The organism is Moraxella boevrei DSM 14165 (assembly GCF_000379845.1).
Classification (GTDB): Bacteria; Pseudomonadota; Gammaproteobacteria; order Pseudomonadales; family Moraxellaceae; genus Faucicola; species Faucicola boevrei.
On sequence record NZ_KB903804.1, the window covers coordinates 57,672 to 145,982 of the forward strand.

Below are 88,311 nucleotides of genomic sequence, written 5' to 3' on the forward strand. Positions count from 1 at the left end.
ATCGCCTTCTTTTACCAAAAGTTGGGTTAAAATACCACCTTCAGATGCTTGAACTTCTTGGGTTCTGGCACTGGCAATCACGGTGGCAGTGGCTCGGGTAACTTGGTCAATTTTGGCAAAAGCCGCCCAAGTTACCAAGGTGATAATGGCAATTAAGGCTATCCACACTGTCCAACGGGCTTTGCTGGTGTTGGGTTGGGCGGATTGGTATTGAAAATTACTGGGGTTATTAGGGTTGTTTGGGTTCATCGTTTACTCGGTTATCATTTTGACAAATTGACAAAAATGTTAAAAATCTAGATAAAAATGCCACCTTAAGCCGTTGGCGGTTGCCCGTCACTTGGGTTTGAGTTTTGGTTTGGATTATCGCCCTGTTGTTGTGCCAATTTACGGCGGGCTTCTTGTTGGGCGATGGCTTTTTGGCGAGCGTCTTCTTCATTTTTTTGTAATTGGGCTAATACCGCTTGTTTTGGTCCATCCATGACGATTTGGTTATTTGCCATGATAATAATGCGGTCAACCAAATTGAGTAACGCCATTTTGTGGGTAGAAACAATCAAGGTTTTACCCCCTTTTTGCAGTTCTTGGGCGATGACTTGCAAACATTGTTGTTCCTGCACGTTATCCATGGAGGCAGTCGGTTCGTCCAGTAGCCAAACGGTTGGTTGCGTAAGCACCAAGCGAGTAAAAGCAACCAGCTGTTTTTGTCCGCCCGATAAGCCTTTACCACCTTCGCTAATCGGCAAATCAATCCCGCTAGAATGCGATGATACCAAACGCATTAGCCCTGTTCGTACCAACGCATGTTGCAAAACATCGTCTGGCGGTGTGGGCATTCCGATTAATAAATTTTCTCGCAACGTACCTTGAAATAAACGGTGGTCTTGTTGCAAATATCCAACTTGTTCACTCAGACTTTCTCGACTGATTTGGTTAATGTCTAAACCGTCCAATAGCACACGCCCTTCGGTCGTACCGTATAAACCTGACAACAGTTTTAACAAAGTAGATTTACCCGAACCAATCGCCCCCAAAATCGCCACCCGTTCGCCTGCACGGATGGTTAGTTGTGGTACTTGTAACGCTGGGCGATCATTGCCTGCATATTTGAACACCACGCCGTCCGCTTGATAGTTACCTTGAATGCGAGACGGTGATAACGGATAATTCACGCCATCATTGTCTTGGGCAAGGGTAAACAATTTTTCAATATTGGCTTGAGCAGCTTTGGCATGCGAATATTGCATGAGCAAACTTGGTACTGCCATAATCGGTGCTAAAATCCGACCTCCCAAAATCGTACACGCAATCAAGCCCCCAGTTGTCAATTGCCCTGTCATCACGATATACGCCCCAACAATCACAATCCCCACATAGCTAATTTGCTGAAGCATTTGCACCGCATAGTTGAGATTGTCATTGATATGTTTGACTTTTAAATCGTTGTTAATGGTGGTATTCATTACGTTTAACCAACGAGACAAAAATTTCCAGTTACCTGCCCCTGCTTTAATGGTTTCCATGCCTTCAACAGTTTCTACCAAAATTCCTGTTTTGGCATAGGACGCCGCCGCCCCTTCAGCCGCCGCTTTGTCCATTTTGGTACGGCTTGACAAACCAATACTAATGCCAATAATCCCTGCCAAAATCGGAATTAATGACAACCAAGGTGAGCCAATTGCCCCAATGATAATGATAAACAAAATGCTCATCGGCAAATCAACCAAGGTAAACAAAGTTGATGCGGTAAAAAAACTACGCACTTGCTCATAACCACGAAGCTGAGCCGCTAGTGACCCTACCGACCCTGGCATTTGGTCAACCCGCACTTTTAACAAACGCTCAAAAATATCTCTGGATAAATTCTGGTCAAGGCTCACCACCATTTTATCCATAATTTTGGAACGGGCAAACTTCATAAACATTTCAAACAAAATCACCAACGCCACGCCTGATGACAAGATTATCAGCGTATACTCACTGCGAGTTGGGATAACACGGTCATACACTTGCATAGAAAACAGCGATGATGCCAATGCCAAAAAGTTAATAATCAGCGATGCAATCACCGCTTCGGCGACCACACCTTTATGTTTGCTTAAGTTATTATTTAGCAAATTGCGAAAGCTAATTTTACGTTTTTCAACATGTTGGTCAGAAAGCTGAATTTTGGCAATAAACACAAATTCATGACTTTGACAACGCATTGCTTGGTTAATTTTTTGAAACAACCATTGATTAGGGGCGGTTTGTTGTACAATTCTACCCCAACCATACTGCGGATGATACGCCAGCAACGGCATATACGCACCATCAGGCTGTGGCATGATTTTTGGCAAATCGTGGATACCCAAAATCTGCAACAAAGTCAACACCTTATCGGTTGGCTCTGCCAATGGGTCAATATTGGCAATACTGCTATGCAAGCGATTTTTATCAATCGGAAAGCCCTGCTCTTTTAGCAAGGTAGATACTGCTTCTGCCAACTCTTGCGATTGGTTAGCTTGGGTTGGGATTGGCTGATGTGTGGTGTTTTGTGTTTGTTGTGTGTTATTTTGGTTCAGCATTATGTTGCCTTAAAAAATCAAGCATTTGGTTAAAAATGCAAAAATTATGGTTTATTTTTTATAAAAAATCTCATCTAAATTTAGGGTTCAACATAGCCTAACTGATTGGCGTTCAAGGTTTGGCTATTACTTAACACTTTGATATCAGGGACTTGTAATGGTGGAAAATACGGTTTTTGCGTGCCGTTACTATCGGTAATTAACACTTGGGAATTATCCACCAAAGGCGTGACGTCACTCGTTGCGTTATGGATTGAATTATCGGTTGCATTTTTAGGATTTGCTAGATTGTCAGTTGTTACCAACGCTTCATCTATTGATTGCGTTGGTTCAGTTACGTTATTTTTCGCATCTTTATCAAAAATGTTGTCAAAACCCTTGTCAATACGATTGCTCGTTGGCAGGGTATTTGACGATTGTAAGGTGTCATCACGGTGTTGTTGCAACCAGTCTTGGAGTGATTGATAAGGGCGATATTCTTGAGTTGGGGCGTGAATTAAGCCAAATTCTTGCCACGGCATCCGCCCAAAATCCACGGCTAATTTATAATAAGCTCCTAGCATTTGGCTTTGGATTTGTAATAACTGTTGCTCATAGCCTGCTTTTTCACGCACGGCGTTTAGCACTTCTAACCAACTTTTTCGCCCTGCAATAAATTGACGGCGATATGAGTCCACCACGATTTGAGCCCCTGCTACTGCAGAAATCAGTGATGTTTCTTGGTCTTTGGCATTGACAAACTCTTGATATTGGGTTTGGATACTTTCCATCACGGTACGGCGAGCGGCTTCTTGGGATTGTTCAAGGCTTTGCACACGGGCTTGCGACGCACGAGCCAACGCCATATTAGAAAAACCTGCCCCAGGGTCATAGCTTAAACCGACCGAAAACTGTCCATCATTGTCCCGTGTGCCTTTGTGGTAGTACAAATATTCGTATTGGGCATACACAGTTGGATAACGGCTGGCTTGTTGTGCTTTTACGCCTTGTTTGGCGGCTTCAATTTGAAATTGTTGTTTAATCACGCTTGGGTTATTAATGCCACTTTGGTTAAAGGCTAATTGCTCAAAATCCACCGATTGGGCTTTGACATATTGTGCCATTTTTGCCAAGGTTACCGTACCGACCGCTTGCCCATTGACATTTTCGCCAATCATTTGTGATAAACGGGCTTCGGCGATACGTTGTTGTTGCACTGCCCCTTGATAGGCATTTTGGTCTTGTAAAATACGGTTTTTGACCAATTCTAAATCAATCTTTGCCGACACGCCTTCGGATACTCGGCGTTGCATCATGGCTTCAAACTCACCCAATTGCTTTAAATTATTGACATATAACTGCTGTAATGCCACCGCATAAATATAACTTTGCCAAATATCAATGGTATTTTTTGCCACCGTATTTTGCTGTTCAAAAATATACGCCATCGCCGCTTTATCATCATAAATCGCTTGGTTCACATTCGCCGTAAGCCTACCACCTGTCCACAACGGCTGACGCAATCCTGCACGGCTAATCATCCCGTCATTCTTATCATAACTTGACGTCACAGACGGTTGTGGCAACAAGTTCAACTTTGCCGCACGCACGCCTTCAGCTGTCGCCTGCTCTTCAGCACGAGCCGAACCCACCAACGGGTGCGTTGCCACCGCTTGCCCAATCAAACCATTAACATCGGTCATATTCGCCGAATGCACCGCCAACGGCAAAACCGCCAAAGTAAATACCACCAGTGATTTTGGCAAATTTTTGATAACTCGTGTTTTGCAAATGCGTAAATTCGCGACAACCATGATAAGACCTATATTTCAAACAAATATAACAGATTGATTTTATTATACATCTAATAAAAAAATAACAAAACCATTAATTAAAATACCGATTAAAAATCGCCATGATAACAAAATTTAAGCTTTAAAAACAGTAGTTATAGACAAACATCCAGTTTTTAGCAATTATTGGTGTGACTGGTAAAAAATTGAAAAAGTAAATTAAAAAAAATATTTAAAATTACTACCCTTATTCTTGTAAAAAAAGTATATTTTTGGTAACAACATATGTTAAAATTGTAAAAAAATAATTATGTTTAAGAAGTAAAATTAAGGGAAACCCATGCAAACACCTGACGAACCGCACTACCCACCACAAAACACCACTAAAAAACAGGAACGTACCAAAGCGTGGTTTTTTACCATTATGTTGCACTTACTAATTGCAGGGGTGATTATTACCTATTGGTACACGCAAAAACGCCTAGAGCCTATTCCCACACGCCTTGCCCCAACCAGCGTGGTGACTGAATCTGCCCAAGCTAAATTGCCACCGCTCGTCACCGAAACCGCAAGCCAACCCACCGCCAACGCCTCGAGTGTAATGCCTGCTAGCTCACCTGCAGAACGCCCATTAGCAAACTACATTAAAACCATTCAACAAACACCGCCAAACGTTGAACCAAGCTTAATTCAACAACGGGTACAACAACGCATTAAGCGAGTGGAAATTAGCCCGCCTCCTGTCAATCAGGTCTTAACCAGTCGTGACATTGCCAAAAATGAACAAGGTTTACCGCCAAAACCACTCAACAGCGAACAAAAAGAAATTGCCGAGCTTGCCGAGTCGCTAGAAAAAGACCACGACAAACTCAGCGAGTTAATTGAACAAACCAAACAACGCAACCAACGTCAAATTGAAGAAAATTTGCGAAAAAATAATCAAGCCATGCTAAAACTCGTCAAAACCCAAAGCGAACAAAACCAACAAATCAGTAACAATGAAAAACCTGCGCAAACACCAAACGAAAAGCACCAATCAGCCGACACACCAAACCACGAAGTACGACAAGACCAACTACAAGAGATTGACGTGCCAAGCAAAGCGGATAAACCAAGTAACGAAAGTAGCGAATAGTTTTTTTTACAGATATTTGTAAGGTGTGGTGACACAGCGTAACCCACCATTTTTTGACAACCATCTTTTTGACATTTAGCCATTAAAAAAACAACAGACAATAAAAAACCCCAACTTTAACAGTTAGGGTTTAACATATGGTGGGTCGTGACGGATTCGAACCGCCGACATTCTGCGTGTAAGGCAGACGCTCTACCAACTGAGCTAACGACCCAATGACGATAACCGATAAAATATTTATCAGATTGTATTACGTATTATAAGGTTTTTTTGGCGTATGTCAAGCATTTATTTGCCCAGTTTAAAAATTTTTTCCAATTCTTTGCCTAATTGTGGTAAAGATTGTTGCATTTTTTCGGTATCACCAACCATAGCACCATAGCAGGCACGGCAACCGTCAAAAATTCCTGTTCTACCAATGATTGTTTTTGTAAAATCTGCTGACCTGTCGGCGTATCATAAAAGCCGATTAACGCATCAACTTCCACTTGGTTATAATGTTTTTTCACCGCTTGCTCATAGGCAAATAGCAATTTTTCACGAGTTTGTGCCATATCCATTTCACCACTGAACAGTTGGCTGTATTTCTCAAATATCTTATGAAGCTGTTCATTGGTTTTTTTGGAAAAAATAGATTTGGTGTCACTTGGGAACGGATTTGGTAAATTTTTCACGCCGTCATGCATCGCTTGACGCTGGGCAATCAGACTATCCACCATTTTATCGACTTGCAGCACTTGCACCAGTTTAGTAACAGACGCATCGGTCGGTTGGTTTTGGATTTGTACGATTTGGGTAGCAATTTGCGGGTTAATGATTAATTCAGCATTGGCGACATTTGCCACACCAAAAGCAGATAGTAATAAAACAATCGCTAATTTTGATTGATTTTTTAAAGTTAACATAAGCATTCATCATGTATTATCATAGCACATCCACCAAAAAATCGTGTAACGTGTTGCTAATATTGTGTGGTAAAGTGTCAATAAACCTTACTAAAATGGTAAAATTTAGGTAAAAATCGCTTAATTTTGGCTTTTTTGTCAGATTTTCTAAAATTTTTGAAAAAAATTGATAGAAATTGATAGAAAATGCTTGACATTGACCCATTATCTGATAAAATACGCACCACAAACCACAATGGTTGTTTTAACAAATTCTACCGCTTTATTCTCCAATAGCTCAGTCGGTAGAGCAATGGACTGTTAATCCATGTGTCCCTGGTTCGAGCCCAGGTTGGAGAGCCATATTAAAACCCTTTTAATTTTATGATTAAAAGGGTTTTTCATTGATGATGATTTTTACAACTCAATTTTTAAAAATTTTTTTTAAAAATTTGTAAAAAACAGTTGACAATAACCAAAAATCTGCTAATATATGCACCACTTGATTGATTACCATTCTCCAATAGCTCAGTCGGTAGAGCAATGGACTGTTAATCCATGTGTCCCTGGTTCGAGCCCAGGTTGGAGAGCCAATCAAGACAAATTAAAACCAACCCATTCTATCATTAGAGTGGGTTTTTTTATGGCAAAAATTTGGCAAATAGTGTTAAAATGATACCGTTTATTTTCCAAATTTTTAATCAAAAAGGACAAAAATGCAATTTCAAGTAAAAATTTTAGACCAAAAAATCGGCAACGACCCGAATTTCCCATTGCCAAGCCGAGCAACTGAAGGCTCAGCAGGTATTGACCTGCGTGCGTGCCTTGATGAACCGTTGCTTATCAAAGCTGGCGAAACGGTTTTGGTAAAAACAGGGCTTGCTATCTATATCGCCGACCCAAATTACGTTGGCTTTATCATGCCACGTTCAGGACTAGGACACAAACATGGCATTGTGCTTGGCAATTTAACAGGCGTAATTGACGCCGATTATCAAGGCGAAATCATGGTGTCTATTTGGAACAGAAGCCAAACCGACTACACATTACAACCTGCCGAGCGTATGGCTCAATATTTAGTCGTACCTGTGATACGTCCAACATTTGACATTGTGCCTGATTTTTCAGACATTAGTATGCGTAGCACAGGCGGTTTTGGCTCAAGTGGCACGCATTAATTTGTCATCAATTATTTAGATAAATTTAAATATTATCATGATAAATCGTAGCGAGCTTGGCGAATACATCACCCATTTTCACCCATTTTTACCACAAAAAAGGCTATTTAAAGCCTATGACATTCGTGGTGAATTGCGGTGGTTTACCGATGACTTCTTGTTGTCATTAAGTTTTGCATTTGCCAATTTGTTTAAAAAAAACAATAACTGTGTCGTTGTTGGCTACGATGTCCGCCAATATAGCGAACATATTGCCAAGTTTTTGGCATATGCCTGTCACAAAATTGGTTTACAAGTATATTGGCTTGGTCAAATCACCACGCCCATGATGGCGTTTATGGCAAGCCGTTATTCAGGCAATGGTCTCATGGTAACGGCAAGCCATAGCGAAAAACACATTCACGGCATCAAGTGGCTTGTCAATCACCAATCGCCTAGTAGCGAGGATATTTTGGCGTTATTTGACACGCTGACTGAAGTGGTAGATTTGGACATTTCACTTCACCAAAAAATTTTACAAATCGTTGATAATACTGATAAAATTGACAACGCTTTTTGGCAATACCAACAAGCCACTACCCATGCTATCGCCAACATTCGCCAACATATTTACCCAAGCAAAAGCATTTCTACCGCTGTCAAAAAAATCGTCATTGACTGTATGAACGGGGCAACATCACGTTACGCCTTTGATTTTTTTAGTAATTTTGGTTTTGACTGTATTGTGCTAAACGACACGCCAGACCCCAATTTCCCCAAGGGCAATCCAGACCCCTGCGAACAAGGACGCTTAAACGAGCTTTGCCAAGCCGTTATCACGCACACGGCGGATATTGGGCTGGCTTTTGATGGCGATGGCGACCGCTTGATGGTGGTAGATAGCTCTGGCACGATACTAAAACCTGACGATTTATTGTACATTTTGGCAGGTATTGCCATTGATGAATATCAAAAACCCCACACCTACCAAAGCGAAGTGATTTTTGATGTCAAATGTTCGCACCATTTGCCACTATTGATTGCACAGCGTGGGGCATTGCCAATTATGGAAAAAACAGGCAGTAGTTTGATGCGACAATCTTTGCAAAACAAATCACGTTTTTCTATTTTTGCAGGGGAATTGTCAGGACATTTTTTGTTTAATGACGGTTATTTTATCCTACATGATGATGCCATGTATGCAGGTTTACGCTTGTTAAACTGGTTAAACTTTCAAGAAAAATCGCTCACAGATATTTTAAAAAATCTCCCAACCAGTATTAGCACGCCTGATATGTATATTCCGATTGATAGCAATGAAAGCGGAATTTTGTTTATTAAAAAATTATTAAATTTAACCAAAAAACCGTTTTGGGCAATTAAACAACGTTTTATGATAAAAAATGTTCAGACCATTGACGGTTTACGCCTAGATTTTCAATATGGATTTGGCATTTTACGCAAGTCCAACACAGGCAATTTTTTGACCGTGCGATTTTCGGCAGATAATTTAGAAAATCTACAAAAAGTCCAAAACGTTTTTGTAGATTTATGCCATTTTATTGATGAAAATCCTGATAAAAATATTGCCAAACAGGTTGCAAGCATTCGTCCACTTTAACCCATTTTTAAGGAAAGAAATATGGCATTAGATTTAGCAAAAGCCTTACAAACTGCTGAAGTTTTGACCGAAGCCCTACCCTATATTCAACGTTTTGAAGGAAAAGTCATGGTGGTAAAATATGGTGGCAACGCCATGACCGACCCAGAATTGGAAAGCTCATTTGCCCGTGATATTGTATTACTCAAAACTGTTGGTATTCACCCTGTGGTCGTGCATGGTGGCGGCCCGCAAGTGGATAGCTTGATGAGCGAGCTTGGACGCACATCAGACCGCATTGACGGTATGCGAGTTACTGACAAAGCCACGATGAACGTGGTAGAAATGGTGCTAGGCGGTAGTCTCAATAAATCTATCGTCAATCTAATTAACAAACACGGCGGACGAGCGATTGGTTTGACAGGCAAAGATGCCAACCTTATCCGAGCCAAAAAACTTCCCATGCAAAAAACCGATGAATACGGCAATACCACGCAAATAGATTTGGGTTATGTCGGCGATGTGGTACATATTGACCGAAATGTGATTGATTTGATGATTTCTTCAAATTTTATTCCAGTGATTGCTCCTTTAGGCGTGGACGAAAATGGCGAAACGTATAACATCAATGCAGATGTGGTAGCAGGCAAAGTGGCAGAATTTATGTTGGCTGAAAAGCTGATTTTGCTCACCAATATCAAAGGCGTGCTTGACAAAGACGGCAATATCGCCACAGGATTAACCCCTGCCAAAGTGGACGAAATGATTGCGGACGGCACAATTTCTGGTGGCATGATACCCAAAATCAGTTATGCCCTAGAAGCAGTCAAAAATGGCGTAAAAAGTGCGGTCATCGTGGACGGACGAGTACCACACGCAACACTTTTGGAAATCTTTACCGATAAAGGCGTGGGTACATTGATTAGCAATCAAGTGGACGATATTTAAGCAAACATATTCTATCAATCCGCCAATCGTTCAAATTCACTTTCATCAAAACCTACCAGCAACGCCTTATCACGCACTACGATAGGGCGTTTTATCATACTGGGATTTTGTTGTAACAGTTGTAAGGCAAAATCCAAATTTTCGGCTTGCTGTTTATCGTTTTCGCTAAGCTTTCGCCACGTTGTGCCTTTTTTGTTTAACACTTTGTCAATGCCAGCTTGATTGACCCAATTTTGTAAGGTTGCGATGTCAATTGTTTGTTTTTTATAGTCAAAAAAGGTATATGCCAAGCCCAGATTGTCCAATTTTTCAAAGGCTTTTTTCATGGTGCTACAGTTTTTTATGCCATAAATGGTTATCATATTTTTTCCTAAAAAAATAAAACCCAACCGAAGTTGGGCTTTTATGTTAAAAAATTGGCAAACCGATAAGCCGAATTCTGTCGTGAACGGTCATTCATCTAGGCGTATTGTCGCCAATACGCTCAAGCAACCTACCCGTGTTCTGAGCGGGCAACCCATTGAACACCTATTTGGTCTTGCTACGAGTGGAGTTTACCTTGCCATAAGCTGTTGCCAGTCATGCGGTAGGCTCTTACCCTACCGTTTCACCCTTACCGAAAAATCGGCGGTCTATTCTCTGTTGCACTTGTCGTCAGATTGCTCTGCCCAGCCGTTAGCTGGCACTCTGCCCTGTGTAGTTCGGACTTTCCTCCCGTGATTAAAAAAAATCACCAGCGACCGTTTGGTTTGCCAATTATTATTATAGCAAATTTTAAACAGAATAAAAACAGTTATTGTTGGGTTAAACGTTGATACTTTGCCAACAGCTCATCTTGCGTTTCCACAAAATTTGGGTCTTTGGGAATACAATCAGGCACAGGGCAAAACAAGGCACACTGTGGCTCATCAAAATGCCCCACACATTCGGTGCATAAATTTGGGTCAATCTCATAAATCAGCTCACCCATATAAATCGCTTCATTGGGGCAAACAGGTTCGCACACATCGCAGTTGATACATTCATCAGTAATTTTTAATGCCATATTATCTCTTAAGCATTGCTAAATTTTTGTATTAGGGCATCTTCAACATTTTTGGGGACAAATTTATGCACATCGCCGTGCAATTTGGCAATTTCACGGATAAATGTTGATGAAATAAACGAATATTCTTGGCTTGGTGTTAAAAATACCGTTTCAAAATTGGCATCAATTTCTCGGTTAATGTTGGCAAGTTGAAATTCATATTCAAAATCGCTCACCGCTCGCAAGCCACGCAAAATGGCTGTCGCTTGTTGTTCTTGACACAGTTTGACCAGCAAGCCTTCAAAACCAATCACCGAAATATTGGGTAAAGATTGGGTACAATTTTTCACCAGTTCGATGCGTTCATCAATGCTAAAAAGCGGTTTTTTGTGATGTCCAATCGCCACCGCAACCACCACTTCGTCAAACAACTTACTGGCACGTTGAATTAAGTCTAAATGCCCTTTGGTAATGGGGTCAAACGTTCCAGGGTATAGGATTTTGCTAAAGGTTGGTTGCAGTTGTGACATCGGTTTTTCCAAAAAATTTTTGCGGTATTTTAGCATATTTTGGGCATAGGTGCGATATTTTATCCATTTTGCCCTTGTGTTTGGTGGTTTTTGCCTTTATTATGGTTTTAATTGAATAATTTTTTGGAAATATTATGAGTAAAAAACCGAAAACCCCAAGCCTTATCGCCAGTAACAAAAAAGCCCGCCACGATTTTTTTATTGAACAAACCTATGAAGCTGGTTTAGAATTACTGGGTTGGGAAGTCAAAGCCATTCGGGCAGGCAAAATGCGGATTACTGAAAGTTATGTCATTTTTAAAAATGGCGAAGCGTTTTTATTTGGTTCGCACATTCAGCCACTCATTAGCACGTCCACGCACCATGTCGCCGACCCGTTGCGTACTCGCAAGTTGTTATTGCACCGCCGAGAGATTGATAAATTGTTTGGTTTAATTAATCAAAAAGGGCATACTTGCGTGGCATTAAAAACTTATTGGAATCATGGGCGTGTCAAATGTGAAATTGCATTAGCAAAAGGCAAAAAATTACACGACAAACGAGCCACACTCAAAGAACGTGATTATCAACGTGATAAACAGCGTGGATTTAAGAATTTGGCATAAGTTTTTAATGCGATAGGAAGTGATTGAGATGAATAATCCAAACAAGTATCCACAAAAAACGTCTAAAAAGGAATTTTTACTCAACTTTATTGGCATTGGCGAGTTTTTTATACAAACTTTAGCCATGCTATTTTTTACCAGTAGTATTGGCTTGTTTGTTTGGATTGGTTTTTGGAGTTTATTATTAATTTTTCCTATAGCTTTTTGTGTTTATTATTTTCTTTTTAAATCTGAATAAAAGGTACCTCCCATGAATTTACAAAACCCCAAAATCAATGCTTATAACTGGCTTGCCGATATGTATAACGATGATTATTACCCAAAATCAGCGGTTGATAAAGTCAAAGCCGTTTTGTTGGAAGTTTGCCAAAATATTGAACAACAATCACCAAAAACATTGAACGAACTTTACATCATTACCAATCAAGGTGTGGACAAAATCAATGATTTACAAGACGATTTTGGCGATGAAAGCGAAATTGAAACGGTTGCTCGTGATTGTATTGGCATGGATTTTGATTTTGTTGCCAAAGCCTATGGTTTTGAAAATGCCGATGTGGAAGAACTAATCGCAAACCGAGATTGGTAAATGAGTAAGCAAGACCGTAATTTTGACGATATTAGCGAACATTTTGAAAAAAAAATCTATGGCGGACTAAAAGGAGAAATCCGCCTTGCCGTGTTACGCCACGATATTTTTAACTGGGTAACGGTTTATCAAAAAACCGCCAATCGCCCTTTACGCATTTTGGACGTAGGGGCAGGTTTGGCACAGATTTCTATAGAACTCGCCAAACTGGGGCATGATGTTACGGTGAATGACATTTCTGCCAATTTGTTAAATCAAGCTTGCCAAAACGCAGGCGAAATCAGCGAAAAAATCACTTGGCATATCTGCCCTTATCAAGAGTTACCCAAAAAACTGTCTGGAAAATACGACTTGATTTTGTGTCATGCGGTGTTTGAATGGCTTGCCGAGCCACGTCAAATGATGTCGTTTTTTGATAAATGGCTGATAAAAAACGGTGCTTTGTCATTGTGTTTTTATAATCCTGCCAGTTTCTTTTATCGCAACTTGATTATGGGTAATTTTAATCTACTTAATAATCCTGATTTTAAAGCCGATAATAAAAGTTTAACCCCCAACAATCCTGTTGCCAAAGACGATGTATTATTGTGGTTAAATGAACATCAGTTTAGCGTTCATCACATTTCAGGATTGCGGGTTTTTCACGATTATGCACCGCTAAAACGTGGCGGTCATACCAATGAACAGGCGGTGATTGACATGGAGGTGAAATATAGCGGACAAGAGCCGTATAAATGGCTTGGTCGCTATTTGCACGTTTTGGCGGAAAAAATAGTTTAAAAAACGTTTGAAAATCGGCTAAGCATCACACTCTTAGCCGCCCACCGTCTTTTAATAATTGATAAGCGATGGCGTAAAAAATTGCCGTAAAGATAAAAATCGCCACCAGCGAATAGATGACATTGACATCCGAGTGACCCAAAATCCCATAACGGAAAGTATTAACCATATAGACAATCGGATTTAACAGCGATAAATTTTGCCAAAATGGGGATAAATTCTCAAGCGAATAAAACACGCCACCAAGATAAGTGAGCGGTGTTAAAATAAAACTCGGTACAATGGAAATGTCGTCAAAAGAACGGGCAAAAATCGCATTTATCATACCACCAAGCGAAAACATAACCGACGTTAGCACGACACTTAGCACCGTAATCAGCGGATTAACAAGGCTTAATTCGGTAAAAAATAATGCCAATGTTGTGACAATCGCTCCAATCGCCAAACCACGAAATGCCCCACCCACAATAAAACCCATTAAAATCGTGTGTTTAGAGATGGGACTCACCAACATTTCTTCAATATTGCCGTGAAATTTGGTGGCAAAAAAGCTAGACACCACGTTAGAGTAACTATTGGTAATCACCGCCATCATAATCAAGCCAGGCACAATAAACTGCATATAGCTCACACCGCCCATTTGCCCCACACGACTACCAATCATTGTGCCAAATATCACAAAATACAATGTCATCGTGATGGCAGGGGGCAGTAAGGTTTGAGGCCAAATGCGTAAAATTCGGCGGATTTCTTTAATCATCAGTGTGGTTAGGGCAACGGTTTGTTGTTGAAAATTCATGCGTATCTCGGTAGATATTTGTGTTTATCATTTTATAAATCATCAGATGGGTTCAACCCACCTTTTCAATTCAAATATTTAAATGGTGAGCTAACCCACCCTACTATTTTTTTAAAAGAATCTTAATTTTCTAATTTCTCGGTCAAATTTTTATCCACCAAATTCATAAATAAAGTTTCTAGGCGATTGGCTTTATTTCGCATACTAATCACATCAATATTTTGGGCGGATAATTGGGCAAAAACTTGGTTGAGTGTTTCCCCTTTATTAAGCGTTACTTCAAGGGTTTTGTCATCAGACTGTACATAATGCACGACATTGCTCAGCATAATTTTACCTGTCGGTTTTGCTAAATCTAACACAAAACTTTCGTTATCAAGGCTAGAGAGCAGACTTTTCATATCGGTATTAATTTTAATCTCGCCTTTTTCTAAAATTGCAATGTGTTTGCAAAGTTGCTCGGCTTCTTCTAAATAATGGGTTGTTAAGATAATCGTGGTGTTTTCTTCACGATTAATGCTTTGCATAAATTCCCACATAGAATGACGTAGCTCAATATCCACGCCAGCGGTCGGTTCGTCTAAAATCAAAAGTTTTGGCTGATGAATTAACGCACGGGCAATCATAACCCGACGCTTCATACCGCCTGATAAAGCTCGCCCTTTTTCATTACGTTTTTCCCACAATCCTAAAGCCTTTAACAACTTTTCAGCTCGTGGCAGAGCGGTTGCCTTATCAATGCCATAGTAGCCCGCTTGGGTGACGATGATGTCAATCACCTTTTCAAACTGCATAAAGTTAAACTCTTGGGGAACAACGCCCAAAAACTTTTTAGCCTGACTTGGATTGTCATGTAAGTTTGTGCCAAAAATCTCAACCTGCCCTGTACTTGGATTAAGTAGCGAACAGATAATGTTAATCATGGTGGACTTGCCTGCCCCATTCGCCCCCAAAAGGGCAAAAAATCCACCCTGTGGCACGACCAAATCCACACCTTTTAGGGCGGTAAAGCCGTTTTTGTAAGTTTTTGATAAGTTGGTAACTTTTAGGGCGGGCATATCCGCAAAAATAGTGTCAGACATGAATATCAGCTTTTTTGAAAATTTGGATTGATATGGGGTTAGTTTGGGAAAATTAAAGTTTAGCAAAATTGGTAAAATCAAATGAGTTTTTGAAAAATGTTTAATTGTGTATCCTGATTGATGTTATCGCAAAAAAAAGCCAAATTTTGTTAATTTGGCTTTTTAGCTGACAATTACTTTACTTTTTTACGCCTGCTTGTTGTAACAACGCCCCAAAACTACCGATTTTATCGGGTTTTTGTTCGGTTTTTTGGCGTGGTGTTTTGTCAGATTTTGGTTTTTTATCAAATTTTTGTTCGGTTTTGCGTTTTTCACCAACATTTTTATCAAATTTTGGCTTATCTGTTTTGGCTTTTGTTTTATCTGTTTTCATACTAAAGCCAATGCGTTTTCGCTCCACATCTAGCGAAATCACTCGCACTTTGACAATATCGCTAGGTTTAACAAAATTTAGTGGGTCAGCGATAAACTGATCGCTTAATTCAGAAATATGTACCAAACCGTCTTGATGTACGCCGACATCTACAAAACAACCGAACGCCGTCACGTTGGTAACCACGCCTTCTAGCTCCATGCCGATTGCCAAATCTTTGATATCGTTGACATCATCACGGAATTGGGCAGTTTTAAACGCAGGACGTGGGTCGTGGGCAGGTTTTGCCAACTCTTGTTTAATCGCTAAGGCTTTGATTTGACTGTCTTCACTGTCGCTACTGTGGGTTTTTACCAAGTCAAACAATGAGCTATCTAATTGATTTAATTGGGTTTCATTTGCCAAAACATCGGTTAAATTTTTGTCCGCTTGGCTAAGCCATTGTTTAACCAAATGATAATTTTCTGGGTGCAAACCTGTGGCATCAAGCGGTTCATCACCGCCACGAATGCGTAAAAACCCTGCCGACTGTTCAAAGGTTTTTGCCCCAAGTCTGGGTACATTTTTTAGCTGTTCACGATTGGCAAATGCTCCATGTTCGTTGCGATAATTGACGATTTGTTGGGCGACATTGCTGTTTAACCCTGCAATATGTGCCAAAATCGCAGGGCTTGCCGTATTTACGTCCACACCCACCGCATTCACGCAGTCTTGAGTTACTTTTTCAAGGCTATCAGCAAGTTGGGTTTGGTTCACGTCATGCTGATATTGCCCCACGCCAATCGCTTTTGGGTCAACTTTGACCAGCTCGGAAAGTGGGTCTTGCAACCGTCTAGCAATCGACACCGCCCCACGGATTGACACATCCAAGTCGCTTAATTCTTGGCTTGCCAACTCACTCGCCGAGTACACCGATGCACCTGATTCATTGACCACCACAGGCAACGCCTGAATGTCGCTATTTTCGCTCAAAATTTCTTTGATTAACGCATCGGTTTCACGGCTTGCTGTCCCATTACCGATTGCGATTAAGTTAACTTGATAATTTGTTAATAAATTTTTAATAATTTCTTTGGCTTCATCAATCCGATTTTCTGAACCAAATGGATAAACAGTCGCCGTGGCAAACTCGCCTGTCTCGCTTTTGGCAACGTGTCCAAGGCTATCCACCACCGCCATTTTTACCCCATAACGAATGCCAGGGTCAACCCCCAAAATTACTTGCTGTCCAGCGGGAGCAGTCATCAACAAGTGTTTTAAATTATTGGCAAAAACGTCAATCGCATCGGCTTCAGCTTTCAGACGTTTTTCGGTCAACAAGCGATGTTCAATATGGGGTCGCCATTTTTCTAGCCACAATTTTTTGGCAAGACTTTGCAAAAATTCTTGTCGGTCGCTTGGCTCAATGACTGATAATTGAAAATGCTGAATAATTTGCTCAACAAATGCCGTGTCTTCACCTTCAATGCCAATGGTTAACACGTTTTCTTGACGACCACGCAACATCGCAAGCAAGCGATGATTTGGCAACCGAGCAAGGCTTTCGCTATGGTCAAAGTAATCGCTGAATTTTTCGCCAACTTCGCGTTTTTCTTCACTCGCCAATAAGCTATGCACTTGGGCAATTTTGCCAAAACCAATCCGCAATTTATCCAATAAATCAAGCTCTTGCGTCCATTCTTCCATGATAATCGCACCGATACCTTGTAGCTGTTTGTCTAGCTCGGCAAAGGGTGAATTTTCGGTTTCACCGTTTTCATTCACCGTTGGCTCAGGGGCTTGATAATCGGCTAAGGCTTGATTTGGGCTAACGCTGTCATGCAACACCGCCAACGCAATCGGCTCAAGCCCTGCTTCACGAGCTTGTGTCGCCACCGAACGGCGACGTGGACGATATGGCAGATAAATGTCTTCTAATTCCAATTTTGACGTGGCATTGGCAATCCGTTCAACCAACTCATCCGTAAGTTTGCCTTGTGATGTCAACAACTCAAGGATTTTACCACGCCGAGTTGCCATATCTCTTTCATAATTCAAGGATTTTTCTAACTGGCGTAGCTGACTATCGTCCAAGCCTTGCGTTTGCTCTTTACGATAACGAGCAATAAACGGAATGGTCGCCCCTTCGTCATACAACTTGACAAAGGCAGTAATTTGAGCAGTTTTCACCCCCGTTTCGTTTGCCAATTTTTGATAAATGGCGTGTTGAACTTCATCAGAAAGTGCGGTGGTAGTTTGGATTTCGTTGTCAATAGTCGTCATAGCAATCGCCTAAAACCTAGAACTCAATTAGAACCTAAAAGGTAAAATATCCCAAAATGGACGGATAAAACGGGTGCATTATACCAAATTATCAAAACAGGTGCTAAAAATAATCAACAAATCTGTTAAAATCAACCAACTTTTCTGTAACTTTGACAAAAAACAAACTTTTGTTAAAATTTTTGTGAACAAAACCTGCTAAAATTTAATCACAAAAAAGCTATAGTAAAAACCGCAAAATTTTGCTTTAATAGTGGATATTTTTTTATAATTTTAATGTTAAAAATACGCAATGGAGCAACGCAATGTCTGATTCAACCCAACTTGAAGAACAACGCAACAACCAAAACCACCAAGAAAGCAACCACGAAACCAGCCATGAACCCAACATTAGCCAACGCATTTTGGTGGTAGACGATGATGCACGTCTGCGAGCGTTGTTGCAACGTTTTTTGGAAGATGACGGCTATGTAGTGCGTACTGCCCATGACGGCAACCAAATGGACAAACTGCTACAACGTGAATTATTTTCGCTGATTGTGCTAGATTTGATGTTGCCAAACGAAGACGGCATCAGCATCTGCAAACGCTTGCGTGAGCAAAATTCCGACATTCCAATCATCATGCTCACCGCCAAAGGTTCAGATGCCGACCGCATCGCAGGGCTAGAAGCAGGAGCCGATGATTATTTGCCAAAACCATTTAACCCAAAAGAATTATTGGCTCGTATCAAAGCAGTGTTACGCCGTCAAAACCGTGAATTACCAGGGGCTCCAAGCCAACAAGTAGAAGTCGTGGAATTTGGGGCATGGACGCTAGATTTATCCACTCGCACGCTCAAACGAGACGGGCAAGTCGTTACTTTGACGACAGGCGAATTTAGCGTGTTAAAAGCCCTTGTACAACACCCAAGGGAGCCGTTAACCCGTGATAAATTAATGAATTTAGCTCGGGGGCGTGAATGGGGGGCAATGGAACGCTCCATTGACGTGCAAGTGTCAAGACTTCGCCGTTTGATTGAAGATAATCCGTCCCAAGCTCGCTATCTCCAAACCGTGTGGGGGGTTGGTTATTGCTTTGTGCCTGATGGGGCGGATGTTTAATTTAAGCTAATGATTTAATCAAGGTTATCTGTATTATGCCAACACTTAAACAACCTTGTTATAACCAAAAACTTGGCTTAGCATTGATTATTTTGCTCTTGGTTGGTTGTAGCAAAAGCGAAGTTGACCACACTCAATCGTCAAGCACACAAGCAGATACGGCTTTAGCAACCGATACGCTAGTGTCAACTTCAGACAATCAAATTGATAAAACCGTGATTAATCAACAAGATAACAATCCTACTCTACAAAATAAACAGTTGATTGTCAATGGAGCTGTCAGTTTTGATGTAAAAAATGTCCAACAAAGCGTTCAACAGATTAACCAAATCACTACTCAACTCGGTGGTTATGTTGCCCAAAATACGATTAGTAATAATATCGTTGATACGCAAAGCCTAAACATCGGCAATCAGCAACGCAAAGAAATCATTAGCTATCAACGCAACGCCCAACTAACCGTACGTATTCCCAAACAAAATAAAATGTAGAGACATTTTTAACCCAACTACAGCCTCAAATCCAATTTTTACATCAAAATGAATTTAGTGCCAAAGATGTTACATTGGATATCCAAAAACAAGCCTTACTTGCTGAAATCCAACGTCACACCGCCCAAAACATTGCCAGTAGCTCCACCAATCAGGACACAGCAATTATTGGCGAACAAGCAAAAGCATTGGCTCGTACCCAAGCCTTATACCATGAAATTGAACAAAAGTCTATCACTGATGCAATGGCATTGAGTACCATTAGTTTGAATTTTTCACAGCCAATACAACTGCACGAAACGATTAGCGATGATATACAGGCAAAAATTACCCAACAAAAAACCTTCAATTTTATACCACGTTTCCAAGAAAATCTAAAAAATGGTTGGACATATTTTGTAGAATTTGTATTGTGGTTGGCTCAATTTTGGGTATTTTTAACTGTTATCGTGTCAATAATTTTTGGCATTCGCCAGTTAAAAGTAAAGCTGAAAAAACGCCCAAAATCATAATTTTTTTTAAAATAACATTAATTAATTAAGTCGATTAGTTAGCAAATAATGCACAACTATCTTACAAAAATTTGTTATAATCGCTCTTATTTTTTAATAAAAGCTAAATGATAATTTATTGACAAAAAGGGAAAATGATGCAAATTGAACGCCTAGTACCGAAGACTACTGATGTTGGCGGTATTCCAATCGCTCGCCTACTCCCCAACAAAGGCAAACAGCCAATTGGGGCATGGTGTTTTTTGGACCATGCAGGCCCTGCTAGATTTGGCGATGATGAAAATGGCATGCAAGTCGGTCGCCATCCGCACACCAATCTGCAGACCTTTACATGGATGCTAGACGGGGAAGTGTTGCACAACGACAGTATCGGCAACCGCCAAATTATCCGCAAAAACCAAGTCAACCTGATGACCGCAGGCACAGGGGCGAGCCAAGGCATCTCGCACACCGAGCAAAGTATTTTTGTGGAGACAGGCGGTTTATCGAATGTAAGCCGAGCCTTGCAGGCCGTGCAGTTATGGCTTGCTCTGCCTATGGATAAAGAGATTGAACGCAGTTTTCATCATTATCCGACCTTGCCGACATGGACGGATAACGGCGTGAATTTTACGCTCACCACAGGCAGTTATCAGTATAACGATAGCAATTATCAAGCCCCTACTTTGCAATATTCGCCAAGCATTGCCCTTTATGTGGAATTTACCAACGATAGCGACATTAAGTTAAATTTGCAAAATGGTTTTGAATATGGGATTTTGGTAGTAACAGGCGAGCTTGAATTTGACGGACAAACCTTTGTTCAAGATGAATTGGCACGCATTGTATTTGATAAATCTGATAATCATTTAGATAATTTAACCTTAACACTCCGTGCAAAAATAGGTACTCGCCTAATGTTAATTGGCGGTGAGCCGTTACGTCAGCCTGTGCTGATTTGGTGGAATTTTGTGGATAAAGATAAAGCAGGACTTGAACAATCTATCATTGACTGGAATAATCAGCATGAGCGTTTTGGTGATATTCACATTGACATGAAACGCCTTGTCGCACCGCCGTTGCCAGACGGATTTAAGGGCTAAACTTTTGTTTTGTGTAATCGATTGGTATTAAAAAATGATTGACATTAAAAAAGCCGTTTTATTACGAATAATAAAACGGCTTTTTTACAGTCCTTTGTCGCATCTGCCAAATCATTTGACTCGTTGTGGGGATTTTGTGAAAGATTGATTTTTCCTAAATCAATTTAACAAATTTATTAAGCCATTAATAAAACTAACAAGTTTGTTTTTTTCACGTTGACAATAACCATTTCCAGCGATTATGAAGTCAGCTGATTTTCCGTTATCAGTAATTTCCCTATGTGCTAATCATTAGCTTAACAGCATCTATCCGTACCTCAGCCTTGAGTGTCCTATTCCTGTGCTGTTGCGTGTATTATGCCAAAGTTTGCTTAGCAAACCTAGTGGCAAAAAACGGATATTGTTGTAAGCTAAAACGCACAAACCACCCAAATCACACCAAAAATATTCATCTTGCAATGGCTTATGGGCTTTATTATCATAATCATTCATTTATACAAAAGGTGGTTGCTAATGATGACACTTAATTATCAAGATAGCTATAGACAACTATCAAAAAAGCTATCCAAATAATTATCCAAACTTTTAGCGAGAGTTTGACAACGCCCACCCACAAAATATTGAATAAAAGCCAGCAAAAAATTAACTGTTCGCGAATTTTTAATTTCTCAAGATAGCAGACAAATTACCGTGCATCACCATGCGAAGCTTTTTTGGTTGGGCAAGTCAAACCTATACCACAGGCAAAGTTTGTTTTCAATCCACTGGCTTTGACATGGCTATTAATGATTTTTATGTAGGTTGGATTTTGATGATTAGCAAATAACGTAGGCTAGTTTTTTAACCCAGAAAAATCAACGATTTAATAAGCTGGACTAAAGCCACCACCTACAATTCAACACTGTTTGCACCACTCCTATGATTATTTGGCAAAATCTGCATCCAACATCACTTTACTCGCCTCAATAATAAAGGCTTCATTTTCAGGGAGTTTTGGGCGTTCGCTTTCTTTCATTTTACTACGTGCTTCAACTTCAGCATCTAGCGATGCTTGATACGCTGTCCAATCGGCATACGGTTTTTCACCCATTGCAATTCGGCGGTTATTTTCTGCTTTTAGGGTTTTGTTTTCAATGCTATCTCGGTAGGCACGGCGTTCGTCAATGTTAAGTTTAATCGGTTTTTTCTCATCATCTGCGTTACGAATGGCATTTAATGCAGTCAAATAATGAAATTGCGGATTGCTATTTTGGCGTATGGTTGAAAGCTGATTTAAAGTTTTTAGCGTGTCTTGGCTGTACTCACCTGCAGGTTTATAGGGTGCAGAGCGGATAGTGTCCCATTTGAGTGGGTTTTTCATGTTACGTTCGCCCACTTCCATGCCTTCATAAATATTCACCAAGTTCACATCAGGCTCAACGCCTTTGTTTTGGGTACTTCCGCCTGTGATACGGTAAAATTTACGCTGGGTCAATGTCGCTGAGCCGAGTGCCAAGTTATCCAGTTGAATTTGGGCAGAGCCTTTGCCCGTGGTGGTGCTACCGATGATTAAGCCACGTCCATAATCTTGGATTGCGGCAGCAAAAATTTCACTCGCTGATGCCGAGCCGAGATTGATTAACACCGTCATCGGTTTACTGTACAGTTGCTCACCGTTGTCTTCGTCTTCATAAACTTGGATATTACCACGGTTATCACGGATTTGTACGAGCGGGCCTGACTTGACAAACAGTCCAATCATTTTTGCCACTTCATCTAGCGAGCCACCCGGATTATCACGCAAATCCACCACCATGCCGTCAATATTTTGGGCGTTCAGGGCTTTTATCGCATTTTCGGTATCAATACTGACACTGCGATAGTCTTCCCCTGCTCGGCGAGCTTGGTAATTTAGGTAAAAACTTGGAATTTCTAATACACCAATTTTTTTATCATTGCCTTGTTTGTCTTTAACCATAATCACCCGATGCGTTACACCTGACTCTTCTTGTTTTATCACGTCACGCTCTAGAGTAACGTTGCGTGCAGAGCTATCAGGCGTGTTTGGGGCTTTTAGGCGTAAGGTGACGTTTGTGCCTTTTTTGCCACGGATAAGATTGACAATTTCACGGGTAGAATAGCCGACTGTGTCTATCATTTTGCCGTTTTCATCGGTAACGCCGATAATTAAATCGTTGGCTTTGACCTGTCCAGAGCGAGACGCTGGACCACCGTCCACTAAGTTCATAATCCGAGTATAATCAGGGTTTTTGCGGTCTGGTTGAATAGACACGCCAATGCCAACAAGTTCAAGCGTGGATTGGATTTTCATTTCGGTGGCTTGCACAGGGGCAAAATAGTTACTATGTGGGTCATAGCTTGCCATTGCCGAATTTAAAATACTTTCCAAAATTTGGTCGCTACTAATGCGTTCTAATTGGGCCTTTTGACGGTTTAAACGGTTTGCCAAAATTTGGTTTGGTGTGCGAGTTTCATTTTTTACCAAATCCAAATTGTTAAATTTATCCGCATTTTCCGTCAAAAATTTGTCTTTAACTTTGTCTTCTTCTTGATTAATTGTCAGTCCAATTAATTGAAACGTCAGCTGTTTTTGCCAATAATCTTGTTGTTCTTGTTTGGTTTTAAAACGTGGCAGTTTTTCACGGTCAATCACCACAGTGTCGTTGCGTTTTAAATTAACATCGGTTTTTAAAAAACTATCCGCAAAGGCATAATACGCCAACGAACGCTGTTTAAAGCGTTGATAAATCTCAAAACCCGCCTTTAAATCGCCCCGTTTTAACATTTCGGCAAAATTATTGGCATATTTTTGGTTAAATTCATCAATATCTGACTGCAAAAATAAGCTACGATTGGGGTCTAAACCGTCCAAATAATCCGCCAAAATCTGCTTGCCCGTCGCCTTGTCAAGCGGTTTATCCAAATAATGACTGCGGTCAAGTAATGCCGACACTTGGCGAGTGACTTGGCGTTGCTCACTGCTAATCGGTGAGTTTTCTGATGCCACTGCTGTATGGTAGCTTTGCCCCAAAATCACCCCACCAACAGCCAATGCCAATACGCTTGCTGTTAATTGTTTATACTTCATGATAATCCTTAATTTATTGTATAAAATGCGTTGTAGAACGAAACAATTTTAACCCTGTATCTTAGCACTGTCTGCCCAAATAAACTAGCTAACTTATGTAAACAAAACTTACTGATTAATCCAAATATTTTGCCACAAACTCAGGTAAAAAAGTTTCACTAATCAAGATACGTTTACCATGCCAACGATACACACTTTGCCGTTGCCAACCGTCCGCCGTCAGCTGATAACAGCGATGTACCAACGCCGCCTGATGCCTAGCAAAAATCACATAACCAATCGGACGTTGTCCCAAATTTGCCAACTGTCGTCCATGCCCTGTCAAACTGTGAAAACTAAACACACTGCGTGCTTTGACCCATGCAGGCTCGTCTACCTTACCAAATAGTAACGCTTCTCGTACCCAAGCAGATTGCGGACGTTGTGGCAGTTTTAATTGGTCAATTTCGGTTCGGCTTAACGTTTGCCGTCCTTCAAAAGTCGGCTGTACGATGAGTTTTTGGGCGGATAATTGTTCAATTTTGGCAGTTAATGAACCGTTGGCAGTGAGCCAGTTTGCCAATGGACGATGTTGTAATTCGTTTGGCAAACGCTTTAAAATTTTTGGCACAGAAGGCGGATTTTGCATATCAATTTTTTGCAATTTGGGTTAAAATGGTGGCTATTGTAACGTGAATTGATGAAGACAACAAGCCAAAACCATGCCAACCACCTTAATTTTATTTAACAAACCGTATGGTGTGTTAAGCCAATTTCGCCAAGATGACAATAATAACTTTGCCACCTTAAGCGATTTTTTTTACCAAAGCCAATACAAAGATTTGCGAGTGGCAGGACGGCTTGATGCCACATCGGAAGGCTTATTATTGCTAACCAATAACGGGAAACTCAACCAACAACTCACCCACCCACCCAAAGCCAATCACGGCAAAAAATTGGCAAAAACCTATTGGGTGCAAGTAGACGGTTTGGCAAATGATAATCAAATCAACCAATTGCGTGAAGGTGTATCGTTAAGTGACGGCAAAACCCGACCTGCTATCGTGGAAAAACTGGACGAAAGTCAAGTCTTAGCAACCCTTTGGCAAGCCCCTGACAACATTGCCAAACGCAAAATCACCAACTGGCTCGCTATCAGCATTGTAGAAGGCAAAAACCGCCAAATCCGCCGAATGACTGCTCAGGTTGGTTTGCCATGTTTACGCTTAATCCGTGTCGCCCACGGTCATTTTTGCTTAAGTCAACATTTAAATAATTTACACAACTCCAATTTATCCGCCCATTCGCTCGCAGTCGGTGAATTTGTTGAAATTTCACTGAGCGATACACAATTACAAAAGCTCGGCGTGTCACATCAACCCCCACGCCAACGCCAAAATTTACAAAGACAAAGTTTGCACAAACAATCTTTCCAAAAACAACAACCTACAAAAAACCACAACCGATTTTCCCAAAAAAAATCCCCCAACCGTTAAGGAAAAAATCATGATTGCCCAATATTTGCTCGTTGACAACGACACCTTGCAACAACTGAAAAACTGCCCTGACAACACCCGTTTTGAACAGCTAGAAATCCTAACCCAACAAGCCGATGACAGCGAGTTGGTAGATTTGGGCAAATTATGGGACGTGCTACATTTTGTCTTAACAGGACAATCCGCCACCACGCCTGTGCCTGACAGTGCGTTAAGCGAATTTGTGGTCGGTGTAGAAACCTTTAGCGATGACGAAGACAGTGATTTTATCGCATTTTGTGAATGGTCGGCAGTGATTGAGATTGCCGATGCGTTGGGGAAAGTGAACTTTAGCAAACGTTTGGAAAAAATGTTCATGAAAGACCTTCGCCAACAAAAAATCTTTCCAACTGGCATTTGGCAAGGCAAAAAACAAGCATTGGACAAAGAATTATTGGCGTCTTTCCAAGAATTACGTGATTTGTATGACAAAGCAGTGGACACAGGAGCGAACGTGGTGGTAAGCATTTGTTAAAATTGCTTGTATCTAGGCTAAGAACGGCTTAAAATATGCCAAACTTATGCTAACATGATATCCAAATTGGGAATAAGGAATAACAACAATGCCAAAAACCAACAAACCCACGCAGAACATGATACCACTTCACATCAAAATCACCGAAGAAATGCACGATTTGTTAACTGAAGTTGCCAAAAAACACGGTTTTCCACGTATTCAAGGGCTTATTCGTTTGTATATTCGCCAAGGTTTGGACGCTGAAGATATCAATTATTCCTTGGCAAAAGACAGCCGTTTTTTGACAAAACTCAAACGTCAAGGCGTGAGCGATGACATTATCCAATCCGCTTTACATGAGCATGAAGACGATGTTTATCAAGATAAATCCATTGACTTTTGTCAAGCTCATGAATTATCTACTAAAATCGAGTATTAAAACAAATTTTTTGTCAAAAAATAAAATTTTTTATGAAAAATACTTGCATTTAGCAAAAAATTTAGTATAATAGCCCACACAAAACGGAAGCTTGGCAGAGCGGTTGAATGCACCGGTCTTGAAAACCGGCAAGGGTTTATAGCCCTTCGAGAGTTCGAATCTCTCAGCTTCCGCCATATTCTAAAACGTCTTAAACTTTAGCGGTTTAAGACGTTTTTTATTGGGTGAAATTTAAATCTTCAAATTTCAACATTTTTATGACTTATTGATAATACAAAGTTTTTTATGAATATTATTTTATTACCACCACAAGCCAATCAAGAAAAAAACCTAGAAAAAACATGTATTATCAATGATTTAAATACAATTTACCATATCAAAAATGTGTTAAAAGCCAATAGTGGCGATAGCCTAAAAATCGGTATTGAAAACGGCAATCTTGGCACGGCGACCGTTGCTGATATCAGCCCAACTGAGCTTACATTAACAGCGATTGACTGTCAGAACCCACCACCAAACAAACTGCCCCTTAGCGTGGTTTTGGCACTGCCACGCCCCAAAGTGCTACGCCGATTGGTGCTAGACATGACGGCAATGGGGGTAAAACAGTTGATTTTGGTAAATAGTTATCGTACCGAAAAAAGTTATTGGCACTCACCTTTGTTAAGTAAAATTGATGATTATATCAAGGAAGGCTTACAGCAAGCCTGCGATACCATACCGATGCAAGTGCGTTGTTATCCACGGTTAAAGCCATTTGTGGAAGATGAATTTCAACCCCTATTTTCGCATCATCAGGCATTGATTGCTCATCCTTATGCCGATGCAAATTTTAGCGATATCGTGCATTATGCTCAAGATACGGTGCTAGTGATTGGGGCGGAAGGCGGTTTTATTCCTTATGAAGTGGATTTGTTCGCTCGGCATGGTTGTACGCCTGTAAAGATTGGCGAGCGGATTTTGCGTACCGAAAATGCGGTTAGTATGCTGTGCGGTGGGTTTTTAATCAATCAATAACCTTAAACATTCACTTAGGCATTTGGACTAGTAAAACTTAACACTTGTTCAATATTGTTCGCATTGGTTTTTATCATTAATAATCTATCCAACCCCACCGCAATGCCACTACACGGCGGTAACGCATCACAGGCTTGTAGCAGATTTTCATCAATCGGCATGACAGGCAAACCACGCTGTTGGCGTTCGGTATTGTCTTGCTCAAAACGTTGTCTTAGCAGTTTACTATCTGCCAATTCATCGTAGGCATTGGCGATTTCCAAGCCGTTGATATAGAGTTCAAAACGTTTGGCAACCAAATTACCGTCTTGGTCTTTAGCAGTTTTGGCAAGGGCGGACGTTGCCACAGGATAGTCAAAAATCAAAGTTGGTAAGGTTTTCCCCAAATGCGGTTCTACCAAATGGCTAAACAGTATGTCAAGCCAACCTTGATGGTCATCGCCCATATCCACAAAAATGCCGTTATCGTTGGCAATCGCTTTTAGGGTATCACAGCTGGCATTGAGCGGATGAATTTTAACATAATCCAAAAACGCATCCACATAACGATAATGGTCAAACACCACAGGATAGCCAAGCACCACTGATACCAAGGCATTGAGCTCTTTTGCCAACGCATCAAGGCTAAAATGCGGACGATACCATTCCAACATGGTAAACTCAATATTATGCCGAGTGCCGATTTCATTATCCCGAAACACCGAACAAATTTGATAAATCGGTACTTGCCACGTTGCTAATAAGCGTTTCATCGCAAATTCGGGCGATGTGTGCAAATAATAAGTGGTTGGTCGGTCAAATACAGTCAAATTTGACGAAACCGATTGTAAAAAAATGTCAGTATTCCCCGCTTTTGACAACAGTGGCGTTTGTACTTCTAGCACGTCCCGCTCGGCAAAAAACTGGCGAATGGTATGATAAACATTTGCCCGTTGTCGTGCCATTTCTAGCGTGCAGTTGGGTTGGTATTTAGCGGAACGATTAACAAAATCGGCGTTATTTTGGTTCATGGTTAGCAAAAAATCACAAAAAAGTCAGCAACATGGTAAAAAGCAATCCGTATTTTAACAAAATTCATGCTATCATGGGAGAAATTTTTTCCTTGTCAAAAACAAGGGCGTTCGTGGTGTCAGAAACACTGTTTCTCAGCTTCGACAAGCTTAGGGTGAACGGCGTTCATTATTACCTTAAATCCATCATAAATAGTAAACAATTATGCACGAAATTGAACTCAAATTTTTAATTCACACTCATCAACAAACCGCTTTGGCACAACAGTTACAAAACTTCGGTGCAAAAAGCCAACCGTTATCCGCTTATTATTTTGACACGTCCGAGCGATTACTGGCAAAAAATGGCATTGCATTACGCATTCGTTTTGAGCAAAATCAATGGGTGCAAACCGTCAAAACGCAGGGCGATGGCATTGCCAAACGCCTAGAAATCAACAAAATTTTACCAATATCTGCCACGCCTGCACAGATTAATCTGGCAACGTTATTGCCTGATTTGACGCTGATTGAACACGAAGCAATTATCGCTCAACTTGAGCAGATAATGCCAATTTCTGAACTAAATCAAAAACTTAGCATTCAATATTTTACCGATATTGAGCGGTTATCTTGCGTGCTTGTGCAAGGCGAGAGCCAGATTGAACTGGCGTATGACGTGGGCGTGGTCGGTACAGGCGAGCTTGCGACCCAACAATTTGCCATTCATGAGATTGAATTTGAGTTGTTAGACGGCTTGCCGAGCGATTTGGTTGGGCTTGCCAAACGTTTTTGCCAAGCATATCAGTTGTATTTTTCTACGATTACCAAAGCCGAGCGTGGCAGTTTGTTGTTAAAACAGCAAACATTTCCGACTGCCAAAACTTTTGTTGCCATTAAAACAGCTGATTTTGATAAAAATGATAAAATAATTTTTATCAAAATTCAACAGTCTATTAATTTTATTTTACAAATATTATTGCCCAGTGTCACCGCCATTTGTTTGGGTGATAATGCCAAACAGCATCAAGATAACGTGCGATTATGCTTAGAAAATTTACAAGATATTTTTCATTATTTTTCACAAAATCCGACCAATCATTTGCAATCTATTCACAGCATTTGTTTGCAAGATTTGGTAGAAAGTCAGGCATTTCAACTATTTATCTTAGATTTAATTGATTTTGCCCATTTGGATTAGTGAATAAAATCAATCAGGTATATTCATGTTGTTATGATTATCCGTGGTTAAACCATAATAAAAAATAAAAGTTGCCACCAAGCTAGACACACCAACAAAGGCAAGATCTAGCGGTTTTTTTAATGCCCAAAAATTTAACGCAATAAATACCAACACCGACAACCCGAACACGCCTGCGGTCAAAGCGATACTTGTTTGTTTGGCAGGGCTTTTATCTTTAAAACGGTAATAACGTACCCCAAAACCGCCCACATACGCCACCAAGCCCAATATTAACCATTCAATAAAACTCATTGTGAAATTTTCCTGTCATATTTTTTTAATTAAATTTATTAAATTTGCGTTGTATTTTCGCATGCCACTTTATAAACGGTGTTACTGCCTTTGTAAATAAATCCCAAATAAGGACTGTCAAATTGTGGGTTTAAGTTAGCAAAACCGTCCGTGATTTTGGCTAATACCAACACACGGTCAGGACGTGCGATAACTTTTTCTAAATATTGGTTTTCATCGGCGTTGATGTCAAAATATTTTTGAATTTCTGGGCTGTTATTGGCAACGACGTCCATCGGTGTTGGGGTGTCCCACGCTTGATTTGGGTCGTTAAAGGCACGCATTTGCATGGTATAGCGGTCACCTTCGTCGCTGATTTGGTGGTTGATTTTGATTTGGGCAGGTTCGTCATGACTGACGGTGTAACACCCTGCGAACACATCGGCTTGGCTATTTTGGCTTGGTTTGTTGGGTTGTTGATTAGCTTGGTTACAAGCGGTCAATGTGCCAATAGCCAGAATATTAATTAACAAAAGTTTGGAAAAATTTTTCATAAACATATGTTTCATAAATGGGATAAAATCTAAGGTTTCCTAAGGTTTTTTGCGGAACAAGGCGGTGTTGGCATGGATTTTTTGCCAATTTTTGCTTATACTAGCATTTTTTGACAAAAATTGGCAGAGTATGGCACAACATTCTTTAAAACCCTTATCAAATCAAATACTTGCTTATACAGACGGTGCCTGTCGTGGCAACGGCACGACGGACAATGCTAAAGGCGGTTTTGGGGCGGTGCTGATTTTTCCTAGTGGCAAGCAACTGGACATTTGTGGCGGTGAGATTGGCACGACCAACAACCGCATGGAACTGCTCGGCGTGATTGTGGCGTTGGAGAACAGTCCTGCCGATGTGCCAATCCAAATCTGGTCAGACTCTAGCTATGTGATAAAAGGTATCACTGAGTGGATAGACGGTTGGAAACGCAAAAATTGGGCAAAGGTAAAAAACGTAGATTTGTGGCAACGCCTAGACCACGCACGTGAGCATCGGCAAATTGATTGGCAGTGGGTAAAAGGTCATGCGGGACATGACGGCAACGAATACGCTGACCAACTTGCTAACCAAGGTATTGATAATTTACCACAAAAAAACTTTGAAAAAATCCTAAAAAATACGGCAACAAATATGACAAATCAAGCAAATAATTTAGCAAACAACTTAGCAAACCAACAAAACGACCTCCAACATTTTGACAATGCACCGCCTTTTGAGCCGTTGCCTGATAGCTATTATCAAGCCCAATTTGAACACTATGAACAAAATCAAGACGATTTAAATGTCCAAGATATAGACAGCCAAGATGATTTTTTGTTAAATATGTTAGACGATGAGCCGTCAAATATTGAGACAAAAGCTGGAAACGAGTTTTCTAACAATAAAATTTTGACAAATTCAACTGAAAACAATCCGTCACCAACAAATGATTTAGCAAACAACGATGAAAAACCGAAAAAAAAGAAAGCGGATAAAGACAATAAAGCCGATAAAAAAGGTAAAAACGACAAATCGGAAAAAGACGACACTAGCGTAACATTTTTTGAGCCGTCTGCCCTAGCGGAGCGTTTTTATCCTTTTGTCAAAGACAATCATTTTATCGGCCAAGATGAAACGCTTATCGCACAGCGACCTGAATTTGACGGCAATACTCAAACCTTTAATCCAACATTTGTGCCGTTATTACCAATTGCCAAACATCACGGTATGGCAAATCGTCAGTTGATTTTGGACACAGAAACCACAGGTTTTGACGCCCAAGGTGATGACCGCATTGTGGAAGTGGGTGTTGTGGAATTGATTAATCGCAAATTTACAGGTGAAAAACTGCACGTTTATATCAATCCATTGCGTAATATGGGTGAAGAGGTCATTCGGGTGCATGGTATTCACAGCGAATTTTTGGCGGATATGCCGACCTTTGAGCAAGTCGGAAAAAGTATTTATGACTTTTTGCAAGGAGCTGAGCTTATCGCTCATAATGCCAACTTTGACATAAGTTTTTTGCAAGCAGAATTTTGTCGTATTGGTTTGGCGGATTTTGAACAGACGGTGAGCGTGGTGGACAGCCTTGCGATTGCCAAACAACTGTATGCAGGCCAGCGAAATACCCTTGATGCGTTGGTAAAGCGTTTGGACGTTGGCAAACAAGACCGTACCTTTCACGGGGCGTTACTGGATGCGGAGATTTTGGCGGAAGTTTATTTGGCGATGACAGGCGGTCAAGTATCGCTTGGCATTGATGATGGTGATATGGGCATTGGTGGCAATCATGAACACCAACGCTTTGACGGCGTGGCGGTGGGGCGATTTTTGGCAACTGCCGATAGCGAAACCGCTCATCAAAACTGGCTCAATGCCTTAAAAGACCAACACCCCGCCTTGGCAGAAAACTGGCAACTCAATGATGCCTAACGCCATTTAGGCAAATAATTTATCAAATTAACCGATTGTCATAGACAATTATTGACAAACATTTTACAATAGCAACATTTATCCGATTTTATTAGGAACACTTTGATGAATACAACAACACAAAAATTGACGACAACTAACTTTGATTTACCATCATTGCATTTGTTGCGTCCAGAGATTGAAACCACACTAAAAGATGCCGAAATTCATTTAAGTGAATTTAATGATGACAGTAGCCAAGCCCCATTATTACTAGATTCGGTAGAAACGTTGGCACAGATGTTAAAAGTGTTACGCTTAATCAACCTTGAAGAAGGTGCGGTGTTGGCAGGGGCGTTGTCACAAGGCTTTCAGCAGTTATACGACAACCGTGAACAAGACGAAATTGAATTTATCATGGATATTTCTGAAGGTATCATGACGCTAAGCCGTTATGTGGAATTTATATTGTTAAAAGAAACCATCGAGCCGTCCTTAATTTTGCCTGTGATTAACAATTTAAACAACAAACTTGGTAAAGCCGAAATCAGCCTCGAACAATTAACCACCGCCAAAACCAGTAGCCTTGTCATTGCTCATCCTGAACAAAATTTCCAATCGTTAACCGAACTTGGCATTGACAAAAAAACCTTGATTGAAGCCTATCGTGCAGGGTTGAGCGTAGCATTAACTGCCAAAACTCGCCCAACCGACCCAACCGATTTGCAAAAATTAAAAGCCATGCAATCAGCGTGTGAAGCCATTTCACAACGTTCAGACAGCTTATTTTGGCAATCAGCAGACGTGGCGGTGTCAGATTTAGCTGACGTGTTACCGCTGAATAATGTACAAAAACGCGCGTTGATTTTTGTTGAGCAACAGTTTAACGACTATTTGCCTGTGAGCGACTCACGTTTTGCCGATTTGGTGCGTTTTGCCAGCAGTCGTGATAGCAAATTGGCAGAAAAAATCAAACAAAAATTCTCAACCAACACGCTAAACCATGAGCAACTCGCCATGATGAAACGCTTTTTGTTCGGGCCTGACCGTGAACTGAGCAATACTTTAAATGAGCTAATCCAAGAAGAGATTAACCTTGTCAAAACGTCAAGCGACAACTACGCTCGCCAAGACAGTATCACCAGTACCGAAGGCGAGCTGGATGCGATGACGACTCGCTTACACGATTTGAGTTTGATTTTTAAAACCTTAAATCTACAAGAAGCCAGTGAAACGCTGAACGAACAAATCGCCCAAGTCAAAGGTTGGTCACAGCCAAGCCCAGAAGATTTTGACAAATTGTTAGAAGGCTTAATGGTTGCGGAAAATGCGTCCATTTATATGGCAAAAAGTCATACCCCAGGGGCGGTGAATTTACCAATTTATAACCGAAAAATCTCTTTATATCAATTAGATACCGCCTATTCAACCCTTGTGCGTGAAGGGCGTACAGGTATTGCCAATATTGAAAACGCCTTTAACGAATATATCGCCGATGCCAACCATGACATTATGCACCTTGTCAATGTACCAGAAATCATGCGAAACGTGTCAGGGGCGTGCCAATTCTTAAATTTACCGCAGTCAAACCGCCTACTACGCCGTGCGAGCGACTATATGGAAATGCTGATTCAAAACGGCTCAAATGGTATTTCAGCCGAACAATTGGCAAAAATGGCAGACATCGTCATGGCGGTGGATTACTATCTAGAAAGCCTAGAAATCAACAAACCTGCAGGTAGTAACGCCATTAAAGTCGGACAACGTAGCCTACGAAACCTTATGGTCGCCTAATGTACCGTTATATTTTAATAGAAAATGATAGCTTTGCATTTAACGTTAAAGCTATTTTTTATTATGTACATTCGGCATTGTTGCCTGATGCATTACCGATTGGCGATGATGTATATCTGTTAAATTTGACAGATTTTGCTAAAAATAGCCAGCCTTTATTTGATAAAATTTTATTCAATGATTTGCCAAATACTCTAACTTGGCTAAACTTACGCCAAGCGTTAAATTTTTTGGAAACTGCGGATTTTTATCGGCTGAGCCGTGCCAAACAAATCGCTTATTGGCACGCCACGCATCGGTTTTGTAGCCGTTGTGGGGCAAAGACCAGTTTTGAGCAATTTAAACAAACAGGCGAATTGGCAAGCGTCTGCATTCGCTGTGATTATCGGCAATATCCACGCATTCAGCCATGTACCATTACGGCGATTGTGCGTGAACATTTGGGAAAAACTCAAATTTTGTTGGCTCATCATCAGCGTGCTAAAGCTACTAAAATATATAGCCTAATTGCAGGTTTTGTGGAAGTCGGCGAAACCCTAGAGCAATGCGTGGCTCGTGAAGTACAAGAGGAAGTCGGCTTGCAAGTGGATAATATCCAATATATCGCCAGTCAGCCGTGGGCGTTTGCCAGTAACTTAATGCTCGGTTTTGTGGCGAATTATGTGGCAGGTGACATCAAAATTGATAAACAAGAGTTAATAGATGCACGGTTTTTTGACCTTGATAGCCTAGATTTGAATCAGGATTTAGACCACGATCTAAACCAAACAAATATTGATATTTTAACATCAAATTTTCCAAAAATCCCTGATAAAGGCACCATTGCCTATCAGCTAATTGCCTTTGTAAAAAATCATTATTCACATTAAAAAATAAAAACCAATCAATTAAGATTGGTTTTTTTAACAAGATAATTTAGATTTGTGTATAAATATAGCGATATGCCACATAACTGACAATCATCATCACAGGCACTAAAACGAACCAACCAAGCCCAAAGGGAATAACAGCAATCACTCCCAATATCATACCAATCAAGCCAAGTACAGTTAAGGGCAATAAATTTGCCATACAGCCTTTAAAGCTCATTTTTAACGCTTGTAATGCTTTAACATCGTGAAATAAAATCAAAATCGGTGCAAGCCAAACTGCCATGCTTAAAGGAATAAATAACAAAATCGCAACAGCGATTAAAATCAATATCCCTGAACCAAAAATATCACCTTGTTTTACCATATCTAAATTAATCCCAGTAGCAAAACCGATGATAATCAGTAAAATCACCAGCACCAACGTTATCAACAATAACCATAAATATAAAAACACAAAACTTTTAAAATTATGACGAAATGCCACAAACAAATCACCAATCGATGTATCGCCTTCGGTGGTCTGGCGGTGTGCCATATACGCAACACCTGCCGAACAGACAAAACTTAAAATCGCCGAAATAATCCCACCAATTATCGGAATATAGGCTGAGCCTATTTGTAAAATTATCACTAACAGCCCTGCACCGAGCCACAATGCAATATTATCTTTAAAAATCCCCCATGCGTGACGAAGCCATTCTACCGCAATTCCTGCACTTAAACGGTTCGGCTCAGTGAGCAAGCGATAATCTGCCAAGGTATTAAGTTCCGTTACCGTCGGTAATGGTGGGGGATTATTAGATTTATTGATATCAACCATATTTTTTCCTTATGGGATTAATTTTATAAACATAAAATTTACGATAATCTAACAGAAAAATCCGATAAACACAAATATTTTGTAACTCTTTTAAAAAAATTATTTATCATGATTGATAATTGCTTTTCCCAAAATCACCACATCAGCAATAAAACCATTCATATCACACACTTTTGGTAAATACCCCCATTGGCTAAATCCCTGTTTTTTAAATAAATTTAAGCTCGGTTGATTATGAGCAAAAATTTTAGCAACCATTTGCGACACGCCACACGCAGGGGCTATGCTTTCCAATAACCCAACAAATTGCCGTCCAATACCCTGCCCTTTAGCATCACTCGCCACATATACACTAATTTCCGCACTGATACAGTACGCAGGACGTGGATATAAATCCGAAAAACTACCATAACCAAGCACCTTATTTGTCTGTTGACAAACAGCAACAATAAGCGGACGATTAGCATTTTCACGATGCTCTGTGAGCCAATCCTGCAAATCTGCCACCGTTAACGGCTGTAAAACGGCTGTAGATTGTTTGGTAACGATACTTTCATTATAAATCTCAACGAGTGTTGGCAAATCTTTTGGTTCGGCTAAACGGTATAATATCCCTTGAAAAACGCGGGGTTCAAAATGAAACATAGATAACCTCCTAAATTTTTTTGCAAAAAACACGCATTTTTGGTTATTTTACTTTATAATGACAGGTTTTGATACTTTTTTTAGCATTATTAAAATTATGAATATTTATTCTTTAAGCGAACTGATTAATCATCACCAACAACTCCCCGAATGTGTGCTAACCATTGGTAATTTTGATGGGGTGCATTTGGGGCATCAAGCCATGCTCCATAAGCTTTGCCAAACTGCCAACGGACACAACACCAAGCAACTTGCCACCGCAGTGATGATTTTTGAGCCACAACCCAGAGAATTTTTTAGCCCTGACACTGCCCCACCCCGCTTAACCAATTGTGATGAAAAACTGGCATTGTTACAAGCTTTTGGTATCCAAAACGTGATTATCGCCGAATTTAACGAAGCGTTTCGCAACTTATCCGCCGATGAGTTTGCCATCATATTGCAGACGATTGGCGTGCGTGGTTTGGTACTTGGCGATGATTTTCGTTTTGGGCATGACCGTGTCGGCGATAGCAGTTTTTTACGAACTGCAGGATTTTCCGTGTTCACCCTTGACACGGTAGAAAATCACGCCCATGAACGCATCAGCTCCACCAAAGTTCGTGAATTCTTGCTAAAAGGTGATTTAAATCTAGCCAATCAAATGCTAGGTAGAGATTACAGTATCACAGGCGACGTGTTGCACGGTGATAAAATTGGGCGAACCCTTGATTTTCCAACGGCAAATGTGGCGTTAAATCGGCTAAAACCTGCGGTACAAGGGATTTTTGCAGTTGATGCAGTGTTAAATAACCAACAAAGTTTTGCTAGTTTTAGCAAAAATCAACAGCTTGGTTTAATAGGCTTTCGCTCAAATTCACTATTTGGCACAGCAAGCATCGGCGTGCGTCCGTCTGTGGCAAAACCGCATGATTGGCGATTGGAAGTCTTTTTTCCTGAGTTTGACGGTGATTTGTATGGGCAAGTGTTAAACGTGCGATTTTTGCATTATTTGCATCCAGAACGCCATTATCAAGATTTGACAGCGTTAAAAATGGGCATTGATAATGATGTCAAAGCGTTGTTGGCATGGCGTGAGCAACAATTAGCCATTTAAAAAAGCATAAAAAAAGACGTTCTCGAAACGTCTTTTTTATTTAAAAAACTTAACAGCTAATCTTAATGATTAATGTAGTTTTTCAATATCTACTTTAATTGTGCCCGCCCCAAGGCTCGCGATTTGTTGGAATGCCCCTTTGGACAAATCAAGCGTGCGACCATATTTACCAAACCCACCACGGTCTGTTACACGTACCACCACGCTTTTGCCGTTGGCTCGGTTGGTTACTTTGAGTTTTGAGCCAATTTTATGAATATTACTCGCTACGGTTAGCCCATATTGGTCAAACACTTCGCCCGATGCGGTGCGTTTGCCGTGATGTTTTTCACCATACCACGATGCGACATTGGCGTTTGCCGAGACTGTCGCACCCATGACAACGAGACTGATTAAAAAATATTTCATCAGGATCTTTCCTTTTGCATTGCGAATTACATCTTAAAAATCATATTAGGCATTTTTACTAAAAACACTAATATTGTAAATACAGCTGGATACATCAGGGTAATTTCGCAGATTAAACAATGGCTATTCTTTAGAATAGCTGAATAGTGGTGAATTATAAATAAACAAATTCCAGATGGCAAATCTTTTTTGTAAATACGCTCCCGAAAAACATCCATAAACTATCTAGGCGTAATTTTATGTAAAAAACCTTGCTAATTCCTTGTTTTTTACGCATAATCACTTAATGAAGCTTCAAGATACACTTAATTTCAACAAATGTTAATTTTTTAAAAAATAAACGTTGATAAAGCTACAAATAACGCTAATAAGTTTATCTGGATTATTAAGAAAATTAGCAAAATGGAACGCGCCATGCTCACACCCACTCACCTACCCTTTATCCCCCTTTCCAAACGCTCACTGTTTATCGCATCATTCTCCACGATTGTGGAATGGTATGATTTTACCTTGTATTTGTATTTTGCTACGGTAATTTCTCGCGTATTTTTTGGTGATAATCCAAAATCATTGCTCATTACACTCGCGGGTTTTGCCGTGTCATATCTCATGAGACCCTTGGGAGCATTGTTTTTTGGACATTTGGGCGATACGCTTGGACGCCGTTCTGTGCTATTAACCACCATGACGCTGATGAGCATTGCGATGTTTTTGACCGCTATGCTTCCCACTTTTCATGATATTGGGATTTGGTCGGGCGTACTCATGCTACTGTTACGCTGTGTCATGTCATTTTCAGTGGGTGGTGAGTACACGGGGGTCGTAGCGTATCTCCTGGAGGGAGCAAAACCTGAAAAACGGGGGTTTATCTCATCTTTAGCATCAGCATTTAGTGAGATTGGTGGTTTACTTGCGGTATTAGTCAGTACTTTGACTGTGTATTTTTTGGATAATTACCTTTTAACATGGGGCTGGCGTGTGCCGTTTATCGTGGGAGGCACGATGGCATTGGCGGTATTTATGTTGCGTTATAATATGGCAGAATCACCAGAATTTTTACAACATTCACTCAATGTAAAATCTAAAAAATCGCCTATTATTGATACCCTAATCTATCATAAGCCCGCTATTTTAAAAACATTTGCCATCTCTGCGTTAGGCTCAATCAGCTATTATGTGGGTATCACATTTGTGCCTGTATTTTTGACAACCAACGCCAATTTTAGTGAAAAAACAGCTCTATGGCTATCTACTGTAGCGTCTTTTTCGGTGATTATCATTACGCCAATAGTTGGAGCGTTATCTGATAAAGTTGGACGAAAACTTGTGCTTATTGGAACAGGTATCATAAGTGCCATTATGCCAATCTTTTTATTTCAATTGATGACAAAAAGCGTGACGATGGCGTTAATCGGTGCAGTACTACTTGCCTGCATCGCAGGTTCGGTAAGTGCAGTGGCAACATCCGCTACCAGTGAGCAATTTCCTGTAAATGTACGACTATCAGGGCTAGCACTTGGCGTTACGTCCGCTACCGCAATTTTTGGAGGATTAACACCGTTGCTGGCACAAGTGTTTACCAATATAACGGGTAAGTCCTATGCATCAGGGGTGATGATTATGGTTGTGGCGGTGTGCGTGTTGCCTGTATTTTTAACGCTTAAAGAAACCGCTCCGAGATTAAATAAAAATTAATCATTTTGACTAATTTTTTAAAACCTTAAGAAAAACCTCTTTTTTAAATTGAAAAATTTCTTTATAATATACGTTATTTTTTAATGAAAACTTTATTAACTATCAATTTTCAACATTGGATAAAAAAAGGGGCATTTTATGTCTTTAACTATTTTGCAACAAATCGCGGAAAAGCGTCGCTCAATCTACAGCTTAAACAAAAATTTACCAATCAGCAATGCCGAGATTATCCAACTCACCGAGCATACGCTCAAGCACACGCCATCTGCATTTAACTCACAGTCCACGCGTTTGGTGGTGTTGTTCGGTGCAGAGCATGAAAAATTGTGGGAGATGACGAGCAAAATTTTACGCAATATCATCAATAACGATGAGGCGTTTGCCGTGACCAATGCCAAAATCAATGGGTTTAAAGCGGGTGTAGGGACGATTTTATTTTTTGAAGATAAATCGGCGGTGTCACATTTGCAAGCCCAATATCCATCCTATGCGAGCAACTTTCCGATTTGGTCAGGACACGCCAGTGCGATGCACCAATATGCGATTTGGACGGCGTTGACAGCGGTTGATGTGGGGGCAAATTTGCAACACTACAACCCAATCATTGACGAGCAAGTAATGCAAACATGGCAAATTAATCCAGATTGGCAATTAGTTGCTCAAATGGTATTTGGTGGCATTGCAGGCGATGCGAACGAAAAACAGTTTGAGCCAATAGAAAACCGTATGCAAGTTTTTGGTAATTAAGCGGTTTTGCCTTAAAAATAAAAAAACTCACTTTAATTGGTGAGTTTTTTTACATTTTAAACGCCTAAAATTTTTGCCAAATCCGCCACCGAGTCCACCACGGCTGTCGGATTTTCTTTTGCCAAAACTTGTGCTTTTTCACAACCATAACTGACGGCAATGCTATCCATGCCAATACTATTCGCCATTCGCATATCATGCACGCTGTCACCTATCATCACCGCATCGGCAAGGGTTTTGCCTGTTTCTGCCAAAATCTGCTCAAGCATGAGTGGATTGGGTTTGCCTGCGGTTTCGTCAGCAGTTTTACTCACACTAAAAAACGGTTCAACCCCTGAGTCTGGCAATACTCTGGCTAAGCCTTGTCGTTTTTTGCCTGTGGCGATTGCCAAAATTTTGCCTTGTGCGTGCAAGGTTTTAATCAACGCCTTCACACCATCAAATAGCGTGTCGTTGTCGCAATGTTTCACATAATAATCGGAATAACTCGCCAAAAGTTGGTCGTATTTATCCTTATCATGCGGAAATAAAATCGGAAACGCATCCACCAACGCAATGCCAATAATGGATTTGGTCGCTTCATCACTGACGGTCAAGCCATGTTGCTCAGCACAAAATCGCATGGCATCCACGATTAAACCGACCGAGTTCATCAGCGTGCCGTCCCAGTCAAAGATAATTAGGGATTTTTTGCTAAAAGAAATTGACATTTTTCACCCTTATTCGTATAAATTTAACAATTTTTGTTGAACTGTATTTGGCAATAAACTTAACAATTTTTGGTAAATTTTTTCTTCATGTTTTTGCCAAAATACCCCAAAAGCGATAACCGCAAAGCCAATTAACGCCAAAACAAGCGGGAAAATCATACTGTCTTCAAAGACATCATACGCCAAATAGCCCAAATAACCTGCCACGCCAAACCCACCAAATACGGCAAATACTCGCCGTCTTAGCACAATGCCTGATATCATCATGGCGACATTTATCATACAATACATAAATTTGGCAAGCTCACTGTCTGACTCTTGTAAGCTCAGCCCGCCCCAAAACGTCATCACGCCAATAATATACAACCAAAAAGCAAAATCTTGTCCGCTCATTTTATGATGTTGGCGAAAATCCACCCAAATCGCCCCAACCAGCATCAATAAACCAAAATACAGCGACACGAGTTGTCGCAATTCCCAATCAAACCATTCGGCATCTTGGGTCAATAACGGTACGATGTCCATAGACAGATACCACAGCGTAATACTAATCGGCAACATGACAAACGACCGCTTAAATCGCCACATCATCACCGCACCAACAATGAGCGTGCTAATTTCCAAAATCAGCCATTGCACGCTAATCCAACTGTGATAATCTCGGTAATGGTCATATTCTTGCCAAAGCCCCAAACTGTCCTGCAAGGCAAACATAAATAACGGCACAAGGCACAACAAAAACCCAAGCACGATACTATACGGCGTGAGCAGATTTTTTTGGTGCAACCAATACGCCACACCTGCCCCAAATACTGCATACAAACCGCTAATGAGCATGACACCGACACTGCCATAACTGTCAAAACCAAGCGTCATAAACAGTGTCATCGCCCCAATCGCTATCAAGCCACCAAAATAATACAACAAATGCGATAGGACAAATTTTGGCGTATTATCTTGTTGAATTGCGGTTTTTACTTCATTGTTAAACATGTCATCATTGAGCCCAATTAATGCGTCAAACTGATGTTGGCTAATAATGTTTTTTGCTTTGGCATGGTTTAGCAAACGTTGGGTTTTGTCGGTCATGGTTTTATCTTATTTATCTGATTGCATTAGAGTAATTTTTTCCTATCTGTTTATATAGTCAATTTGTTGCATAGCTTGCTCAAAATAATCAGGTAATTTTGTCATATTAATTTGCAATGGGCTTTGCAAATCAATTTTATCTTTCTCCGTTGATTTTAACATTAACTGCAACTCTTCTTCGCTATACGTTTGTTTCCAACTATCCAATAATTGCAACTGTATGGCTTTTTGTACCAATTCAGTATTTAACTTATCAAAATTAGCCAAAGTTTTTTGGTCAAACATTTCTTTTTTACCCAACACTTTGTTTCTTGCTTGTAAATTATTGATAGTTAATTGTTTACCAAGCATATTACTTAAGTGAACATAACTGTCATTTTGAGCAATTTTATTATAAAGACTTAACATTGTTTTATAATTAACAGGTTCGGCATAGCTTATTTGAGCGAGAATTAACATTCCAACAAAACAACCAAGTTTGAAACAATCCGTTATCTTTTTCATAAATAACACCCCAATTTACTCATTTATCAAATTTTGCATATCATCAGGCAAATCCGCTTTAATCATTTGGTATTCAGGGATCTCTAGCTGATAAGCGTGCAAACACAAACGGCGAACCCCTGATTTATCCTGCAAATTGTATTTATCATCACCCAGCAAGGCATGACCGAGACTGGCTAAATGTACACGGATTTGGTGCGTGCGACCTGTCAGCGGTTTGGCTTCCACAAGGCTGACTTTTTTACCACCACTCTCAAAACGTTTTAGCACCTTAACAAGGGTCTGGCTCGGCTTGCTATCGGCATGATTTTGTGCCACTTTCACACGTCTTTCGCCATTTGCTAAGGTATATTTTAATAACGGCTTATCAATTTTTTGGCTATCAGCTTTTACCCAACCTGTTACCAAACAAAGGTAGGTTTTTTGCAAAGTTTTTTCTCGCAAATGGTCTTGCAAGGTTTTTAAGGTTGAGCGTTTTTTGGCTATCATCAGTAAACCCGATGTGTCTTTATCAATACGATGAACGAGTTCCAGATATTTTTTGCCAGTCGCTTCTCGCATGACTTCAATCACCCCAAAACGCTCCCCACTACCACCATGCACCGCCATACCAGACGGCTTATTTAGCACGATTAAGCCATCATCTTCATACACGATACGCTCTAGCAGACTTTGGGCAAATTCTTGACTTATCACAGGTTTTTCACGCGTTGCCAATTTGACTGGGGCAATGCGAACCACGTCGCCACGCTCTAGCTTATCGTAGGCTTTGGCACGTTTGCCGTTTACTCGCACTTCATCAGAACGGATAAGGTTATAAACATGCGAACGTGGCAAACCCTTAAGACGTGCGAGCAAAAAATTATCCAAACGTTGGTCGTGCTGTTGGCGAGTTACCGTGATATAGTTGACTTTGCCAAAGTCTGCAATATCGTCATTGCCTGTCAAATGCTGGTATTTTTGTGAGTTTTTACCATTACGGTCATCGCTCAAATCATCGGCAAAATTAGATGAATCTTCTAATAAATCTATTGTGTTTTGCTTTAAAAAATCATCGCTATCTTCGTCAAATTGAGATTGGTAAGATTTGGCTTGTTGATTGCGTTTTTTTTGTAAGTTTTTTTCAAAGTTTTCATCATGTTTTCTAATAGATGATAAGGTTTGACGGGGTAAATTTTTATTACCAAGTTTTTGTTGATTATTTGGTTTTTTATGCGGATTTGTATTTTTTTTCCCAGTAAAATTGCTGTTTTTTGCTGTATGGTTGCGGTTTTTGGGATTTTTTTGGTGAGAATTGCGGTTTGATGTCATTTTTTGATAGCCGTTTGTGAAAAAATTTGCTATAGTTTACCACGTTAATTTTATCTTGCGTAAATTATCTGTACGCATAGCGATGTTTGTATGATTTAACAAAATTTTTGTGAAAAAAATTTGTAAAATGCCAACCCAAAAAGGTAAAATTAACCACCAAAATTTTTGGTTAAGGTTGTTAAAAAAATGAAACCTTAACCGCAAATAATATTTTAAAATGTGATGGTTCATTTTTTACTAACTTGACAACACATTTGTGTATTTTTATTAAACAAATAATAATACAAAACTGTATGAACTGAAAAAAACTTGGGCGAAACCAACCCAGTACCGATGAGATTTTAGATTTTTACCAAAGATTTTATACAATAATTGTTTAGCAATGGTCGTTAAATACCATAAATCAATACCAACGTATAATTTTTTTATGATATCAACAAAAATATAAACGAATTTTTTATCGATAATCTGTTAACAAAACTGCTAATCTGATGGATAGCGGTTGCCAAATAAAGTGCAAAAAACTGATAAATTTTGCAAACAAAGGTTTGGTATAACAGTATTTCGGACACCAAAATGACGAGCTAGACTTTGGATAAACAATTGTTTTTATTAATATCTTTGCCATAAAAATCCGTTGTCTTATATTTTTCAGTAAAACGGTTTTGTGTTTAAGGATTAAAACATGAAACGTATCTTAATCAATGCTACGCACGCCGAAGAAGTTCGTGTTGCGTTGTGTAATGGCAACCATCTTTACGATTTTGACTTAGAAAACCGTACCCGTGAACAGAAAAAAGCCAATATTTATAAAGGGCGTGTGACACGTGTGGAGCAGTCATTAGAAGCAGTATTCGTAGAGTACGGCTCAGCACGTCAGGGCTTTTTACCAATGCGTGAGATCGCCAATGAGTATTTTTCGGGCGACCCACGTACAACAAGCATTTTAAAACAGCTTATCAAAGAAGGCGATGAGTTAATCGTTCAAATTGAAAAAGAAGAGCGTGGCAACAAAGGTGCGGCGTTATCCACGTTTATTTCGCTCGCTGGGCGTTATTTGGTATTGATGCCAAATAATCCTCGTGGCGGTGGTATTTCTCGTCAAATTTCGGGCAAATTGCGTGAAGAAATGAAACAAGCTCTGGCTAGCTTGCAATTGCCAAAAAGTATGAGTGTGATTTTGCGAACCGCAGGCATTGGCAAGTCTGCCGATGAGTTACAACGTGACCTTGATCATTTGTTAAGTATTTGGCAAAACATTCTTTATCAAAATCAAAATTTCCCATCACCACGTTTGGTGCACCAAGAAGCGAGCGTGATTACGCGTGCGGTGCGAGATTATTTGCGAGATGATATTGCTGAGATTTGGGTAGATAATGAACACGCTTATAATGAGGCGGCTCATTTTATTGAAACCATGATGCCACAGCAGTTGAATAAATTGCGTAAATATACGGATTATGAGCCGATGTTTAGCCGTTTTGGCATTGAACGTCAGATTGAAACCGCCTATCAGCGTGAAGTGCGTTTGCCAAGCGGTGGTTCAATCGTGATTGACCAAACCGAAGCCTTGGTATCGATTGATATTAACTCATCAAAATCTACTAAAGGCTCGGACGTTAGCGAAACAGCCTTTAATACTAACTTGGAAGCGGCAGATGAAATTGCACGTCAGTTGCGTTTGCGGGATATGGGCGGTTTGATTGTCATTGATTTTATTGACATGGCGACCGATGAACACCAAAAACAGGTGGAAAATCGTTTAAAAGAAGCCACACGAACCGACCGTGCAAGATTGCAATTTGCCGAGATTTCACGTTTTGGTTTATTGGAAATGAGCCGTCAGCGTTTGCGTCCGTCATTGGAAGAAGCGACAGGCTTTTTATGCCCACGTTGCCACGGCACAGGCATGATACGCGATTTGCGTTCATTGGCATTGTCAATCATGCGTCAAATTGAGCAAAAAGCCTTGCAAGAACGTCATGGTGAAATCCAAGCCGATGTGCCAACCGACATCGCCGCTTTTTTGCTCAATGAAAAACGTGATAGCCTTGTTTATTTGGAACAAGAAAGTGGCACACGCATTACCATTTTGCCACACGCACACCTTGAGTCGCCTGAGTTTAATATCGTGTTTAACAGCGAGGGCTACGCACCACCGACTTATGAACGCATCACCGAAAGCCTAGAACAACAATACAATGACCGTGGCTACGACACCAGTAATTGGCACACCGGAGAAAACGAAAGTCGCAACTCTCGCCCAACTGACACTCATGCGTGGTCAAATGCGGACAATGCGAATACACAAACGTCGGCTAAAAAAGACAAAGAAAAAGCCACTCAGCCAACTCAAAGCCAGCCACCGCAAGCACAAAAACCACAAAACACCCAAACCCAAACGGTACAACAACCGTCTGCCGTTGCATGGTTATCCAATCTATTTGCCCCAACCGTACAAGCTCAAGTTGCCCATAGCATCAGCAGTCAAGATGCAGCAGCGGCGATTGAAAATATCGTCAATACAGGAGCAAAAAGCCTTGGGCTACACGGGCAAATCGCCTACCCAACGCCTGACGTAACAACGCCTGTTCAACAAACCACAAACACGGCAACAGTTACCAACGTTGCAACGCAATCGCAACCACAAAACGACAACAGCTATGACAACAAAGACGAAGGCAAACAAAAACGTAGTCAAGGCCGTCGTTCCGCCAAAGTCAAAACCAAAAAACGTGGTGAAGATGTCAATAGCAATCTAACCGATGTTGCCAATACGCAACCTGCCAAAGACGCAACATCCGACAAAAACCACAAAGACAGCTTGCCAAAACGTGAACCAAACTCACGCCGTGAAAGTCGTGGTGAAAAACAACGCAACGCAACCCTAAGCGTACCTGCAAGCACGGTAGCAGTAGCAACGTCGAATATCGATGTCAAAGATGACAAAGAAAACGTATCAGAAAAACACCACGCCACACATGCCCAACCTACTGTCAAAGAAAAAGCAAAACACGACAGCATACAGGTACAAATCCACAAATCTACCCCGGTAGATACCACCCAAGCCGTTACCCATATTTCATTGGATAACAGCAAAGGCGAGCCTGTGGTAAATGTTGAAAACAAAATTAAAGCCCAACAAGTGGAAACACCAAAAGGTGAAACACAACCAACCACCATTCAAGTGGAAAATGCCCCTACTCCTGTTGAACCAACCATTCAAACTAACATTGAAAATAACGTTGTACCAAAAGCAGAAGTCGCAACCAAAACACCAACAATCAGCCTTGATGTTATTCCAAGCCAAGGACGTGCCAAAAACGACCCAAGGGAAGTTTACAAGGCTTATCAACAGCGTTTTAACCCAAGCGTTACGCCAACAGCGACACAGACGATTAGTAACAACCCTATCACAGGCACGGTGTCGCAGTTTATTCAGCAACAACTTGGCGATGCCAACGAGCAAATCAGCCAACACGGCATGGTTACTACCTTTATCAGTGCGTTGCACGCCTATCGTCATCATAATGACAATCCACAAACGTCACCAACCGTACAAAGTGTAAAATCTGACCTTGCAACTGATGATACATTTAGCCACTTTTTCCAAAATTATGGCTATGAACAACTATCGCAACAAAATCTAGAAACCTATCATCAGATGATTTGCCCTGCCAATCAGTTCCACACCGATGCAGGCAAAACCCAAGCCGAGCCAGCCCCTGTCACCAAACGTGCGAGCAATGACCCACGTGGGCAAATTTTGCCAACGGCAACGGTAACCCAAATACCAAAGCCAATCGCAGAAACTAACACCGAAAGCAATGCCAAAGCAAAAACCGAAGCAAAAGCAATTACAACACCAGCAAACTATGCAACAAATAGTGCAGGTGCATGGCTGATTGCACAACTTGGTAACATTGCTAAACAGCACATCGCTAACGGTGAATTTGTGTCAGCTTATTTACAAGCAAGAAAATTACAAACAGAGCAAATACAGCAAACACAAACGCCAAACAATGACGTTGCCAATCAGCTTGAAGCGATTGATGATGGTTTTGAAAAAACCATGCAACAAAGCATCAAACGCTATGTCAAACAAAATGATGAAGCCAAACAAAATCAACAAAAGTTGGTAGAAAATATGGCAAAATTGGAAAATGCCTTGTCTAATGCGTTGAACGATGTTGAAGAAAGTTTGGCAAAAATCGCCGATGAAACCCACCACTTAGCTCAAGCAAACAGCCAAATAAATGATGAGCAAAACCACGAGCAAGCCGATGACAATCTCGAACAAGGCGACTCACCAAAAGGCAAAACTAGCCCTGCTAGCTACAAAAACATGATTGAGTCAGTGGCTGAGCAAATGAACAGCATACCGCTTGGCGTGTTAAATTTGGCAAAACCAATCGCCAAACCAAAAGCACCACGCACTCGCAAGGCGAAAGCAGAAAAAGCCCCTGCCAAAACCAAAACCCGCACCAGTAAAAAGGTGGACAATGTGGTTATCGTGAAAAAGGTAAAAGCTGAACCAACAGAAACGCCAACGAGTGACACCCCAACCGAAGAATAAGTTGTTTAAGTGTTCATAAAAAAGCCGTTCTTGAGTGAACGGCTTTTTTTAACGATTTAATTTTTGTTAAACTAACCAAGCAACTATCAAATCTGCAATAAAACCCCAACATTTCCATTGCCATCTTTTCAGACGATTTATCCAATTCATCAATGATTTCTTGCCGATTTGTTTAGGTGATTTTCGTTGTTTTTCCATCTCATCAAAAGCCATCAAACACCATCAAAATCAATGAGCTTTCCCACGAGCTTTGTTAATCACCGTTACAATACCAACCACAATTAAACCTGCGACCAAGCCCACCAAACCATTTAACACATTGGTGGTTAAACCGCTAAACATACCAGACATTTCGCCCAAATGCTCAATGCCATGATGAATAAAGCCGATACCATGAGCAATAATACCGCCACCGACCAAAAACATCGCAAGCGTCCCTGCAATGGACAAAAACTGCATCAGTTTTGGGGCAAATGCCAAAATTGCACGACCCATTTTTTGAGAACCTTCACTTGGTTTTTGCAACAAATGCAAGCCCAAATCATCTAACTTTACAATCCCAGCGACCAAGCCATAAACACCCACCGTCATCACGATAGAAATCAGGGTTAATACTAACGCTTTATTCATCAGCGTTACGGTTGCCGCCATTGTCCCAAGCGAAATCACGATAATTTCCGCCGATAAAATAAAGTCGGTACGAATTGCCCCCTTGATTTTGTCTTTTTCAAGGGCAACCAAATCAACATTATCCGCATTAGCAATCAGATGTTCTTCGTGGTCTTTATCGTCTTCTTCTTTACTATGCAAAAATTTGTGCAGAACTTTTTCCGCCCCTTCAAAGCACAAAAACAAACCGCCAAGCATCAGCAAAATCGTTACCAACATAGGCGACACCGCGCTGATTAACAACGCCAATGGTACCAAAATCACCTTGTTAATCGCCGAACCCTTTGCCACCGCCCATACCACAGGTAACTCACGGTCGGCTTTTACCCCCGCCACTTGATTAGCATTTAACGCCAAATCATCACCTAACACACCTGCGGTTTTTTTGGCGGCAACTTTGGTCATCACCGACACATCATCTAAAATCAGCGTGATATCATCTATCAATGTAAGTAAACTTGCTCCAGCCATAACTTTTCTCTTTAAATACTCATCAAAAATTAAAGTGCTAGTTTACAAATTTATCAACAAAAAACAAGCAACAATTTGTATCAAAACCCCAGTTTTTTAAATATCATCTGTAAAATCTTAACAATTATCATCTATTATTTGTAAGAAAATCGCTTTATACTGATACTAATAACAAAATTTTTTAAAATCAGACTGATTGTTAACGTTAAAAATCATGTTAAAAGCTCGGTCATTATCAGGAAAACTTATGTTAAATTTGCCAAAAACTGCCCTTATCACTGCCCTACTCGGCTCAATCATCACACTCACCGCGTGCGATAATAGCAACGCCAAATCCACTGAAAAAGCAAGCTCAACGACTGCCACCGCACAAACCACCACACCAGCGCCTGCCAACAACGATGCCAAACTGCAAAAAACTTTAGCAGATAATTTGGCAAAATCAGGCATCAGTGCCAAAATTTTATCGGTAACACCGACCACTATGCCAAATATGTTTTGGGTAAAAGCCGAAGGATTGCCCTCATTTTTTACCGATAATACGGGGCAATATATCGTGCAAGGCGACATTATCAAAGTGGGTAATGCCCAACCTGAACACATTTCCGCTGATTTACAAGCTCAAGAAACCAAAGCCACGCTTGCCAGTATTGACAAAAAAGACATGATTATTTTCCCTGCCAAAGGCACAAGCAAAGGGGCGATTTATGTCTTTACCGATGCCGACTGTGGTTACTGCCGTAGATTGCACAGCGAAATTGACGAGATTAACAGCTTAGGCATTGAAATTCGCTATTTACCGTGGCCACGCAGTGAACAAACGTTTCCCATTATGGAAAGTATTTGGTGTAGTTCCGACCGCCAAAAAGCCATTACTGACGCCAAAAACGGCGAACCTGTTAACGCCCCTGCCTGTGAAAACCCTGTCCGTCGTATCCACGATTTAGGTATGGCTTTAGGCATCAATGGCACACCTGCGATTTTCACCGAAAGCGGACAACAAATCGGTGGCTATTTACCGCCAGAACAGCTATTGCAAGCGGTAACAGGTTCGCACTAAGTGAGTTTTTCGTTAATAACAAGGTAAATTTACCAACAATTTTTTACAAATAAATTTTGTAATCAATTTGCCAAGTCGATTAATTTTTTAAAACATCATTATTAATCGCAAAAAACTTGTAATTGATGGGGGCAATCCCTATAATTTTAACAATTGACCAAGTTTTTTGGCAATTTACTAATTTCTTTTTTTAGATAGGATTAATTATGTCAAACGTTATCCATGCCGATGAAGGCACTTTTGAACAAGCCGTGTTACAATCTGACGTGCCTGTATTGGTAGATTTTTGGGCGAGCTGGTGCGGGCCTTGCCGTTCTATTGCACCTATACTAGATGAATTATCAACCGAATATGCCGACAAAGTGCGTATCGTAAAAATTGATGTGGACAGCAACCCAAATCTTGCTTCTCAATACGGTATCCGCAGTATCCCTGCTCTATTTATGTTTAATAATGGCGAAAAAGTAGATGCGGTTGCAGGAGCATTACCAAAGCCACATTTAGAAGCTTTTATCAATAAACAATTATAATTTTAAGTTTATTCTTAACATATAATTAAAAACTTGTATCTATAACGTTTGTCAAAATTATCTACAATTGGCAAACGTTTTTATTTTATGGGTAAAAACGATACAATATTGACAAAAATGAGCAAAAATATTTAGTAAAGATATTGACAAGCATAGCATTTAACGCTTATTATACTACCGCTAAAATAATTATAGCTCTATAATTATCTATCTTTTTGAATGTCCATCATTCATTTTCTATTTTCCCCCAATTTATCAAACATTGGTTATCAATGAATAAACGCAATCGTTAAATATTTTGCCACTTTAGGGTTACCATTTGTTTAAGTTTTAAATGAATGGGTGGTGATCTTTAAGTATTGTTTTACAATAGGTATCGTTAAATATTGTGGTTTTTCAATGGGTTAGCCTGTGTTACGATAGTAATTATTCTTATTTGATGAAGTTTTTATGAATTTAACCGAATTAAAACGCAAATCCGTTGCTGAACTTATCCACATCAGCGAGAGCATGGGGCTTGAGAACATGGCTCGCAACCGTAAACAAGATATTATTTTTGCCATTTTAAAAACCCACGCCAGAAATGGCGAAGCGATTTTTGGCGATGGCGTGCTTGAAATTTTGCCCGATGGTTTTGGTTTTTTACGGTCGGCAGAAGGTTCATATTTGGCAGGTCCTGATGATATTTATGTTAGCCCAAGCCAAATCCGCCGTTTTAACCTAAAAACAGGCGACACGATTGCAGGGACTATCCGCCCACCAAAAGACTCAGAGCGTTATTTTGCGTTGTTAAAGGTAAATGAAATCAATTTTGACACGCCAGACCGTTCACGGCATAAGCTGATTTTTGAGAATTTAACACCACTTTTTCCAACTGAGCAATTAAAATTAGAACTCGGCAATGGCACCACCGAAGATTTGACAGGGCGAATTATTGACTTAATCGCACCGATTGGTAAAGGACAACGCTCCATTATCGTTGCACCACCAAAGGCAGGTAAAACTGTGCTATTACAGTCCATCGCCCAATCTATCACCCGCAATAATCCTGAATGTCATCTGATTGTGTTGCTGATTGACGAACGTCCTGAAGAAGTTACCGAGATGCAACGCACCGTGCGTGGCGAGGTGGTGGCATCGACCTTTGACGAACCCCCTGCTCGCCATGTTCAAGTCGCTGAAATGGTGATTGAAAAAGCCAAACGTTTGGTAGAACATAAGCAAGATGTGGTAATTTTGTTAGACAGTATTACACGTTTGGCTCGTGCGTATAACACCGTCATTCCATCATCAGGCAAGGTATTGACAGGGGGCGTGGATGCCAATGCGTTGGAGCGTCCAAAACGCTTTTTTGGAGCAGCGAGAAATGTGGAAGAAGGCGGTAGCTTAACCATTATTTCTACCGCATTGATTGACACGGGTAGTAAAATGGATAGCGTGATTTTTGAAGAGTTTAAGGGTACGGGCAACCAAGAAATCACCCTTGAACGTGAAATTGCCGAAAAACGGGTATTCCCTGCGATTAACATCAAAAAATCGGGTACTCGTCGTGAAGAACGTTTAATTGACGAAGCTTTACTGCGTAAAGTATGGATTTTACGCAAATTATTGCACCCAATGGACGAAATTCAAGCCACTGAATTTTTGTTGGATAAGTTAAAAGATTCTAAAACCAATGATGAATTTTTTGAACAAATGACCAAAAAAGACAAATAGTTAAAGCAATTTATCTCGGTTAATTTTAAAGCTAAGTTGAAAAACTTGGCTTTAATTTTTAAAAAAATTAATAAAAAACAATAAAGCTCTACGATAATTTCGTTATAATAGGTGTTTTAACCGTTTTTAAAATAACCAAAAATAAGTATTTATTATGTCAAATTCTACTTTACACCTGTCAAATCCCGATACGCCACCCAATGATTATCCTGTGTTTTGGATTATGTTATTGGGTTTAATCGTGGCGGTCGGCCCGTTAACCATTGATACTTATTTGCCTGCATTACCAAGTATGGCACATGATTTTGAGGTTTCTACGGCGTTTATTGCCAATTCTGTGCCTGCGTATTTTGTTGGTTTGGTGGTCGGTCAGTTATTTTATGGTCCGTTATCTGACCGTATTGGACGCATTACGCCGTTGTACATTGGCATGACGGTATATGTGCTAGCATCGGTACTGTGTGCCACAACCGACAACGAATATGTGCTGTTCGTGGCTCGTACGGTACAGGCATTGGGGGCGTGCGTGGGGGCGGTGGTAACACGTGCAATGATACGAGACAGGTTACACCCAAAAGAAATGGCAAAGGCATTCTCGCTAATGACGCTCGTTATGGGGCTTGCACCGATTTTAGCACCATCGCTTGGGGCATTGTTGTTAAAAATCGCTGATTGGCGAGTGATTTTTTTGTTTTTGGCAGGATTTGGCGTATTAAACATCGTATTAACCAAGTTATTTTTGCACGAAACGTTGAGCGAAGACAGACGCAATCATTTTTCCGTGTCGCAATTATTTGCCCAATATGCTGAGCTGTTAAAAGACCCAAAATTTAACTATCCTGCGATTGGGGCAGGGCTACTCATGGGCTCAATGTTCGTGTATATCAGTGCGTCGCCTGAGCTGATTATGGAAGGTTATGGGGTGAGTGAAACCCATTTTGGTTGGATTTTTGGCATGAATGCAGGCGGATTTATTGCCTTAACGCAAGTCAATCAGTTTTTGGTTAATCGGTTTAAATTGGTAAATTTATTACGCTTTGGGGCGTTAATTCAGGTGATTTCATCGGCCTGTTTGTTAACACTTGGGCTAATGTTTGGCACGAATGCGTGGCTGCCATTGGTGCTTGCCAGTATCTTTTTTTGTATTGCAGGGCTTGGGTTAACCCAACCGAATGCAGGGGCGATTGCGTTAACCTTCCAAAAACATCGGGCAGGTATGGCGAGTGCCTTGCAAGGTTCGTTAAATTTTATCGTGGGGATTTTTGGTGGCTTGATGTTAAACTTTTTTCCTGTCAATGCAGTGGCAAAATTGGGTTTAACCATGTTTATTTTAATGGGCTTGGGTTGTTGGTTGGTTTGGCAAATTGATAAAAATCTTGATTTGGCAAATGTGGATTGATGATGAAAAAATACCGCCAAATTTTTGACGGTATTTTGTAATTTTTTTAAGATGATTTTAACAAACTAATTAGTAATAACCCAACACCTTCCACCATACCAAACCAACAGCAAGCCAAACAATACAGTTAATTACGCTGATAATAAAACCTGTCTTCCACCATTCGCCAAGGGTCACAAAACCCGAACCAAAAATCACAGGGGCAGTTCCTGTGCCGTAGTGAGTGATACCCATCATAATGTTACCTGCTGCCGCCAAAATCAAAGCATATAGCATCGGCGGTGCTCCCAACGCAAGACCGACTCCGTAAAAGGCAGCAAACATGGCGGTAATATGAGCAGTGGCACTGGCAAAGAAATAGTGTGTGTAAAGATAAATCAAGGTCAAAATCGCACACGCACCGACCCAACCCACGTCAAGATGTCCGATGCCTGCTTGGATATTTTCAGCGAACCATTTGATTAAGCCCAATTTGTCCAAGAAAGTCGCCATCATAATCAACGCTGAGAACCAAATAATCGTATCCCATGCTGATTTTTGTTTTAACGCATCATCCCACGTCAAAACACCTGTCAACAATAACGCTGATAAACCGATAAAGGCGGTGGTGGTTGCATCTACTTTAAACGTATCCCCAAAAATCATCGCAGGAATATTCGCCCATAAGATTAATAATAAGGCAAACACGCCAAGCATGATTTTTTCACCTTTTTTCATCGAACCAAGTTGGGCTAAGTGTTGTTTGGCGTATTCGGTGGCGTTTGGCGTTTCTTTTAGCTCTGGCGGATAAATTTTGTAAATCACCAACGGCATGATGAACAAGCACGCCAAGCCGGGTAAAAACATCGCCAATGCCCACGTTGTCCAACTAAGCTCAATTTCTTTGCCAGTCGCTTCAGCAACGAATTTCACGACAAGCGGGTTGGGTGCGGTGGCGGTGATAAACATCCCTGACGTAATTGGATTAGTGTTATAGTTTACCAATGCCAAATAACGCCCAACTTTTGTACGGCTTTCATCATTCGCCCCGTTTGAGCCTAGCGACTCCGAAATCGCTTTCATAATCGGGTGAATAATCCCACCACCACGAGCAGTATTTGATGGGGTAATCGGTGCTAACACTGCTTCGGCAATCGCCAACGCATAGCCGATCCCGAGTGTTTTTTTACCAAAAATAGAAATAAAGTAATACCCAATGCGACTGCCCAAGCCTGTTTTGCTCAAGCCATACGAAATAATAACCGCAATACCGATAAGCCAAATCAATGAATTAGAAAAACTGGATAAAGCGTGTTTTAACGCTTCACCTGACGGATTGGCAATCGCTTTACCATTTTCACCAAGCTCAGGGACGGTCACGCCTGTCAAAGCAACCAACGCAATCGCAATGATAGAAATCGCCCCAATCGGCATCGCCTTACCAATAATCGCCACAATCGTACCGACAAACAACGCCAATAAATGCCATGCCTGTGGTTTTACGCCGTCAGGCACAGGAATGACAAACCAAATTAATAAGGTAATCACAATCGCAATCACAGTCGGAATGGGCTTAAAACCCAAACTTATTTTGTCTTCTGTTAGATTATTCAGACTCATAAAATGCCCCAGTTCTTTTAAAAACGAATTTTATTGTTTAGTTAATCTAAAACAATGCTCAATTTTATTGTAATTTGTAACAAATTTTATCTTATCTTACCACTTTTTTATCATTGTACTAAGGGGGTAAAACAAAGTTTTTGCTAAAAAAAAATCCCATAACTTTTTTGTATGGGATTTTCTAAATCGATAAAAATGTGCAATATTTTAACGGATAAACTGTGAAAGTTGCGATAAAATCTCATTAATTTCGTGATTCGCTTGGGTTTCGGTATGGGTGTTGCCATTTGGGGTTAATTGGTCAAACACTTGTGGCAAGAGATCTGCCATACCTTGACACACTTCGCCTTGGTCACAGCCTGTTTGGCTAGCGACTTGGGCGATTTGTTGTGGGTCAAATAGCTGATTGATGTCGTTTGGATTTAACGTTTGGTTCGGTTGGTTAGCACTCATCCACGATTGAGCTTGATTACCAAAACCCATATTTTGGATTTTTGACAACGCACCGCTTAGACCACCATTTTGTTGGATAAAACTCAACGCCAATGGTAACAACGCCACCATCATTGCATTTTTTCCGCCACCTTGACCGCCAAGCACACTACCCAAAATTTGCCCCAATGCACCGCCTTGTGACTGCCTTGGCGATTGTTGTTGGTTGCCGTTCATCACCATGCCTGCCATGCCAATCACGTCATCCAAGCCAAAACCGTTACTCAAATCCACGCCAGAACGTGGTTGGGCTTGGGTTTGACCGCCAAGCATGCCACCTAAACCGCCCATGCCACTGTTTCGCGGTTGTTGTTGGCTTTGACCTTGTAAGGCACTTTGTGCGACCTGAGTGATTAAACTGCCTAATAAACTCATGTTGATGTCCTTAATAATATTAACCGTAAAAATGAATAAAACGCCCTTATTTTACAATTTTTTTCACAAAAAAATAGGATAAATTTGTTAAAAAATGCTATCTTGGTAAATTTAATTTTAAAATAAATTATTTCATATTTAACTATTTTTTAATAATTATTGATAACAGATACCGAGCAACTGCCCCATTTTTACCACCGTACCATTTTGTAAGCCACCTTGCCAAGCCGTGCCTGCCGATTTTGGCAATACCACAATCGCCGTTGAGCCTAGATAAAACCGCCCTAATTCATCGCCTTTTTTCAAGGTTAGATTATGAGTGTGGCGTTGGATTTGCTCGGAGCGTTTGAGTTTACCTGTTGCCACGGTTTCAATCCCCGCCACAATCATCGCACCGACGAGTACCACGCAGGCTTTGCCAAATTCGGTGTCAAACACACAAACACAGCGTTCGTTGCGAGCGAACAAGTCAGGAACATTTTGCGCCGTTTCGTTATTTACCGAAAACAGTTGCCCTGGCACATAAATGGTCTCAACCAGCGTACCACTAAACGGCATATGCACACGGTGATAATTGGTCGGAGCCAGATAAATCGTGGCAAAACTGCCATCTAACATCGCTTTACCTAGCTCATGGTCGGCAAGTAGTTGGGCGATATCGTAATTTTTGCCTTTGGCTTGTAAAATTTGGTGTTGTCTAATTTGTCCAATTTGCGAAATTTTACCGTCCGCAGGGCAGATGATACCGCCGTCTTTTGCGTTAATCGGACGCATGCCTGCTTTTAGTTCACGAGTAAAAAAATCGTTAAAATTCTGGTAATCGTCCCACTGTTCTCGTTCATATTCATCTAGCTTGATACCGTAAGCGGTGGCAAAACCGTGAATAAAAAAGCGTTTCACAATCGGATGTTTACTACTGGCAAGTTTGCCTGCAAACTCGCTTAACGCTTGCTGTGGCACGATATTTTGTAAAGTGGTAAATAAACTCATGGCATTCTCTTTGTAAAAAAATGGTAAAAAACTATAAAAAAACTTGGGCTATTTTAACACACATTTGGTGGATGCAACTGTGCATTTAACAAATGTAACATTTCATCTAAACTTTTGACACGTTTGGCGGTTTGCCACAAGATTTCAGCTTGCCGATAGCCTTGCGTCAGCATCCCTAACCATTGTTTATAGCGAGCGACTATCATGCTATCGCTTTTGGCATTGCCGTGTAAGAAGTCAATTTGTAGCCGTAACAAGTCTTGCCAAGTTAAATTTTGATAATTATTATTTTTAATTTTATTCACCAAATCTGGACGAGTAACTGCCCCACGCCCCAGCATTAAATGCGGTGTGTTGGCTTTTGCTTTGCAACGCTCGGCTTGTTCTAAGATCCAAATTTCGCCATTGGCAATTATCGGTAACGACAATTTTTGAGTTAATGGGGCGATGAGTTCCCAATAGGCAGGCGGTTTGTAGCCTTGCGTTTTGGTGCGAGCGTGGACGGTCAGCCAGCTAGCGTTGGCGGATTGCACCGCATCGCCGATTTCAGCAGTCAAAGACGTGTCTTCATAGCCCAAACGGATTTTGGCAGAAACAGGAATTTGGCTTGGCACGGCTTGACGCACGGCGTGTATGATTTGATAAACGGTTTCAGGCTCGGTCAAAAGTACCGAACCACCCCGATGATTATTTACCGTTTTGGCAGGGCAACCAAAATTCAAATCAATGGCAGGGGCGTTCAATTCACAGGCTTTCACCGCATTGTGTGCCATAAGTTCAGGGTTGCTTCCAAGCAGTTGAATATGCACAGGCGTGCCGTGTCGGGTTTTGCCTTGCAACTCGCCGTCATGCTTGAGTTCGGGAACGTATTTGTAAAAAACGTGGGCAGGTAAGACGGTTTGGGTAACTCGGATAAATTCGCTAACCGTCCAATCATAGTTGCCAATGGACGTTAAAACCGACCGCATCACAGGGTCGGTCAAGCCTTCCATTGGAGCTAGGACGGTTTGCGGTTGAGAAAAATTGGGAATGTGTGGCATAGTTTTTGGTAAATGTTTGGTAAAGTCGCTTTTGACAAATAACAAAAAAGCGAATTATAGCATTTTTTTGAAATTGGTATAACTGTGTTATAATAACTTATTTATGGCAAAGGAAAATCGTATGCAAACCACGCTAAAATCAGCTTTTCATCACGAGCAAACCCAAGTTCCAAAAACCATTATTGACACCTTACAACTCAAAGATGGCGAAGAAATCATTTGGCAAATCATGCCTGACGGTTTTATCACCGTTCGCACAAAAAATAGACAAATCAGCGATATTAAAGGTATTTTGCCAAAACCGACTGAAGTCATTAGCCTTGATAACATGCGAGTGTAACGCATGGCGGGTTTAGACACCAATAGTTTGGTGCGTTATTTAACGCAAGACGATGTTTTACAATCTCAATTAGCCAGTGATTTAATTGATAATGCTCAAATATCTAGTTTATTTATCCCAATTACCGTGATTTTGAAATTAGAATGGGTGTTACGCAGTCGTTATAAATTTGATAAATATCGGTTGATTGATGTTATTCAACGTTTAATTAGCATTCAATCTTTACAAATTTCCCATGAAAATGCCTTGTTAAATGCCGTTTGGCTGTATCGTAGCCATTCGGCTGATTTTGCTGATTGTTTACACACCGCACTTACCCAAGACGAAAATCAATCACCCAGGTACACTTTTGACCAAAATGCCAGTAAAATGGTGGACAATATCAATTATAATGACTAATTACACCCCCACTGACGAACAACAACAAGCCCTAAGCACCGCCCTATCTCGCCAATCATTTAAAATCGTGGCATACGCAGGGGCAGGCAAAACCAGCACCCTAAAACTCATCGGCGATAATCTGCGTGGGCGTGGGATGTATTTGGCATTTAACAAAACCATTGCCAACGAAGCGTCGCAAAAATTTTCTAGCCATATCAACTGTCGAACCTTTCACTCGCTCGCCTTTCGCCATACCGACCGCAATATCACCGCAAAATTACAATTACCCAGATTTTCACCGCAACGCCTTGCCCACGATTTAGGCATTTTGCCCATTCAAGTCAAACGCCACATTGACGGTAAAAGCCAATTTGTTACCTTAACGCCTGAACGCCAAGCCAGATTTGTCGCCGATGCCGTGAGTTATTTTTGTAGCACGCACGCCAGCTACCCTGCCCCACGCCATTTACAACTCCCTGACTGGCTATCAAAAAGCGATGCTGAGAGTTTGCAAGATAGTTTATACCCCTTTGTGGAAAAGCGTTGGCTACAGTCCATTGACCCACACCATACTGCAGGGATTGGGCATGATATTTACCTAAAACTTTGGGCTTTATCCAATCCGATAATTCCTGCAGATTTTATTTTATTTGACGAAGCCCAAGATGCCGACCCACTGATGATGGGCATTTTAAAAAATCAGCCTAGCCAAGTGATTTTTGTCGGCGATGCTCACCAACAAATTTATGAATGGCGTGGGGCGATTAATGCCATGAAACGCCTACCATTACCACAAACTTTATTAACACAATCGTTTCGTTTTGGTGAAAAAATTGCCGACATTGCCAACGTATTTTTAACCGCTCTACAAGAACAAGTGCCATTACGTGGCAACCCAAATATCCAATCAACACTGGGCAAAAGTCTAGTAACAGGCAAAAAAGATGCCGTTCTTTGCCGAACCAATGCCAGTGCCATGATAAAATTGTTAACAGGCTTAAAAATGGGGCATAAAGTCGCCCTGCAAGCGGACACCGAACGACTGCTAAAATTTAGCCAATCCGCCGAACGCCTAAAAAAAGGACAGCCTGCCTTTGGCGTGCCAGAACTCGCCTACTTTCACAACTGGCGAGAAGTGCAAGACTATGCCGAAACCAATGAAGGCAGCGACCTAAAAACCCTTGTCAGGCTCGTGGACGAACACGGTACAGACACGCTAAACCAAGCCATTCACAGCCTAACTACCCCTGCCCAAGCCGATTATATCATCTCCACCGCCCACAAAGCCAAAGGCTTAGAATGGGGACGCGTGCAGATTGATGACGATTTTTATTATGATGTGAATAACCAAATTGTCAAAATCAGCCCAGAAGAATTACGCTTGCTCTATGTCGCCTGTACCCGTGCCAAACTTAATTTGGATATGTTTCACATCCAAGACTTGGTAAACGCCTTACAAAATGGCAATAAAGTGATTTATAATTGAGAACCTGTATTCACAACCTTACGCAACTGAATGCTACTTTGAAGATATAAAACAAAAATTTGCTTTTGCATGAAAACTGGCTAAATCTTGCTTTTTTGCGTCAAAAACTTGCTTGATAGAATGACTATCAACCTGCGTTTTTTCCTTGAAAAGCCGGCGATTTATCGCATTTTTTATCGCAAAAACGTTATAAATACAGGTTCTAAAATTTAAACAATAAAAAAAAGCCACTTATGATAAGTGGCTTTTTAGAATATTGGCGTCCCCACGGGGATTCGAACCCCGGTTACCGCCGTGAAAGGGTGTTTATCTTAAAACATTGTTTAATCAAAATTCGGCAACAATGCAACAACGTTGCTCAAACTATTGGGCGACAAATGGGCGTATTTTTGCGTTATCCTGGTATCAGAATGCCCGAGCAGTTGCGATATATGATAAATTGGAACACCCTGCGACACTAAAAGACTTGCGAAAGTGTGGCGTAAGTCATGAATACGGCATTTAAATTCTAGCTTGTCAAGCGTGGCTATCCAAGCCTTTCTAAATGTTTTGTAGTGGCTTTCTGTTTTGGGATTGTAAAAAACAAATTCGTTTTGTTTGTCTAAATTATTTAACAAGTTAAAAGCGGTATTATTTAAGGGCTTGTAAATTGTCTTTTTATTCTTTGATAAAGAATTTCTGATTATTATAAACTTTCTATCCAAATCAACATTATCCCATGTAAGGGTTAATAATTCGCTTGAACGGCAACCAGTATTTAGCAACAATGCAACATAGACATAAAAAAGCGGGTTGGGGTATAGCTTACATTTACCCAATAACTGCTTACATTGATTTTCGGTTAAATAGGTTGGGATAAAATCCGATTCAAACAAATTAAACCCGTTAAATGGGTTATGATAGTTTGTTTCATGGTGCAAATTGTAGTAGTTTATTGCGGAGCGGATAACGGTTAATTCTCGATTGATTGTGGCATTTTTCACCCCGTCAAGCGTTCGTAGTGTGCAATACTCGTGGATATGCTCAATTTTGATTTTGTCTAGCTTTTCAAAATAGGACAGGTTATAAAACTTGTCGGCATAGTCATGTTTTGATTGATAAAGCCCATGGGCTTGGTAAAACGCTAAAATTTGTTGGTACAACATAATTTTTACTCTAATTGCTGGGCGATGTTACCCAACAACAGAATATTAAGCCGTTGGCATTGTTTGGATAGTTGGTTGATGTGGCTTTTGATAAAGTGACTTTTGACCCGTGGCATACTGCTTGCACTCATCAAAAGACAAATCAAGGACTAAACCATCCACATTATAAGCGGTGCATTTATCACCAAATAGCACAACATTAACCGGCATTTTGGCTATTTTATCTTGTTGCTTTAATTGCTCAATCTGATTTTTTAATTGTAATTCTTGTAATTGTGCGTTTAATTGATCAATTTTTGTTTGAGTGTCTGAAACAGCTGAAGCCGTCGGCATTGGTACAGACGCATGGGCTAATTCTGTTGTTTTGGCTTTTTCATGTTGACCGCCTACCAAACTAGACTTTTTTGCCATTCCAATCTGTTTAAAGATGATGTAAAAACAAATGATTAGAAATACCACCAAAGCAACAATCATTTTATAAGGAACTCGCTTTTGATGTGTGTTAATCGTAGTTGATTTATATAGCTTAAAAATATATTTAGGGGGTGTAAAATCAAACTTTCTTTCACAATTAATCTTATTAACCATTGTGTTGGGATAATCACGGGTTGAACCCCATTGGTAAACCTTGGTTTTCCAACCATATGGTTTTGTTAAGTGGTAATGAATACCAATCAACACTTTAATTGTTGGGTGTAATAAAACGGGGGCTTGTGTCAAAAAATAAAAATCAAAACCCCGATGACGGTGAATTGTCAAATCTTGAACAACTTTGTTATTTCTATCTTTTAAATTATCATAAGGCTCAACAAGTTGAACTTCATCAATAACAATAATTGAACCGTCGGGACAGTCCCGCCAATCATAAATATTGTCACGGACAAAATCAATTTTTAGATTATTAATATTAGTGTAAATTGTGCGAACGGGGGAAAGAGCTACAAAGCCTTTTATAGATTCACGTTCAGAAATACGTTCCAAAATCGCATTATATTCATTTGCACGTTTAAAATAATCATCTGGACGTAACTCTTCAAAGTCTTGAGTAAACATTGAAAAATAATCATTATCAAGTGGTTGAAGGTGTTTTTTTAAAGTATGACCGCTCCCCGTTTCATATTCTAAATAAGTGAAATCGTTTTGTAATTGATTGTTATCTATGATTTTTTTATTTTCTAAAAAAAATTGTTTATTTTTGGCTAAGTTAACTTTGTTTTGCTTTTCTACTTTATCCAACGTTGTAACTACAAATGCAGTCTTGCCCGTGCCTGGTGTGCCTGTGACTAGATGTAACATGATTTTTCCCGTAACTTTTTTTTGAGGGGGCTCAATCGTCGAAGCTCCTCATTCGCCCCCCGTTGGTTAAGTTTTTATTTGATTTTCTGCAATGATAATTTTGTGGCATTTTGAACGGCACGGGCAATAATTGCACCCAATACAATGCTAAAAGCATAATCAAGCCCCATTAAATGGGCTAAGCCCAATAATTCTATTGATACATAATTAAATGACGAGCGAAAAGTATCAATAGCGGTATTCACCGCGGTTAATGTTATTGCAGTTGTACCAAGCGTTAAACCCGCTCCAGTTAACATGTCTTTTAGCAAACCTTTGTTTGCTGATTTTAAAATACTAATTAGACTCATTACGCCCCGCTAATATCATGATTGCTTGATAGCTTGCCATTGCTATTAAAATCGGTTTAACAAATGTTGATAAATTCCAACAAATTTTTGCCCAGTCCATTAAGGTGAAACTAATATTTTGACCAAATAAATTACCGCTAATTTCAACATTGGCAGGGCAAGAACCACCAAAATTAATATTGGTGTTTGGTGTCGGTAATGGGTTGTTATTTATCGGAATGTCATTGTCAGTGTTTTTATTATCAGCGTTTTTATTATCACCCGTCAAAAAATCTCGCATAAATTTAAAAAAGCTTTGCTCTTCTTCTAATTGTTTTTTTGTCGTTTTGTCTATTTCTTTTGTGTTTTTTTCAGTTTTATTAGTATTTTCTGAAGTTTCTTTTGTGTTTTTTTCGGTATTGAGCCAAGCAGGACAAATGCCAGTCCACGCACAGAAAGCAGGAAGTTCAAACGGTTGTGATTCGGCTTTTGGGTCTGTTTTTGGGTCTTTTTGGGGTGCAGTTTCAGGGTCTATTTCAGGTGTGGTTTCAGGGTCTTTTGCTGGGTCATTTTTTGGTTTAGCCGCTGCTTCTAACTCTTTATCAAGTTCGCCTTTTTTTGCCATGTCTGCTACTGTATCTACTACTGCTTGCTGTGCTTCAGCAACACCATTTTCGGCTTGTCTTTTGATTTCTTCGGCAATCTCTTCAAGCTGTACAGAATCGGTAGCAACACAAGAGATTGAATATTGATAATTGCCACCGCTTTTTAAATCAATAATTAAACTAACTTTGTCTTTATCACCCTGAAAAAAACGGTGATTTGAATAATTTTTACCAGCACTTTGTAAATAACCATCTACTCTAGATTTAAAATCAGAATTTTTACAAATTGGATTTATTTCTTCGCCAGGGTTTGCCTGAGATTGATTAATAATAACAGCGTTATTTGCAGGGTCTAAAACCCAATCAACACCTTCGCCAAACATTTCAGCGATTGCTAAAGCAATTGCAAGATTGTTATAACCCTTTGCCAATCTTAATGCAAGTTTGCCCGCCGTCGGCAATTTGTGTATTAACGATGTGAAATTTCCGCCAATCTTCGTTACTTTTACGCCTTTGCCTTTTTCGTATTTGCCGACATTGGGCTTGGCTTTTTTAAAGTCGTCATCATTTGCTGCGCGAGTTGGACGAGAATCAGGATTATTAACGTCATTAGCTGAAGTTGCAGGGTCAATGGGTGTAGGCTTTCTGACAGCTTCAGCATGAACTGCACTGCTTAGCGTTAAGCTAATCAATATACTTGCAATAATCTTCTTCATAACGCACCCAAAAATACCGTTATCACGTCATACCAAAATATTATCGCAGGTATCACAATAAATAGATAAAATAGTAAAGTTTTCATATCATTTAAACACGTTGATTAATACAATAAATGCAAAACATAATAATAAAATCGGTATCCAATACAATATGCTTTCTTGTGGCATTTTCTTAACTCCTTAAAAATTAACCCCACGGTAAAGCAGGGTTAATTTTGTGTTTGGTGAAACAAAAATTAGGCTGAATTTGCACCACGTTTCAAGTAACGGAAACCAGCAAAAATACCTAACAAAATAGCACCAGCGGAAAATAAAGAAATTACAAGAGCTTTTACAGCTTCAATTTCTTGCGATAAACCCGATCCGATTGTGGCAATTTCGGCGGCATTGGCTTGGCTGATTGCCATTGATGATAAAGCAACTGCAACACCATATTTTACAGCTTGATTAATGCGTTTTTTTGATTGTACGCTAACAACTTGATTTTGCTTATCCATGGGATAAACTCCTATTTTTACATTGATTTAACCGCTTTTGCCAGTATGACAAATGCCAAAATAACGACAAAAACAGCACTTAACGAGGCGGAAATTTGAACCATATCAGATTTTGTTATTGCTAAATCCTGGATAAATGATTTTTGTTCCACCCATTTTTTACAAGTAACCACGTTTTGCATGTCACCGCCCACAAAGCCATCACCGTCAGATGAATAAATTTGTTGCAATTCTTCACAAACGTATGTCACTAGTAAAATCCTTTATTAAATTTTTGGGGCTTGCTTTGCCGCTGGGACAATGTCAATAACTACCAACACGGCAGTTTTACCGCTCGTTTGGTTTTCCCATGTTATTTCAGCTTCAAATTCTTTGTTTGCTTGTAAAATTTGCGGGTATTTAGCAACAAAATCATTGTAGTTTTGGCTAGTCCCCCAATTGTATTGCGGACTTGGAATGCCAAAGCCTTCTTTGTTGCTTGTTAATGGTGTGTCAATATGAACCTTTGTGCTGTCATATTCGCGACCATTTTCCATTTGACCCTTTGAAGGGTACATTGAACGAACATAAGTTACTGATTTCATTTGCATAGTTTTTTACCTTTAATAGCAGGCATTTTTAAAAAGTCGGTTGCCTAGTTTCCGCTATCCCACGTTGGGGAATATGTTTAAGCGTGATTACGTCATCACCAAACGGGATATCTAACAAATAATCGTCAGTCGATTGGTTTTGCTCGTCAAAGTAACGACGCATAATAATCGGCATATCGTGTCGGACTGTTTCAAGAGTTTTTAGACGTTTTGGGTAATAGCCTTTTTTATCACTTACCAACATATCTAAAATTTCTGTATCTGTGAAAAAGTCGCGATATACACGCAAATACTTGCCAAACTGATGTTTAACAATCTGTTTGGACTTGTCAAAGCTGATTTTGCTTTCTTTTTTAATTAGCTCAATGCGTGTTTTTTTTACGTTAACATTGCCCGCTAACTCAAGTAATTCAGCACAATAAGGGTAACAGCCTTTAAATACGCTTGTTGGATTGGTTAACACTTCCAGGGGGATTAGGCGGTTTTTGTTGCTTAATTCTACTTCATGACGGAACCAAAAACTTTCGGAATCGCCCAATTGTTTACCTTTTTCATATCCACGGTAAAGTTTACCGCCTTCACGGGTGCCAACTTGCAAGGTGCGACCTTTGCCCGTGTGTCTTTTCCAGTCGCCCAGGTGCTGAACTTGTGGCTTTTTGTTGGTTAGACAAAATTTATCGTGTGTGTCTGCTTCATCGGCTAATTGGGCTGATGAATAAAGACCGTCAAAGTCATCAAGTGCTAAGTCAACCCGAGTTATTCGGGGATTTATGGTTAATTGGGTTAAATAGCCGTATAGCATACCTTCCCAACAGTCGGGCATACAGTGACAGCCCGCACCGTATAGCATGATTAATACTGTGTCTGATTTTGCATGGCCTAAACATATTAAGCCTAGGGGCTGATTGTAATCGCCAATGCGATAGGCGTATCTGTAAAAGTTTGCACCTTTTCCCGTGTATTCTATTTCGGTGTAGCGTTCACCAAACATCATACCCAAAACAAAGGCGACTTCTGACGCTGTGTCATAGGCTATTAATTCTTTGTCTTTTTCTGTTAATAATGGGTTGTTTAGTTTTTCTTTTAATTCTTTGTCATAAGTGCCACCGTCAACAACAAAGTTTAATGCGTCAATAACCACGGATTGACCACTTACTGGCATTCTTACCGTTTCTTCAACTATTTTTCCGTTGTGCATAACTATCTTTGTTAGTTGGGCTGATAGTTTTTGATACGTCGGCAAATCAAAACTGTTATTAGTCATGGTTTATCTCTTTCGTAACCCCTGTGTTACTAACTAGGGGTTTGGGGTTATACCCCCGTTATTTACGTTCTATCGGAATTTTGTTGATTAATAGTGTTTTAACATCTCTTGGTTTTCGTCAAGTATTTGGCGGTGATAAAAAGCGATTGCGTCAATTGATTTTTTGTCAATTTTGTTTTCTTTTGCTAAGTCCAATAAGTAGCTTAATGCTTGTTCGCTTTCGTCTGCTACACAGCCGTTTGAGATTACAGGGATTGCTTTTTCAAACGCCAGTCTTGATACTAAGGCGATTGCGTCGTTTTTAAATTCGCTTTCTGTGTTGAATACTAAGATTGACATTGTTTTTTACCTTTTGTTTTTCACTTAAACACTAAGAAAAATATTCAAAAAAAATTTGTTCGGCAAGCCTCAAATTTTTTTGTATTTTTCTAAGTGTTTTACGCTCGTTATTCCATTGACGGGGCAACTAACGCGACAACCTTGTTAAAACTCTATTATGTTTAAAATATTTTTTACTTCTTTTGGGCTCTTTCAGTTGGGGGCACGCCCCCAAACCCCGTGGGTCAAAATTTAAAATTTTAAATTGGCTTGTTGCCAATTAAAAATTTGAAATTTTCGACCTACATCGCCTTGCTAAATAACCCACTTTCATAAAATGCGGAGTTAGTCTGCATTGCGTTGTTTCTGTGATGATTCATTTCATCAATTAAGTAATCTTTTGCAGATTGGGTAATTCTTGGCTTTTGTGTTGTTTTGACGTTATTTAGAAATCCTGGGGGATAGTCTAAGCAGTCATCTAATAGGGTATCCCCAACACTTTCAATAGCCCCTACAACTTCAGTGTGTAAAGGTGATTCGCTATCAGTGGTTACGGTTTGGGGATTATGATTGTTTTTGGCATACTCAACCAATGTTTTAATTGATTTTGATTTTAATGCTTGAATTGTTTCAGCGTGAGATAAATCTAAAAACCAAGTTAATTTTATGCCATTAATTGTTTTGCCGTCTAATACGTGATATTGAACGGTGATTTTACCATTGTAAATAAATGCTAAACCAAGTTGCTTTTTGGTTTCTCTTTTGAAAATTTCTTTGTAGTCGTTTTTCATTGCATACACTCCGTAACTAGTGATACATTATAGGATTGCTATGACTTCTCGTTGCTATTCTTAAATCGTTTAAGAAATAAAATCGCTATTTCGCCTAGCTTGATACCACCAAAAATACCAAACAACAAAGCTGTTATATAAATTAAAATTTCTGTCATTGTGATTTTCTTAAACAAGTATTATAATTTTTTACATGAGCAAGTACATAGATTTACAAACAATCGCAATCATTTTCAGCATTGGAGCTTTTATCATCGCTTTAATCTGTTTATTCAAAATCACTCAACAGCAAAAAGCAAAAAAGACCAATCGCAAAAAATCTGAACGTTTATTCGGTATAAAGCCCGAGTTTATCGAAGAAGCTAAAAGCGAACGTGAACACCGACTAAAACAACGCAAGAAATATGGGATTTTTGATGAAAACGGCAATCGCATTAATCAAAAATAATTTCTAGCACTTTAAATCCCCTTGTGTTATCATTGGGGGTTAAAACCAAAATTGGTATATACCAAATTTGGTACATTTAAGTTTAAAAAAATATACCATTTTTGGTACATTTGATTATATACCAAAAATGGTACAAAAACAAGGGGCAAATATGTTTATTGTAAAATTAATTGAAAAAGCAGAAACAAAGGCGGGTTCTCAGCAGAGCTTAGCAAAGAGATTTGATATAAGATACAACCGATTTGGCGATTATAAGGCAGGGCGAAGAATTCCAGACGATAGCCTTGTTGGACAATTGGCGGAGTATGTCGGTATGAACCCGTTAGAAGCTATTTTGCAAAGCAAGCTAGAAACGGACAAAGAAAAAGCCAACCTTTGGCAAGATTGGCTTTCTGAATATTGGCGTCCCCACGGGGATTCGAACCCCGGTTACCGCCGTGAAAGGGCGATGTCCTAGGCCTCTAGACGATGGGGACGCAATGAGTTTAGCGATTTTTAACAATTAAAATCGGTACTATATAAGTAATTGCCTAGGTGCTTATATAGACGTTTACAAAATGGTGGAGCTAAGCGGAGTCGAACCGCTGACCCCTTGCATGCCATGCAAGTGCTCTACCAACTGAGCTATAGCCCCTTTTTGTAAAGGTGGGCGTATTTTAATCAAAGTTATTTGGCTTGTCAATATTTTTTTGCGTTTTTTGTGAAAATTTTGTGAAAAACTTGGCTTTTAAGTTGGTTTTTTACAAAAATCAGCTATAATGTGCCAATTTTTGCATCTTAACCGATTGACCGCACAGGATTTTTCATGCCCCTGATTGATTTTATTTTACATATTGGCGACCATTTACAAGAATTAGTTAACAATTATGGTAACTGGATTTATGCCATTTTGTTTTTGATTGTGTTTTGTGAGACAGGTTTGGTGATAACGCCGTTTTTACCGGGGGATGCCATGCTGTTTGCAGCAGGGGCGATTGCGGCAGTTGGCGAGATGAATGTGTGGCTGTTAATGGTGTTGTTAATCATAGCGGCGGTGTTGGGTGATTTTGTCAATTTTGAAATTGGCAAACATTTTGGCAAAAAATTGTTCTCAAATCCTGACTCCAAAGTTTTTAAACAAGCCTATCTGCAAAAAACTCACGATTATTATGCCAAATATGGCGGTCGTACGATTATTATTGCCCGTTTTATTCCCATTGTCCGAACTTTTGCACCGTTTGTCGGTGGTATGGGCAATATGCCCTATGCCCAATTTGCCCGTTATAATGTGATTGGGGCGGTAATTTGGGTGGTGTTATTTACCATGTTGGGTTATTTTTTTGGGCAATTACCCTTTGTCAAAGAGCATTTTTCTTGGATTATGATTGGTATTATCGTGGTGTCAGTCGTGCCCATGATGGTTGAAATTATCCGTCATCGTCATTTAAAATAATGGCAAATTTTGTAAAAATTTAATCAACCACTCGATGCAAATTTGGGTGGTTTTTATTTTTTAAAATGCGTTATAATAGCTATTTTGTTAGTCATTTTGACCATTATTTTACCAATCTTTTAAGAGAAATTTATGACCGCATTCACCAAAGTCCGCACCCGTATCGCCCCAAGTCCGACAGGCTTTCCGCACGTTGGCACAGCTTACATTGCTCTTTTTAATTTATGCTTTGCCAAACAGCACGGTGGGGAATTTATCTTACGCATTGAAGACACCGACCAACTTCGATCCACGCCAGAATCCGAAAAAATGATTTTAGACAGCCTAAAATGGCTTGGGCTAAACTGGTCGGAAGGTCCTGACATTGGTGGACAATTTGCCCCCTACCGCCAATCTGAACGTATGGACATTTACAAAAAATACGCCATGGAACTCGTGGAAAAAGGACACGCTTTTTACTGCTTTGCCACCCCTGAAGAGTTAGACCAAATGCGTGCCGAACAGCAAACTCGTGGCGAAACACCAAAATATGACGGTCGTGGATTGTTATTGTCGAGTGCTGAAATTCAAGAAAAATTAGCCAGTAACACACCGTACGTCATTCGCATGAAAGTACCAACCGAAGGGGTATGCAAATTTAACGATATGCTACGTGGCGAAGTGGAAATTCCATGGTCGCAGGTGGACATGCAGATTTTGTTAAAAACCGACGGTTTGCCAACTTATCATCTAGCGAATGTGGTGGACGACCATTTAATGCAGATTTCTCACGTCATTCGTGGCGAAGAATGGATTCCATCTGCTCCAAAACATCAGCTTTTATACCAATATTTTGGTTGGGAAATGCCGACTTTGTGCCATATGCCCCTACTTCGTAATCCTGACAAATCCAAGCTGTCAAAACGCAAAAATCCAACCTCTATTAATTATTATAAAGATATTGGCGTGTTGCCTGAAGCCTTACTTAACTATTTGGGGCGTATGGGTTGGTCCATGCCTGATGAACGTGAAAAATTCACCCTTGATGAGATGATTGATAATTTTGACATTAAGCGTGTGTCATTGGGCGGCCCGATTTTTGATGTGGAAAAATTGTTCTGGCTCAATGGTCAATACATCAAGGCAATGACAGCAGGGGAATTATTGGACACGATTTTATCATGGCAAAATGACCGTGAAAAATTGGAAAATATCGCTGCTGCTATTCAGCCACGCATTAACATTCTGTCTGAAGCGGTGAATTGGTCGGCGTTTTATTTTAATCATATGCCAACCATCACGGTTGAACAATTTGACAATAAAAAAATATCGCCTGAGCAAGTACGTCAAAGTCTACAATTTGCCATTTGGCGACTTGAGAGTCTATCTGCGTGGAATAACGACACCGTAAGCCAAACCTTATCAGATTTAGCAACACAAATGGGTATAAAATTGCGTGATTTTATGCCGACTTTCTTTATTGCTATCGCGGGTAGCACAAGCTCAACGCCTGTTATGCAGTCGATGGTTATCATTGGTCCTGACGTTACCTTTGCCCGACTTCGTCATGCCTTAAATATTGTGGGCGAACCAAGCAAAAAAGAGCTAAAAGCGTGGGAAAAGTTGAATGTTGAGTTAAAAAATCAAGCAAATGTCGAGTGATTTTTTAAATAATTAGCGTGGTTTTTACCCACTTAAATTGAAATCATCATTAAAAAAGGGTGGATAAAATCCACCCTTTTAGTTATTTAGCTTTATCATAGCATTGATACCATCAAGTACACGCATTTCGCCTTACATGAAACCCTTGTTGATTTTAGCCAAACTGCTTTAAAAACCGCACATCATTTTGGAAAAATAAGCGTAAATCATTCACACCATAATACAACATCGCAAAGCGTTCAATCCCCATACCAAAGGCAAAACCTTGATATTTTTTCGGATCAATGCCACAGTTTTCTAGCACGTTTGGATGTACCATACCACACCCCATTACTTCTAGCCATTTGCCCCCACCTGCATAACTCTCCGCCAAAATATCCACTTCAGCTGACGGCTCGGTAAACGGAAAATAAGATGGACGAAAACGTATGGTAAGTTTTTTACCAAAAAACGCTTGCAAAAACTCATGGATCAAGCCTTTTAACTCGGCAAAATTGGTCTTCTCGCTGATATACAGCCCTTCTAACTGATGAAACATCGGCGAATGGGTTTGGTCGCTATCACAGCGATACACACGCCCTGGGCAGATGATACGAATTGGCAGATTGCCCTGCTCCATCGTGCGAATTTGCACAGAACTGGTGTGCGTGCGGAGCAAATATTGAGCATCAAAATAAAACGTATCGTGCATGGCACGGGCAGGATGTGTTTTGGGAATATTTAACGCTTCAAAGTTATAATAATCCCGCTCCACCTCAGGGCCTATCGCCACTTCAAAACCCGCTTGACGAAAAAATGCTTGCATACGGTTCGCCGTCAAGGTTACAGGGTGCAAATTGCCCTTGTCTTGTCCACGAGCAGGAAGCGTAATATCAATGGTTTGGGCTTGCAGTTTGGCATCTAAGGCTTTGGCTTCTAGCGTGTTTTGGGTGGTTTGCAAACGCTCATTAATCGTGGTTCGCACGCCATGCAAATAACCACCCACAATTTTTTTATCATCAGCCGACAGACCGCCAAGCTGTTTTGACCACAGGGTTAAATGGCTTTTTTTCCCTGTCAAATTCACACGCACTTCTTGCAACGTTTGGGTGTCCGTTGCCGTGTCAATTAAACTTTGGGCTAGGCTAGTAAACCGCTCAAAATCACTACCCTGCAAAGTTGGCAAATCGGTGCTAAAACGGTTTAATTGTTCATACAAAACGCTGTCAGTCATAATCCATCCAAAAATGATATTAGTTAAATAAAAATGCTTTATTTTAAAGGATTTTCACAAAATTTACAAAACAAATCCGCATAAAAAAAGCCATCAAGTCAAAAACCTGATGGCCTTATTTTGATGAAAAACTCAATTAAGCAAGGGCTTGTTTGGCTTTTTCAGTCAAAGCAGTGAATGCTTGTGCATCATGCATCGCAATATCTGCCAACACACGGCGATCAATCTCAATGTTCGCTTTTTTCAAGCCATTGATTAAACGGCTGTAGCTTAGACCATTTAGACGAGCACCTGCATTAATACGTGCAATCCACAAACGGCGGAATGAACGTTTTTTGTTGCGACGGTCACGATACGCATATTGACCAGCTTTCATTACCGCTTGTACAGCAACACGGAATACACGAGAACGTGCTCCATAATAACCTTTTGCACGAGCCAATACTTTTTTATGACGGCGATTTGCCTGAACACCACGTTTTACACGAGCCATAATTTACTCCTAATTATTTTTTAAATGAACTTAAATCCGAGCCTTATAGATAAGGACACATACGACGCACACTAGCTTCATCAGAAACGTGTACCAATTTGCATCCACGTAGCTGACGGATACGCTTAGGAGATTTTTTGGTCAAAATGTGGCGTTTGAATGCTTGTTTACGTTTAATACCGTTAGCGGTTTTTTTGAAACGTTTGGCAGCACCACGACGAGTTTTTAATTTCATAAGAAGCCTCTTGTTAGCTTAAATTGCTTTAAGTATAAATACCTTTTTGTCAATTTTATGCTAAATAACCGCAAAGTTTTTAGTATAAAACTACCTGAAGGTGGGAGACGGTATTTTACCAAAATCTGTTATTTTAGCAAGCATTTTTTGTAAATATTTGGCAAAAGGTTGACTGAAACTTTTTTATAAAAAAAATTAATTTTTTAATTAATATTAGGTAATTTAAAAAAAATGATGTATAATCATTTTTTTAGGATAATCGGTTGTTTTTTTAGATAATTGGCATGTTTTTACAGATAATTGCTTATCAAATTTAACTTTTATCTAAGACACAATCCATCAGTTTGGGAGCATAATAATGTCTGATTTAGATAACGAATTTGGCGACGGAAGTTTTGTATTTGAAACCGTGATGCGAGTGCGTCATACGGAGATTGGCATTGGACAACACTTAACCATTGATGCAATGGTGGCGTTGCTTGCTGAAGCCCGTGCAAGATTTTTATTTTCCAAAGGCGTAAAAGAAATTAATGCCGAGTATCAAGGCTTTATTATCACTGATGTGGCGACACATTTTATTAGCCGTGCCAAAGCCCGTGAAGAGCTGTTGTTTGAAGTCGGTGTGCAAAATTTGACCGACAAGGGAGGTGATTTTATTTTTAAAGTAACTCGGATGTATGATGGCACAGATGTGGCACGAGCGGTCATGGGTTTTGTGGCGTATGATTACCGTTTAAACAAAGAAATTCCGCTTACAGGAGCGTTGCGTGATGCGGTAGAAACCAAACCGTTTGAGATTTGATTTTTTAACATTACTTTCATATTTTCAAATAAAACAGTAAAATAGGCGAAAAAATGGACTGGTTAAATGCAGTAAAATTTGATGAAAATGGGCTAATTCCTGCCATTGCCCAAGACCATGTCTCAGGACGGATTTTGATGATGGCATGGATGAACCGTGAAGCCTTAAGCCTAACGGCGACGAGCAAACAAGCGGTGTATTTTTCCCGTTCTCGTAACAAACTTTGGCATAAAGGCGAAAGTTCAGGACATTTTCAGCAAGTACACGCCATTCGCCTAGACTGTGATGCTGATGTGATTGTGTTAAGCATTACCCAAATTGGCGAAATCGCTTGTCATACAGGGCGTGAATCTTGTTTTTACCAACTGTTGACTGACCAAAATGGCGAATTAAACTGGCAAATTACCGACCCTGTCAAAAAAGACCCAAGCGATATTTATGACGTGGTGCAATCGTTAACCGTCAATGAAAATACACCGTCAAACCTAACTTTTGAGAACGCTAATCAACCGATTTTAGAAGAAAACATTTTAGAAAAACTCGATAAGGTGTTAAACGAACGTAAAGAAGCCGATGAAAAAAGCTCTTATGTTGCTAGCTTGTACCATAAAGGGCTGAACAAAATTTTGGAAAAAATCGGTGAAGAAGCAGTTGAGACCATTATCGCCAGTAAAGAGTTGCAAGCCGACCCCACCGATGCACATCACCATGACGTGATTTACGAAATCGCCGATGTGTGGTTTCACACCATGGTAACGTTGGCATGGTTTGGTATTCCTGTGACGGCGGTGACGGATGAGTTGGCACGGCGTTTTGGCTTGTCAGGCATTGATGAAAAAAATTCACGCTCTCAAACCTAATTTTATGATATAATGTTAATTTTAAATAAAGGAATTGCATGATGGGTGGTTTCTCTGTAACACATTGGTTAATTTTTTTGGCAGTGGTTGTCGTGGTATTTGGCACCTCAAAACTAAAAAACGCAGGCAAAGACTTAGGTTCAGCGGTCAAAGGTTTTAAAGATGCGGTTCGTGATGAAACCCAAACGCAAAATAGCCAGAACCATGTGATTGAGCATAATGCGAACAGTACGACTACGACCACCACCACGGTCAATCATGACAAAACCGGCGTTTAATTTTTACAAATAATTTTATAAATTTATTTTAATAAATGGTTGGTATTTTCTTTTTATCTAATCTTGACAAGACAATCAAATGTTTGACGTTGGTTTTTCTGAGCTGTTGCTGTTTGGCATTATCGCTTTAATCGTTCTGGGTCCTGAAAAACTGCCTCATGCGGTACGCAAAGCAGGGCGAGCCTATGCCAAATTTCGCCGTCATGTCGCCACCATCCAACGAGAAATTGAAAATGAATTGGATTTGGCAGAAACTCGCCAACAAATGCAAGCCGAAATTGCCAAAATTCGCCAAGCCGAGGCGGATATGAAACGAGAAATGGACGAGCTAAAATCCAGTTTTCAACAGTTACAACAACAAAGCATGAATAACACAAAACCAATGTTACATCAATGGTTTATCCTTGGCGATTATGACAAAAAACGCCGACTACCGAATGCCCCATTTTTGCCAAATTATCAAGCTGACCGCTTGCTCAACTCACATCTTGACCCAGAGATTAACACAGCGAGCAAGCCATGACCGAGCCAAATGTATCCGAAAATTTAATCAAAACGCCAAAAACCGCCAAACAAAAACAGTTATCGCAACAGCAAGATGAGCAAAATTTAGAAAATCAACTGTCCGGTATGCCGTTAACCCAACATTTGATTGAATTACGCCAACATTTTATCCGTATGTTGGTGGCAGTGTTGGTAATTTTTTTGGCATTGGTTGGTTTTTCTCGAGAGATTTACGACCTTTTTTCTACGCCGTTGGTCGCCTTGTTGCCAAGCAATGCTAGCATGATTGCCACCGACATTACGTCATCATTTTTAGCACCGATCAAATTAACCTTGTACGTGGCGATATTTTTGGCGATGCCGTATATTTTGTACCAAATTTGGTCGTTTGTTGCCCCTGCCCTATACAAGCACGAAAAAAAGATTGCCCTGCCGATTTTGCTGTCGTCTATTGTGTTATTTTACACAGGGATTGCCTTTGCTTATTATATTGTGTTAAATAGTGTATTAAGTTTTTTTATCAAATTTTCACCTGATAATGTGCTACCCATGACCGATATTGATAGCTATTTAAACTTTGTATTAAAGCTATTTTTGGTATTTGGAGCAACCTTTGAAATCCCCGTGTTAACACTGCTATTGGTATTGGCAGGGGTGGTATCGGTGCAGTCGCTCGCAGACAAACGCCGTTACATCATCGTGGCGTGCTTTGGTGTATCGGCAATCGTAACGCCACCTGATGGGCTTTCGATGATTTTGTTAGCAATTCCGATGTGGTTATTGTTTGAAGTTGGCTTGATTTTGGCAAAAATATTGGTAAAGCAGAAAAAAGCAATTAGCACAGTAGATTAAAGAGAAAATAGACAAACAAATTGCTCTTTTGCAAAAAAAGCTTAAAAATTAAATGTGGATTTAAATTCCACTCGCTTTTTTGCTAAAAAACTGCATTAACGGCTTTATTTTACTAACTTGATGCACGCCTATATTGCGGATTTGTTGTACAGGAGCAAACTGCGTACCAAACAGCCAATTTATCCCCGAAAAACTGTGCATCATCATCGCATTATTGGCATAGCGTTTGCGTTCGTAGCGTTGCAACGTGCTAAAATCCGCCCACACTTCTTTGCCACTTCGCTCAAAATCTTTTTGTAAAATCTCAATAAAATCAATCACATCCAATAAGCCCAAATTTAACCCCTGCCCTGCCAATGGATGCACGCCATGCCCTGCATCACCGATTAAGGCAAGATTTGGCTTGACGTATTGTTTGGCATGTTGAGCATTGAGCGGAAAACTGGCGATAGACTCAATCTCGCTAATTTCACCCAATTCATAACCGCTGGCGAAGGCGATTTCGTCTGCCAATTCGCTGTCGGTTAACATCAACAATTGTTTGGCTTTATGCGTCGGAAGCGACCAAACAATGGATTGCCAATGCTGTGGCTGTGCCTTGTCTTGCTCGTCCACATCAGCAAGCGGTAACAATGCCAAAATACTGTCGGTCAAAAACACTTGGCGAGCAGTGGCTTGATGCGGTTTGGCCGTTTTAATCGCACAACAAATCGCCGTCTGAGCATAGTCCAACCTATCCAAGCCAATCCCTGCCGATTGTCGTACCATGGAGCCACGTCCGTCCGCACCAACTAACAGTTTGCCGACATGGGTATCGCCATTGTCAAGCTCAATTTGATAGCCATGTGGCTCACCAAGCCAATGTATTTTTGTCAACTTATGTCCATTAATAACGGTCAAAAAAGGGGCAATATCGGTATCCGCAACACGGTCGTACAAGGCTTTTTCAATGATGAATGGCTCAACCATACTGCCCAATAATTGATTAGCACTTAATTGGTTAACATCGCCCTGACTAGCAAACTTTAGTTCACCAATGCCATTAATTTGCCACACTTGCATTTGTGAATAATCGGCTTTTCGCCCTAATGCTTGGATATTCTGCCACGCCCCAACTTGCTGTAACAATTGAATACTGGCAAGGCTTAGGGCAAATACTCTGGCATCACGCTGAGTTAGTTTCTGTTGCCAATCAGTCTGACTTAAATAAGGACGAGCATCAATCAAGGTAACAGGGTGCTGACGTTTGGCAAGGCTTAAGGCAAGGGCAACACCGACAATACCACCGCCAATAATTAAAGTATTATTATTCATTATGACTTTAACCCCATCGCAAAAGTCGCTACCATCGGCTTAATATACGGTATTTTGTCAAAAGCGATTAAGCCGACATTGCGCACCAACTTTATCAATGGATTACGATGCGTAAAGCCATGCACCACGCTATCACAGAACAAAATCACCCGTTTTTGGTCAATTTTTCGGCGTTTTTCATAGCTTTTTAACATCGCATTATCGCCAATATCGTCGCCAAGCATGACTTGTTGAGCGAGCATTTTTGCCAAGGTATCGGCATCTCGCATACACAGGTTAAATCCCTGGCCTGCCACCGGATGCAAGGTGTGAGCCGAGTTCCCCATAATCACGCAACGCCCCACGACTTGACGGTCTGCCAACACCTTAACCAGCGGATACGCCCCACGTCTGCCCGCTTGCACAAATATGCCTGACTGGTTGCCAAAGGTATTTTGCAACGCTTGTAAAAACAGCTTATCATCTTGCAAATAGGCTTGCTCTTCGCCTTTGTCGCACACCCACACCACCGAACGCCGATACAGCGTGTTACCGTGTTCATCTATGCTATCGGTCAACGGCAACACCGCTACCAAACCTTGCGGACTAAAGCGTTCAATGGCAATATGCTCGTGCGGTCGGTCGCTAATCACCGTGCCAACCACGCCCACTTGCCCATAATCGTAAAAACTTGAGCCGATACCAAGCAGTTGACGACTTGGCGAATTCTGCCCATCGCACGCCACCAATACATCAGCGGTAAGTGATTGTTTTCGATGGTCTTTGTCAAAGTTAATCGTTACATTGTCTGCGGTTTGTTCAATATGGGTAACGGTGGTGCCATCTAACAGTTCAATGCGTGGATTGTTTTGCACGGCCACTAACAGTTTTCGCCCAAGCCAACGATTTTCAATGACGTGTCCAAAACTTTCTACCTTTTCTTCATGTTTGTTTAACGTGGCTTTGCCAAAACTGCCTTGTTCACTAATTTTGATGCTATCAATTCGGCAAGCATGGCTTTGCAAATCTTGCCACAAACCGATACGCTGATAAATTTGTACCGTTCGGCGAGAGAGTGCCATATTTCGGCTGTCTAGGTAGTGGACGTGTTCGCTATCGTCATCAGGGTTAATGCTTGGATAGCGGTTTTGTTCCAATAGGGTGCTATGAATGCCTTGATGTGCCAATAATAAGGCGAATGATAAGCCGACATTACCACCGCCAATAATTAATATTTTTTTATTTGTCATTTTTTGTCCTAAAAATTTTATTAGATAGAATTTTATTAAATATTGATAGCTTACCATAAAAATCATTTTTTTGATGTTTTTTGATTGTATTTTTTCCCATTTTTTTATAAAATATAATGAAAACAATTATCATTTAAATTTTTGCCAAAATTTAGGAAAAAATATGCCGACTTTGACTACTTTATGCAAAACGTTATCGCTCGCGCTTGCCAGTGTTTTGGCGTTAACCGCTTGCAATCAACAAACTTCAACCGAAAAACCGACCCAAGCCAGCTCACAATCTACCACGCCAACCGCTTCTACCCAAACGCCTGCTAACGGTATGGTAAGTATCGCGACCGTGCGTGGTAATGTGGAATTGCCTATTAATCCTGAACCGATTGCGGTGTATGACATGACGCTGATGCAGGATTTAAAGGCGTTGGAGGTGCCTGTAGCTGGTTTACCCGCCAAGTTGCGTTTGGATAGTTTACGCATCAAGGACACTCCGAGTACCGATATTGGTACGCTGTTTGAGCCAAATTTTGAAGCCTTGCACGCCCTACAACCTAAAGCGATTTTGGTGGGTAGCCGTATGGTGGAAAAATATGATGAATTGAGTAAAATTGCTCCAACCTTAGATTTGACTTTAGACATGGCGAATGCTTATGAATCAAGCAAACAACGCCTTGCTGATTTGGGAAAATTATACAACAAAACGGAAAAAGCCCAACAATTACAACAAGATATTGACCAGGCGATTAACGACACCAAAACTGCGACCCAAGGCAAAGGCAAGGGTTTAGTCATCGTAATTAATGGCAATAAAATGTCAGCCTTTGGCACAAAATCTCGTTTTGGCTTTGTACATAATGAATTTGGCGTCCCGCAAGCCGACCCCACCATACAAGACAGTCGTCATGGTCAGCCTGTTTCTTTTGAATATTTGCAAAAAACCAATCCTGATTGGCTGTTTGTGTTAGACCGTGCATCAGCGATTGGTGAAGAAGGAGCAGGGGCAAAAGCCGTGCTTGACAATCCATTGGTACATCAGACCACCGCTTGGAAAAATCAGCAAATCGTTTATCTTAGCCCAGATTCTTATTTGGCATTTGGCGGTTATTATCAATGGCTTGCCGATGCTAAAATCATTCAAGATGCCTTTAATAAAAATAACGAGACACAAACGCCAACTGCTAGCACACCAGCATCTAAGACTGCATCGGTTAATCATTAAATATGATAAACCAATCTGGTCTTAAATTACCGCCTTTTGTGTTAAACTTTACAAGCCTAGTTATATTACTGGGCTTGTTTTTGTTAAGTTTATCGATTGGCGTGGCAGATTTTTCTTGGCAAAACTTTTTTTCTCAATTGTTTGGCAGTTCATCGCCAAACTTTAGCGATTTATCGTTAATGTGGGAAAGCCGTTTGCCGAGAACTTTGGCGATTGTACTGACTGGGGCGTCGCTTGCGGTGGCAGGCATGGTACTACAAGTGGTACTCAAAAACCGTTTTGTAGACCCGTCCATGGTGGGAGCAACCCAAAGTGCAGGGCTTGGGCTGTTAGCTGTTAGCTTGCTGTTGCCAAGCAGTGGCTTGTTGGTAAAAATGCTGATAGCTACCCTGTGTGCCTTGGTCGGTATGGTGCTGTTTATGCGGCTGATTAAGCCGTTACCACCAACCGATTTTTTGATGATACCACTGATTGGCATTGTATTTGGGGGCATTATTGAGGCGATAACCTTGTTTATTGCCTACGAAACTGAAAGTTTACAACTTTTATCGGTTTGGCGATTTGGCGATTTTTCTACAATTTTGGCAGGACGTTACGAATTGTTGTACATCACAGGCGGTTTGGCGGTGATGGCGTATTTGTTGGCGGACAAATTGACGATAGTCGGCTTGGGCGATGCGATAGCGATAAATTTGGGCGTTAATCGCCAAGCGGTACAATGGTTCGCCATTATGACGGTTGCCATGATTAGCTCGGTGGTGGTGGTTACGGTAGGGGCAATTCCTTTTATCGGTTTGGTCGTTCCCAATATTATCAGCCGTATCATGGGTGATAGGTTACGCCGTTGTTTACCTGCGGTTGCCCTACTTGGGGCGAGTGGTGTGTTGTTATGCGACATTATCGGTCGTGTCATTCGTTTTCCGTATGAAATTCCTGTGGCGACTATTTTTGGCGTGGTGGGTGCGGTAATTTTTTTGGCAATTTTGCTCAATCAAAAGGATTAATTTTATGTCAACTGTTTTGCCAAAAAACGCCCAATCTGCCAAAACTCAAGCAAGACACTTTTATGGAAAGGTTTTGACAAAACCGACTATCGCCAGTTTTGTCATATTTATCAGCAGTATCCTGTTATTTATGACCTTAAATGTCAATACTGGAGCAAACTGGGAGTTTATTTTAGCCTTTCGTTCACAAAAAATCTTGGCGTTTATCATCGTCGGTTTTGCCATAGGTGTTTCCACCTTGTTATTTCAAACGTTGACCCATAATCCGATTTTGACCCCTGCCCTACTCGGCTTTGATGCGTTATACACTTTAATCCAAAGTCTGCTTGTATTTGCCCTTGGTGTGGTGAATGTCTTTACCACGCAACCACTACTTAAGTTTTTTTTGGAAATTAGCTTGATGATAATCGCTTCGATGCTGATGTTTCGTTTGCTTTTTAATCAACGCCAACACAATTTATCAAGGCTGATTTTGGTCGGTATTGTGTTTGGTGTGCTATTTCGCAGTTTGTCATCATTGATTGCTCGGCTGATAAATCCTGAAGATTTTGTCGTGGTGCAGTCGGCAAGTTTTGCCCAATTTAACACCATAAACAAGCCGATGATGTGGGTAAGTTTGGCGATTTGTGCGATATGTGCGGTGCTGATTTGGCGGTGGCGACATCAGATAGATGTACTCATGCTCGGTAAAGCGTCTGCGATAAATTTGGGCATTGATTATCAACAATTGGCGTTACGCTTGCTGATAGTGATAGCCATTTTGGTGGCAACGGCGACGGCTTTTGTCGGCCCGATTATTTTTATGGGTTTACTGGTATGTGCTTTAACCAACAAAATTAGTCAACAAATGTATCACACTGAACGTTTAATTTTGGTAAGTCTTGTATCTATGACTTGTTTAATTTTGGGGCAGGCAATTTTTGAACATTTACTCGGTATGGCTGGGGTATTGGCGGTAGTGATTGAACTGTTTGGTGGTATTGTGTTTATTTTGTTGATGTTAAATCGTTATAAAAAAGCCCTTGCCTAAAAAAGGAAAACTTATGATACGCATAGAAAAAGTTTCACACAAAATAGATAATCAGTTGATTTTAAACGATATCAGTTTAACTTTGCCAAAAGAACAAATCATCGCCTTAATCGGTCCGAACGGTGCAGGCAAATCCACCCTATTTACGCTAATGTCCAGATTAAATCCGCTACAAACAGGTAACATTTTGTTTGACAATCACGACATCACCCAAACCAACGCCCAAACCATGGCTCGCACCGTTGCCATGCTCGCCCAAGAAAACCACATTCAAGGGCGGTTGACGGTTGCTGAACTGCTAATGTTCGGTCGCTATCCATATCATCAAGGCAAACCAAGCAATAACGATGTGGCGATTGTTGAGCAGGTCATGACTCGCTTTGAGTTGCAAAATTTGGCAGGGCGGTATTTGGCAACCTTGTCAGGCGGACAACGCCAACGGGTGCTGATAGCCATGATTGTTTGCCAAGATACGCCGTATGTATTGCTTGATGAACCGCTCAATAATTTGGATATGTATCACGCAGGCAAGCTGATGCGAATTTTGAAAACCTTGACCCACGAAGACAAAAAAACCGTGGTCATCGTGCTACACGACATCAATCAAGCCTCACAATTTGCCGATACGGTCGTCATGATGAAATCAGGTGAAATTGTAAGCACAGGCAAACCTGTAGAAGTGCTGACCCAAGAACGGATTTTGGCATTATTTGGTGTCCATGCCACTGTTCTTATGCATAAGGGTCGCCCTGTTATCGTAGATACCGTAGAATAAGCCCTAATTTTAACAAAAAATGATAACTTTTGAGAAAGAATCAATAAAGAATGACTAAATTTAGGATTAAACTAAAGCTCATTGCCAAAATGTAGTCCAATCACGCCTGTCCCTGCCATTAACAGCAAAAATGCCAAAGGTAATAAACGTTTGGCAAAGGTTTTGGCTTTTTTGGCAACGCTGATTTCTTGAGAAAAAGTCCCAATCGCAAGGCAAATCAGCCCTGCAACCGTTAACAAAATCCCTAAACCCATCGCCAAAAAGCCCAAATATAGCATTTTATATTACCAAGGTTTTATTAAAGGTGACGACACATCAATGCTTTGTTGGCTCAATACCTGCTTCTTGAATGAGTTTTGACAACATATCACGCACCTGTTCAGCAGATTTTTGGGCTTTTTGCATGGATTTGCCAATTTCTGGATTGGTCTCTGGTGTGGCATTTGGATTTTTTGCCATGATTTCCATGGCTTTTCGGCTATCGTTGATATTTTCAAGCATTTTATCACGAGCTTGGGTAACACGTTTGTCGTTAAATGTTAGTTTTTGCAAGGTTGCTTTTTGGTTTTCTAATTGTGCCACCACTTCTTTTAAAAATTGTTGTTGCTCAGCAGGGCTGGTCGCCGTCTGCATTTTCTTTTCCATTTCTGCTTGTTTGGCTTGGGCTTTTTTGTCAATATCGTTTAAGGTTTTAAACAAGGTGTTTAAATCCGCTTTTAACGCCACATTTTCTGCCGATTTGGCATCAGCTTTTGGTGCAACAGGGCTAACCGTCGCCGTTGATGCAATTTCTACTTTTTGTTCTGTCGTTGTTACAGTTGGTGTGGTGCTTGCCGTTGTTGCTGTTGTGCTTGCGATGGTTGCAACGGACGCAGTCGGAGCAACGCTAGCGACACTACTGCTTGTGGTAGCAACTACCGATGCGGTCGGTGCAGGACTAGATGCGGTGGTTTTTTCAGTGGTTTCGCTATTTTTTGAGCAAGCGGTTAACGCAAGTACTAAGGTGGCAACGGTAAAAATCGGCTTTAACATGATAGACCTTTTATTAAAAAAAATTGGCAATAGTTTAGCAAAAAAAATCTTACTTGTATGTAGCGGTTATGTGGTTTTGTTGCAAAAAAAAACCGATTACCCATGGACGGATAATCGGTTGTGGAGAAAAGGGTTTGACTAAATCATGCTATTTTTTTATAAAGCAGCTCAGAACTGGTAAGTCGCAGAAATTTTGATATTACGTCCCATAGCGGTATCATTGGTTGTAAATCCTGTATGCTCTACATAAGTTTTATCGCCAACGTTATAAATCCCTGCGTCAATGCTTAGGTTTTTAAAGTGGGTTGGTTTAAAGCTACCTGTTAAATCTACGACCGTGAAACCCTCTACTTTGGTTGTTGGTGTTTGTAAAATACGGTTTGGATAGTTACGTTCCACATCGGCGACATGACGGATATTTGCACCAATACGGTATTCACCTAAGATTGGGTTTATATTATAGTAGTCAGCCCCCAATGTTAATGTATTACCACTGTCTGTTGTCAGTTGTACACCATTAGGTTTTTTACTTTTTGCATGGGCATAGCCTAAATTAAATGCAAGATTATTCATTTGGTAATTACTCATAAGCTCATAACCTTTGATTTTGGTAGAGCCTTCCAAATTTTTATAAACCTGGCTAAATGCACCGTTGGCAATTTCATTACCGTCAATATCAAACCCATTACCACGTTGTGAAGCACCTACTCTATCAATTTTATCTTGATAATCGGTATAAAAATATTTTGCGGTAATATTTAAACGGTCATTATTCGCTAATAGTTGATTAAAACGTGTATTGAAGCCAATTTCGCTGTTACTACCAGTCTCTGGTTTTAATTTACCCAATGGATAAGATGCGTCTGATTGCATGGTTGTTTCAGGTAATGATGGACCGTTAAATAGTTGGGTATAGCTTGCAAATAATGTGGTATTATCCAAAACTTTATATTCACCTGCTAAACCAAAAGATACTTGGCTATAATCTTTAGATTTTTTATCATTCGCACGTTCAACATTATAATTATCAAAACGTACGCCCGGTGTTACCGCAAAACGACCAAATGTCATACGGTCTTGTGCATAGACGCCTAAACTTTTTGCATTAGCGGTGGTCGTTTGGTTGACCAAATAGTTTTTTGTATGCTTTTCTGTTGGATTTTGAGCGTTTAGCATGGCTAATTCTGCATCATGTAAATGGCTTGTTTTATGGTTAGTCGCTTTTTTTTCATAGCCTTCTACGCCATAAGTCAAAAAATGTTCAATATCTTTGCCAAACAACCGATTTAATGATTGATTGGCTTTCACATTAAAACCAATTGTTTCGCTATCGGTCAAATAATGAGCATGTGGAATGGTTGTAATACCTGTCGCTTTATCAGTATTTACACGGCGTACGCCATCACGATTTTGTTCTTCTTTGATTTTATAAATATCTGCCATTACTTTTAAATCATCATTCGGCTGATATTCATAAGCTAGCTTAAAGGTATCAGTGCTTGAGGTGGTTGGCTTTGTATATTTAATTTCTTGTGGATTGCGAATTTTTAACGGCTTATTCGCGCCAAAATTATAAATGCCTTTGTTATCATAGCCTTGATAACTAGCAGTAAGTTTATGTCCGTCCATTGGTATAATGCTGGCTTTAGCTAGCACATTACGCACTGTAATATCATCACCTTGTATTTCTACACCATCGCCATCTTTACCGCCATCACTTTTCCGTTGACCGAGCGATAATAGTACATCTGTATTGCCAGTAGGCTTACCGTAGGCTGTTGCGGTTGTGTGCAACTGTTTATCATTTGTGGCATACCCAAGTTTTAATCTTGCCCCCATTGTTTCGTTAAGGCGAAGCAAATCTTCAGCATCCACTGTGGTAAATGCCACCGCACCACCCATTGCATTATTACCAAGGGTTACTGAGTTATTACCCACTGACACTTCCGTTTTTTTGTATAAATCAGGGTCTAAAGCAATCAACCCACCATGATAAAATGAACGTGTCTCAGGCTGACGCACGCCGTCTACCGTGATTTTTAAATTCGTCCCATGACGGTCTGAACCTAAACCACGAATATAAATATGTTGGTCTGCTAGTGAGACCCCACCCACATTTACACCTGGAACTTGTGGCAAATAATCATTAAGTGTATATGCCTGTTTTGCAGGAATATTATCGGCATGTTCAACTTCATCCTTTTGATTATTATTCGCCGTGTTTTGTGAAATAATTGTAATCGTCTGTAGCGTTGCATGTGGCTCAAGCTCGGCAACTGCCCCAACATTATACATCATTCCTACAACACTCAACGACAACAAGCGTGGCATCATCTGTTTCATAAAAACAACCTTATTTACAAAAATAGTATGTGATTGATAAAAACTTGAGAAACAATAATAACCGAAATAAGAATAATTATCAATATCTTTATTAAAAAATAAAAGTTAACTTACCCCTACCCAATTGTTTTTTTTCTGCTAGAATACACAAAATCTATACCAAGCGAGTAAAAATGAAGTTGATAATGGTAAAGTCTGGTTGTTATCATGCACCATGCCTTACTATTTTTCAAAATTTCATTTTTATTCGCTTTTTTATGGCAAAAATTTAGAAAAAAATTAAGGTAATCACGATAACGACAGCGATTTTAGCATTGGCAGACGGCACAACTTTTATAGGCAAATCCATTGGTGTTGATGGACAAACGGTGGGTGAAGTCGTCTTTAACACCGCCATGACAGGCTACCAAGAGATTCTCACCGACCCAAGCTACGCCAAACAAATGGTTACGCTGACCTATCCGCACATCGGCAACACAGGCTGTAACGAAGAAGACACTGAGTCTGGACGCATTCA

Annotated in this window: 90 protein-coding genes, 6 tRNA genes and 1 other RNA gene (1 of these 97 cut by a window edge); 48 read left to right on the top strand and 49 right to left on the bottom strand. The window is 40.3% G+C overall.

Annotated features, from left to right (window positions below):
• The 3 genes from A3G3_RS0109225 to A3G3_RS13575 form a co-directional block, all read right to left on the bottom strand.
• Positions 1-249, bottom strand: partial view of an HlyD family type I secretion periplasmic adaptor subunit gene (locus tag A3G3_RS0109225; protein WP_019520239.1) — the beginning only. It extends 945 nt beyond the left edge of the window; only the first 249 of its 1,194 coding nucleotides appear in the window; it begins with the start codon at positions 247-249; its stop codon lies off the left edge, out of view.
• A 65-nt stretch (positions 250-314) separates the two neighbouring features.
• Positions 315-2,567, bottom strand: coding sequence for a type I secretion system permease/ATPase (locus A3G3_RS0109230; RefSeq protein WP_019520240.1), 2,253 nt, complete (start codon positions 2,565-2,567; stop codon positions 315-317).
• A gap of 80 nt (positions 2,568-2,647) precedes the next feature.
• Complete coding sequence (locus A3G3_RS13575; protein WP_019520241.1) at positions 2,648-4,360, bottom strand: TolC family protein; 1,713 nt, start codon at positions 4,358-4,360, stop codon at positions 2,648-2,650.
• 319 nt (positions 4,361-4,679) lie between these two features.
• Between A3G3_RS13575 and A3G3_RS0109240 the strand changes: the two genes are divergently transcribed.
• The gene (locus tag A3G3_RS0109240) at positions 4,680-5,474 is read left to right on the top strand and encodes a restriction endonuclease subunit S domain-containing protein (RefSeq protein ID WP_019520242.1); all 795 of its coding nucleotides are present in this window, start codon (positions 4,680-4,682) and stop codon (positions 5,472-5,474) included.
• A 138-nt stretch (positions 5,475-5,612) separates the two neighbouring features.
• On the opposite strand, the gene A3G3_RS0109245 is transcribed toward A3G3_RS0109240, so the two are convergent.
• Together A3G3_RS0109245 and A3G3_RS0109250 are read right to left on the bottom strand one after the other, a co-directional pair.
• Positions 5,613-5,688, bottom strand: a tRNA-Val gene (locus A3G3_RS0109245).
• A 112-nt stretch (positions 5,689-5,800) separates the two neighbouring features.
• The gene (locus A3G3_RS0109250; RefSeq protein WP_019520243.1) at positions 5,801-6,379 is read right to left on the bottom strand and encodes a DUF2059 domain-containing protein; all 579 of its coding nucleotides are present in this window, start codon (positions 6,377-6,379) and stop codon (positions 5,801-5,803) included.
• 266 nt (positions 6,380-6,645) lie between these two features.
• On the opposite strand from A3G3_RS0109250, the gene A3G3_RS0109260 reads away from it, so the two are divergent.
• The 5 genes from A3G3_RS0109260 (at position 6,646) to argB (ending at position 10,063) form a co-directional block, all read left to right on the top strand.
• Positions 6,646-6,721, top strand: a tRNA-Asn gene (locus A3G3_RS0109260).
• 154 nt (positions 6,722-6,875) lie between these two features.
• A tRNA-Asn gene (locus A3G3_RS0109270) sits at positions 6,876-6,951 on the top strand.
• Between the two features lie 123 nt (positions 6,952-7,074).
• Positions 7,075-7,536, top strand: a complete 462-nt coding sequence (gene dut / locus A3G3_RS0109275) for a dUTP diphosphatase (RefSeq protein ID WP_019520246.1) — start codon at positions 7,075-7,077, stop codon at positions 7,534-7,536.
• Positions 7,537-7,573: 37 nt separating this feature from the next.
• Positions 7,574-9,136, top strand: coding sequence for a phosphohexomutase domain-containing protein (locus A3G3_RS0109280; protein ID WP_019520247.1), 1,563 nt, complete (start codon positions 7,574-7,576; stop codon positions 9,134-9,136).
• A 21-nt stretch (positions 9,137-9,157) separates the two neighbouring features.
• Positions 9,158-10,063 carry an acetylglutamate kinase gene (gene argB / locus A3G3_RS0109285; protein ID WP_019520248.1) on the top strand — a complete coding sequence of 302 codons (906 nt, stop codon included), beginning with the start codon at positions 9,158-9,160 and terminating at the stop codon, positions 10,061-10,063.
• Positions 10,064-10,077: 14 nt separating this feature from the next.
• On the opposite strand, the gene A3G3_RS0109290 is transcribed toward argB, so the two are convergent.
• The 4 genes from A3G3_RS0109290 to coaD all read right to left on the bottom strand — a co-directional run bounded on the left by A3G3_RS0109290 (position 10,078) and on the right by coaD (position 11,620).
• Positions 10,078-10,425 (bottom strand): Spx/MgsR family RNA polymerase-binding regulatory protein, encoded by a 348-nt coding sequence (locus A3G3_RS0109290; RefSeq protein ID WP_019520249.1) that lies wholly within the window; start codon positions 10,423-10,425, stop codon positions 10,078-10,080.
• A 50-nt stretch (positions 10,426-10,475) separates the two neighbouring features.
• Positions 10,476-10,819: RNase P RNA component class A (rnpB, locus tag A3G3_RS14095), an RNA gene on the bottom strand.
• A 37-nt stretch (positions 10,820-10,856) separates the two neighbouring features.
• Positions 10,857-11,108 (bottom strand): YfhL family 4Fe-4S dicluster ferredoxin, encoded by a 252-nt coding sequence (locus A3G3_RS0109295; protein WP_019520250.1) that lies wholly within the window; start codon positions 11,106-11,108, stop codon positions 10,857-10,859.
• A gap of 8 nt (positions 11,109-11,116) precedes the next feature.
• Complete coding sequence (coaD, locus tag A3G3_RS0109300; protein ID WP_026212960.1) at positions 11,117-11,620, bottom strand: pantetheine-phosphate adenylyltransferase; 504 nt, start codon at positions 11,618-11,620, stop codon at positions 11,117-11,119.
• 134 nt (positions 11,621-11,754) lie between these two features.
• On the opposite strand from coaD, the gene smpB reads away from it, so the two are divergent.
• The 4 genes from smpB to A3G3_RS0109320 are packed head-to-tail and all read left to right on the top strand — an operon-like array spanning position 11,755 to position 13,594.
• Positions 11,755-12,225 carry an SsrA-binding protein SmpB gene (gene smpB / locus A3G3_RS0109305; RefSeq protein ID WP_019520252.1) on the top strand — a complete coding sequence of 157 codons (471 nt, stop codon included), beginning with the start codon at positions 11,755-11,757 and terminating at the stop codon, positions 12,223-12,225.
• A 28-nt stretch (positions 12,226-12,253) separates the two neighbouring features.
• Complete coding sequence (locus A3G3_RS0109310) at positions 12,254-12,463, top strand: hypothetical protein (protein ID WP_019520253.1); 210 nt, start codon at positions 12,254-12,256, stop codon at positions 12,461-12,463.
• 12 nt (positions 12,464-12,475) lie between these two features.
• Positions 12,476-12,814, top strand: a complete 339-nt coding sequence (locus A3G3_RS0109315) for a DUF5713 family protein (RefSeq protein ID WP_019520254.1) — start codon at positions 12,476-12,478, stop codon at positions 12,812-12,814.
• Positions 12,815-13,594: a methyltransferase domain-containing protein gene (locus A3G3_RS0109320; protein WP_019520255.1), complete on the top strand. Its 780-nt coding sequence runs from the start codon at positions 12,815-12,817 to the stop codon at positions 13,592-13,594. It abuts the gene before it with no gap.
• A 25-nt stretch (positions 13,595-13,619) separates the two neighbouring features.
• On the opposite strand, the gene A3G3_RS0109325 is transcribed toward A3G3_RS0109320, so the two are convergent.
• The 3 genes from A3G3_RS0109325 to A3G3_RS0109335 form a co-directional block, all read right to left on the bottom strand.
• Positions 13,620-14,393, bottom strand: coding sequence for an ABC transporter permease (locus A3G3_RS0109325; RefSeq protein WP_019520256.1), 774 nt, complete (start codon positions 14,391-14,393; stop codon positions 13,620-13,622).
• 122 nt (positions 14,394-14,515) lie between these two features.
• Positions 14,516-15,475 (bottom strand): ABC transporter ATP-binding protein, encoded by a 960-nt coding sequence (locus tag A3G3_RS0109330; protein WP_019520257.1) that lies wholly within the window; start codon positions 15,473-15,475, stop codon positions 14,516-14,518.
• A 178-nt stretch (positions 15,476-15,653) separates the two neighbouring features.
• Entirely contained in the window at positions 15,654-18,110 is a 2,457-nt protein-coding gene (locus tag A3G3_RS0109335; RefSeq protein WP_019520258.1) for a Tex family protein, read from the bottom strand.
• A 305-nt stretch (positions 18,111-18,415) separates the two neighbouring features.
• Between A3G3_RS0109335 and ompR the strand changes: the two genes are divergently transcribed.
• From ompR to A3G3_RS14865, 5 genes are all read left to right on the top strand, one after another.
• Positions 18,416-19,213 (top strand): osmolarity response regulator transcription factor OmpR, encoded by a 798-nt coding sequence (gene ompR / locus A3G3_RS0109340; RefSeq protein WP_019520259.1) that lies wholly within the window; start codon positions 18,416-18,418, stop codon positions 19,211-19,213.
• 35 nt (positions 19,214-19,248) lie between these two features.
• Complete coding sequence (locus tag A3G3_RS14855; RefSeq protein ID WP_019520260.1) at positions 19,249-19,704, top strand: DUF4349 domain-containing protein; 456 nt, start codon at positions 19,249-19,251, stop codon at positions 19,702-19,704.
• Positions 19,705-19,778: 74 nt separating this feature from the next.
• A complete protein-coding gene (locus A3G3_RS14860) occupies positions 19,779-20,216 on the top strand; it encodes a DUF4349 domain-containing protein (RefSeq protein ID WP_019520261.1) in 438 nt (145 codons plus the stop codon).
• Between the two features lie 137 nt (positions 20,217-20,353).
• The gene (locus A3G3_RS0109355) at positions 20,354-21,298 is read left to right on the top strand and encodes a pirin family protein (protein WP_019520262.1); all 945 of its coding nucleotides are present in this window, start codon (positions 20,354-20,356) and stop codon (positions 21,296-21,298) included.
• Between the two features lie 700 nt (positions 21,299-21,998).
• Complete coding sequence (locus A3G3_RS14865; RefSeq protein WP_019520263.1) at positions 21,999-22,124, top strand: hypothetical protein; 126 nt, start codon at positions 21,999-22,001, stop codon at positions 22,122-22,124.
• A gap of 96 nt (positions 22,125-22,220) precedes the next feature.
• Here A3G3_RS14865 and A3G3_RS0109365 read toward each other — a convergent pair whose 3' ends face one another.
• Together A3G3_RS0109365 and A3G3_RS0109370 are read right to left on the bottom strand one after the other, a co-directional pair.
• A complete protein-coding gene (locus A3G3_RS0109365; RefSeq protein WP_019520264.1) occupies positions 22,221-24,386 on the bottom strand; it encodes a carboxy terminal-processing peptidase in 2,166 nt (721 codons plus the stop codon).
• 115 nt (positions 24,387-24,501) lie between these two features.
• Complete coding sequence (locus A3G3_RS0109370; protein WP_019520265.1) at positions 24,502-25,014, bottom strand: chorismate--pyruvate lyase family protein; 513 nt, start codon at positions 25,012-25,014, stop codon at positions 24,502-24,504.
• Between the two features lie 73 nt (positions 25,015-25,087).
• Between A3G3_RS0109370 and A3G3_RS13580 the strand changes: the two genes are divergently transcribed.
• The 5 genes from A3G3_RS13580 (at position 25,088) to A3G3_RS0109395 (ending at position 27,813) form a co-directional block, all read left to right on the top strand.
• Positions 25,088-25,861 (top strand): pseudouridine synthase, encoded by a 774-nt coding sequence (locus A3G3_RS13580; protein ID WP_019520266.1) that lies wholly within the window; start codon positions 25,088-25,090, stop codon positions 25,859-25,861.
• Positions 25,862-25,871: 10 nt separating this feature from the next.
• Positions 25,872-26,375 carry a YfbM family protein gene (locus A3G3_RS0109380; protein WP_019520267.1) on the top strand — a complete coding sequence of 168 codons (504 nt, stop codon included), beginning with the start codon at positions 25,872-25,874 and terminating at the stop codon, positions 26,373-26,375.
• Positions 26,376-26,463: 88 nt separating this feature from the next.
• A complete protein-coding gene (locus A3G3_RS13585; protein WP_019520268.1) occupies positions 26,464-26,796 on the top strand; it encodes a hypothetical protein in 333 nt (110 codons plus the stop codon).
• Between the two features lie 85 nt (positions 26,797-26,881).
• Positions 26,882-26,972 (top strand) — tRNA-Ser (locus tag A3G3_RS0109390).
• Positions 26,973-27,081: 109 nt separating this feature from the next.
• Positions 27,082-27,813 (top strand): 16S rRNA (uracil(1498)-N(3))-methyltransferase, encoded by a 732-nt coding sequence (locus A3G3_RS0109395; protein ID WP_019520269.1) that lies wholly within the window; start codon positions 27,082-27,084, stop codon positions 27,811-27,813.
• Between the two features lie 14 nt (positions 27,814-27,827).
• On the opposite strand, the gene epmA is transcribed toward A3G3_RS0109395, so the two are convergent.
• Positions 27,828-28,823, bottom strand: coding sequence for an EF-P lysine aminoacylase EpmA (gene epmA / locus A3G3_RS0109400; RefSeq protein WP_019520270.1), 996 nt, complete (start codon positions 28,821-28,823; stop codon positions 27,828-27,830).
• Between the two features lie 205 nt (positions 28,824-29,028).
• On the opposite strand from epmA, the gene A3G3_RS14080 reads away from it, so the two are divergent.
• Positions 29,029-30,003 (top strand): CYTH domain-containing protein, encoded by a 975-nt coding sequence (locus A3G3_RS14080; protein WP_019520271.1) that lies wholly within the window; start codon positions 29,029-29,031, stop codon positions 30,001-30,003.
• A 9-nt stretch (positions 30,004-30,012) separates the two neighbouring features.
• Here A3G3_RS14080 and A3G3_RS0109410 read toward each other — a convergent pair whose 3' ends face one another.
• A complete protein-coding gene (locus tag A3G3_RS0109410; RefSeq protein ID WP_019520272.1) occupies positions 30,013-30,297 on the bottom strand; it encodes a hypothetical protein in 285 nt (94 codons plus the stop codon).
• Positions 30,298-30,335: 38 nt separating this feature from the next.
• Positions 30,336-30,830 (bottom strand): hypothetical protein, encoded by a 495-nt coding sequence (locus tag A3G3_RS0109415; protein WP_156802145.1) that lies wholly within the window; start codon positions 30,828-30,830, stop codon positions 30,336-30,338.
• A 130-nt stretch (positions 30,831-30,960) separates the two neighbouring features.
• Here A3G3_RS0109415 and dnaQ point away from each other — a divergent pair, with 130 nt between their 5' ends.
• The 3 genes from dnaQ (at position 30,961) to nudC (ending at position 35,387) form a co-directional block, all read left to right on the top strand.
• A complete protein-coding gene (gene dnaQ / locus A3G3_RS0109420) occupies positions 30,961-32,745 on the top strand; it encodes a DNA polymerase III subunit epsilon (protein WP_026212962.1) in 1,785 nt (594 codons plus the stop codon).
• Positions 32,746-32,850: 105 nt separating this feature from the next.
• The gene (locus A3G3_RS0109425) at positions 32,851-34,518 is read left to right on the top strand and encodes a hypothetical protein (RefSeq protein WP_019520275.1); all 1,668 of its coding nucleotides are present in this window, start codon (positions 32,851-32,853) and stop codon (positions 34,516-34,518) included.
• A complete protein-coding gene (nudC, locus tag A3G3_RS14085) occupies positions 34,518-35,387 on the top strand; it encodes an NAD(+) diphosphatase (RefSeq protein WP_019520276.1) in 870 nt (289 codons plus the stop codon). The genes A3G3_RS0109425 and nudC overlap by 1 nt, the downstream gene beginning before the upstream one ends.
• Positions 35,388-35,433: 46 nt before the next feature.
• Here nudC and A3G3_RS0109435 read toward each other — a convergent pair whose 3' ends face one another.
• Together A3G3_RS0109435 and A3G3_RS0109440 are read right to left on the bottom strand one after the other, a co-directional pair.
• On the bottom strand, positions 35,434-36,210 hold the full coding sequence (locus A3G3_RS0109435) for a BPSS1780 family membrane protein (protein WP_019520277.1): 777 nt from the start codon (positions 36,208-36,210) through the stop codon (positions 35,434-35,436).
• A gap of 99 nt (positions 36,211-36,309) precedes the next feature.
• Positions 36,310-36,855: a GNAT family N-acetyltransferase gene (locus A3G3_RS0109440; RefSeq protein ID WP_019520278.1), complete on the bottom strand. Its 546-nt coding sequence runs from the start codon at positions 36,853-36,855 to the stop codon at positions 36,310-36,312.
• A 97-nt stretch (positions 36,856-36,952) separates the two neighbouring features.
• Between A3G3_RS0109440 and ribF the strand changes: the two genes are divergently transcribed.
• Positions 36,953-37,951: a riboflavin biosynthesis protein RibF gene (gene ribF, locus A3G3_RS0109445; protein ID WP_026212963.1), complete on the top strand. Its 999-nt coding sequence runs from the start codon at positions 36,953-36,955 to the stop codon at positions 37,949-37,951.
• 69 nt (positions 37,952-38,020) lie between these two features.
• On the opposite strand, the gene A3G3_RS0109450 is transcribed toward ribF, so the two are convergent.
• Entirely contained in the window at positions 38,021-38,359 is a 339-nt protein-coding gene (locus A3G3_RS0109450; RefSeq protein WP_019520280.1) for a septal ring lytic transglycosylase RlpA family protein, read from the bottom strand.
• Between the two features lie 414 nt (positions 38,360-38,773).
• Between A3G3_RS0109450 and A3G3_RS0109455 the strand changes: the two genes are divergently transcribed.
• On the top strand, positions 38,774-40,054 hold the full coding sequence (locus A3G3_RS0109455) for an MFS transporter (RefSeq protein ID WP_228702726.1): 1,281 nt from the start codon (positions 38,774-38,776) through the stop codon (positions 40,052-40,054).
• A gap of 138 nt (positions 40,055-40,192) precedes the next feature.
• Positions 40,193-40,801, top strand: coding sequence for a nitroreductase family protein (locus A3G3_RS0109460; RefSeq protein ID WP_019520282.1), 609 nt, complete (start codon positions 40,193-40,195; stop codon positions 40,799-40,801).
• Positions 40,802-40,857: 56 nt separating this feature from the next.
• Here A3G3_RS0109460 and A3G3_RS0109465 read toward each other — a convergent pair whose 3' ends face one another.
• Genes A3G3_RS0109465 through A3G3_RS0109480 form a run of 4 tightly spaced genes read right to left on the bottom strand, consistent with a single transcriptional unit; the run spans position 40,858 to position 44,415 of the window.
• A complete protein-coding gene (locus A3G3_RS0109465; RefSeq protein ID WP_019520283.1) occupies positions 40,858-41,511 on the bottom strand; it encodes an HAD family hydrolase in 654 nt (217 codons plus the stop codon).
• A gap of 9 nt (positions 41,512-41,520) precedes the next feature.
• On the bottom strand, positions 41,521-42,600 hold the full coding sequence (locus A3G3_RS0109470; protein ID WP_019520284.1) for a hypothetical protein: 1,080 nt from the start codon (positions 42,598-42,600) through the stop codon (positions 41,521-41,523).
• A 42-nt stretch (positions 42,601-42,642) separates the two neighbouring features.
• The gene (locus A3G3_RS0109475) at positions 42,643-43,104 is read right to left on the bottom strand and encodes a hypothetical protein (protein WP_156802146.1); all 462 of its coding nucleotides are present in this window, start codon (positions 43,102-43,104) and stop codon (positions 42,643-42,645) included.
• A gap of 15 nt (positions 43,105-43,119) precedes the next feature.
• Positions 43,120-44,415, bottom strand: coding sequence for an RluA family pseudouridine synthase (locus A3G3_RS0109480; RefSeq protein WP_019520286.1), 1,296 nt, complete (start codon positions 44,413-44,415; stop codon positions 43,120-43,122).
• A 685-nt stretch (positions 44,416-45,100) separates the two neighbouring features.
• On the opposite strand from A3G3_RS0109480, the gene A3G3_RS0109490 reads away from it, so the two are divergent.
• Positions 45,101-48,991 carry an Rne/Rng family ribonuclease gene (locus tag A3G3_RS0109490; protein ID WP_019520288.1) on the top strand — a complete coding sequence of 1,297 codons (3,891 nt, stop codon included), beginning with the start codon at positions 45,101-45,103 and terminating at the stop codon, positions 48,989-48,991.
• Positions 48,992-49,219: 228 nt separating this feature from the next.
• On the opposite strand, the gene A3G3_RS0109500 is transcribed toward A3G3_RS0109490, so the two are convergent.
• Positions 49,220-50,131: a DUF808 domain-containing protein gene (locus A3G3_RS0109500; protein ID WP_019520290.1), complete on the bottom strand. Its 912-nt coding sequence runs from the start codon at positions 50,129-50,131 to the stop codon at positions 49,220-49,222.
• A gap of 247 nt (positions 50,132-50,378) precedes the next feature.
• Here A3G3_RS0109500 and A3G3_RS0109505 point away from each other — a divergent pair, with 247 nt between their 5' ends.
• The 4 genes from A3G3_RS0109505 to A3G3_RS0109520 all read left to right on the top strand — a co-directional run bounded on the left by A3G3_RS0109505 (position 50,379) and on the right by A3G3_RS0109520 (position 54,836).
• Positions 50,379-51,191 carry a DsbC family protein gene (locus tag A3G3_RS0109505; protein WP_019520291.1) on the top strand — a complete coding sequence of 271 codons (813 nt, stop codon included), beginning with the start codon at positions 50,379-50,381 and terminating at the stop codon, positions 51,189-51,191.
• 206 nt (positions 51,192-51,397) lie between these two features.
• Entirely contained in the window at positions 51,398-51,721 is a 324-nt protein-coding gene (trxA, locus tag A3G3_RS0109510) for a thioredoxin (protein ID WP_019520292.1), read from the top strand.
• Between the two features lie 450 nt (positions 51,722-52,171).
• Positions 52,172-53,437, top strand: coding sequence for a transcription termination factor Rho (gene rho / locus A3G3_RS0109515; protein ID WP_019520293.1), 1,266 nt, complete (start codon positions 52,172-52,174; stop codon positions 53,435-53,437).
• 154 nt (positions 53,438-53,591) lie between these two features.
• A complete protein-coding gene (locus A3G3_RS0109520) occupies positions 53,592-54,836 on the top strand; it encodes a multidrug effflux MFS transporter (RefSeq protein ID WP_019520294.1) in 1,245 nt (414 codons plus the stop codon).
• Between the two features lie 69 nt (positions 54,837-54,905).
• Here the strand turns inward: A3G3_RS0109520 and A3G3_RS0109525 are convergent, their stop codons facing one another.
• The 4 genes from A3G3_RS0109525 to A3G3_RS0109540 all read right to left on the bottom strand — a co-directional run bounded on the left by A3G3_RS0109525 (position 54,906) and on the right by A3G3_RS0109540 (position 59,332).
• Positions 54,906-56,399, bottom strand: a complete 1,494-nt coding sequence (locus A3G3_RS0109525) for a DASS family sodium-coupled anion symporter (RefSeq protein ID WP_211207563.1) — start codon at positions 56,397-56,399, stop codon at positions 54,906-54,908.
• A 243-nt stretch (positions 56,400-56,642) separates the two neighbouring features.
• Entirely contained in the window at positions 56,643-57,302 is a 660-nt protein-coding gene (locus A3G3_RS0109530) for a YidB family protein (RefSeq protein ID WP_019520296.1), read from the bottom strand.
• Positions 57,303-57,458: 156 nt separating this feature from the next.
• Positions 57,459-58,292: an archaetidylserine decarboxylase gene (gene asd, locus A3G3_RS0109535; protein ID WP_019520297.1), complete on the bottom strand. Its 834-nt coding sequence runs from the start codon at positions 58,290-58,292 to the stop codon at positions 57,459-57,461.
• Positions 58,293-58,345: 53 nt separating this feature from the next.
• Positions 58,346-59,332 (bottom strand): tRNA dihydrouridine synthase, encoded by a 987-nt coding sequence (locus tag A3G3_RS0109540; RefSeq protein ID WP_040631711.1) that lies wholly within the window; start codon positions 59,330-59,332, stop codon positions 58,346-58,348.
• A 121-nt stretch (positions 59,333-59,453) separates the two neighbouring features.
• Here A3G3_RS0109540 and A3G3_RS0109545 point away from each other — a divergent pair, with 121 nt between their 5' ends.
• The 3 genes from A3G3_RS0109545 to A3G3_RS0109555 are packed head-to-tail and all read left to right on the top strand — an operon-like array spanning position 59,454 to position 61,539.
• Entirely contained in the window at positions 59,454-59,672 is a 219-nt protein-coding gene (locus A3G3_RS0109545) for an AbrB/MazE/SpoVT family DNA-binding domain-containing protein (RefSeq protein WP_019520299.1), read from the top strand.
• 3 nt (positions 59,673-59,675) lie between these two features.
• A complete protein-coding gene (locus tag A3G3_RS0109550) occupies positions 59,676-60,071 on the top strand; it encodes a type II toxin-antitoxin system VapC family toxin (RefSeq protein WP_019520300.1) in 396 nt (131 codons plus the stop codon).
• Positions 60,064-61,539 carry a UvrD-helicase domain-containing protein gene (locus A3G3_RS0109555; protein ID WP_019520301.1) on the top strand — a complete coding sequence of 492 codons (1,476 nt, stop codon included), beginning with the start codon at positions 60,064-60,066 and terminating at the stop codon, positions 61,537-61,539. The genes A3G3_RS0109550 and A3G3_RS0109555 overlap by 8 nt, the downstream gene beginning before the upstream one ends.
• A 323-nt stretch (positions 61,540-61,862) precedes the next feature.
• Here the strand turns inward: A3G3_RS0109555 and A3G3_RS0109560 are convergent, their stop codons facing one another.
• The 10 genes from A3G3_RS0109560 to A3G3_RS0109610 form a co-directional block, all read right to left on the bottom strand.
• A complete protein-coding gene (locus tag A3G3_RS0109560; protein WP_019520302.1) occupies positions 61,863-62,684 on the bottom strand; it encodes a tyrosine-type recombinase/integrase in 822 nt (273 codons plus the stop codon).
• Positions 62,685-62,729: 45 nt separating this feature from the next.
• Positions 62,730-63,980: a zonular occludens toxin domain-containing protein gene (locus tag A3G3_RS13600; protein ID WP_019520303.1), complete on the bottom strand. Its 1,251-nt coding sequence runs from the start codon at positions 63,978-63,980 to the stop codon at positions 62,730-62,732.
• 74 nt (positions 63,981-64,054) lie between these two features.
• On the bottom strand, positions 64,055-64,330 hold the full coding sequence (locus tag A3G3_RS0109570) for a DUF2523 family protein (RefSeq protein ID WP_019520304.1): 276 nt from the start codon (positions 64,328-64,330) through the stop codon (positions 64,055-64,057).
• Positions 64,317-65,630 (bottom strand): BAR domain-containing protein, encoded by a 1,314-nt coding sequence (locus tag A3G3_RS0109575; protein ID WP_019520305.1) that lies wholly within the window; start codon positions 65,628-65,630, stop codon positions 64,317-64,319. The genes A3G3_RS0109570 and A3G3_RS0109575 overlap by 14 nt, the downstream gene beginning before the upstream one ends.
• 239 nt (positions 65,631-65,869) lie before the next feature.
• Positions 65,870-66,130, bottom strand: coding sequence for a hypothetical protein (locus tag A3G3_RS0109585; protein WP_019520306.1), 261 nt, complete (start codon positions 66,128-66,130; stop codon positions 65,870-65,872).
• Positions 66,131-66,147: 17 nt separating this feature from the next.
• Positions 66,148-66,381: a hypothetical protein gene (locus A3G3_RS13605; protein WP_019520307.1), complete on the bottom strand. Its 234-nt coding sequence runs from the start codon at positions 66,379-66,381 to the stop codon at positions 66,148-66,150.
• Positions 66,382-66,396: 15 nt separating this feature from the next.
• Positions 66,397-66,720 (bottom strand): hypothetical protein, encoded by a 324-nt coding sequence (locus tag A3G3_RS0109595; protein WP_019520308.1) that lies wholly within the window; start codon positions 66,718-66,720, stop codon positions 66,397-66,399.
• Positions 66,721-66,748: 28 nt separating this feature from the next.
• On the bottom strand, positions 66,749-67,984 hold the full coding sequence (locus tag A3G3_RS14090) for a replication initiation factor domain-containing protein (RefSeq protein ID WP_019520309.1): 1,236 nt from the start codon (positions 67,982-67,984) through the stop codon (positions 66,749-66,751).
• A gap of 87 nt (positions 67,985-68,071) precedes the next feature.
• On the bottom strand, positions 68,072-68,323 hold the full coding sequence (locus A3G3_RS0109605) for a hypothetical protein (RefSeq protein WP_019520310.1): 252 nt from the start codon (positions 68,321-68,323) through the stop codon (positions 68,072-68,074).
• A 281-nt stretch (positions 68,324-68,604) separates the two neighbouring features.
• Positions 68,605-69,093: a hypothetical protein gene (locus A3G3_RS0109610; protein ID WP_019520311.1), complete on the bottom strand. Its 489-nt coding sequence runs from the start codon at positions 69,091-69,093 to the stop codon at positions 68,605-68,607.
• A gap of 193 nt (positions 69,094-69,286) precedes the next feature.
• On the opposite strand from A3G3_RS0109610, the gene A3G3_RS0109620 reads away from it, so the two are divergent.
• On the top strand, positions 69,287-69,541 hold the full coding sequence (locus A3G3_RS0109620) for a hypothetical protein (protein WP_019520313.1): 255 nt from the start codon (positions 69,287-69,289) through the stop codon (positions 69,539-69,541).
• Between the two features lie 400 nt (positions 69,542-69,941).
• Here A3G3_RS0109620 and A3G3_RS0109630 read toward each other — a convergent pair.
• Together A3G3_RS0109630 and A3G3_RS0109635 are read right to left on the bottom strand one after the other, a co-directional pair.
• Positions 69,942-70,017, bottom strand: a tRNA-Glu gene (locus tag A3G3_RS0109630).
• Positions 70,018-70,099: 82 nt separating this feature from the next.
• A tRNA-Ala gene (locus A3G3_RS0109635) sits at positions 70,100-70,175 on the bottom strand.
• Between the two features lie 171 nt (positions 70,176-70,346).
• Between A3G3_RS0109635 and A3G3_RS0109640 the strand changes: the two genes are divergently transcribed.
• Complete coding sequence (locus A3G3_RS0109640; RefSeq protein WP_019520314.1) at positions 70,347-70,973, top strand: DedA family protein; 627 nt, start codon at positions 70,347-70,349, stop codon at positions 70,971-70,973.
• A gap of 132 nt (positions 70,974-71,105) precedes the next feature.
• A complete protein-coding gene (gene gltX, locus A3G3_RS0109645) occupies positions 71,106-72,614 on the top strand; it encodes a glutamate--tRNA ligase (protein WP_019520315.1) in 1,509 nt (502 codons plus the stop codon).
• A 154-nt stretch (positions 72,615-72,768) separates the two neighbouring features.
• Here the strand turns inward: gltX and pheS are convergent, their stop codons facing one another.
• From pheS to rpmI, 3 genes are all read right to left on the bottom strand, one after another.
• Complete coding sequence (gene pheS, locus A3G3_RS0109650; RefSeq protein WP_019520316.1) at positions 72,769-73,827, bottom strand: phenylalanine--tRNA ligase subunit alpha; 1,059 nt, start codon at positions 73,825-73,827, stop codon at positions 72,769-72,771.
• A gap of 136 nt (positions 73,828-73,963) precedes the next feature.
• On the bottom strand, positions 73,964-74,320 hold the full coding sequence (gene rplT / locus A3G3_RS0109655; RefSeq protein WP_019520317.1) for a 50S ribosomal protein L20: 357 nt from the start codon (positions 74,318-74,320) through the stop codon (positions 73,964-73,966).
• 43 nt (positions 74,321-74,363) lie between these two features.
• A complete protein-coding gene (rpmI, locus tag A3G3_RS0109660; protein ID WP_019520318.1) occupies positions 74,364-74,555 on the bottom strand; it encodes a 50S ribosomal protein L35 in 192 nt (63 codons plus the stop codon).
• A 358-nt stretch (positions 74,556-74,913) separates the two neighbouring features.
• Between rpmI and A3G3_RS0109665 the strand changes: the two genes are divergently transcribed.
• The 5 genes from A3G3_RS0109665 to tatC all read left to right on the top strand — a co-directional run bounded on the left by A3G3_RS0109665 (position 74,914) and on the right by tatC (position 77,851).
• Positions 74,914-75,357, top strand: coding sequence for an acyl-CoA thioesterase (locus A3G3_RS0109665; RefSeq protein WP_019520319.1), 444 nt, complete (start codon positions 74,914-74,916; stop codon positions 75,355-75,357).
• A gap of 53 nt (positions 75,358-75,410) precedes the next feature.
• Complete coding sequence (hisIE, locus tag A3G3_RS0109670) at positions 75,411-76,217, top strand: bifunctional phosphoribosyl-AMP cyclohydrolase/phosphoribosyl-ATP diphosphatase HisIE (protein ID WP_019520320.1); 807 nt, start codon at positions 75,411-75,413, stop codon at positions 76,215-76,217.
• Between the two features lie 41 nt (positions 76,218-76,258).
• A complete protein-coding gene (gene tatA / locus A3G3_RS0109675) occupies positions 76,259-76,495 on the top strand; it encodes a Sec-independent protein translocase subunit TatA (RefSeq protein WP_019520321.1) in 237 nt (78 codons plus the stop codon).
• 79 nt (positions 76,496-76,574) lie between these two features.
• Positions 76,575-77,018 carry a Sec-independent protein translocase protein TatB gene (gene tatB / locus A3G3_RS0109680; RefSeq protein ID WP_019520322.1) on the top strand — a complete coding sequence of 148 codons (444 nt, stop codon included), beginning with the start codon at positions 76,575-76,577 and terminating at the stop codon, positions 77,016-77,018.
• Positions 77,019-77,125: 107 nt separating this feature from the next.
• Positions 77,126-77,851: a twin-arginine translocase subunit TatC gene (tatC, locus tag A3G3_RS0109685; protein WP_228702728.1), complete on the top strand. Its 726-nt coding sequence runs from the start codon at positions 77,126-77,128 to the stop codon at positions 77,849-77,851.
• A gap of 60 nt (positions 77,852-77,911) precedes the next feature.
• Here the strand turns inward: tatC and A3G3_RS0109690 are convergent, their stop codons facing one another.
• On the bottom strand, positions 77,912-79,165 hold the full coding sequence (locus A3G3_RS0109690) for an FAD-dependent oxidoreductase (RefSeq protein ID WP_019520324.1): 1,254 nt from the start codon (positions 79,163-79,165) through the stop codon (positions 77,912-77,914).
• The gene (locus tag A3G3_RS0109695; protein ID WP_019520325.1) at positions 79,165-80,394 is read right to left on the bottom strand and encodes an FAD-dependent monooxygenase; all 1,230 of its coding nucleotides are present in this window, start codon (positions 80,392-80,394) and stop codon (positions 79,165-79,167) included. The genes A3G3_RS0109690 and A3G3_RS0109695 overlap by 1 nt, the downstream gene beginning before the upstream one ends.
• 163 nt (positions 80,395-80,557) lie before the next feature.
• Between A3G3_RS0109695 and A3G3_RS13615 the strand changes: the two genes are divergently transcribed.
• From A3G3_RS13615 to A3G3_RS0109720, 4 genes are read left to right on the top strand one after another with little or no spacing between them, the layout of a single operon-like run.
• Positions 80,558-81,610, top strand: coding sequence for a siderophore ABC transporter substrate-binding protein (locus A3G3_RS13615; RefSeq protein WP_019520327.1), 1,053 nt, complete (start codon positions 80,558-80,560; stop codon positions 81,608-81,610).
• 2 nt (positions 81,611-81,612) lie between these two features.
• On the top strand, positions 81,613-82,614 hold the full coding sequence (locus A3G3_RS0109710; RefSeq protein ID WP_019520328.1) for an ABC transporter permease: 1,002 nt from the start codon (positions 81,613-81,615) through the stop codon (positions 82,612-82,614).
• Between the two features lie 4 nt (positions 82,615-82,618).
• A complete protein-coding gene (locus A3G3_RS0109715) occupies positions 82,619-83,644 on the top strand; it encodes an iron chelate uptake ABC transporter family permease subunit (protein WP_019520329.1) in 1,026 nt (341 codons plus the stop codon).
• A gap of 13 nt (positions 83,645-83,657) precedes the next feature.
• Entirely contained in the window at positions 83,658-84,419 is a 762-nt protein-coding gene (locus A3G3_RS0109720; RefSeq protein WP_019520330.1) for an ATP-binding cassette domain-containing protein, read from the top strand.
• Between the two features lie 71 nt (positions 84,420-84,490).
• Here A3G3_RS0109720 and A3G3_RS0109725 read toward each other — a convergent pair whose 3' ends face one another.
• The 3 genes from A3G3_RS0109725 to A3G3_RS0109740 all read right to left on the bottom strand — a co-directional run bounded on the left by A3G3_RS0109725 (position 84,491) and on the right by A3G3_RS0109740 (position 87,794).
• Positions 84,491-84,697: a hypothetical protein gene (locus A3G3_RS0109725; RefSeq protein ID WP_019520331.1), complete on the bottom strand. Its 207-nt coding sequence runs from the start codon at positions 84,695-84,697 to the stop codon at positions 84,491-84,493.
• A 37-nt stretch (positions 84,698-84,734) separates the two neighbouring features.
• Positions 84,735-85,451, bottom strand: coding sequence for a hypothetical protein (locus tag A3G3_RS0109730; protein ID WP_019520332.1), 717 nt, complete (start codon positions 85,449-85,451; stop codon positions 84,735-84,737).
• A gap of 168 nt (positions 85,452-85,619) precedes the next feature.
• On the bottom strand, positions 85,620-87,794 hold the full coding sequence (locus tag A3G3_RS0109740) for a TonB-dependent receptor domain-containing protein (protein WP_019520334.1): 2,175 nt from the start codon (positions 87,792-87,794) through the stop codon (positions 85,620-85,622).
• A 293-nt stretch (positions 87,795-88,087) separates the two neighbouring features.
• Between A3G3_RS0109740 and A3G3_RS0109745 the strand changes: the two genes are divergently transcribed.
• Positions 88,088-88,311, top strand: a 224-nt coding sequence (locus A3G3_RS0109745; RefSeq protein ID WP_323806855.1) for a carbamoyl-phosphate synthase domain-containing protein, incomplete at its 3' end; no start/stop codon positions are given.

What these genes read in the sequence shown, in the direction of transcription:
- A3G3_RS0109470 (WP_019520284.1), bottom strand. Translation starts at nt 42,600, where the DNA reads ATGACCGACAAAACCCAACGTTTGCTAAACCATGCCAAAGCAAAAAAC.
- A3G3_RS0109455 (WP_228702726.1), top strand. Translation starts at nt 38,774, where the DNA reads ATGCTCACACCCACTCACCTACCCTTTATCCCCCTTTCCAAACGCTCA.
- ribF (WP_026212963.1), top strand. Translation starts at nt 36,953, where the DNA reads ATGAATATTTATTCTTTAAGCGAACTGATTAATCATCACCAACAACTC.
- A3G3_RS0109410 (WP_019520272.1), bottom strand. Translation starts at nt 30,297, where the DNA reads ATGAGTTTTATTGAATGGTTAATATTGGGCTTGGTGGCGTATGTGGGC.
- A3G3_RS0109435 (WP_019520277.1), bottom strand. Translation starts at nt 36,210, where the DNA reads ATGGTTGATATCAATAAATCTAATAATCCCCCACCATTACCGACGGTA.
- A3G3_RS0109555 (WP_019520301.1), top strand. Translation starts at nt 60,064, where the DNA reads ATGACTAATTACACCCCCACTGACGAACAACAACAAGCCCTAAGCACC.
- dnaQ (WP_026212962.1), top strand. Translation starts at nt 30,961, where the DNA reads ATGGCACAACATTCTTTAAAACCCTTATCAAATCAAATACTTGCTTAT.
- A3G3_RS0109585 (WP_019520306.1), bottom strand. Translation starts at nt 66,130, where the DNA reads ATGGATAAGCAAAATCAAGTTGTTAGCGTACAATCAAAAAAACGCATT.
- A3G3_RS0109725 (WP_019520331.1), bottom strand. Translation starts at nt 84,697, where the DNA reads ATGCTATATTTGGGCTTTTTGGCGATGGGTTTAGGGATTTTGTTAACG.
- A3G3_RS13600 (WP_019520303.1), bottom strand. Translation starts at nt 63,980, where the DNA reads ATGTTACATCTAGTCACAGGCACACCAGGCACGGGCAAGACTGCATTT.
- dut (WP_019520246.1), top strand. Translation starts at nt 7,075, where the DNA reads ATGCAATTTCAAGTAAAAATTTTAGACCAAAAAATCGGCAACGACCCG.
- A3G3_RS0109690 (WP_019520324.1), bottom strand. Translation starts at nt 79,165, where the DNA reads ATGAATAATAATACTTTAATTATTGGCGGTGGTATTGTCGGTGTTGCC.
- ompR (WP_019520259.1), top strand. Translation starts at nt 18,416, where the DNA reads ATGTCTGATTCAACCCAACTTGAAGAACAACGCAACAACCAAAACCAC.
- A3G3_RS0109640 (WP_019520314.1), top strand. Translation starts at nt 70,347, where the DNA reads ATGCCCCTGATTGATTTTATTTTACATATTGGCGACCATTTACAAGAA.
- rplT (WP_019520317.1), bottom strand. Translation starts at nt 74,320, where the DNA reads ATGGCTCGTGTAAAACGTGGTGTTCAGGCAAATCGCCGTCATAAAAAA.
- rpmI (WP_019520318.1), bottom strand. Translation starts at nt 74,555, where the DNA reads ATGAAATTAAAAACTCGTCGTGGTGCTGCCAAACGTTTCAAAAAAACC.
- gltX (WP_019520315.1), top strand. Translation starts at nt 71,106, where the DNA reads ATGACCGCATTCACCAAAGTCCGCACCCGTATCGCCCCAAGTCCGACA.
- A3G3_RS0109325 (WP_019520256.1), bottom strand. Translation starts at nt 14,393, where the DNA reads ATGAATTTTCAACAACAAACCGTTGCCCTAACCACACTGATGATTAAA.
- argB (WP_019520248.1), top strand. Translation starts at nt 9,158, where the DNA reads ATGGCATTAGATTTAGCAAAAGCCTTACAAACTGCTGAAGTTTTGACC.
- A3G3_RS0109465 (WP_019520283.1), bottom strand. Translation starts at nt 41,511, where the DNA reads ATGTCAATTTCTTTTAGCAAAAAATCCCTAATTATCTTTGACTGGGAC.
- hisIE (WP_019520320.1), top strand. Translation starts at nt 75,411, where the DNA reads ATGGACTGGTTAAATGCAGTAAAATTTGATGAAAATGGGCTAATTCCT.
- A3G3_RS0109310 (WP_019520253.1), top strand. Translation starts at nt 12,254, where the DNA reads ATGAATAATCCAAACAAGTATCCACAAAAAACGTCTAAAAAGGAATTT.
- A3G3_RS0109545 (WP_019520299.1), top strand. Translation starts at nt 59,454, where the DNA reads ATGCAAACCACGCTAAAATCAGCTTTTCATCACGAGCAAACCCAAGTT.
- A3G3_RS0109575 (WP_019520305.1), bottom strand. Translation starts at nt 65,630, where the DNA reads ATGAAGAAGATTATTGCAAGTATATTGATTAGCTTAACGCTAAGCAGT.
- A3G3_RS0109315 (WP_019520254.1), top strand. Translation starts at nt 12,476, where the DNA reads ATGAATTTACAAAACCCCAAAATCAATGCTTATAACTGGCTTGCCGAT.
- epmA (WP_019520270.1), bottom strand. Translation starts at nt 28,823, where the DNA reads ATGAACCAAAATAACGCCGATTTTGTTAATCGTTCCGCTAAATACCAA.
- A3G3_RS0109460 (WP_019520282.1), top strand. Translation starts at nt 40,193, where the DNA reads ATGTCTTTAACTATTTTGCAACAAATCGCGGAAAAGCGTCGCTCAATC.
- A3G3_RS0109610 (WP_019520311.1), bottom strand. Translation starts at nt 69,093, where the DNA reads ATGAAAAACGACTACAAAGAAATTTTCAAAAGAGAAACCAAAAAGCAA.
- A3G3_RS13580 (WP_019520266.1), top strand. Translation starts at nt 25,088, where the DNA reads ATGCCAACCACCTTAATTTTATTTAACAAACCGTATGGTGTGTTAAGC.
- A3G3_RS0109335 (WP_019520258.1), bottom strand. Translation starts at nt 18,110, where the DNA reads ATGACGACTATTGACAACGAAATCCAAACTACCACCGCACTTTCTGAT.
- A3G3_RS0109380 (WP_019520267.1), top strand. Translation starts at nt 25,872, where the DNA reads ATGATTGCCCAATATTTGCTCGTTGACAACGACACCTTGCAACAACTG.
- A3G3_RS0109250 (WP_019520243.1), bottom strand. Translation starts at nt 6,379, where the DNA reads ATGTTAACTTTAAAAAATCAATCAAAATTAGCGATTGTTTTATTACTA.
- A3G3_RS0109415 (WP_156802145.1), bottom strand. Translation starts at nt 30,830, where the DNA reads ATGAAAAATTTTTCCAAACTTTTGTTAATTAATATTCTGGCTATTGGC.
- A3G3_RS0109530 (WP_019520296.1), bottom strand. Translation starts at nt 57,302, where the DNA reads ATGAGTTTATTAGGCAGTTTAATCACTCAGGTCGCACAAAGTGCCTTA.
- A3G3_RS0109370 (WP_019520265.1), bottom strand. Translation starts at nt 25,014, where the DNA reads ATGCAAAATCCGCCTTCTGTGCCAAAAATTTTAAAGCGTTTGCCAAAC.
- A3G3_RS0109550 (WP_019520300.1), top strand. Translation starts at nt 59,676, where the DNA reads ATGGCGGGTTTAGACACCAATAGTTTGGTGCGTTATTTAACGCAAGAC.
- coaD (WP_026212960.1), bottom strand. Translation starts at nt 11,620, where the DNA reads ATGTCACAACTGCAACCAACCTTTAGCAAAATCCTATACCCTGGAACG.
- A3G3_RS0109740 (WP_019520334.1), bottom strand. Translation starts at nt 87,794, where the DNA reads ATGAAACAGATGATGCCACGCTTGTTGTCGTTGAGTGTTGTAGGAATG.
- A3G3_RS14090 (WP_019520309.1), bottom strand. Translation starts at nt 67,984, where the DNA reads ATGACTAATAACAGTTTTGATTTGCCGACGTATCAAAAACTATCAGCC.
- A3G3_RS13615 (WP_019520327.1), top strand. Translation starts at nt 80,558, where the DNA reads ATGCCGACTTTGACTACTTTATGCAAAACGTTATCGCTCGCGCTTGCC.
- nudC (WP_019520276.1), top strand. Translation starts at nt 34,518, where the DNA reads ATGTACCGTTATATTTTAATAGAAAATGATAGCTTTGCATTTAACGTT.
- asd (WP_019520297.1), bottom strand. Translation starts at nt 58,292, where the DNA reads ATGAGTTTATTTACCACTTTACAAAATATCGTGCCACAGCAAGCGTTA.
- A3G3_RS0109320 (WP_019520255.1), top strand. Translation starts at nt 12,815, where the DNA reads ATGAGTAAGCAAGACCGTAATTTTGACGATATTAGCGAACATTTTGAA.
- A3G3_RS0109595 (WP_019520308.1), bottom strand. Translation starts at nt 66,720, where the DNA reads ATGCAAATGAAATCAGTAACTTATGTTCGTTCAATGTACCCTTCAAAG.
- A3G3_RS0109720 (WP_019520330.1), top strand. Translation starts at nt 83,658, where the DNA reads ATGATACGCATAGAAAAAGTTTCACACAAAATAGATAATCAGTTGATT.
- A3G3_RS0109605 (WP_019520310.1), bottom strand. Translation starts at nt 68,323, where the DNA reads ATGTCAATCTTAGTATTCAACACAGAAAGCGAATTTAAAAACGACGCA.
- A3G3_RS0109450 (WP_019520280.1), bottom strand. Translation starts at nt 38,359, where the DNA reads ATGAAATATTTTTTAATCAGTCTCGTTGTCATGGGTGCGACAGTCTCG.
- A3G3_RS0109500 (WP_019520290.1), bottom strand. Translation starts at nt 50,131, where the DNA reads ATGGCTGGAGCAAGTTTACTTACATTGATAGATGATATCACGCTGATT.
- A3G3_RS0109295 (WP_019520250.1), bottom strand. Translation starts at nt 11,108, where the DNA reads ATGGCATTAAAAATTACTGATGAATGTATCAACTGCGATGTGTGCGAA.
- pheS (WP_019520316.1), bottom strand. Translation starts at nt 73,827, where the DNA reads ATGACTGACAGCGTTTTGTATGAACAATTAAACCGTTTTAGCACCGAT.
- A3G3_RS0109570 (WP_019520304.1), bottom strand. Translation starts at nt 64,330, where the DNA reads ATGAGTCTAATTAGTATTTTAAAATCAGCAAACAAAGGTTTGCTAAAA.
- smpB (WP_019520252.1), top strand. Translation starts at nt 11,755, where the DNA reads ATGAGTAAAAAACCGAAAACCCCAAGCCTTATCGCCAGTAACAAAAAA.
- A3G3_RS0109280 (WP_019520247.1), top strand. Translation starts at nt 7,574, where the DNA reads ATGATAAATCGTAGCGAGCTTGGCGAATACATCACCCATTTTCACCCA.
- A3G3_RS0109540 (WP_040631711.1), bottom strand. Translation starts at nt 59,332, where the DNA reads ATGCCACACATTCCCAATTTTTCTCAACCGCAAACCGTCCTAGCTCCA.
- A3G3_RS0109330 (WP_019520257.1), bottom strand. Translation starts at nt 15,475, where the DNA reads ATGTCTGACACTATTTTTGCGGATATGCCCGCCCTAAAAGTTACCAAC.
- A3G3_RS0109560 (WP_019520302.1), bottom strand. Translation starts at nt 62,684, where the DNA reads ATGTTGTACCAACAAATTTTAGCGTTTTACCAAGCCCATGGGCTTTAT.
- A3G3_RS0109475 (WP_156802146.1), bottom strand. Translation starts at nt 43,104, where the DNA reads ATGAAAAAGATAACGGATTGTTTCAAACTTGGTTGTTTTGTTGGAATG.
- tatC (WP_228702728.1), top strand. Translation starts at nt 77,126, where the DNA reads ATGCCGTTAACCCAACATTTGATTGAATTACGCCAACATTTTATCCGT.
- A3G3_RS0109505 (WP_019520291.1), top strand. Translation starts at nt 50,379, where the DNA reads ATGTTAAATTTGCCAAAAACTGCCCTTATCACTGCCCTACTCGGCTCA.
- A3G3_RS0109355 (WP_019520262.1), top strand. Translation starts at nt 20,354, where the DNA reads ATGCAAATTGAACGCCTAGTACCGAAGACTACTGATGTTGGCGGTATT.
- A3G3_RS0109520 (WP_019520294.1), top strand. Translation starts at nt 53,592, where the DNA reads ATGTCAAATTCTACTTTACACCTGTCAAATCCCGATACGCCACCCAAT.
- A3G3_RS13575 (WP_019520241.1), bottom strand. Translation starts at nt 4,360, where the DNA reads ATGGTTGTCGCGAATTTACGCATTTGCAAAACACGAGTTATCAAAAAT.
- A3G3_RS0109290 (WP_019520249.1), bottom strand. Translation starts at nt 10,425, where the DNA reads ATGATAACCATTTATGGCATAAAAAACTGTAGCACCATGAAAAAAGCC.
- A3G3_RS0109395 (WP_019520269.1), top strand. Translation starts at nt 27,082, where the DNA reads ATGAATATTATTTTATTACCACCACAAGCCAATCAAGAAAAAAACCTA.
- A3G3_RS0109710 (WP_019520328.1), top strand. Translation starts at nt 81,613, where the DNA reads ATGATAAACCAATCTGGTCTTAAATTACCGCCTTTTGTGTTAAACTTT.
- tatB (WP_019520322.1), top strand. Translation starts at nt 76,575, where the DNA reads ATGTTTGACGTTGGTTTTTCTGAGCTGTTGCTGTTTGGCATTATCGCT.
- trxA (WP_019520292.1), top strand. Translation starts at nt 51,398, where the DNA reads ATGTCAAACGTTATCCATGCCGATGAAGGCACTTTTGAACAAGCCGTG.
- A3G3_RS0109365 (WP_019520264.1), bottom strand. Translation starts at nt 24,386, where the DNA reads ATGAAGTATAAACAATTAACAGCAAGCGTATTGGCATTGGCTGTTGGT.
- A3G3_RS0109425 (WP_019520275.1), top strand. Translation starts at nt 32,851, where the DNA reads ATGAATACAACAACACAAAAATTGACGACAACTAACTTTGATTTACCA.
- A3G3_RS0109620 (WP_019520313.1), top strand. Translation starts at nt 69,287, where the DNA reads ATGAGCAAGTACATAGATTTACAAACAATCGCAATCATTTTCAGCATT.
- tatA (WP_019520321.1), top strand. Translation starts at nt 76,259, where the DNA reads ATGGGTGGTTTCTCTGTAACACATTGGTTAATTTTTTTGGCAGTGGTT.
- A3G3_RS14865 (WP_019520263.1), top strand. Translation starts at nt 21,999, where the DNA reads ATGCGAAGCTTTTTTGGTTGGGCAAGTCAAACCTATACCACAGGCAAA.
- A3G3_RS0109730 (WP_019520332.1), bottom strand. Translation starts at nt 85,451, where the DNA reads ATGTTAAAGCCGATTTTTACCGTTGCCACCTTAGTACTTGCGTTAACC.
- A3G3_RS14080 (WP_019520271.1), top strand. Translation starts at nt 29,029, where the DNA reads ATGCACGAAATTGAACTCAAATTTTTAATTCACACTCATCAACAAACC.
- A3G3_RS14855 (WP_019520260.1), top strand. Translation starts at nt 19,249, where the DNA reads ATGCCAACACTTAAACAACCTTGTTATAACCAAAAACTTGGCTTAGCA.
- rho (WP_019520293.1), top strand. Translation starts at nt 52,172, where the DNA reads ATGAATTTAACCGAATTAAAACGCAAATCCGTTGCTGAACTTATCCAC.
- A3G3_RS0109230 (WP_019520240.1), bottom strand. Translation starts at nt 2,567, where the DNA reads ATGCTGAACCAAAATAACACACAACAAACACAAAACACCACACATCAG.
- A3G3_RS0109695 (WP_019520325.1), bottom strand. Translation starts at nt 80,394, where the DNA reads ATGACAAATAAAAAAATATTAATTATTGGCGGTGGTAATGTCGGCTTA.
- A3G3_RS0109480 (WP_019520286.1), bottom strand. Translation starts at nt 44,415, where the DNA reads ATGACATCAAACCGCAATTCTCACCAAAAAAATCCCAAAAACCGCAAC.
- A3G3_RS0109665 (WP_019520319.1), top strand. Translation starts at nt 74,914, where the DNA reads ATGTCTGATTTAGATAACGAATTTGGCGACGGAAGTTTTGTATTTGAA.
- A3G3_RS0109715 (WP_019520329.1), top strand. Translation starts at nt 82,619, where the DNA reads ATGTCAACTGTTTTGCCAAAAAACGCCCAATCTGCCAAAACTCAAGCA.
- A3G3_RS0109490 (WP_019520288.1), top strand. Translation starts at nt 45,101, where the DNA reads ATGAAACGTATCTTAATCAATGCTACGCACGCCGAAGAAGTTCGTGTT.
- A3G3_RS0109240 (WP_019520242.1), top strand. Translation starts at nt 4,680, where the DNA reads ATGCAAACACCTGACGAACCGCACTACCCACCACAAAACACCACTAAA.
- A3G3_RS13585 (WP_019520268.1), top strand. Translation starts at nt 26,464, where the DNA reads ATGCCAAAAACCAACAAACCCACGCAGAACATGATACCACTTCACATC.
- A3G3_RS0109440 (WP_019520278.1), bottom strand. Translation starts at nt 36,855, where the DNA reads ATGTTTCATTTTGAACCCCGCGTTTTTCAAGGGATATTATACCGTTTA.